This window comes from Nannocystis exedens (assembly GCF_002343915.1).
Taxonomy (GTDB): domain Bacteria; phylum Myxococcota_A; class Polyangia; order Nannocystales; family Nannocystaceae; genus Nannocystis; species Nannocystis exedens.
This window is the reverse complement of sequence record NZ_NETK01000001.1, coordinates 1,786,187-1,901,529: the sequence shown is the minus strand read 5'-3', so window position 1 is coordinate 1,901,529 and position 115,343 is coordinate 1,786,187. Positions and strand designations below refer to the sequence as shown.

The 115,343-nt window shown below is 72.4% G+C and carries 84 protein-coding genes, 3 tRNA genes and 1 pseudogene (2 of these 88 running past the window's edge); 39 read left to right on the top strand and 49 right to left on the bottom strand.

The window, feature by feature from the left end; translation table 11 throughout:
* The 3 genes from NAEX_RS07465 to NAEX_RS07455 form a co-directional block, all read right to left on the bottom strand.
* Positions 1-779: the 5' portion of a terpene synthase family protein gene (locus tag NAEX_RS07465; RefSeq protein ID WP_096326822.1), read on the bottom strand. The gene continues 295 nt to the left of window position 1, outside the view; only the first 779 of its 1,074 coding nucleotides appear in the window; it begins with the start codon at positions 777-779; its stop codon lies off the left edge, out of view.
* A 225-nt stretch (positions 780-1,004) separates the two neighbouring features.
* A complete protein-coding gene (locus tag NAEX_RS07460; RefSeq protein ID WP_245913642.1) occupies positions 1,005-1,628 on the bottom strand; it encodes a hypothetical protein in 624 nt (207 codons plus the stop codon).
* Between the two features lie 35 nt (positions 1,629-1,663).
* Entirely contained in the window at positions 1,664-3,031 is a 1,368-nt protein-coding gene (locus NAEX_RS07455) for a cytochrome P450 (RefSeq protein ID WP_143140861.1), read from the bottom strand.
* Between the two features lie 649 nt (positions 3,032-3,680).
* Here NAEX_RS07455 and NAEX_RS07450 point away from each other — a divergent pair.
* The gene (locus NAEX_RS07450; RefSeq protein WP_143140860.1) at positions 3,681-4,490 is read left to right on the top strand and encodes a hypothetical protein; all 810 of its coding nucleotides are present in this window, start codon (positions 3,681-3,683) and stop codon (positions 4,488-4,490) included.
* An 82-nt stretch (positions 4,491-4,572) separates the two neighbouring features.
* On the opposite strand, the gene NAEX_RS07440 is transcribed toward NAEX_RS07450, so the two are convergent.
* Complete coding sequence (locus tag NAEX_RS07440; protein ID WP_100793193.1) at positions 4,573-6,543, bottom strand: ATP-binding domain-containing protein; 1,971 nt, start codon at positions 6,541-6,543, stop codon at positions 4,573-4,575.
* Between the two features lie 408 nt (positions 6,544-6,951).
* On the opposite strand from NAEX_RS07440, the gene NAEX_RS07435 reads away from it, so the two are divergent.
* From NAEX_RS07435 to NAEX_RS07415, 5 genes are all read left to right on the top strand, one after another.
* A complete protein-coding gene (locus tag NAEX_RS07435) occupies positions 6,952-8,352 on the top strand; it encodes a 3' terminal RNA ribose 2'-O-methyltransferase Hen1 (RefSeq protein ID WP_096326818.1) in 1,401 nt (466 codons plus the stop codon).
* Positions 8,349-10,895 (top strand): polynucleotide kinase-phosphatase, encoded by a 2,547-nt coding sequence (locus NAEX_RS07430; RefSeq protein ID WP_096326817.1) that lies wholly within the window; start codon positions 8,349-8,351, stop codon positions 10,893-10,895. Before NAEX_RS07435 ends, NAEX_RS07430 begins: the two co-directional genes overlap by 4 nt.
* A gap of 264 nt (positions 10,896-11,159) precedes the next feature.
* Entirely contained in the window at positions 11,160-11,960 is an 801-nt protein-coding gene (locus NAEX_RS07425) for a leucine-rich repeat domain-containing protein (protein ID WP_096326816.1), read from the top strand.
* Positions 11,961-12,003: 43 nt separating this feature from the next.
* Positions 12,004-13,113 (top strand): hypothetical protein, encoded by a 1,110-nt coding sequence (locus NAEX_RS07420; RefSeq protein WP_143140859.1) that lies wholly within the window; start codon positions 12,004-12,006, stop codon positions 13,111-13,113.
* A gap of 581 nt (positions 13,114-13,694) precedes the next feature.
* On the top strand, positions 13,695-13,970 hold the full coding sequence (locus tag NAEX_RS07415; protein WP_096326814.1) for a hypothetical protein: 276 nt from the start codon (positions 13,695-13,697) through the stop codon (positions 13,968-13,970).
* An 11-nt stretch (positions 13,971-13,981) separates the two neighbouring features.
* Here NAEX_RS07415 and NAEX_RS07410 read toward each other — a convergent pair whose 3' ends face one another.
* Positions 13,982-15,364, bottom strand: a complete 1,383-nt coding sequence (locus NAEX_RS07410) for a transposase (protein WP_096325674.1) — start codon at positions 15,362-15,364, stop codon at positions 13,982-13,984.
* A 220-nt stretch (positions 15,365-15,584) separates the two neighbouring features.
* Here NAEX_RS07410 and NAEX_RS07405 point away from each other — a divergent pair, with 220 nt between their 5' ends.
* A complete protein-coding gene (locus NAEX_RS07405) occupies positions 15,585-15,779 on the top strand; it encodes a hypothetical protein (RefSeq protein ID WP_096326813.1) in 195 nt (64 codons plus the stop codon).
* 29 nt (positions 15,780-15,808) lie between these two features.
* On the opposite strand, the gene NAEX_RS07400 is transcribed toward NAEX_RS07405, so the two are convergent.
* The 3 genes from NAEX_RS07400 to NAEX_RS47450 all read right to left on the bottom strand — a co-directional run bounded on the left by NAEX_RS07400 (position 15,809) and on the right by NAEX_RS47450 (position 17,965).
* Positions 15,809-16,345, bottom strand: a complete 537-nt coding sequence (locus NAEX_RS07400) for an NADAR family protein (protein WP_245913640.1) — start codon at positions 16,343-16,345, stop codon at positions 15,809-15,811.
* Between the two features lie 107 nt (positions 16,346-16,452).
* Complete coding sequence (locus NAEX_RS07395) at positions 16,453-17,226, bottom strand: SDR family oxidoreductase (protein ID WP_096326812.1); 774 nt, start codon at positions 17,224-17,226, stop codon at positions 16,453-16,455.
* A gap of 403 nt (positions 17,227-17,629) precedes the next feature.
* Positions 17,630-17,965 carry a hypothetical protein gene (locus tag NAEX_RS47450; RefSeq protein WP_143141418.1) on the bottom strand — a complete coding sequence of 112 codons (336 nt, stop codon included), beginning with the start codon at positions 17,963-17,965 and terminating at the stop codon, positions 17,630-17,632.
* Positions 17,966-18,606: 641 nt separating this feature from the next.
* Between NAEX_RS47450 and NAEX_RS07390 the strand changes: the two genes are divergently transcribed.
* Both NAEX_RS07390 and NAEX_RS07385 read left to right on the top strand, forming a co-directional pair.
* Positions 18,607-19,647: an SAM-dependent methyltransferase gene (locus tag NAEX_RS07390; protein WP_096326811.1), complete on the top strand. Its 1,041-nt coding sequence runs from the start codon at positions 18,607-18,609 to the stop codon at positions 19,645-19,647.
* 401 nt (positions 19,648-20,048) lie between these two features.
* Complete coding sequence (locus NAEX_RS07385; protein WP_170135533.1) at positions 20,049-21,824, top strand: CocE/NonD family hydrolase; 1,776 nt, start codon at positions 20,049-20,051, stop codon at positions 21,822-21,824.
* Positions 21,825-21,851: 27 nt separating this feature from the next.
* Here the strand turns inward: NAEX_RS07385 and NAEX_RS07380 are convergent, their stop codons facing one another.
* Genes NAEX_RS07380 through NAEX_RS07350 form a run of 7 tightly spaced genes read right to left on the bottom strand, consistent with a single transcriptional unit; the run spans position 21,852 to position 48,087 of the window.
* On the bottom strand, positions 21,852-22,697 hold the full coding sequence (locus tag NAEX_RS07380) for a class I SAM-dependent methyltransferase (RefSeq protein WP_096326809.1): 846 nt from the start codon (positions 22,695-22,697) through the stop codon (positions 21,852-21,854).
* 17 nt (positions 22,698-22,714) lie between these two features.
* Positions 22,715-23,437 (bottom strand): iron-containing redox enzyme family protein, encoded by a 723-nt coding sequence (locus NAEX_RS07375; RefSeq protein ID WP_096326808.1) that lies wholly within the window; start codon positions 23,435-23,437, stop codon positions 22,715-22,717.
* A gap of 37 nt (positions 23,438-23,474) precedes the next feature.
* Positions 23,475-24,407, bottom strand: coding sequence for a phytanoyl-CoA dioxygenase family protein (locus NAEX_RS07370; RefSeq protein WP_096326807.1), 933 nt, complete (start codon positions 24,405-24,407; stop codon positions 23,475-23,477).
* 1 nt (position 24,408) lies between these two features.
* On the bottom strand, positions 24,409-32,082 hold the full coding sequence (locus NAEX_RS07365; protein ID WP_096326806.1) for a non-ribosomal peptide synthetase: 7,674 nt from the start codon (positions 32,080-32,082) through the stop codon (positions 24,409-24,411).
* Between the two features lie 18 nt (positions 32,083-32,100).
* The gene (locus NAEX_RS07360) at positions 32,101-38,250 is read right to left on the bottom strand and encodes a type I polyketide synthase (RefSeq protein ID WP_096326805.1); all 6,150 of its coding nucleotides are present in this window, start codon (positions 38,248-38,250) and stop codon (positions 32,101-32,103) included.
* Between the two features lie 7 nt (positions 38,251-38,257).
* Positions 38,258-41,626, bottom strand: a complete 3,369-nt coding sequence (locus tag NAEX_RS07355; RefSeq protein WP_096326804.1) for a non-ribosomal peptide synthetase — start codon at positions 41,624-41,626, stop codon at positions 38,258-38,260.
* Positions 41,623-48,087, bottom strand: a complete 6,465-nt coding sequence (locus NAEX_RS07350) for a non-ribosomal peptide synthetase (protein WP_170135532.1) — start codon at positions 48,085-48,087, stop codon at positions 41,623-41,625. Before NAEX_RS07350 ends, NAEX_RS07355 begins: the two co-directional genes overlap by 4 nt.
* A gap of 277 nt (positions 48,088-48,364) precedes the next feature.
* Here NAEX_RS07350 and NAEX_RS49785 point away from each other — a divergent pair, with 277 nt between their 5' ends.
* The 4 genes and pseudogenes from NAEX_RS49785 to ltrA form a co-directional block, all read left to right on the top strand.
* Entirely contained in the window at positions 48,365-48,508 is a 144-nt protein-coding gene (locus NAEX_RS49785; protein WP_170135531.1) for a hypothetical protein, read from the top strand.
* A 243-nt stretch (positions 48,509-48,751) separates the two neighbouring features.
* The gene (locus tag NAEX_RS07345) at positions 48,752-49,534 is read left to right on the top strand and encodes a thioesterase II family protein (protein WP_096326802.1); all 783 of its coding nucleotides are present in this window, start codon (positions 48,752-48,754) and stop codon (positions 49,532-49,534) included.
* A 103-nt stretch (positions 49,535-49,637) separates the two neighbouring features.
* A complete protein-coding gene (locus NAEX_RS07340) occupies positions 49,638-49,838 on the top strand; it encodes an MbtH family protein (protein ID WP_096326801.1) in 201 nt (66 codons plus the stop codon).
* Positions 49,839-51,212: 1,374 nt separating this feature from the next.
* A pseudogene (ltrA, locus tag NAEX_RS54880) lies at positions 51,213-52,290 on the top strand (group II intron reverse transcriptase/maturase); the annotation flags it as partial.
* Positions 52,291-52,419: 129 nt separating this feature from the next.
* Here ltrA and NAEX_RS07330 read toward each other — a convergent pair.
* Together NAEX_RS07330 and NAEX_RS07325 are read right to left on the bottom strand one after the other, a co-directional pair.
* Positions 52,420-53,487 (bottom strand): IS256 family transposase, encoded by a 1,068-nt coding sequence (locus tag NAEX_RS07330; protein WP_096326800.1) that lies wholly within the window; start codon positions 53,485-53,487, stop codon positions 52,420-52,422.
* A gap of 245 nt (positions 53,488-53,732) precedes the next feature.
* Positions 53,733-55,799, bottom strand: a complete 2,067-nt coding sequence (locus tag NAEX_RS07325; RefSeq protein WP_170135528.1) for a M13 family metallopeptidase — start codon at positions 55,797-55,799, stop codon at positions 53,733-53,735.
* A 539-nt stretch (positions 55,800-56,338) separates the two neighbouring features.
* Here NAEX_RS07325 and NAEX_RS51990 point away from each other — a divergent pair.
* The 4 genes from NAEX_RS51990 to NAEX_RS07305 all read left to right on the top strand — a co-directional run bounded on the left by NAEX_RS51990 (position 56,339) and on the right by NAEX_RS07305 (position 61,390).
* A complete protein-coding gene (locus tag NAEX_RS51990; protein ID WP_096326798.1) occupies positions 56,339-56,710 on the top strand; it encodes an adenylate/guanylate cyclase domain-containing protein in 372 nt (123 codons plus the stop codon).
* Positions 56,711-56,803: 93 nt separating this feature from the next.
* Positions 56,804-57,928 (top strand): TolB-like translocation protein, encoded by a 1,125-nt coding sequence (locus NAEX_RS07315; protein WP_096326797.1) that lies wholly within the window; start codon positions 56,804-56,806, stop codon positions 57,926-57,928.
* Between the two features lie 107 nt (positions 57,929-58,035).
* Positions 58,036-59,439, top strand: a complete 1,404-nt coding sequence (locus NAEX_RS07310) for an IS1380 family transposase (RefSeq protein WP_096326796.1) — start codon at positions 58,036-58,038, stop codon at positions 59,437-59,439.
* 568 nt (positions 59,440-60,007) lie between these two features.
* Positions 60,008-61,390 (top strand): STAS domain-containing protein, encoded by a 1,383-nt coding sequence (locus NAEX_RS07305; protein WP_170135527.1) that lies wholly within the window; start codon positions 60,008-60,010, stop codon positions 61,388-61,390.
* Between the two features lie 316 nt (positions 61,391-61,706).
* Here the strand turns inward: NAEX_RS07305 and NAEX_RS07300 are convergent, their stop codons facing one another.
* The 4 genes from NAEX_RS07300 to NAEX_RS07280 all read right to left on the bottom strand — a co-directional run bounded on the left by NAEX_RS07300 (position 61,707) and on the right by NAEX_RS07280 (position 64,780).
* Positions 61,707-62,021: a transposase gene (locus tag NAEX_RS07300; protein ID WP_096326794.1), complete on the bottom strand. Its 315-nt coding sequence runs from the start codon at positions 62,019-62,021 to the stop codon at positions 61,707-61,709.
* A 409-nt stretch (positions 62,022-62,430) separates the two neighbouring features.
* Entirely contained in the window at positions 62,431-63,450 is a 1,020-nt protein-coding gene (locus NAEX_RS07290; protein WP_096326792.1) for a DUF6891 domain-containing protein, read from the bottom strand.
* A 20-nt stretch (positions 63,451-63,470) separates the two neighbouring features.
* Positions 63,471-64,007, bottom strand: coding sequence for a hypothetical protein (locus NAEX_RS07285; protein WP_143141581.1), 537 nt, complete (start codon positions 64,005-64,007; stop codon positions 63,471-63,473).
* Positions 64,008-64,285: 278 nt separating this feature from the next.
* Positions 64,286-64,780: a helix-turn-helix transcriptional regulator gene (locus NAEX_RS07280; RefSeq protein ID WP_096326790.1), complete on the bottom strand. Its 495-nt coding sequence runs from the start codon at positions 64,778-64,780 to the stop codon at positions 64,286-64,288.
* A 126-nt stretch (positions 64,781-64,906) separates the two neighbouring features.
* Here NAEX_RS07280 and NAEX_RS07275 point away from each other — a divergent pair, with 126 nt between their 5' ends.
* On the top strand, positions 64,907-65,191 hold the full coding sequence (locus NAEX_RS07275) for a hypothetical protein (protein ID WP_096326789.1): 285 nt from the start codon (positions 64,907-64,909) through the stop codon (positions 65,189-65,191).
* A 307-nt stretch (positions 65,192-65,498) separates the two neighbouring features.
* On the opposite strand, the gene istB is transcribed toward NAEX_RS07275, so the two are convergent.
* From istB to NAEX_RS07260, 3 genes are read right to left on the bottom strand one after another with little or no spacing between them, the layout of a single operon-like run.
* Positions 65,499-66,254, bottom strand: coding sequence for an IS21-like element helper ATPase IstB (istB, locus tag NAEX_RS07270; protein ID WP_096333542.1), 756 nt, complete (start codon positions 66,252-66,254; stop codon positions 65,499-65,501).
* Complete coding sequence (gene istA / locus NAEX_RS07265; protein ID WP_096326788.1) at positions 66,238-67,752, bottom strand: IS21 family transposase; 1,515 nt, start codon at positions 67,750-67,752, stop codon at positions 66,238-66,240. The genes istB and istA overlap by 17 nt, the downstream gene beginning before the upstream one ends.
* The gene (locus NAEX_RS07260) at positions 67,749-68,108 is read right to left on the bottom strand and encodes a hypothetical protein (RefSeq protein WP_096326787.1); all 360 of its coding nucleotides are present in this window, start codon (positions 68,106-68,108) and stop codon (positions 67,749-67,751) included. Before NAEX_RS07260 ends, istA begins: the two co-directional genes overlap by 4 nt.
* 1,190 nt (positions 68,109-69,298) lie before the next feature.
* Here NAEX_RS07260 and NAEX_RS07250 point away from each other — a divergent pair.
* From NAEX_RS07250 to NAEX_RS07220, 7 genes are all read left to right on the top strand, one after another.
* Positions 69,299-69,703, top strand: coding sequence for a hypothetical protein (locus tag NAEX_RS07250; RefSeq protein WP_096326785.1), 405 nt, complete (start codon positions 69,299-69,301; stop codon positions 69,701-69,703).
* A 114-nt stretch (positions 69,704-69,817) separates the two neighbouring features.
* Positions 69,818-70,941, top strand: a protein-coding gene (locus NAEX_RS07245) for an IS3 family transposase (protein ID WP_420814162.1) whose coding sequence is annotated in 2 segments (ribosomal slippage) — positions 69,818-70,016 and positions 70,016-70,941 — 1,125 coding nt in all. Because the reading frame shifts where the segments join, the coding sequence is not laid out codon by codon here.
* Between the two features lie 128 nt (positions 70,942-71,069).
* Positions 71,070-71,348 carry a hypothetical protein gene (locus NAEX_RS07240; protein ID WP_143140824.1) on the top strand — a complete coding sequence of 93 codons (279 nt, stop codon included), beginning with the start codon at positions 71,070-71,072 and terminating at the stop codon, positions 71,346-71,348.
* Positions 71,327-72,913 carry a DUF4215 domain-containing protein gene (locus tag NAEX_RS07230; protein WP_143140825.1) on the top strand — a complete coding sequence of 529 codons (1,587 nt, stop codon included), beginning with the start codon at positions 71,327-71,329 and terminating at the stop codon, positions 72,911-72,913. Before NAEX_RS07240 ends, NAEX_RS07230 begins: the two co-directional genes overlap by 22 nt.
* Positions 72,914-73,146: 233 nt before the next feature.
* Positions 73,147-73,308: a hypothetical protein gene (locus NAEX_RS49780; RefSeq protein ID WP_170135525.1), complete on the top strand. Its 162-nt coding sequence runs from the start codon at positions 73,147-73,149 to the stop codon at positions 73,306-73,308.
* Between the two features lie 89 nt (positions 73,309-73,397).
* A complete protein-coding gene (locus NAEX_RS07225) occupies positions 73,398-74,756 on the top strand; it encodes a hypothetical protein (RefSeq protein ID WP_096326780.1) in 1,359 nt (452 codons plus the stop codon).
* 450 nt (positions 74,757-75,206) lie between these two features.
* A complete protein-coding gene (locus tag NAEX_RS07220; protein WP_096326779.1) occupies positions 75,207-75,566 on the top strand; it encodes a hypothetical protein in 360 nt (119 codons plus the stop codon).
* A gap of 417 nt (positions 75,567-75,983) precedes the next feature.
* On the opposite strand, the gene NAEX_RS07215 is transcribed toward NAEX_RS07220, so the two are convergent.
* On the bottom strand, positions 75,984-76,547 hold the full coding sequence (locus NAEX_RS07215) for a hypothetical protein (protein WP_096326778.1): 564 nt from the start codon (positions 76,545-76,547) through the stop codon (positions 75,984-75,986).
* Between the two features lie 310 nt (positions 76,548-76,857).
* Positions 76,858-76,986 carry an NADAR family protein gene (locus tag NAEX_RS47430; RefSeq protein ID WP_143140826.1) on the bottom strand — a complete coding sequence of 43 codons (129 nt, stop codon included), beginning with the start codon at positions 76,984-76,986 and terminating at the stop codon, positions 76,858-76,860.
* Positions 76,987-77,279: 293 nt separating this feature from the next.
* On the opposite strand from NAEX_RS47430, the gene NAEX_RS07210 reads away from it, so the two are divergent.
* Complete coding sequence (locus NAEX_RS07210) at positions 77,280-78,047, top strand: hypothetical protein (RefSeq protein WP_143140827.1); 768 nt, start codon at positions 77,280-77,282, stop codon at positions 78,045-78,047.
* Between the two features lie 148 nt (positions 78,048-78,195).
* On the top strand, positions 78,196-79,017 hold the full coding sequence (locus NAEX_RS07205) for a GNAT family N-acetyltransferase (RefSeq protein ID WP_096326776.1): 822 nt from the start codon (positions 78,196-78,198) through the stop codon (positions 79,015-79,017).
* A gap of 518 nt (positions 79,018-79,535) precedes the next feature.
* Here the strand turns inward: NAEX_RS07205 and NAEX_RS07200 are convergent.
* The 3 genes from NAEX_RS07200 to NAEX_RS07190 form a co-directional block, all read right to left on the bottom strand.
* The gene (locus NAEX_RS07200) at positions 79,536-80,981 is read right to left on the bottom strand and encodes a sensor histidine kinase (RefSeq protein WP_096326775.1); all 1,446 of its coding nucleotides are present in this window, start codon (positions 80,979-80,981) and stop codon (positions 79,536-79,538) included.
* 18 nt (positions 80,982-80,999) lie between these two features.
* A complete protein-coding gene (locus tag NAEX_RS07195) occupies positions 81,000-81,776 on the bottom strand; it encodes a response regulator transcription factor (RefSeq protein WP_096326774.1) in 777 nt (258 codons plus the stop codon).
* A gap of 151 nt (positions 81,777-81,927) precedes the next feature.
* Positions 81,928-83,616 (bottom strand): MXAN_6577-like cysteine-rich protein, encoded by a 1,689-nt coding sequence (locus NAEX_RS07190; protein ID WP_096326773.1) that lies wholly within the window; start codon positions 83,614-83,616, stop codon positions 81,928-81,930.
* Positions 83,617-83,901: 285 nt separating this feature from the next.
* Here NAEX_RS07190 and NAEX_RS07185 point away from each other — a divergent pair, with 285 nt between their 5' ends.
* Entirely contained in the window at positions 83,902-84,552 is a 651-nt protein-coding gene (locus NAEX_RS07185; RefSeq protein WP_170135524.1) for an SIMPL domain-containing protein, read from the top strand.
* On the opposite strand, the gene NAEX_RS07180 is transcribed toward NAEX_RS07185, so the two are convergent.
* The 5 genes from NAEX_RS07180 to NAEX_RS07160 form a co-directional block, all read right to left on the bottom strand.
* Complete coding sequence (locus NAEX_RS07180; protein WP_096326771.1) at positions 84,539-85,036, bottom strand: hypothetical protein; 498 nt, start codon at positions 85,034-85,036, stop codon at positions 84,539-84,541. The two genes, NAEX_RS07185 and NAEX_RS07180, sit on opposite strands and share 14 nt — an antisense overlap.
* A gap of 14 nt (positions 85,037-85,050) precedes the next feature.
* Positions 85,051-85,560, bottom strand: coding sequence for an SRPBCC domain-containing protein (locus NAEX_RS07175; RefSeq protein WP_096326770.1), 510 nt, complete (start codon positions 85,558-85,560; stop codon positions 85,051-85,053).
* Positions 85,557-85,898, bottom strand: a complete 342-nt coding sequence (locus tag NAEX_RS07170) for an ArsR/SmtB family transcription factor (protein WP_096326769.1) — start codon at positions 85,896-85,898, stop codon at positions 85,557-85,559. The genes NAEX_RS07175 and NAEX_RS07170 overlap by 4 nt, the downstream gene beginning before the upstream one ends.
* On the bottom strand, positions 85,888-86,355 hold the full coding sequence (locus NAEX_RS07165) for a VOC family protein (protein ID WP_096326768.1): 468 nt from the start codon (positions 86,353-86,355) through the stop codon (positions 85,888-85,890). Before NAEX_RS07165 ends, NAEX_RS07170 begins: the two co-directional genes overlap by 11 nt.
* A gap of 110 nt (positions 86,356-86,465) precedes the next feature.
* Positions 86,466-87,767 (bottom strand): hypothetical protein, encoded by a 1,302-nt coding sequence (locus NAEX_RS07160; RefSeq protein ID WP_096326767.1) that lies wholly within the window; start codon positions 87,765-87,767, stop codon positions 86,466-86,468.
* Positions 87,768-88,456: 689 nt separating this feature from the next.
* Between NAEX_RS07160 and NAEX_RS07155 the strand changes: the two genes are divergently transcribed.
* Entirely contained in the window at positions 88,457-88,702 is a 246-nt protein-coding gene (locus NAEX_RS07155) for a hypothetical protein (RefSeq protein ID WP_096326766.1), read from the top strand.
* Between the two features lie 5 nt (positions 88,703-88,707).
* On the opposite strand, the gene NAEX_RS07150 is transcribed toward NAEX_RS07155, so the two are convergent.
* On the bottom strand, positions 88,708-89,274 hold the full coding sequence (locus tag NAEX_RS07150) for a type 1 glutamine amidotransferase domain-containing protein (protein WP_096326765.1): 567 nt from the start codon (positions 89,272-89,274) through the stop codon (positions 88,708-88,710).
* 495 nt (positions 89,275-89,769) lie between these two features.
* On the opposite strand from NAEX_RS07150, the gene NAEX_RS07140 reads away from it, so the two are divergent.
* The gene (locus NAEX_RS07140) at positions 89,770-91,386 is read left to right on the top strand and encodes a DUF4215 domain-containing protein (RefSeq protein ID WP_100793168.1); all 1,617 of its coding nucleotides are present in this window, start codon (positions 89,770-89,772) and stop codon (positions 91,384-91,386) included.
* A gap of 600 nt (positions 91,387-91,986) precedes the next feature.
* Here NAEX_RS07140 and NAEX_RS54400 read toward each other — a convergent pair.
* Positions 91,987-92,220 (bottom strand): hypothetical protein, encoded by a 234-nt coding sequence (locus NAEX_RS54400; protein ID WP_096326764.1) that lies wholly within the window; start codon positions 92,218-92,220, stop codon positions 91,987-91,989.
* A gap of 723 nt (positions 92,221-92,943) precedes the next feature.
* Positions 92,944-93,195: a hypothetical protein gene (locus NAEX_RS54395; protein ID WP_096326763.1), complete on the bottom strand. Its 252-nt coding sequence runs from the start codon at positions 93,193-93,195 to the stop codon at positions 92,944-92,946.
* A gap of 50 nt (positions 93,196-93,245) precedes the next feature.
* Here NAEX_RS54395 and NAEX_RS54390 point away from each other — a divergent pair, with 50 nt between their 5' ends.
* Positions 93,246-93,908, top strand: coding sequence for a UPF0158 family protein (locus NAEX_RS54390; RefSeq protein ID WP_143825529.1), 663 nt, complete (start codon positions 93,246-93,248; stop codon positions 93,906-93,908).
* 182 nt (positions 93,909-94,090) lie between these two features.
* On the opposite strand, the gene NAEX_RS07120 is transcribed toward NAEX_RS54390, so the two are convergent.
* Positions 94,091-94,825 carry a VOC family protein gene (locus tag NAEX_RS07120; RefSeq protein WP_096326761.1) on the bottom strand — a complete coding sequence of 245 codons (735 nt, stop codon included), beginning with the start codon at positions 94,823-94,825 and terminating at the stop codon, positions 94,091-94,093.
* Between the two features lie 121 nt (positions 94,826-94,946).
* On the opposite strand from NAEX_RS07120, the gene NAEX_RS07115 reads away from it, so the two are divergent.
* Positions 94,947-95,591 carry a hypothetical protein gene (locus tag NAEX_RS07115; protein WP_096326760.1) on the top strand — a complete coding sequence of 215 codons (645 nt, stop codon included), beginning with the start codon at positions 94,947-94,949 and terminating at the stop codon, positions 95,589-95,591.
* A 151-nt stretch (positions 95,592-95,742) separates the two neighbouring features.
* A complete protein-coding gene (locus NAEX_RS07110; RefSeq protein WP_143140829.1) occupies positions 95,743-97,440 on the top strand; it encodes a c-type cytochrome in 1,698 nt (565 codons plus the stop codon).
* Between the two features lie 79 nt (positions 97,441-97,519).
* Here NAEX_RS07110 and NAEX_RS07105 read toward each other — a convergent pair whose 3' ends face one another.
* Positions 97,520-98,377, bottom strand: coding sequence for an AraC family transcriptional regulator (locus tag NAEX_RS07105; RefSeq protein WP_096326758.1), 858 nt, complete (start codon positions 98,375-98,377; stop codon positions 97,520-97,522).
* A gap of 114 nt (positions 98,378-98,491) precedes the next feature.
* Here NAEX_RS07105 and NAEX_RS07100 point away from each other — a divergent pair, with 114 nt between their 5' ends.
* Both NAEX_RS07100 and NAEX_RS07095 read left to right on the top strand, forming a co-directional pair.
* Positions 98,492-99,388 (top strand): NAD(P)-binding domain-containing protein, encoded by an 897-nt coding sequence (locus tag NAEX_RS07100; protein ID WP_096326757.1) that lies wholly within the window; start codon positions 98,492-98,494, stop codon positions 99,386-99,388.
* Positions 99,385-100,149 (top strand): SDR family oxidoreductase, encoded by a 765-nt coding sequence (locus NAEX_RS07095; protein ID WP_096326756.1) that lies wholly within the window; start codon positions 99,385-99,387, stop codon positions 100,147-100,149. Before NAEX_RS07100 ends, NAEX_RS07095 begins: the two co-directional genes overlap by 4 nt.
* 92 nt (positions 100,150-100,241) lie before the next feature.
* Here the strand turns inward: NAEX_RS07095 and NAEX_RS07090 are convergent, their stop codons facing one another.
* The gene (locus tag NAEX_RS07090; RefSeq protein WP_143140830.1) at positions 100,242-100,871 is read right to left on the bottom strand and encodes a hypothetical protein; all 630 of its coding nucleotides are present in this window, start codon (positions 100,869-100,871) and stop codon (positions 100,242-100,244) included.
* Between the two features lie 132 nt (positions 100,872-101,003).
* Here NAEX_RS07090 and NAEX_RS07080 point away from each other — a divergent pair, with 132 nt between their 5' ends.
* Positions 101,004-102,497, top strand: coding sequence for an ankyrin repeat domain-containing protein (locus NAEX_RS07080; RefSeq protein WP_096326753.1), 1,494 nt, complete (start codon positions 101,004-101,006; stop codon positions 102,495-102,497).
* A 57-nt stretch (positions 102,498-102,554) separates the two neighbouring features.
* On the opposite strand, the gene NAEX_RS07075 is transcribed toward NAEX_RS07080, so the two are convergent.
* The 5 genes from NAEX_RS07075 to NAEX_RS07055 all read right to left on the bottom strand — a co-directional run bounded on the left by NAEX_RS07075 (position 102,555) and on the right by NAEX_RS07055 (position 104,901).
* Positions 102,555-102,626 (bottom strand) — tRNA-Asn (locus NAEX_RS07075).
* 13 nt (positions 102,627-102,639) lie between these two features.
* Positions 102,640-102,713, bottom strand: a tRNA-Glu gene (locus NAEX_RS07070).
* Between the two features lie 7 nt (positions 102,714-102,720).
* Positions 102,721-102,794: transfer RNA gene (locus NAEX_RS07065), tRNA-Glu, on the bottom strand.
* Between the two features lie 373 nt (positions 102,795-103,167).
* On the bottom strand, positions 103,168-103,644 hold the full coding sequence (locus tag NAEX_RS07060) for a hypothetical protein (RefSeq protein ID WP_096326752.1): 477 nt from the start codon (positions 103,642-103,644) through the stop codon (positions 103,168-103,170).
* A 66-nt stretch (positions 103,645-103,710) separates the two neighbouring features.
* Complete coding sequence (locus NAEX_RS07055) at positions 103,711-104,901, bottom strand: protein kinase family protein (RefSeq protein ID WP_096326751.1); 1,191 nt, start codon at positions 104,899-104,901, stop codon at positions 103,711-103,713.
* A gap of 181 nt (positions 104,902-105,082) precedes the next feature.
* Between NAEX_RS07055 and NAEX_RS07050 the strand changes: the two genes are divergently transcribed.
* The 3 genes from NAEX_RS07050 to NAEX_RS07040 all read left to right on the top strand — a co-directional run bounded on the left by NAEX_RS07050 (position 105,083) and on the right by NAEX_RS07040 (position 110,234).
* Positions 105,083-108,052: a peroxisomal multifunctional enzyme type 2 gene (locus NAEX_RS07050; protein WP_096326750.1), complete on the top strand. Its 2,970-nt coding sequence runs from the start codon at positions 105,083-105,085 to the stop codon at positions 108,050-108,052.
* A 34-nt stretch (positions 108,053-108,086) separates the two neighbouring features.
* Positions 108,087-109,268 (top strand): lipid-transfer protein, encoded by a 1,182-nt coding sequence (locus tag NAEX_RS07045; RefSeq protein ID WP_096326749.1) that lies wholly within the window; start codon positions 108,087-108,089, stop codon positions 109,266-109,268.
* Positions 109,269-109,442: 174 nt separating this feature from the next.
* A complete protein-coding gene (locus NAEX_RS07040; protein WP_170135523.1) occupies positions 109,443-110,234 on the top strand; it encodes an acyl-CoA thioesterase in 792 nt (263 codons plus the stop codon).
* A 136-nt stretch (positions 110,235-110,370) separates the two neighbouring features.
* On the opposite strand, the gene NAEX_RS07035 is transcribed toward NAEX_RS07040, so the two are convergent.
* From NAEX_RS07035 to NAEX_RS07020, 4 genes are all read right to left on the bottom strand, one after another.
* Positions 110,371-111,102: an alpha/beta hydrolase gene (locus tag NAEX_RS07035; protein ID WP_096333540.1), complete on the bottom strand. Its 732-nt coding sequence runs from the start codon at positions 111,100-111,102 to the stop codon at positions 110,371-110,373.
* Positions 111,103-111,291: 189 nt separating this feature from the next.
* On the bottom strand, positions 111,292-112,644 hold the full coding sequence (locus tag NAEX_RS07030) for a DNRLRE domain-containing protein (RefSeq protein WP_143140832.1): 1,353 nt from the start codon (positions 112,642-112,644) through the stop codon (positions 111,292-111,294).
* Positions 112,645-113,089: 445 nt separating this feature from the next.
* Positions 113,090-114,067, bottom strand: coding sequence for an archaemetzincin (locus tag NAEX_RS07025; RefSeq protein WP_096326746.1), 978 nt, complete (start codon positions 114,065-114,067; stop codon positions 113,090-113,092).
* Positions 114,068-114,212: 145 nt separating this feature from the next.
* On the bottom strand, positions 114,213-115,343 hold the 3' portion of the coding sequence (locus NAEX_RS07020; protein ID WP_100793173.1) for a formylglycine-generating enzyme family protein. Its footprint extends 660 nt past the window's final position; the window shows 1,131 of its 1,791 coding nt (coding positions 661-1,791); the start codon falls outside the window, past its right edge — the gene reads right to left on this strand; it ends in the stop codon at positions 114,213-114,215.

Sequence of the window (115,343 nt, the reverse complement as noted above, 5' to 3'; positions counted from 1 at the left end):
AAGATGTCGTTGACGAGGATGACGTGGCGGCAGGCGCCGGTCCGCAGGAGGGCGACGGGGTGGCGCTCGCGCTGGGCGGCGGTGAGGTCGACGCGCTTGAGCAGGAGGAACGACTCGAGCGATTGCAAGTAGGAGATCGTCTGCTCGCGGTTGCACAAATAGGTGGAGATGGTGCTACGATAGTCGGCGTCGCAATGGGCGGAGTGCTCCCAGGTCATGGCCTCGAAGTAATCGCGCATGCCGGCGACGAACCACCGCAGGTCGCCGCCCTCCTGCAGGGCCTCGGCGCGGATGTCGACGAGGGCGGCGCGGAAGGCGAAAAAGCGCGGGAAATCGGCCGCCTTGCGGTCGAGCGCGGGCTCGGCGGGCTGGCCGGCGAGGGCCCGCTGGAAGGCGGCGAGGACGGGGGCGAGCTGCGCGTGCGAGAGGTAGTCGGCGCCGACGCGGATGTCGCCGAGGTTGTCGAGGGCGTCGTCGAGGGTGAAGATGAAGGCCTGCAGGCGGATGAACCACCGCGCGCGGCTCGGGCGGACGTCGGGCAGCGTGTGGGCGGCGAGGGCCGCGAGCTGCGACAGCCGGAACTTGGCGGCGTAGCGCCCGCTGGCGTCGATGAGGCCGATCCGCTCGGCCCAGCGGACACACTCGTCCTCGCAGACGTCGATCTCCGCCGGCGTGCCGACCGGCCCGGGGCACCCGTGCCCGGGCACCTCCATGCGCACGAGCGTGCCGGTCAAGCGATTGCCGCGAACAGTCCCGAGGTCGAAGTCGATGCCAGTCATGATGTCGGGTCAGCGACCGCGAGGCCGGTAACGGATCAGCGGGGCCCACCCGCCGGAGCTCGCACGAAATTCCGTGAGTACGGTGAAACCGGCAGCGGCGCCGCACGGTCGGCGTCGGCGATCGCGGGCCCGGTGGCGTCTTCGCTGCAGACGCGCCGCGGCACCGAGGGGCATGCGCGAGGGTCGGGCATGACCGGGTCGAGCCGGCGTGACACATCCATCAATTTACTGGCGCTTCGGGCGGCCGGCCTCGCACACCGTCGCCGGGTCGGCGCGGGTGAAGTCGGCGGTCCAGTTGGTCTCCCAGGCGCGGCCGTCGTACGAGAAGGCTTGCTCCCAGCGGGCGTGGTCGGCGTCGAGCTTCGTCCAGCGGTAACGGACGGCGACCGGGCGGCCGCCGTCCTCGTCGGGGCCGTAGAACTCGCCGCGGTCGCCCTCGAAGCCGCCCACGACGGGGGTGCCGAGGAGGCCGGTCTCGCTGCTGACCCAGTAGATCGACCACTGCTTCCTTGACAGGTCGAAGGCCCGCAGGGTCAAACCGGCCCAGCCCTTGGTCGGGAAGTAGAGCTCGTCGACGGTGGCCATGCCGCCGAGGTAGGGGGTCATGCACAGGGTGGCCGGGAACTCCTCCCATTCGGCGCTGCCGACCCCGCGGGCCTTGAGGCGCCGCTGCACGGTGGTCCAGCCGCCGGCGAAGTAGTCGAAGTCGTGCACGTCGCCGGTGCGCGCGGTGGTGTAGTCGGGCGGGAGCGCCGGGGCGTTCGCGGGCGCGTCGGTGCCGGATTGCGCGGGGCGGGAGCAGGCCGCGGCGGACACGACGAGGAGGAGCAGCGAGCCAGGAATGCGCATGTCCGCACGAACGTGTCACGGGCGCTCGCGCGGGGTCAAGCGCGAGGGAGCGATTTGCGCCGGCGGTAGCGCAGGGTGAGGTCGCCGAGCGGTCGGGACAGGCCGCCGGTGAGCAGCGTGAACCATCGGCGCGGCCGGGCGACGACCTCCCATTCGTAGTCGCGCAGCAGGGGCACCAGGATGGCGGCCAGCATCGCGTAGGCGAGGGGCCGGCCCGAGCACAGGTTGCGGCCGGTGCCGAAGGCGCCGAATTGCAGCGGGGTCGAGCCGACCGGGGGGCTCTGGTAATTGTCGGTGGTCATCGCCTCGAATCGCGCGGGCCGGTACGCGTGCGACTCGTGGTAGCGCGCGGGATCGAGGTTGACGAGGCCCATGCTGGCACCGACGACGCTGCCCCTGAGCAGGCGATAGCCGCCGAGGTCGATGTCGCACATCGCCATGCGCCACAGGCCGCCGTTGCTGCGCAGGCGCATGCTCTCGTTGATCGCCCGGTGTAGATGCACGAGGGTGCGCATGGCGGCGAGGTCCATCGGCGCGTCGGCGGGGAGGGCCGCGATCTCGGCCCGCACGCGGGCGAGGGCCTCGGGGTGCTCGACCAGGTCGCTCAGCGTCGAGGCGACCGACATCGCGGTGTTGGTGTGGGCGCCGAAGATGGTGCCGAGCACGCGCAGGGCGAGGAAACGGAGGTCGTCCTGCTCGCCGCCGCTCGTGGCCATGTGATCGATGGCGAATTGCAAGAAATCGTCGTGGTCGCCGCGGTCGGCCCGGCGCGCCCGCACTTCATGCTCGATGAGGGCCATCATGCGGTCGAAGGCGGCACGGCGGCGGCGGGCGGAGGCGGTCTCGATCGGCAGCATCATGCCGAGGATGCTAAAGTCGCTCTCGAGCACGTGCATCGCCTCCGCCAATTCGTCGGCGTGCCGCTCGGCGCCGCCGTGGCCGAGGACGTAGTGGGCGACGACGTGGAGCACGACGTCGTTGGCCATCCGCAGGCCGTCGATCGTGCCGTGATCGCCGGGCAACCGGCGCGCGAGCACCTGCGGGACGAACGCGACGGTCGGTCCGACGTGCCTGCCGATGTACTTGACCGACAGACCCTCGCGCATGGGCTTGTCGATCTCGGTGAACAGCTCGGGCCCGAGGATCCGGCCGACCAGGTGCTTGTAGGCGGCGACGAGGCTGAGCTGATCGGTGGGCGTGCGGATGACCTGCTCGAACAGCTCGGGCGCGCCGACCGGGTCGACGAAGGTCAGGGTGGTGCCGAAGATCCGCGCGGAGAAGACCGGGCCGTGGCGGCGATGGCCGCGGCGCTGAAACTCGATCGGGTCGCGCATGATCCCGAGCGTGTTGCCGACGAGCGGCAGGCCGAAGGTGCGTGGCGGAGGAGCGTCGGGCTGCGGCACGCGAGGACGGTAGCAGCTCGGCGGCGGGCCGAGCCTGCGGCCGGCGAAACCCACCCGGGGCGTACGAGGCTGCGTCGTAGCGTCGGAGGGGTCCCGGCGATGCCGTGCGCTTTCTTAAAAAGCGCTGACGCGCGGCCCGGGGCTCCGTGCTCGATCGCGGCCGCGTCGCTCGCGTCACGCGACGCGCATGCCCGACGCGCCCGCTTCGGGAGAGACGCTCGGGTGCGGCGCAGATCGGGTGGCTCGGGCTCGGCTGCGGACGTGATGCCCGGGACAGGGTCGAAAGGCCGCTGTTCGTGCAGCGGCAGGTCGCGTGAATCTTCGCGCCAACGCCCAAGATGTGTCCGGGGACAGGCCACCAGAGGTCGACGAGATGCCTCTTGGGGCAGGTCTTACGGCGGAGAGTTGGTCGGGCCGGATCACCTCCGAATGACAGCAGGTCTCACGCGAGTCGAGCCTTTCCTGGGCACCGAACGTCGAGCGCGCCACCGCGCCCTGCCAGGATCCAGTGACCCGGGATCAAGGCGCCCGACACCTGCTGTGAGCCGGCTCGCTCGGGCGTATTGCTGCGGCGCCGATCCCGGCCATGATCAAGTCAACCTCGACGGAGGTCATGCTCGTGTTTCGGGTCCCGGGAGAGGAGAGGCCAATGAGATACTCGTCGAAGATCCTCGGTTCACGCCGCTCGGCTCTCGCAGGAGGGCTCGCCATCTGGGTCGTGTCGGCGGCCGTCGGACCCTCGCTCGCGGATGCCGCGCGGAATGGCCCGCCGAAGCCCGATTTCATGTCTATCGACGACAGTGCCGGCGGCCACGCGGAGCGGTTCGACGCCCTCACGGTCGAGTACCTGGCCCCCTTCGTCGATGATGAAATGCTCCGGGCGGACGTCTTCGTCACGAAGGGCGAGGTTCGCAGCGCGCCGACCACCACGCTTTCCCAGGAGCGTGAGGCGGTGGCCACGTTCCAGTCTGTGCAGGGATGCCTGGAGACTTTTGTGCTGGTGATCGCGAGGACCCTGAAGGAAAAAACGGTGCCGGGTCCCTGGATTCGCACCCGCCGCCTCGACGGGCTCGTCACCCAGGTAGACGTCTGCAACGACGTTGTAACGATGTCCGGCGACTTCTCCTCGGACGATCCCGAGCTGCGCATCAAGGACCTTCGATCGGCCGAGTTGGAAGAGACGGTCACATTCTTCGATACCCAAGGGATTCGCCAGGTCACGTTCGAAATTGATCTGACCTGGACAGCGACCGGCCCGATCTCGCAAGATACGAAGTCGTGCTCAAAAGAGATGACGCCAGATGGAGAGCTCGTCATCGAGTGCTCCCGGAGCCGCCAGCGTCCCGCCGTGGCGACCGGCACCATCCTTTTTGTGGGGACCGATTTCGATTTCGCAGTCGGCGGCTCCGACGAAGCCTTCTTGATGGCTACCGACTCCGTAACCATCGAGCTTCCCTGAAGTTTCCCGGGTCTCCAGGGCGGCTCGCCCCGCGCATGAGCGTCCGCGGAGTGCTGAAAACGGATGTCTCGGGGGACAGGTCTCACGAGGCCCGTCGCTCGGGCGGCTGGAGGGACGCGGCGGGGATGTCCTCGCGGACATGGCCCTGGAGCCAGGCCGGGAGCAGCGGCGACGGCGGGCCGGCGCTGGCCAGCCACAGGCGGTGGAGGGGGCGGGTGGCGGCGACGTAGAGGGCGCGGCGGGCGTCGGGGCGGTCGGGGTAGGTGGCGGCGTCGAGGTCGGGGAGGATGACGACGTCGAACTCGAGGCCCTTGACGTCGGCGACGGTGGTGACCTCGACGCCGGGGGCGAAGCGGAACTCGCCGTCCTCGACGACCAGGCGGGCCGGGAGGGCGCGGGCGAGGGTGGCGTGGAGGGAGACCGCGGTCTCGACGTGGCGGCAGACGACGGCGACGTGGACGTGCGGGTCGTCGCGCGTGAGGGCCAGGAGCGCGTCGATCAGGGCGGCGGCGAGGTGGCAGGGGCTGTCGTGGCGAGTGACGAGCACGTGGTCGCGGTGGGCGATGTCTCGCGGCCGCCGGGTCGGGTCGAGGACGGCGCGGGCGACGTCTTCGATGGCGGGCGGGCAGCGATAGCTGACGGTCAGCGCGGCGGTGGTGGCCTCGCTGCGGCCGAGCTCGGCGAGCACGGCGGGCCAGCCGGCGAACGCGGTCGAGGCGTCGACCTGCTGCCGCTCGTCGCCGGCGACCGTGACGGTGCCGTCGGGCGCGACCGCGCGGGCCAGCAGCTCGAGCTCGATCGGCGCCAGCTCCTGCGCCTCGTCGAGGAGGATGTGTTGATAATGCGAGAGGGCGCCGTGCGCAGTGCGGTCGCTGCCGGTGATGCGGTGGTGGAGGGCGAACAGGACCGCGAAGTCCTCGACGTCGATGGTGTCGGCGTCGGCGAGCGGGGTGCCGGCGTCGATCGGGCGGCCGTCGAGGGTCTGCAGGCGATCGGCGGCGACGTGGGCCATGGCCCGCTCGGTGGTGGCGCTGAACTGGATCTTGGTGTGGGCGAGGACGTCGCGCAGGACCGCGGGGCCGAGCTCGTCGGGGGCGGCGGCTGCCGCCTCGGCCAGCAATTCGCGGTCGCCGTACAGGTGCAGCAGGAGGTCGCGCAAACTGGTGGCGTGCTCGCGGTAGCCGGCCTCGACCTCGCGCATGGCGGCGGTGCCGGCGACGATCCGCGGGAGGATGTCGCGCAATGCGGGGTGGCGCTTGAATGTGCGGACCCCGGGGCCCGCGTGCTCGCTGAGGCGGCGCGGCAGGTGGGGGAACAGGCGCCGGGCCTGGGCGGTGACCCACCGCTCGAAGGTGTCGACCTGGACGCGCGGGACCTCCAGCTCGGCGAGCATGCGGACGGCCAGGCGCTGCAGGCCGGGGGTCGGCACGAGCATGAGGGCGCGGAACGGCCGGCGGGCCTCGTGGGCGGCGCGGGCGAGGAAGGCGAGGCGGTGCAGGGCGACGGTGGTCTTGCCGAAGCCGGCCTCGCCGAGCACGAGCAGGGAGCGCTCGACGGCGAGCTCGACGGCGGCCCGCTGGTTGGGGTCGAGCTCGACGCGCGCGGGCGACAGCGGGCGGGTGCGGTGCGCGGGCGGGCGCGGGGCGACGCGCGGGCCGGGCCGGTCGTCGGCGTGCCAGCCGGCGCCGGCGTCGCGGCGGAGGCGGCGGTCGGCGAGGTCGATGCCGACGAGCTCGCCGGCGCGGAGGTGGACGAGGTGGCGGCGCACGACGACGCCGCGCAGCAGGCGATCGTCGCGCTCGAGCTCGTAGTCGTCGCCGACGTCGCAGGTGAAGAAGACCTCGGCGAGCGGGGCGGTGCGCCAGTCGACCACGGCGAGCTCGTCGCCGACCCACGCCCGATCGGCGACCAGGACGTCGCGCTCGCCCGCCGCGGTGCGCACGCGCAGGCGGCCGAAGTAGCGGGCCTCCGGCAGCGCGGCGGCGAGACAGCGGAGCACGCGTTGCTCCTCGGCGACGAGATCGGACTCCGGCGGCGCGAGCGGTCGAGTCATGGGCGAAACATGACACCGCGGCCGGTCCGTGCGAGCGGGGGCGAGGGCAGGACAGGTGCGGATCCTCCACGCGTCGCGGCGGTCGAGGCGATGGATGGGGCTGGTCCCCGGGGCGAGTCGTGTTATGATTCGGATGATGGGTGACGGGGCCGGCGTATTGGCCGGTTTCGCGGGGTGCTGGCGGGGCGGAGCGTGCCGAGAGCCCGAGATCGCAGCGCGGTCGGTGAGGGTCGGCGGCGAAGATTGCACGGAGATCGCGTCGGCCGTCGCCGCTGACTCCAGACGCTCGCAGCGACGCCGGCGGTCGATGCGAGCGCGGCACGGTCGAGGGCTGCGGTTGGCCGGCGGGTGCTGCAGCGCGCGGTCGCCCATCCCGGGGAGCGTCGGCGTCTCTGGTATCCTGGCAGGGTGCTGCTGACGATCCGCAACACCCAGGCGCCGGCGGACGAGCTCGGGTGGCTGCTGCACAAGCATCCGGCGCGGGTGCAGAGCTTCGAGGTCAGCTTCGGGCGGGCGCACGTGTTCTACCCCGAGGTCAGCGAGGCGGCCTGCACGGCGGCGTTGCTGCTCGACGTCGATCCGGTGCGGCTGGTGCGAGGCGGGTCGGAGCAGGCCGAGGGGCTGCTCGGGCAGTACGTCAACGACCGGCCGTACGCGGCCTCGTCGTTCATGAGCGTGGCGATCGCCCAGGTGCTGCGCAGCGCGCTGACCGGGCAGTCGAAGGCGCGGCCGGAGCTGGTCGACAAGCCGCTGGCGCTTCAGGCCGCGCTGCCGGTGCTGCCGTGCCGCGGCGGCGAGGGGCTGTTGCGGGCGCTGTTCGAGCCGCTCGGCTACGCGGTGCGGGCCGAGCCGCTGGTGAGCGCGGGCGAGGACGCGGCGTGGGGGCGGACGCCGTACTTCGCGGTCGAGCTGCGCCGCACGGCGCCGCTGCGCGAGCTGCTGGCGCACCTGTACGTGCTGATCCCGGTGCTCGACGACGACAAGCACTACTACATCGGCGACGACGAGGTCGACAAGCTGCTGCGCTTCGGCGAGGGCTGGCTCGCGGGCCACCCCGAGCGCGAGGCGATTGCTCGCCGCTACCTCAAGCACCGCGCCAGCCTGACCCGCCGGGCGCTGGCGCGGCTGGCCGAGGGCGAGGCCGACGCGGCCGCCGAGGAGGCGGCGCTGGCCAGCCGCGACCGCGGGGAGGAGGCGCTCGAGCGGCCGCTGTCGCTCGACGAGGAGCGGCTGCGGGCGGTCACCGAGGTGCTGGTCGACAGCGGCGCGGGGCAGGTGCTCGACCTCGGGTGCGGCAGCGGCAAGCTGCTGGCCCGGCTGCTCGAGCTGCGGCAGTTCACGCGGCTGGTCGGGGTCGACGTGGCGCACACGGTGCTGGAGCGGGCGGCGCAGCGGCTGCACCTCGAGGACATGTCCGAAAAGACACGTGATCGGGTGACGCTGCTGCACGGCTCGCTGGTGTACCGCGACGCGCGGCTCGACGGGTTCGACGCGGCGGCGGCGGTCGAGGTGATCGAGCACGTCGAGCCGTCGCGGCTTCCGAGCTTCGAGCGGGCGCTGTTCGCCGGGGCGCGGCCGCGGATGGTGGTGATCACGACGCCGAACGCCGAGTACAACGCGAAGTTCGCCGGGCTGGCGGCGGGGGCGTTCCGCCACGCCGACCACCGCTTCGAGTGGACGCGGGCGGAGTTCGCGGCGTGGGCCCGCGAGGTCGGCGAGCGCCACGGCTACGCGGTCGAGCTGCGGCCGATCGGGCCCGTCGACGCGGAGCTGGGCGCGCCGACGCAGATGGGAGTGTTCCGCCGATGACGCAGCTCGTGATCCCCGAGCTCGCCGTGGTGGCGATGGTCGGCGCCAGCGGCTCGGGCAAGACCACGTTCGCGCGCCGGCACTTCAAGCCGACCGAGGTGCTGTCGTCCGACTTCTGCCGCGGGCTGGTGTCGGACGACGAGAACAATCAACAGGCGACCGGCGACGCGTTCGACCTGCTGTTCACGATCGCCCGCAAGCGGCTCGACCGCCGCCTGCTGACGGTGATCGACGCGACGAACGTGCAGACCGAGGCGCGCAAGGCGGTGCTGGCGCTGGCGCGCGAGAAGCACGCGATGCCGGTGGCGATCGTGCTCGACGTGCCGACGAAGGTCTGCCTCGAGCGGTCGCAGCAGCGCAGCGACCGCTCGCTCGGGGCGGCGGTGGTCCGCCAGCAGTGCAGCCTCTTGCGCCAGTCGCTGCGCGAGCTGAAGCGCGAGGGCTTCCGCTACGTGTACGTGCTGCGCGGCGAGGAGATCGAGGCGGCGACGATCGAGCGGGCGCGGCTGTGGAGCGACCGCCGCGAGGACCGCGGGCCGTTCGACATCATCGGCGACGTCCACGGCTGCTTCGACGAGCTGCTGGCGCTGCTCGGCCGGCTGGGCTACGCGGTCGCGCGCGAGGGCGAGGCGTTCCGGGTCTCGCACCCGCAGGGCCGGCGGGCGATCTTCCTCGGCGACCTGGTCGACCGCGGGCCGAAGATCGTCGAGGTGCTGCAGCTGGTGATGGACATGGTGGCGGCGGGGGCGGCATTGTGCGTGCCCGGCAATCACGAGATGAAGCTGCTGCGATACCTGCGCGGCTCCGACGTGAAGCCGACCCACGGGTTCGCGGAGACGGCGGCGCAGCTGGCCGCGGCGCCGCCGGCGTTCGGGCGCCGCGTCGAGCGCTTCATCGACTCGCTCGTCAGTCACTACACGCTCGACGGCGAGCGGCTGGTGGTGGCGCACGCGGGGCTCAAGGAGTCGCTGCAGGGGCGGGCGTCGGGGGCGGTCCGGCAATTCGCGCTGTTCGGCGAGACGACCGGCGAGACCGACGAATTCGGGCTGCCGGTCCGCCACGACTGGGCCCGCGAGTACCGCGGGCGGGCGATCGTGGTCTACGGCCATACGCCGGTGCCGACCGCCGAGTGGCTCAATCGCACGATCTGCGTCGACACCGGCTGCGTCTACGGCGGAGCGCTGACGGCCCTGCGGTACCCCGAATTGGAATTGGCGTCGGAGCCGGCGCGGCGGGTGTACTGCGAGTCGATAAAGCCGCTGAAGCCGCCGCCGGAGCGCTCGGCCCAGCAGGAGCACGACGAATTGCTCGACCTCGCCGACCTGCTCGGCAAGCGCAACCTGTCGACGCGGCTGCGGCCGAGCCTGACGATCTCGGCGGAGCACGGCGCGGCGGCGCTCGAGGTGATGAGCCGGTTCGCGGTCGACCCGCGCTGGCTGATCTACCTGCCGCCGACGATGTCGCCGAGCGAGACGTCGCAGCGCGAAGGATTGCTCGAGCACCCGGCCGAGGCGCTGGCGTACTACCGCGAGGCGGGGGTCGGGGCGGTGGTGTGCGAGCAGAAGCACATGGGCTCGCGCGCGGTGGTGATCGTCGGCCGCTCGCCGGGGGCGCTGGAGCGGCGCTTCGGGGCCAAATCCGCGGCGCGCGGGGTGATCTACAGCCGCACGGGGCGGCCGTTCTTCACCGACGCGGCGGTCGAGGCGGGGCTGCTCGAGCGCGTGGCGGACAGCGCGACGGCGATCGATCTGTGGGGCGAGCTCGACACCGACTGGCTGTGCCTCGACTGCGAGATCTTGCCGTGGTCGGCCAAGGCGCAGGCGCTGCTGCGCGAGCAGTACGCGCCGACCGGGGCGGCGGGCGAGGCGGGGCTCCAGGCCAGCGTGGCGGCGCTGCGAGCGGCGGCGGAGCGCGGGGTCGAGGTGGCGTCGCTGCTGGCGGCGCACGAGCGGCGGCTCGAAGATGTCCGCAAGTACAGGCAGGCCTATCGCCGCTACTGCTGGCCGGTGGAGGGCCCAGGAGACTACAAGATCGCGCCGTTCCACCTGCTCGCCAGCGAGGGCGGGGTCCACGTCGACCGCGACCACGTGTGGCACCTGGAGACGCTGGCCCGGCTGTGCGCGCCGGCCCCGGAGACGCTGCTGGCGACGCCGTACCGCGTGGTCGACACGGAGGACGAGGAGAGCTGCGCGGGGGTGATCGCGTGGTGGGAGGCGCTGACGGCGGCGGGCGGCGAGGGGATGGTGGTCAAGCCGTTCGAATTCGTGGCCAAGGGGCCCAAGGGGCTGATGCAGCCGGCGATCAAGTGCCGCGGGCCGGAGTACCTGCGCATCATCTACGGGCCGGAATACACGGCGCCGGAGCACCTGGGGCGGCTGCGCGAGCGCGGGCTCGGGAGCAAGCGCTCGCTGGCGATCCGCGAGTTCGCGCTCGGGATCGAGGCGCTCGAGCGGTTCGTCCGCCGCGAGCCGCTGCGCCGGGTGCACGAGTGCGTGTTCGCGGTGCTGGCGCTCGAGAGCGAGCCGGTCGACCCGCGATTGTGAGGGGTGCGCGGCGGTGCGTTGATTCGTCGCCGCGTGCGCCTGCCACGGCGCGGTGTCGTCGAGCGCCGCGGTGCAGTGATTCATCGGCGCATGCCCGGTGTCGTCGAGCGTCGCGGTGCGGTGATTCATCGGCGCATGCGCCTGACGGCGGCGCGGTGTCGTCGAGCCGCTCCATGCCGTGCTCGCGTGCGCGCGCAGTGGCTCGGCGAACGAGCCCGTTGACGGCGTGGGCGGCGGCTGGCAGCCTGCTGCATGCCTTCGGGGATGGAGCGCGAATTCGAGCTGGTCCGTGGGGTGCCGAGCGAGGCCGCGTGGGACGAGCTGACGGAGGCGCTGGAGGCCCGGCGGGCGGCCGGCGAGGACCTCGCGGGGTGGGTGGAGGCGCTGGCGCCCGAGCTGGCGCGCTGGCCCGAGGAGGTGCCGCGACTCCTGCCGTTGCGCTGGACGTATCGCCTGGCGGCGCGCGGGAGCTTGCCGGAGGCGGCGCTGGCGAACGCGCTGCTGCTCAGCGACCGCTGGGCGATGAGGCATTTCGACGAGTTCCGGCCGCTGACGCAGCGCGAGGGCGACGCGCACGACATCCTCGGCGACGAATACGACGACGTCGAAGCCGACGCGCGCACCGAGCAGGAGCGGGTGTTCCAGGCGAAAGAGCTGAGCGCGATCCGCAGCCTCGACGTGGCGTTCTTCTCCGACGACAACCCCTATTCGCCCGGGCCGATGGTGTGGCTGGAGAGCCCGGCGTTGCTGCTGGCGGCGCCGTTCATCGCCGGTCTGTACGAGCTGAACCTGGCGCACGCGCTGGCGAGCTGGAAGGATCCAGGGGCAGGGCTGGTCGAGCTGCTGCGCCGCGCGCCGGCGCTGCGCCGCCTCGATCTGTCGCAGAACGACCTCGGCGAGGCGGCGCTCGTCGCCCTGGCGGGGTGCCCGGAGGCGCGAAGGCTGCAGCGGCTCATCGTCACCGGCAACCGCTCGGGCGCGGCGTCCCGGCGGGCGTTCGCGGCGGCGGGGCTGCGCGGCGTGGTCGAGGATCTCGACGACGAGGACGAGGACGAGGACGCGTGAGGGCGATGCCGGGCCCGGGCGTCGCGATGCTACCGTGGCGGGCGTGACGTCGTCCACCGATCCTCGCCCTCGCGTGGCCCACCTGCGCCCGTGCGGGCCGCCGACGCTGCTGTACAGCATGCTCGACGGCACGCCGGCGCGGAACCTGCTCGGCTACGGCGACCCCTGCGTGGCCCGCGTCGACGGCCGCTGGACCATGTTCGTCGGCGGGTTCCAGCTCGACCTCCGCAACAACCTGTACGCGCTGCAGCTGCCGGAGGGGGACGAGCTGGACTCGCCGGCGTGGTCGTTCGTGACGGCGCCGGGGCGGCCCGGCCGCGCGCAGCCGCTGGTGCCGCAGCCGCGCCGCGACGAGTGGGACCACCACGGGCTGCACACGCCGAGCTACGTGCGCGGCCGGGTCGGCGACGCGGAGGTCGAGCGCATTTATTATGCGGGTCGCGGGTCGTATCGCGTGGTCGACAACGTCGCGCCGTATGGCATCGGGGTGATGACGCGCCGCGACGGGACGTGGGCGCGTCATCCGACGCCGATCCTCCGCGGGTCGCCGACGAGCCCCAACGTGCTCGAGCCCAAGGCGGCGTATCTGAACGGCAAGTGGCGCGTCTGGTACACGACGACGCCGCAGGAGGCGGGCAAGCGGGCGCCGGTGCGCTACCGCATCGAATACGTGGAGAGCGACGACGGCGTGACGGGCTGGTCGGCGCCGGTGGTGGTGTTCGACGAGGAGGAGGGCTACTACGACGCGGCGGTCACGGCGTCGCCGCCGGGCGCGGCAGGGGCGTACACGATGCTGCTGTGCCGCAGCACGAACCTGTATGGCCGTAGCCCGTTCCCCGAGCAGGGAATGTGGCTGGCCGCCGGCGGCGAAGAATTCGGGGCGCGCGCGAACTGGCAGATCGCCGCGTCGCCGCTGATCCGCTGCGACGCGGCGGCGCCGGAGTGGTACCGCCACGGGCCGTTCGGGCCGTCGCTGGTGGCGCTCGACCGGCCGACGCGGCGCGGGGTCGCGGCGTGCGTGTTCTTCTCCGGGGTCGACAGCCGCCGCAACTGGGCCCGCCTGGCGCTGCGCAACCTGGGGCGCGGCAAGCTGCCGCCGCCGCCGGCGCCGTTCTTCTTCACGCTCGGGCGGCTCGACTTGACGCCGGGGTGATCGGTGTTCGAGTGGCTGGCGAAGAGCCTCTTGCTGTTGCACGCCGTTCCGCGGCCTGAAGTCGAGCCGCACCGTATCGCCCATCTCGGTGACATCAAGCCCAAACGAACTCGAGACGAGCAGCGTGAACCTGCCGCGCCGCGGCATTTCCGACCCCACGATCAGCGCCCCGCGTTCGTCCAAGTTCTCGTCGTCGTCCATCCTCGAACCTCCGAGGCACTCGGCAGCGCCTTGACGACGCGGTTCGCCGCACGGTTACGCCGCACGGGTGCAGAGACGCCCGCCATGCCGCGGGCGCGAGACGGCGCCCACGTCCTACGCAGACCCAGGATTGCGACGCCGCGGTACTGGTGCGCCGGCACCTCGCCGACTTCCTTGTGAGCCTCGAGGAAAGTCGCATGCGAGCGGGGCGCCGCGCAGCGACCTGTCTCGTTCGGCGCCGCCGCAGTTGTCTGACAGCGGCTTCAACCGCCGGTGCCCCTTTGCAACCGGAGCGCGCCCAACCCGCGTCGCAACATGGCCGACTGTCTTCGTCTCGAAAATTCCGGGCGGTCGCGGCCGCTTGTGGTACACAGGGGAAGATGATTCGGAATACACCCAGCGGCCTTCTGATCGCTCTCCTCGTTGTATTCAATTTCTTCACCTACGCGGCTTGCAAGTCTACTGGACAGGACGAGAGGCTCGTCCTTGAGGCTCGAAAGATGCAGGATGAGGCCCGGAGGTTGCAGGCCGCCGAGCTCGCCGCGGCCCAGGAGTGTGCGGCACGCGACGAGGAACGTGAAGCCGAAATGCGTCGCCTGATGGCGACGCTGGCCGACCTGAAGCAAGAACTAGCAGCCCGAGGTAGAAGTCGGTGAGACGAAATCGCTCATGCGTATCTCGAGTGAGCGACGTGCTCTGGAAGTCGAGCTCCCGGTAGGGAGTGCCGCGAATGGCGGTCAAGAAGCGCTCCGAGCCACCGCAGAAGCGTGAGGACAGCCACGAGCACGGCAGAAAGCGCGGCCCGAAGGCCCTGGAGGGCCCTCGGTTTCCCGATTCCGTGGACCTTTCGCATGATCAAGCTCAGGTTGAATCCGGCGGCGTGGATGACCAGCCGCTTGAGGATATTGTCGTGACCGCGGACGTGGACCCTGCGCATTCCGCCGGAGTCGAGCATGTGCGCGAAGGGCCGTTCGACCAGCTCGCTGCGCTTCTTCTGCAGTTCCTTGCTCTTGCCTCGCTTCACGCGGCGGCGGTTCCGGTGCACCGCCTCACGCTCGGCCTGCTTGTCCTTCCACCGCCGGCGACCACGCGCGGGCTCCGGGATGTAGCTGCGTACGTCGACCTCCTCGAGGCTCGTGAGCACGTCGTTGCTGTGGTAGCCCTTGTCGGCGACGACCTCCTCGACGCGCTCGGCGATCTGCTCCCTGGCCTTCTCCGAGCCCTCTTGGCGCACCTCCGCGAGATTGGCGTCGGCGACCTCCAGCGTCTTCTCGATGGTCTTCGTGTCGCCCGCAGCGCCGCCGTGCACCGTCACGCCGACGATGGCGCCGGTCTCGAGGTCGACCGCCTGCTCGTGCTTGTGCGCGAGGTGGGTGCTGCCGTCCTTCATCTTCATGATCTGCGCCTCGGGATCGTGCGGGTGTACCCACTCGTCGTTCGAGCCCTTCTTCGGCCGCTTGCGGTCCAGCCGCGCCAGGTCCTCGCGCGTCGGTTCCTCGATCCCCTCGGCCTTCGCCAGGTCGGTCAAGTACTCCTTGTACGCGCGTCCGTCGTCGCGGCGCACGATCGATCGCAGCGCCGCGTTCGCCTCAAGTGTCGTTGCGTCGATCCCGAGCGTCTTGCCGCGCAACAGGCCATGCTCGGCGACCAGCTCCAGCACCCGCGTGAACACCCGCTCGTGCACGTCGGTGCTCAGCCGACGCCGCGTCCGCGAGATCGTCGAGTGATCCGGCGGCTGCTTCTCCAGGCCGAGCCCCAAAAACCGCCGCAGACTCAGCGAGTCGGCGACCCGCCAGGCGATGCCCCGCTCGCTGCCGATCCCCTCGAAGTAGCCGATCAGCAAGCAGCGGAAGTACACCCCCGGCGCGAGGCCCGGTCGTCCCATCACCTCGGCGTAGAACGGCTCGCACTGCTTCTCCGCGAAACGGTCGAAGCCGTGCTTCCGGAGCAGCTTGTCGAGCGCCTCGTAGAACGGGTGCCCGAGCCCCTGCAACTTGTCATACGTGATGAACAGCGTCGGCTGCTCCCCGTTGTCGTGCCCCATGGCCATGGCAAAGCCACTTTATCAGCTTTCATCGCAGAGCGCGATACCGCGCGCCGCTCCGCTGCTCGCGAGGTTCCTCGCGGCGTGGTTGCCGCGACTTTCACCACGGGCTGCTAGACAAGCTCAAGCAGCAGCGAGACGCGATCGTGCAGGCTCAGGCCAATTACGCGCAGGCTAAGGCCAACTACGACGCCGAGCTCGTAGAGTGCCGCAAGCGACTCGGCCGGTGAACTCCGAGCAGCAACTCTGGGGGAAGGAGATGGACCGGATTGCCCTGCGCAAGAACTTCGATACGACCATGAACCGCCTGCGCGCCCGATTGAAAGAAGGCGAAGTGCGCGAGGACGTGGTGGTGCTCGATGGAAAAGGCAACGTCGAATTGATGCTCCATCCCCACGATCGAGTGCTCGATCAGACCTGAGCACGCGCTCCCGACGCAGCTCGACGCGGTCAGCTCGGCGAGTCATCGCGCAGCCGGGCGGACAGCTCGGCGCGCACGCGCATCAACGCTTCGCCGAGCAGGTTCTTGCCGCGCCACTGGTTCGGGTCGTGGATCCGCGGGTCGTCGGCGCGCAGGCCGACGCCCCAGAGGCGATCGAGCGGGCTGGCCTCGACGAGCAGCTTGCCGCCGGTGGCCAGCAGCGCGGCCCGCATGTCCGGGTTCTGCGCGAACTTGGCCCGGTTGCCGCGGACCACGATGCCGAGGCACTCGCGGTCCCACACGTCCTGGGAAAAGCCGGCGACCTGGCGCCCGAGCGCCTTGTGCGTCCGCGGCGAGTCGGCAGCGAGGATCTTCGCCCGCGTGGCCTCGTCGCCGAACAGCCGCGCCTTCTCGGCCATCATGAACTGCTCGGCGCAGCCGTAGGTCACGCCGTCGACGACGAACCGCGACGGGGTCCACTGCCCGAACACGGCCGGCGGCTGCCAGAACAGGACCATCGTCTCGGTCTCGAACACCTGCGAACCGTCGAAGTCGTCGCGCGGCATGGGCGAGGACGATAGCAGCGACCCAGGCGCGGCGTCGACGAGAAGGCTGGGGGGTGCGCGAGCGCGAGCGCGCGGGCACGCCCTTTCGGACATGTCTCGAAGGACATCTACTCGGCGTAGATCATCGCCCGCGTCATGCCGCCGTCGACCACGAACTCCTGGCCGGTGACGAAGCCGGCGCGGTCCGACAGCAGGAAGGCGACCATCGCGGCGACGTCGTCGGGACGACCGACCCGGCCGACCGGGTGCTGCGCGTGGTCGACCGGGCGCAGCGGCGGCGGCTCGGGGCGGCCGGGGCCGCGCTCGTCGCGGGTGTCAATCCAGCCGGGGCTGACGCAGTTGACGCGGACCGCGGGCCCGAGGCTGCGCGCGAGCGCGTGCGTCAGCGCGACCAGGCCGCCCTTGCTGGCCGCGTAGGCCTCGGTGTCGGGCTCGGACTGGTGCGCGCGCGTGGAGGCGACGTTGACGATCGCCCCGCGCGCGGCCCGAAGGTGCGGCGCGGCGTGCTTGCAGCACAGCATCGGCCCGGTGAGGTTGACCGCCAGGACCCGCTCCCAGCGGGCCAGCGGCAGGGTCGCCAGCGGGCCGCCGTGCGGGTCGGCGATCGCGGCGTTGTTGACCAGGGCGTCGAGGCGACCGAGCCGCGCGAGCGCCCCGGCGATCGCGGCCTCGACGTCGGGCTCGCGGCTCAGGTCGGCCTGCACGAACCACGCAGCTTCGGGGCGCGCGAGGGTGGCGAGCGCGTCCTCGCCGGCCTCGCGGTCGAGGTCGACGAGGACGACGCGGTGACCGGCGGCCTGGAGGGTGCGGGCGATCGCTCGCCCGATCCCGCGGGCGGCTCCGGTGACGATGGCGCCGGGCGCGGACGGGGAAACAGACATGCCCCTGCATATCACCGCGCGCGCTCGTTGCCATCGCCCCGTGCGCTGCGCTCGATCGCGTCCTGGTCGCCGTGATGCCGTCGGGCGGACCCTCGGCTCGCGCCGGCCGCCACTGCGGCGGAACCAGCACGGCCTCATCTCCGAGGTCGCCGAGCGCGGACACCTGCAGGCCGCGTACGTCCGGTACATCGCCGCGAGACGCGGCCCGAGACGCGGTGGGGCGTCGAAGCCCGACCGACCCCGATTGCGGAGTGGCAAGGCCGGATTCCAGGGGCTTTGGCAACTCCATGGCATCGAGTACCGGTGCGCGGTGCGCGAGGCCGGCCCCGCGCACCGCCCGGTGGGAGGAGCGGCGCCGCCCAGTGAAAACGCGAACGTTGCCAACCGTTGCCAGACGAACCGCTCAGGACGAAGAAAAATAGGCCGCAAATGCAGGGAACAACGGTGCCGCGTTGCCACGAACTTGTGCTCGCCCCGCACCTCGTCCTCGCCCCTCGCCCTCGCGGTTTGCGACCGCGACTCTGAACAGCCCCTCTGCCGCGCCTTCGACCCCGCCGAGGGCGCCGAGCTGGCGACGATCACGACGGAGATCGATCAGCGCGGCGGTGTCGCGATGCATCACCGCGAGGACGAGCAGCGCCGCCGCGCGGGCCGATTCCCGCGCGGCAGCCACTCGCTGCACCCGCGCAGCGCCCAGCGGGCACGTCCAGGCGCGCTCGGCGAACGCCGCGGTGGTCAAGGGCCGCCGCGCCGCCCGGGCTCCGAATCCCGATCGACTCGGTCGCTTGCACCGGCCGCGGGCGCGAGGCCTCACAAGCGAGAACCAAAACAGGACTCAGCGAGGGTGTAATCCGGCCCGAGGTTCTTGCAGGCCTTCTTTGCCACGTAGGCGCACCCCTTGAACGGAATCACGCAGGGAGTTGCCGCCAGAATTTCGGCGGGAGAGGCCGGCCCCGCCACGGGTACCAGTCCAGGGTTCGCATACTCTCCCTCACCGTCTGGTCGTCCCCTGTTTGGGAGCGCGCAGCCCGACGGTGTGGGGCTTCTGAGGGAGGTCTCGGGTCCGGGGTTCGAGCCGCTCGCGCACGAGCACGACGATGCGAGAGCATCGTCTCCGGCGACGGCGGGGTCTCGTCCCGGGCCGTCTCGCAGGGCATGCACGCAATCGTGCCTCGCCTGAATACGCGATATCAGCGGCCATGGCGAGAGCGCCGGAGGATCCTGCAGGCAACGGGTCAGCAGCGAACGGGCTCGCCCACGATCGCGCCGTGCGGATGGTGCGACCTACGATCGTGGCCCGGCGAGCGCTTGCCGTGCGCGGGTCTTCGTGCGATCGTGGTATGAGGATAGGCTGATGGTCCTCGACGGGGAGAAGCGAGCATGAGCGCACACCCTCTTGATCTGGAGCGCATCGCGGCGCGCGGGACCCCGGACGCCGTCCTGCGGGTGCTGTTTCGCCTCGCGATCGCCGATTCGCTGCGAGCCCGGCTCGCGGGCGGTGCCGAGGTCCAGCAAGCGAGCAAGCTGGCGCTCATGCGGCGGATGGCCGACATCCCGCTAGCGACCCCGACGGACCCGGCCAGCCATCAGCACTACGACCTCCCCTGCGACTTCTACCGGATCTTCCTGGGGCCGCGCATGGTCTACAGCGCGTGCCTCTTCCCCGAGGGGATCGGCGAGATCGAGGCCGCGGAGGAGGCCATGTTGGCGCTCATGTGCTCGCGCGCCGGGCTGGAGGACGGCCAGGCGGTGCTCGATCTGGGGTGCGGGTGGGGCGGCCTCTCGCTGCACATCGCCCGCAGTTATCCGCGCTGTCGCGTGCATGCCCTCACCAACTCGTCGCAGCAGGTCGGCTGGGTCGTCGGCCGCGCCCGCGAGCTCGGCGTGGCCGACCGCGTCACGGTCGAGCTCGCGGATGTCACGCGATGGGAGGCGCCGCATCGGTTCGACCGCGTCGTCTCGGTGGAGATGTTCGAGTACATCCGCAACCACGCCGCGCTCCTGCGGTCGATCTCGCGCTGGCTGACGCCGGCCGGTCGCCTGTTCGTCCAGGTCCTCGCCCACCGCAGCGTCGCTTACTTGCCCGAGGGCTCGGCCGACACCGCGCTGTTCTCCGGCGGCTTCACGCCGTCGGCCGACTGGTTCCTGTACTTCCAGGACGACCTGCGCCTGCTCGACCACCAGATCGTCAGCGGTCTCCACTATCACCGCACGTGCGAGGCTTGGCTCTCGCGCCTCGACGCGCGCTGGGACGAGGCCGAGGCGCTGCTAACGGGCCACTTCGGTGCGGAGGAGGGCCGGCGTCAGCTCGCGCTGTTCAAGCTGTTCTTTTTGAATTCCAGCGAGTCCTGCCGCTTCGAGGACGGAGACGCCTATCTGTTGACCCACTCCGTGTTCGAGCCGCGCCGGCCTCCCGCCTGACCGACGGCGGCAGGTTGGTAGCCCGGGTCGTCCGCGGATTCGGCGGCTCGCCGGCGAGGGCAGCGAAGGCACGCGCGGACCCATGCGCGCTCGCGCGGCGGCGCTGCCGACCTCAGGTGCAGCTCGCAGCTCGCGGCGCCGAGGCTCCGGCCGCCAGGCTCATCGGCGTGGGCGTGCGGAGCGGCACTCGAGGGCGGCGCGACCCCAACCGATCGGCGCTGGCATGCGCGCACGATTGCGCGGAGCGGGCCTGCGCGATGCACGGTGATGCGCCCTTGGTCGCTCATGCGATTTCGCGGCGGAGCGTCGGCCCGAATCGTGGTATCCTCGCGAACCGATGCGCGATCGTCCGCGTCCCGACGGACGTGGTGGCGAGCGCGGGGAGTAGCGAGGGTACGAGCATGGATACCGACGAGAAGGATTGGGTGCGGCGGTCGTTCTATATCACCGTCCGCGACGGCACGCGCCTCGCGGCGTACCTCTTCCATCCGCGAGCCGCCGAGGGCGCGGCCGCGGAGCCCAGGCCGGTGCTGTGGACGCACAATCGCTACCACGACGCCAGCACCCCGCTCGATCTGCTGCGCGCCTGGTGCGACCACTTGCCCGGGCTCAAGGGGGCGTTCGACGCCATCGAGAAGTCGATCGAGGAGGCGAAGATCTCGCTCGACCAGATGCCCTGGCTCGAGGCGTTGGCGGCGCACGGATACACCGTGGCGATCGTCGACGTGCGCGGGAGCGGGGCCTCGTTCGGCTGGCAGCGCGGCCCGCTCGACGCCGAGGAGGCTCTGGACGCGCACGACGTCACCGAATGGTTCGCGGCCCAGCCGTGGTGCAGCGGCAAGGTGGGGATGTTCGGCCGCTCGTACATGGGCGTCAATCAGTTGCTGGCGGCGGCGACGGAACCGCCGCACCTCCGGGCGATCTTCCCCGAGATGGCGCTGTTCGACCTCTACGCGTTCATCCGCGGCGGGGGCATCTTCCGCGCCGACTTCGCCCACCACTGGACGCGGGACGTCATGCGCCGCGACCTCGTCGATCGCGCGTTCGCCGTCGACGGCGACGGGGACGGCGGCCTGCTGACGGCGGCGCGGGCCGAGCACGGGCGGAGCCGGGACATGGAGGCGATGTTCGCCGCGTTGCCGTTCCGCGACAGCCGCGACGACGCGACCGGCGAGCAGCCCTACGTCGAGCGCAACCCGGCGGCGCGCCTGGCGGACATCGGCCGCTCCGGGGTCGCCGTGTATCACCTGGCCGGCTGGTACGACCCGTTCGTGCGCGACGCGTTGCTCTGGTACACCAACCTCCCGAACCCGCAGCGGCTGATCATCGGTCCCTGGGCGCACACGGGGACCGCGGGCCTCGACATGGCGGAGGAGCACGCGCGCTGGTACGATTATTGGCTCATGGACGTCGACACCGGCGTGATGGACGACGCGCGCGTCGTTTATTACACCTACGGGGCGCCGGCCGGAGAGAAGTGGCGTTCGACGCGGACGTGGCCGCCGCCGGAGGCGCGGCCGACCGCGCTCTACCTGGTCGGCGGCCCGTCGGGCACGGTGCGGTCGGTGAACGACGGGTCGCTGCGTTCGGACGCGCCCGCGGTCGACGGCGAGGACAGGTATCGCATCGATCTGTCGACCACCTCCGGGCGCGCGACCCGGTGGACGAACGCCTACGGCGGGCCCTTCTTCTACGACGAACGGACCGCATACGACGAGAAGGGCCTCACCTACACCACCGAAGCGCTCGTGGAAGATCTCGAGGTGACGGGCCACCCGATCGTCCACCTCTGGGTGAGCTCGGACGGGCCCGACTTCGATTGCTTCGCCTACCTCGAGCTCGTCAGCGCATCCGGCGAGGCGTCGTATTTGACCGAGGGCGCCCTGCGGGCCTCGCACCGCCGGCTCGCCGAGCCGCCGTTCGCCGCGCTCGGTCTGCCGTATCACCCCAGCCGCGCGGAGGACATCGCCGAACTGCCCGACGCGCCTGTCGAGCTCGTGTTCGATCTGCTGCCGCTGTCGCGCGTGTTTCCGCGGGGCAGCCGGATCCGCCTCACCCTGACGTGCGCCGATCACGACAATGCGTTCACCCCCGAGCCGGCGCCCGAGCAGGCGATTTGCCTCCACCGCGGCCAGGACCGGCCGTCGCGGCTGGTGCTGCCGGTCGTGGCGCGGTAGCCCGCGCGTCCGGGTCGCGGCGAGCGCTCAGCCAGGGGCGCTCGCCGCGGGCTTCTTCAGCACCCAGACGTGATAGGCGATCTTGCCGATCATCAGATAGACGTTCCACAGATAGAAGCCGCGGAGGCGTTCGCAGACCTCGGCGCCGAACAGGCGGGCGGACTGCGCCGGCGCGCGCACGAGGGCGGCGAGGCGCAGATAATCGCGGGACTCCTTGCCGCCGAGGCCCTCGAAGAACGGCGAGTCGATGTCGCAGGTGGAGCCGCTCTCGACGATCTCGAGGCCGGCGGCGGCGTACGCCGCTTCGACCGCGGGGCGCGAGAGGGTGGCGAGGTTGAGGGCGAGCGCCCGCCCGACCTCCTCGGCCTCGCGCGGCTCGAGGCGCTCGGTCGCCACCGCGCTGCAGTTGAGCATGAGGCCGCTCGGGCGCAGCACGCGGGCCGCCTCGCGCAGCGCGCCGGCGAAGTCGCCGACGTGGTTGAACATGTCGCGGCACCACACGAGGTCGACGGCGGCGTCGGCGAGCGGGACGGCCTCCATCGTGCCCGCGCGGACGTCGACGAGCGCCTCGAGGTGCTCGTCGGCCGCGTTCTGGCGGGCGATCTCGAGGTTGCGGGCGACCGGGTCGACGGCGACGACGCGGCAGCCGTGCTCGCGCGCGAACCAGCAGGCCTGCTTGCCCTTGCCGCAGCCGATGTCGAGGACGACGTGGCCGGCGCCGACGCCCCAGCGCCGGGGCACCGCCAGCGTGGGGTCGTCGTCGCTGGTCGGGAGGAGGTCGTCGAGGGCGGAGAAGCGGTCGGCGTTGCTGGCCCGGTCCGGCCACAAGAACCGGTAGAACTCGTCGATGGCGTCGGAGGCGGGGGTCGTCATGGTCGCTCCTTCGTCGGCTAGACCTGGAGGGTGATCGGCAGGGGCGGCGCGTCGCGGAGCGAGGGCACCGCCCGGCAGTGGTCGAAGCTACCGTACGCCTCGTCGAGGAGCGACGCCATGCCGCGTTCGCCCATGTCGATGCCGTAGAGCAGGCGGCCGAGCGTGTCTTCGGGCAGGGCCTCGACGGCGCCGTACAGCCCCTCGACGTGGCGCGCGTCGACGGTGACGTGCAGGTCGAAGAAGTCGGTGGCGAGGCCGGGGTAGTAGCGCAGGAGCGCGACCTTCACCGCGCCGTAGGTGATCGGCGTCATCGCCTCGTTGACGAGCATGTAGCCGAGCGCCGCGGCCTCGTCGCCTTGCTTCGACATGTTGTACGCCAGGGCCACGGCGAGGGAGATCCCCGAGGCCTCGGGGTAGGCGTAGAAGTCGGCGGGGTCGAGCGCGAGGGCGTCGATCAATTGCAGGTAGTGGTGAAAGTGGGCGTCGCTGGGGTCGCCGTTGCCGAGCTCGTCGTTGAGGTTCTCGGTCAGGGTCTCGCGCAGCCGCGGGTCCGTCGACCACTCCAGCATGTTCATGAGGATGTCGGGGAACGAGCGGCTCTCCCGGCCGGCGCACATGATCCAGCGCTCCACCTGCGCTCGCGTCAATCGCTGCGCGTGCGCCTCCTGGATGAACGGGTGCCGGCGGATCCGCTCCAGGCTGGCCGCCACGTAGTTTGTCACAGCAATACGATCAATCATCACACACCTCCGGTCTAATCTTCCGAAATTTCGGCGGTCACGTCCGGACCGTCCCTTCGCGCAGCCGCTCGATCATCCGTCGCGTCTGGACCAGCACGTCCTCCGCGGTCTCGCCGGAGAACTGCTGCGATTCGTTCATGCTCCGGGCGCGGGCGTTCCATGCCTCGCGCGCCCGGAACGGGATCGTGCTCCCCTCGACGTACTCCGGCCACGACCGATAGCGGTTGACGCCCGGGACCGGGCGGCCGCGGACGAGCACCGGGTTCAGGTACAGCTCGCGGTTCGACACTCGGGTCGAGGTCCGGATGTAGCCGATGTCGAGGCCGCAGCGGCGCGTCGGCGAGCGGTTCGGCTCCGAGCCGTGGATCAACTGCGGGTGGTGGATCGACACGTCTCCGGGTCGCAGGGTGATGTCGACGGCGCGCGCGGGGTCGATCCCTCGCGCGTCGAGCGACGAGCACAGCATGTTGGGGACGTCGCTGCGCAGCTCGATCGGCTGCAGCGGCGTCCGGTGCGAGCCGGGGAGCATGCGCAGGCACCCGTTTTCAGCGGTGGTCTCGTCGATCGCCAGCCACACCGTCAGCGCCTCCATGGGGTCGAGCTGCCAGTACGCGCCGTCTTGGTGCCACAGCACCGCCATGCCGGTGCGCGCCGGCTTGCAGATGTAGTGCGCGGTGAAGCAGGCGATGTCGGGGCCGAGGAACCCCTCGGCGATGTCGACGAGCCGCGGGTCGGTGACGAGGCTGGTCCAGAAGGCGTCGTCGCGCATGAGCGGGTGGTGCAGGTGCTCCGGCGAGAGCTCGGGGTAGCGGGCGGTGAGCCACTCGAGGTGCGCGCTGGCCTCGGCGATCGTGTCGGGGTCGACGACGCCGCGGAGCACCGCGAAGCCGTCGCGCTCATAGGCCGCGCGGACTTGGGCGTGGGCGTCGGGGCGCGCGTGGGTGTCGGGTGGTGGAGCGAGGGCGGTCATGTCATCTCCCTGCCTCGGCGAGGCGTGGACGGGCACCAAGGTCGCGGCCGGAGGGGCGCTGGGCGTCTCCGGGCTGGCCGGACAGCGCGTCGGCGATCGCGGCGAGCAGCCCCTCGGCCACCGACGAGGGGCAGCTCGTCGGCTTGTAGCGGAGCATGAGGTCGAGGCCGTCGGCGCGTTCGCGGACGCCGACCACGAGGTCGCTGAGCGTGACCGTGACGTCGCCGGGGTCGGGCACGGTGAACGGCTCGACGCGCAGGCCGGGGGCGGCGAGCGGCGGGGTGAACTCCGGCTCGAGCTGGAGCATCACCTGCAGCAGGGCGCGGCGGTCGAGCGGGCCGCGCCGCTCGAGCGCGCCGACGACCGCCTCGAACGGGACCTCGGCGTTGGCGTGAGCCGCGAGCACGGCCTCCCGGGCGGCGCGCACGAGCGCGAGGAAGTCGGCCTGCGGGTCGGTCCAAAGCCGCAGGACCAGCGTGTTCAGGAACATCCCCACGAGCCCCTCGGTCTCCGGGCGCCGGCCGCCGACGAGCGTGCCGACGCAGATGTCGCGCTCGCCGGTCAGCTCGGACAGCGCGTGGCACAGCGCGGCGAGGACCGTCATGAAGATCGTCGCGGTCGCCGTGCGGCCCAGCGCCCGCAGCGTCGCCAGTTGCTCGCCCGAGAGGCTGCGCTGCGCGGTGGCGGTGCGCAGGCTCAGCTCCGGCTCGGCGGCCGCGCCGGGGAAGCGGAGCGCGCGGCGCGGCCCCTGCAGGCGCGTGACCCAGTAGTCGAGCTGACCCGCGAGCGCGTCGCCGGCCAGCCAGGCGCGCTGCCAGTGGCAGTAGTCGCGGTACCGCAGCGACAGGGGCGGCAGCGCGGCCGGCCGGCCGTGACAGGCGGCGTCGTACAGCTCGCCGAGCTCGCGCAGCAGCAGGTCGACGGATAGGCCGTCGCCGATGATGTGGTGCATGGTCCACAGGACCACGTGCTCCTCGGCGGCGAGGCGGACGACGGTGACGCGGACGAGCGGGCCCTCGGCCAGGTCGAAGGGGCGGCGGGCGTCGAACAGGGCCGCGCGCGTGACGTCGGCCGCCCGCCGATCCGGCGGGCTCTCGCTCAGGTCGAGGAGGTGGGCCAGCCCGGGAGCGGGCGCCGCGACGCGCTGCACCGGCCGGCCGCCCTGGCGCGCGAAGGTGGTGCGCAGCGCCTCGTGGCGGTCGACGAGGACCTCGACGCCGCGCGCGAGCGCGTGCACGTCGAGCGGCCCGACCACGCGCATGCCGACCTGTACGTTGAACCATGGCCCCGAGGGCAGCACCTCGCAGGCGGCGAACATCGACTCCTGCGCGAGCGACAGCGGCGGGGCCGGGTCGTCGACCGGCGTCAACGGCAGGGCGATGGCGGACGCCGCGTGGCCGCGGGCCGCGTCGACGCGCCGGGCCAGCGCCGCCAGCGTCGGCGCCTCGAACACGGCGCGCAGCGGCAGGTCGGCCGCGAGCTCGCTGCGGATCCGCGACACCACCCGCGTCGCCAGCAGCGAGTGCCCACCGAGCGCGAAGAAGTCGTCGTGCAGGCCGACGCCGTCGACGTCGAGGATGTCCGACCAGATGGCGGCCAGGAGCTGCTCGCTGGGCGTGCCCGGCCGCGCGGACGGGTCGTCGCCGGTCAGCGGCGCGCCGGCGTGGGCCGCGAGCGCGGCGTGGTCGACCTTGCCGTGCGGGGTCAGCGGCAGCGCGGTGTGCCAGGCGAAGTGGCTCGGGACCATGGCCGCCGGCAGCCGCGCGCGCAGGTGGGCGTCGAGCTCGCGGTGCGTCGGCGTCGGCTCGCCGGCGACGAGGTGGGCGACGAGCTGCGTACCGTCGCTGGCGACGACCACCGCCGCGGCGAGGACCCCGGGGTGCTCCGCCAGCACGACCTCGATCTCGCCGAGCTCGATCCGCTGGCCGCGCAGCTTGATCTGGCGATCGCGCCGGCCGACGAAGTCGAGGCCGCCGTCGGGCAGTCGCCGGACCACGTCGCCGGTCCGGTACATGCGGGCGCCCGCGGTCGGGGCGAACGGGTCGGGGATGAAGCGCTCCGCGGTGAGCTCCGGTCGGCCGAGGTAGCCGCGCGCGAGGCCGGGCCCGGCGAGGTGGAGCTCGCCGAGCGCGCCGACCGGCACCGGCTGGAGGCGGGCGTCGAGGACGTAGGCCACGGTGTGGGCGATCGGCCCGCCGATCGGCACCGACGCGGCGCCGGCCGGGAGGTCGTCGAGCACCGCCGCGGTCGCGAACACGGTGCACTCGGTGGGGCCGTAGAGGTGCAGCAGCAGCGCGGGTCGGCCGGCGTCGAGGAGCTTGCGGACCATCGGCGGGTGGCAGAGCTGCCCGCCGAACAGCAGCACGCGCAGGCCGGCGCAGGCGTCGGGGACGACCGAGACGAGCTGCTGCAGCAGGGCCGTGGTCAGGAAGAGCACGGAGATCCGGCGCTCGCGCAGCCACGCGGCCAGCGCGGGCGGGTCGAGGCGGGTGAGGCGATCGAGCGGGACCACGCAGGCGCCGCAGAGGAGGGCGCACCAGAGCTCGAAGGTCGAGGCATCGAAGGTCGGCGTGGCCACCATGCCGAAGCGATCGCCGGCGACGAAGGCGAGCGCGGGCTGGCCGAAGGCGAGGCGGAGGATGGCGCGGTGGGTGACTTCGACGCCCTTGGGCCGGCCGGTCGAGCCGGAGGTGTACATGATGCAGGCGAGGTCGTCGCCGCCGCGCGCCACGGGCACGCGCGGGAGGCCGGCGGCGATCGCCGCCGCGTCGCGGTCGAGGCGCACGATCGCGGCCGCCCCCGGGGGCAGCGCGGCGGCCGAGGTCTCGTCGGCGACGATGTGGCGGAGGCCGGCGTCGGCGATCAGGAAGGCGAGCCGCTCGGGGGCGCCGGTGACGTCGAGCGGGACGTAGACGGCGCCCGCGGCGAGGACGCCGAGCACGGCGACGATCAGCGCCGCCGACGGCTCGAGGGCGACGCCGACGTGCGCTCCGGGCCGGACGCCGAGGGCCTGCAGGTGCGCCGCGAGGCGCTCGGCGCGGCGGGCGAGGGCGGCGTAGTCGAGGCGCGCGTCGGCGGCGTCGACGGCCGGCGCGGCGGGCGAGCGCAGGGCCCGCTCGACGAACAGCGCGAAGAGGTCGCGCTCGCCCGGGTAGGGGACGCTCGCCACGCTCCAGGCCGCGAGGGCGCGGCGACGCGGCTCATCGTCGGCCAGGGGCAGCGCGAACACCGGCCGGTCCGGCGCGGCGACGAGGCCGGCGAGCAGCGCGAGGTAATGATCGAACAGCGCCTCGGCCGCGCCGGCGGGAGTGCGGTCGAGGTCGTACTCGAGGTTGCACTCGAGCTCGCCGTCGACCTCCGCGGCCGCCAGCACGACGTCGTACTTGGCGGTCGCGTGCTCGGCGTCGATCGGCTCGAGGGTGAGACCGGGGAGCTGCAGCGCGGGCCGGGGCACGGAGTGCAGCACGAACGCCGACTCGAGCAGCGACAGCTCCGGGCCGGCCTGCTCGCGCGCCAGCGCGGCGATCTGGTCGAAGGGGAGGGCCTGGTGGACCTGCGCCGCGACGGCGACGGCGCGGACCCGGCGCAGCAGGTCGCGCGCGCTGGCGTCGTCGTCGAGCGCGACGCGCAGCGGGAGCATGTTGACGAAGGGGCCGATCATGCTCTCGGTCTCGATCGGGTCGCGCACGGCGAACGGCGAGCCGATCACGAGGTCGGTCGCGCCGGTCATGCGGTGCGCCAGCGCGAAGAAGCCGGCGAGCAGGGTCATGAACAGGGTCGCGCCCTCCTGGCGACCGAGGCCGCGCAGGCGCTCGGCGAGGGCCGCCGGGAGCCGCCGACGCAGCGTCGCCGCCCGCCCGCGCCGGGAGCCGGGCGGAAGGCGCGGGCCCAGCAGCGGGGCCTGCGAGGCCACCCCGGCGAGCTGCCCCTTCCAGTAGCGCCGCAGCGCCTGCCCGGCCGGGCCGGCCAGCCAGTCGCGCTGCCAGGCGGCGAAGTCGGCGTACTGAAACGACGCCCCGGGCAGCGCCTCGGCGCCGTCGTACAGCGCCATGACCTCGCGCAGCAGCACGACCATCGACCAGTCGTCGCCGACGATGTGCGGCAGCGTCAGCGCCAGCACGGCGTCGTCGTCGGCGAGGCGCAGCAGGCTGGCGCGGAGCAGCGGGCCGCGCTCGAGGTCGAAGGGCCGGCGGGCCTCGTCGGCGGCCAGGCGCGCGACGGCGGCGTCGGGCTCGGTCTCGGCGATCGACGCGAGGTCGAGGTGCGCGAGCGCGACGGGCTGCGGGGCGCCGACGACCTGGACCGGCGCGCCGTCCTGCTCGACGTAGGTGGTCCGCAGGATCTCGTGGCGACGGAGCAGCTCGCCGAGCGCCCGGGTCAGCGCGCCCACGTCGAGGCGGCCGCGCAGGCGCACCAGGGCGTTCATGTTCCACGCCGGGTCGTCCGGGTGCAGGCGGTGGAGGAACCACAGGTGCTGCTGCACCGGCGAGAGCGGCAGCGGGCCGCCCTGCCGCACCCGCGCGAGGCCGGGCCGCGCCGGGGCCGGATCGTCGCGCAAGACCGCCTCGATCCGCGCCGCCAGCCCGGCGACCGTCGGGGCCTCGAACAGGAGCGCGAGCGGGAGGCTGCGCGCGAACGCGGCGCCGAGCCGCAGGTTGGCCTGGACGGCGAGCAACGAGTGGCCGCCGCGGGCGAAGAAGTCGTCGCCGCGCGCGAGCGCCGGACCGCCCAAAACCTCGCCGAGGACCTCGGCGACGACGGCCTCGATCGCGGTCCGCGGCGGCTCGCCGCCGGCCTCGCGGGCGCGCCCCAGGGCGGGCAGGCGCAGCCGATCGAGCTTGCCGCTGGGGGTCAGCGGCAGGGCGTCGACCCGCGTGACGCTGGCCGGGAGCATGAACTCGGGCAGGCGGGCGGCGAGGAACCGGCGCAGCGCCGGGCCCGAGAGGGCCTCCGCGGGCGCGCCGACGACGACGGCGGCGAGGCGCAGGTCGCCGGGCGCGGGCTCGTCGACGAAGGCTGCGGCCTCGCGCACGCCGGGGTGCTCGCGCAGGGCCGCTTCGAGCTCGCCGAGCTCGACGCGGGCGCCCCGGATCTTGCGCTGGAAGTCGCTGCGTCCGCGGATCTCGAGGCGGCCGTCGGCGAGCCAGCAGGCGCGGTCGCCGGTGCGGTACAGGCGGTCTCCGGGGCGGGCGGCGAACGGGTGGGGGAGGAAGCGCTCGGCGGTGAGCTCGGGCCGGCGGAGGTAGCCCCGCGCGAGCGCGACGCCGCCGAGGTAGAGCTCGCCCTCGAGGCCGACGGGCAGCGGTCGCAGGCGGTCGTCGAGGACGTACGCCTCGACGCCCGCGAGCGGCCGCCCGATCGAGACGACCGGGCGATCGGGCTCGGTCGGGCAGACGCCGTGGGTGGCGTCGACGGCCGCCTCGCTCGGGCCGTAGAGGTGATGCAGCTCGGCGCCCAGGCGCTGGCGGAACCGCCGCGCGAGGGGGGCGGGGAGGGCCTCGCCGCCGGTGAGCACGCGGCGCAGCGAGGCGCAGGCCGTCGGGTCGCCGGCGTCGAGGAAGGCGCGCAGCATCGACGGGACGAAGTGGACGGTCGTGACGCCCTCGCGGCCGATCAGCGCGGAGAGATAGGCGGGGTCGCGGTGGCCGCCGGGGCGCGCGACGACCAGGCGGGCGCCGACGGCGAGCGGCCACAACAGCTCCCACACCGACACGTCGAAGCTCAGCGGGGTCTTGTGCAGCACGACGTCGCGCTCGCCGTCGAGGGCGAAGGTCCGCTGCAACCACCCGACCAGGTTGTTCACGCCGCGCCGGAGGTTGACCGCGCCTTTCGGGCGGCCGGTCGAGCCGGAGGTGTAGATGACGTAGGCGACGCCGTCGGGCGCGACGTCGACGTCTACGGCGGCGAGCGCGGGCGAGGCGATCGCCGCCGCGACGTCGAGGACGACGGTGCCTTCGGGGGCCGTCGTCGCCCGCTCCGCGGCGGTGACGAGCACCCGCGGCGCGGCGTCGCGGAGCATGAAGGCGATCCGATCGGCCGGGTACTCGGGGTCGATCGGGACGTACCCCGCGCCGGCGCGCAAGGCGGCGACGACCGCGACGACGGCCTCGACCGAGCGCTCGAGGCCGATCGCGACCAGACTCTCCGGTCCGACGCCGAGCGCGTGCAGGCGGGCCGCCAGGGCGCCGCTGCGGCGCTCGAGCGCGCCGTAGGTCAAGCGCCTGTCGCCGTCGACGACGGCGACGCGCTCGGGGTGGGCCGCGGCGTTGGCCCGGATCGCGGCGACCACGTCGAGCGGCGCGGACGCGGGCCCGCGCGCGAAGTCGACGAGCAGCTCGCGGCGCCCGGCGTCGTCGACGAGCGAGAGTTCGGCGAGCGGCGCGCTCGGATCGAGGCACGCCGAGGCCAGCAGCGCGGCGTATTGCTCGGCGAGGCGACCGAGGGGCGCGGGCGCCAGGACCTCGGGATCGGCGACCAGCGTCAGCTCGGCGCCGTCGTCGACGCAGACGAGGCCGAGCTCGAAGCGCTCGCTGTCGACGTCGACGGCGGTCAGCTCGAAGGTCAGGTCGCCGGCGGCGGCGCGGACCCTCCGGCGCGCGAGGAAGGCGAAGCGCGGGCGGAGGTCGGCCGGATCGGGGGCGCGGGCGTGCTGCCAGCGACGACCGGCGGCGAGCGCCTGGTCGACGCGCTCGACCAGCGCGGCGAACGAGAGCCGCGGATCGAGGGCGACCGGCCCGGGCACGAACCCCGCCAGCGGACCGAGCGCGCCGCGCAGCGCCGACAGGTCGCGGCCGTCGAGCGCGAGCGCGATGTCGGGGCCGTGCCAGTCGGTCAAAGCGGCGACGAGCCCGTACCAGCCCGCCGCGACGACGCTCGCCGGCCGCTCGATGCCCGCGAGGTGGGCGCGCACGGATTCGGCGAGCGGCACGGGGACGGCGATGCGGCGGCCGCCGCTGTCGGGCTCGCGCGCGAGGTGGGCGGGCGCGGGCTCGGCGAGCGAGGCGCCGATCGGGGAACCGCCGCTGTCGGGCTGGTCGGCGAGGGGGGCGCGCACTGCTTCGGCGAGCGGGACGCCGAGCGAGCGGCCGCATCTGTCGGGCTCGCGCGCGAGGGGCAAGCGGCGCGGCGGTCCGGCCGACGCCAGGCGCCGCCAGTGCGCCCCGCCAGCGGACTCGGTGGCGGCGGCGAGCGACTCCCATAGCCACTCGGCGACGTCGGCGTACTGCGCCGACGTGTCGCCGGCGAGCGCGCCCGCGTAGGCGTCGGCCAGCTCGAAGGCCAGCAGCTCCAGGCTCGGCGCGTCGGCGCAGACCGTCGGGAGGGCCAGCTCGACGCGGTGCAGCGCCGGGCCGATCGGCGTGACGGCGACGTGCAGCGGCGGCCCGCTCTGGGGATCCGGCACGGCGGGCTCCATGGCGGCCCAGCGCCACGCGAACTCGGGGCGGTCGTCGATCGTCTGCAGCGCCTCGGCCTCGCCGGGCGCGTGGATCCGGGTGCGCAGGATCTCGTGGCGCGCCACCACGGCGGCGATCGCCGCCCGCAGCCGCTCGCGGTCCAGCGGCCCGCGCACGACCAGCTCGGCCCGCGCCGTCGAGGCGAGGCCCTGGACGTGCATGGTCCACAGCCGCTGTTGCGGCGGAGAGAGGCGGAATCCTGCGCGGCTGGGGTCGTTCACGTCGGCTCCTGTCCTGCGTCAGTCCTCACCGCGGTCGATGGCGATCGGGCGCCGTCTGGCGGCGCCGAGCCGCTGGGTGGTGCGCTGCAGCTCGGCCTCGTCGGCGGCGCGCTGCAGGGCGCGGTCGGTCCGCGCCAGCTCGGCCGCGAGCTCGCGCAGGGTGATGTCGGGGCGCCGCGTCACGAGCTCGGCCAGCGCGGCGTACAGGGCGTGCCAGCGCTCGATCGTCTGCGGAGCGAACCGCTCGCGGGCGTAGGTCCACTCGCACACGAGGTCGTCGCCGTCGTCGAGCACGTGGACCGCGAGCGCGCGCTTGCTGAGGGCCGGGACGAGCGTGTCGCCCTCGACCTGCAACCCGGCGAACGCCGGCGCCGGGCCGCTGCGCTCGACGTCGAAGGTGATGTCGAGCAGGGGCCCGGCGGCGCCGCAGGGGCGGATCGCCCGGGCCAGGCGGCCGAGCGGGCACTGCTGGTGCTGGAACGCCTCGAACACGCGGGTCCGGGCGTCGCGCAGGGCGGCGTCGAAGCGCCACTCGGGGTCGACGCGGCCGATCAGCGGGAGCAGGCGGACGTCGTAGCCGAGCGGGGCGTCGGCGCCGGCGAGCGCCTGGCCGGCGCCGTGGATGCCGACGAGGGTCTCGTCGCGGCCGCCGAGCAGGCGCAGCAGGGCCTCGAAGCCGGCGAGCAGCGCCACGAACAGGGTGCAGCCCTGCTCCTGGGCGCAGCGCCGCAGCGACCGCGCGAGTCCGGGCCCGAGCGGGCGCCGGAGCTGCGCGCCGCCGTAGCCGCGGGCGGCGGCGTCGGGTCGGTCGGCGGGCAGGGCCACGTGCGGCGCGCCGTCGGCGAGCCGCGCGAGCCAGTAGCGCTCCGCGACCTCGACCTCGCGCTCGCCCGGGGCCTCCAGCCGCGCCCGCGTCACCGGCGGCAGCGCGCACGCGACCCCGTCGCGGTGCGCCGAGTACAGCGCCGCGAGCTCGCGGACCAGCACGCCGAGCGACCAACTGTCGACGACGAGGTGATGCAGCACGAGCGCGAGCAGGTGCTCGTCGGGGCCGAGGCGGAGGAGCTCGGCCCGCACCAGCGGCGCCGTGTCCAGGGCGAAGGGCCGGCGCATCAGCGCGTCGACGCGGGCCGCCAACGCGTCGGCGTCGGGCACGTCGACGACCGGCAGGTCGAAGGCCACGGCGGGGGCGACGGTCCGGGTCCGGCCGTCGCCGGCGAACGCGGTGCGCAGGGCCTCGTGGCGGTCGATGACGGCGCGCAGCGCCCGGCGCAGCGCGGCGACGTCGAGCGCGCCGCGCAGGCGCAGCGACACGCCCTCGTTGCAGGCGGCCGAGGCGTCGGGGCCGAGCTGCGCGAACGTCCACAGCTCCTGCTGCAGCGGCGTGGTCGGCTGCGCGGGCGCGCGGGCTGCCGCGCCGCCGAAGAAGCCGCCGGCCTGCAGTGCGGCGACGGCGTCGTCCACCGCCGCGACGACGCGCTCGAGGTCGTCGTCGCCGTGCGCGGTCGAGAGGAAGCAGGTGCCGCCCTCCCACACGTAGATGCTGCGCGCGAGCAGGTGGTAGAAGAACAGGTCGAAGAACGGCTGCTCGGCGAGCGGCTCGAAGATGAAGAGCGACGCGAAGTGGCTGGCGCGCAGCGGGGCCCCGGCGGCGGCGAAGCGGGCGTTGAGCTCGTGGGCCAGCGCGGCGGTGCGGTCGTTCAGGCGCCGCTGCAGCCCGGGCCCCGCCGCGGCCAGCTCGGCCAGCACCGCCTCGGCGGCGGCCAGCGCGAGCGGGTGCTTGCAGAAGGTCCCGGCGAAGAAGGTCTGCTCGGCGGTCGGATAGGACTCGTCGCCGTAGCTCCACGCGCCGCCGTCGATCGCGTCCATGAAGCGCGCCCGACCGGCGACCACGCCGATCGGCAGGCCCCCCGCGAGCACCTTGCCGTAGGTGGCGAGGTCGGCCTCGACGCCGAAGAACGCCTGCGCGCCGCCGGGGTGGCAGCGCAGGCCGGTGATGATCTCGTCGAACACCAGCGCCGCCCCGCTCGCCCGCGTCGACGCCCGCAGCGCGGCCAGGAACGCCTGCGGCTGGAGGTCGGGCCGCCGGCTCTGCACCGGCTCGACCAGCACGGCGGCCAGCTCGGACCCGTGCCGCTGCACCCACTCGAGCGCGTTCGGCTCGCCGTAGTCGAGGACGACGACGTCGTCGACCATGCCGTCGGTCACGCCGGGCGCCATCGGCACGCTGCGGCGCTCGCCGTCGCGGGCGAGCCCGCGGGCCAGGGTGCCGTCGAACGAGCCGTGATAGGAGCCGGCGAACAGCGCGACCTTCCGCCGGCGCGTCACGGTCCGGGCGATCCGCAGCGCCGCCATCACCGCCTCGGTGCCCGAGTTGCAGAACGTCGCGCGCTCCATCCCGGTGAGCGCGCACAGCCGGCGGGCGACCCGGCCCGCGGCCTCCGACTGCGGTCCCAGCGGCATGCCGGCGGCGATCGCCCGCGCGAGCGCGGCGCGGACGAACGCGGGGGCGTGGCCGAAGAAGTGCACGCCGAAGCCCATGGCCAGGTCGACGTAGGCGTTGCCGTCGACGTCCCACAGCGCCGCCCCGTCGGCGCGCGCGGCGACGATCGGGTAGACCAGCTCCTTCCACTGCAGCCGGAAGCGCGCGGTCACGCGGTTGTCCGCCAGCACCGCGCGGTCGGCCTGGGCCCGCTGCTTCGAGCCCGGCGTGCGCGCGACCAGGCGGCTCACCAGCGCGTCGAGGTGGGCCTGCTGGCGCGGGTCGAGCCGGGCCCCGAGCTCGGGCCGGGGCGGCCGGTACGGCACGAACGCGGGCCGCGCGGCGGCCGGCGCCGGCGGGGCCTCGCTCGCGGGCGCGGCGACGCGGGTGGCGTGGCGCTCGAGGTGGTCGCGCAGGGCGTCGAAGGTGGCGAGCTCCTCGAAGAACTGGCGGAAGGCGACGCGGACGCCGAAGGCGGCGTCGACGGCCTGGCTCAACTGCATGAGCACGAGCGAGTCGAGCCCGAGCTCGAGGAAGCTGGCGCCGCGCTCGGCGTCGGTGACGTCGACCCCGACGGTCGCGCGCACCACCTCGAGCAGCCGGCCCTCGACCTGCCCCGGCGCAGGCGGGTCTGCGAGCTGCGTCGGCGGCTCGGACGGCGCGCTGGCGACGTCCGTCGTCGCGAGCGTCGTGGTCGCGGAGCTCGTCGAGCTGGTCATCGCCGTCATCGCCGTCGACGCGAGCGGGGCCGCCGTCGCGTTCGTCGTCGGGGTCGCGGAGCTCGTCGTCGCTGTCGCGCGCGTCGCCGTCGTCGCGGAGGTCGTCGCCGTCGTCGTGGAGGTCGTCGCCGTCGTCGTGGAGGTCGTCGTCGCCGCCGACCCGAGCATCGCCGGCGCGGAGCTCGTCGCCGCCGTCGCGGAGCTCGTCGTCGCCGCCGAAGCGGAGCTCGTCGTCGTCGCCGCGGAGCTCGTCGCCGGCGCGGAGCTCGTCGGCGCGGAGCTCGTCGCCGTCGCGGAGCTCGTCGTCGCCGGCTTCGCGGCGGGCGTCGCCGCCCCGTCGAACCAGTGGCGCCGCCGCTCGAACGGGTAGGTCGGGAGCAGCACCCTGGACCGCCGCTCGCCGGCGTACAGGCTCGACCAGTCGACCTCGACGCCGGCCTGCCACAGCGCGCCGAGGGCCGCCAGGGACTCGCCGTAGGCGCCCTCGGGCGCGCGCATCGGCAGGCCGGCGACGACGCGGGCGTGGCCGCTGCGGCGCGCGAGGTTGGCGAGCGACTGCCCGGGCCCGAGCTCGAGCAGCACCCGCGCCGGGTCGGCGGCGAGCTGCTGCAAGCCCTCCCGCAGCCGGACCGGCGCGCACAGGTGGCGCGTCCAGTAGTCCGGGTCGGTGGCCTGCTCGGGCGTCAGCCAGGTGCCGGTGACGTTGGAGAGCGTGGCGATCTGCGGCGGACGCAGGGCGACCGCCGACATCGCGGCCTTCAGCGGCGCCACGGCGCAGGCCATCGCCGGCGAGTGAAAGGCCCGCTGGACGCGGAGCGGCCGGGTGCCGACGCCGCGGGCCGCGAGGGCGACGGCGAGCTCGGCGATCTGCTCCGGCGACCCGGCCACCACGCAGCGGTCGTCGGCATGCACGGCCGCGAGCGTCACCCCCTCGGCGAGCCACGGCGCCAGCGCGGCCTCGGGCGCGGCGACGGCGAGCATCGCCCCGACCGGCGCGGCCTGCATCGCCCGGCCGCGGGCCGCGACCGCGACGAGGGCTGACTCGAGGGACATGACCCCCGAGACAGCCGCGGCCGCGAACTCGCCGAGGCTGTCGCCGAGCAGCGCCGCCGGCCGGACGCCGCGTCCGATCCACAGCCGCGCCAGCGCCACCTCGACGGCCAGCAGCGCCGGCTGGGCCACCTCGGTGTCGCCCAGGCGGCGCGAGGCGTCGGCGCGCCCGTCGAGGCCGGGGTAGAGCACGGCGCGCAGATCGACGTCGAGCCGGTCCGCCAGGACCTCGGCGCAGCGATCGATGGTGGCGCGGAAGCCGGGCTCGGCGAGGTAGAGCTCGCGGCCCATGTCGGGGCGCTGCGTGCCCTGGCCGGGGAACAGGAAGGCGGCCACCCGGCGCGCGCCGTCGACGTGGGCGCTGGCCAGGCGAGCCTCGTCGGCGAGCCCGGCGAGGGCCTCGGCGGAGGTCCTGCACACCAGCGCCCGGCGGTGCGCCAGGGCGCGCCGGCCGGTCTGCAGCGTGTGGGCGACGTCGGCGAGCTGCAGCGTCGGCTGCCGCTCCAGGGCGTCGCGCAGGCGGGCGGTCGCGGTCGCCAGCGCGGTGGGCGTGGCCGCCGAGAGCACGAGCAGGTGCGCCGGTCGGGCGCTGGCCGAGGCCCGGACGCGCGGGGCCTCCTCGACGACGACGTGGGCGTTGGTGCCGCCGATGCCGAACGAGCTGACGCCGGCGCGGCGCGGCGCCTGTCCCCGGGGCCAGGGTCGCAGCGCGCGGTTGACGAAGAACGGCGAGCGCTCGAGGCCGAGCTCGGGGTTGGGGGCCGAGAAGTGCAGCGTCGGCGGCAGCTCCTCGTGCGCCAGCGACAGCACGGTCTTGATCAGGCCTGCGACCCCCGCGGCGGCGCCGGCGTGGCCGAAGTTCGACTTGATCGCGCCGATCGGGCAGGTGCCGACGGTGCCGACGTCGCGGAAGGCCCGGCGCAGCGCAGCCAGCTCGACGGGGTCGCCGAGCGGCGTCGCGGTCCCGTGCGCCTCGACGTAGCCGATGCTCGCGGCCTCGACTCCCGCCACCGCCAGCGCCTCCTCGATCACCCGCGCCTGGCCCTCGACCGCGGGCGCGGCGTAGCCGACCTTCTGCGCGCCGTCGTTGTTGATCGCCGAGCCGCGGATCACGGCCAGGATCGCGTCGCCGTCGGCCAGCGCGTCGGCGAGCCGCCGTAGCACGACCACGCCGACGCCGGAGCCCGGCACGGTCCCGGCCGCGGCGGCGTCGAACGGCCGGCAGTGGCCGTCGGGCGAGTGGATCGCGCCCTCCTGATAGACGTAGCCGACCCGCTGCGGCACGCCGACCGAGGCGCCGCCGGCCAGGCTCATGTCGCACTCGCCGTGCAGCAGCGCCTGGCAGGCCATGTGCACCGCGACCAGCGACGTCGAGCAGGCGGTCTGCACCGCCACGCTCGGCCCGCGCAGGTCGAGCTTGTACGACACGCGCGTGGCCAGGTAGTCCTTGTCGTTGGCGAGCAGCACCTGCAGCCGCTCGCCGTCGCTGAACGTCCGGCCGGCGTGCAGGTGCAGCAGGTAGGTGTTGAGGTCGGCGCCCGCGTAGACGCCGATCGCTCCGGGGAAGCGCTGCGGGTCGTGCCCGGCCCGCTCGAGCGCCTCGTGGCAGCACTCGAGGAACAGGCGCTGCTGCGGGTCCATCAGCTCGGCCTCGCGCGGGCCGACGCCGAAGAACGCGGCGTCGAACCACTCGACGTCGTCCAGCACCGCCGCGGCCGGCACGTGGCGAGGATCGCGGAGCACCGCCTCGGCGGTCCCGGCGGCGCGCAGCTCGTCGGCGTCGAAGCGGGCGATCGACTCGGTCCCGGCGCGGAGGTTGGCCCACAGCGCCTCGACGTCCGGCGCGCCCGGGAACCGCCCCGCCACGGCGATCACCGCGATCGCGTCCACGTCCGCTGCGTCGGTATCGACGGTCATGACGCCCTCACCCTCGCGCCCCGCGACGGCGCTCGCGCAGCGCCTGGTTGCGGCGGCTCGCCGCCTCGCGCGCCTCGGCCCGCTCGTGGCCCGCCTCGGCGGCGACGGGCGCGTCGCGCAGGTGGTCGGCCAGCGCGGCCACCGTGGTGTACTGGAACAGCTCGGCCGCCGCGACCTCGCGCCCGAACGCGTCCTGCAGCGCGCGCTGCAGCTTCGGCACCAGCAACGAGTGGCCGCCCAGATCGAAGAAGTTGTCGTGCGCGCCGACCTGGTCGAGCCCCAGCAGCTCGCACCAGATCGCCGCGACCCGCCGCTCGGCCTCGGTCTGCGGCACGTCGCTGCGGTCCACCTCGACCTGGCCGAGCGCCAGCCCGGCCAGCGCGCGCCGGTCGGTCTTGCCGTTCGGATCGACCGGCAGCGCCCGCATGCACACGAACGCCGCGGGCACCATGTACTCGGGCAGCTTGGCCCGCAGGAAGGCGCGCAGCTCGGCGGCGGCGGGCTCGGCGGCGGAGGCGACGTAGGCGACCAGCCGCTTGTCGCCGGGCCGGTCCTCGCGCACGAGCACCGCGCAGTCGGCGACCGCCGGGTGCTCGCCGAGCGCGGCCTCGATCTCCACCAGCTCGATGCGGAAGCCGCGGATCTTGACCTGGTGATCGATGCGCCCGAGGAACTCGAGCGCGCCGTCGGGCAGGTAGCGCGCGAAGTCTCCGGTGCGGTAGAGGCGGCCGCCGGGGCGCGGCCCGAACGGGTCGGGCACGAAGCGCTCGGCGGTGATGTCGGGCCGGTCGAGGTAGCCGCGCGCGAGCACGATGCCGCCGATGAACAGCTCGCCGGCCACGCCGATCGGGACGGGCTGCATCCGACCGTCCAGCAGGTACAGCCGCAGGTTGGGCAGCGGGCGCCCGATCGGCGGCAACGCGGGCCACGTCGACGGGTCGCCCTGCAGGGTGCAGTCGGTGACGACGTGGCACTCCGAGGGGCCGTAGTGATTGTGCAGCGCGCCGCCGATCGCGGCGTACATCTGCTGCACCTGGCGGGAGATCTGCAGCGGCTCGCCGCCGGCGAAGACCTCGCGCACGCTCGCCGGCAGCGGCCCGCGCGCGCACGCGGCCTCGGCGAGGCTCTGCAGCATCACCATCGGCAAGAACAGCCGCTCGATCCGCTGATCGGCGATCAGCCGCAGCAGCGCGTCGGGGTCGCGTCGCTGCTCCTCGGTAATCAGGTGGACGGACCCGCCGAGCGCCCAGGTCGCGAACAGCTCCTGGAAGCTGACGTCGAAGTTGAGCGAGGCGAACTGCAGCGTCGCGCCGCCGTGAGGCAGGGTCGTCGTCGCCGTGTGCCACTGGATCAGGTTGGCGATCGGGACGTGGCTCATGGCGATGCCCTTGGGCCGCCCCGTCGAGCCGGAGGTGTAGATGACGTAGGCGAGGTTGCCCGGGACCACGCCGGTGTCCGGCGCGACGTCGGGCCAGGCGTCGTCGGGGCGCCAGCCGGGGTCGAGGGCGACGACCTCGGCCGGGCCGCCGCGCCAGCGCTCGGCCAGCTCGGTCTGGGTCAGCAGCACCCGCGGTCGCGCCTCCTCGAGGATCACGGCCAGGCGCTCCGGCGGGTAGCTCGGGTCGAGCGGCACGAAGGCGCCGCCGGCCTTGAGCGCCGCCAGCACCGCGACCGGCAGCTCGAGCGAGCGGCGCATGCAGATGCCGACGCGCACGTCCGGCCCGACGCCGAGGGCGCGGAGCTGGTGCGCGAGGCGGTTGGCGCGGCGATCGAGCTCGGCGTAGGTCAGCCGCGCCGCGCCGAACACCGCGGCCGTCGCGTCGGGGGTGCGCCGGGCCTGGGCCTCGAAGCCGCGCTGCAGCAGCTCGGGCGCGCCGTCGCCTCCCTGGGCGTTCCAGGCGACGAGCAGTCGGTGGCGCTCCTCCGCGGTCAGCAGCGGCATCTGCGACACCCGCCGCGCCGGCTCGGCGACCGCGGCCGTCAGGAGCTGCTCGAGGTGGCCCAGCATCCGCTCGATGCGCGGGCCGTCGAACAGGTCGGTGCTGAACTCCACCGCGGCCGCCAGGCCGCCGTCGACCTCGCGCATCGACAGCAGCAGCTCGAACTTGGCGGTCCCGTCGTGGACGGCGAGCAGCTCGGTCTCGAGGTCGGCGAGCTGCAGCGGCGGCAGCGGGGCGTTCTGCAGCGCGAACACGACCTGGCACACCGGCTGGTGGCTCGCGCTGCGCTCCGGGTGCAGCGCCTGCACGAGCCGCTCGAACGGCAGCTCCTGGTGGGCGTAGGCCGCCGTCGCGGTGGCCCGGACCCGCCGCAGCAGCTCGGCGAAGCTCGGGTCGCCGGCGAGGTCGATGCGCAGCGCCAGGGTGTTGACGAAGAACCCGACCACCGGCTCGAGCTCGACGAGGTTGCGCCCGGCGATCGGCGAGCCGACGGCGAAGTCGCGTTGCCCGGTGTAGCGGTGCAGCAGCGCGCCCCAGGCCGCCAGGAGCACCATGAAGAGCGTCGCCTCCGAGCCCGCGGCGAGCCGCTGCAGGCCGCGCAGCAGCGCGGGCGAGAGCGCCCGCGTGCGTACGTCGCCCGCGAACGAGCGCACCGCCGGCCGCGGCCGGTCGGTCGGGAGCTGCAGCACGGGCAGGTCGGCGAGCTGCTCGCGCCAGTACTTCAGCTCGGCGTCGAGCTGGCCCGCGCGATCCGCCCCCTGCTCCCAGGCGGCGAAGTCGGCGTACTGGACCGCGAGCTGCGGGAGCTCGCCGGCGACGCCGCGCCGGGCCGCGGCGTACAGCGCCGTCAGCTCGCGGACGAGGATGCCGAGCGACCAGCCGTCGCACACGAGGTGGTGGGTGGTCAGCACCAGCACGTGCTCGCGCTCGTCCAGGCGCAGCAGCAGCGCGCGCAGCAGCGGCGGGCGGGCCAGGTCGAACGGCCGCCGCGCCTCGTCGCGGGCCCGCCGGCGCATCTCCGCCTCGCGCTGCTCGCCGGGCACCCCGCGCAGGTCGTCGACGTGGAGCGCCAGCGGCCCGGGCGCGTGCACCGTCTGCCGCGGCTCGCCGTCGTGCTCGGCGAAGGACGTGCGCAGCGCCTCGTGGCGGGCGACGAGCTGCCGCAGCGCGGCCGTCAGCGCCTCGACGTCGAGCAGGCTCCGCAGCCGGATCGACTCCGAGATGTTGTAGAACGAGCTCGCCGGGTCGAGGCGGTGGAGGAACCACAGCCGCTGCTGCGCGAACGACAGCGGCTGGGGCTCGTCGCCGGCGCGCCGCGGGATCGCCGGCCGCTGCAGGTGCTGGCTCGCCGCGCGCACCCGCCGGGCCAGCAGCGCCTGCTGGTCGGCCGAGAGCGCCTTCCGGCGCCGGGACAGGCTGTCGTCTTCGTCGGTCATACCGCTCCGCTTCGCTGGACGTGGGTGTCGGGCGCCTCCGCGGCCGTCGCCTCGATCTCGGCGAGCAGCCGGCCCTCGATCACCGCCGCGAGGCGGGCGATCGTCGGGTGGTCGAACAGGCTGCGCATCGGCAGGTCGAGCTGGAACGCCTTGCGCGCTCGCGCGACCAACTGGGTGGCGAGCAGGGAGTGCCCCCCGAGGTCGAACCAGTTGTCGTGGACGCTGACGCGGTCGACCGCGAGGACCTGCTGCCACAGCTCGGCCAGGCAGGCCTCGATCGGGCCGCGCGGGGCGACGACCGTGCGCGCGGCCTCGCGGTCGCGAGGGTCGGCGGCCGGCAGCGCCCGGCGATCGATCTTGCCGTTGGGCGACAGCGGCATCCGCTCGAGCAGCACGAACGCCGACGGCACCATGTAGCTCGGCAGCTTCGCCGTCAGGTGCTCGCGCAGCTGCGGCAGCAGCCGGCGGGCGAAGCTGGCGCGCACGGGATCGGTGGCGAAGCCGGCCCACGGCCGCGCCGCGAAGGCGGCGTCCGGCGGGCGCAGGTCGGGCGACGGGGCGACGGTGCCGTCATCGCGGCGGCGGCGGAACACCGCGGTGAACCGGCCATCGCCGTCGGCCGCGGTCCACCGCAGGTCGACGACGTAGGGCAGCTCGTCCGCGAGGGCCCACAGCGCCTCGGGCTCGACGCCGGCCGGCGCCGCCGCCTGCACCGCCTCCCGCAGCGCCCCGACGGTGCTCGGGCCCGCGGGGTCGGCCAGCAGCGCGCGGACGCGGAGCTCGACGCTCAGGCGGAGATTCGGCACGCCGTCGACGACCAGCAGGTCCGGGCGCTCGTCGGCCAGCCGGGCCCGCACCGCCGCCACCGACAGCCCGTCGCGCTCCCAGTCGGCCCGCGCGAACGCGACGGGCGCGGCCGCTGGCCCGACGTGGATGACCAGGTCGTAGCGGAACTTGTTGAGCTCGTTGTGGACGTGCCCGCGCTCGAGCAGGACCTCCACGCGGGCGACCTCCGGGTGCTCGGCCTGGAAGGCGAAGAACAGCGCCGGGTCGACCACCATTTGCTTCTCGTAGAACACGCTGTCGCGCACCTGCTGGCGCAGCTCGTCGCAGGTCGTCGCGTCGCCGGCGCGGTGGAGCTGGACCGAGGTGTGGTACAGCTCGAGCAGCGGCAAGCTGCGGACGTCGCCGAGGAACACGAAGCCGCCGGGACGGACCGCGCGGACCGCCCCGCCGAGGACCCGCAGCAAGTAGTCGACGCCCGGGAAGTACTGCGCGACCGAGACCGAGATCACCGCGTCGAAGCTCGCCGGGGCGAGGTCCGCCAGCGCGTCGGCGGCCCGCTGCTCGAGCCGGACCTGCGGCAGCGGCGGCTGTCGCCGCGCCAGCAGGTCGGCCAGGAAGTCGAGCGGCGCCTGCGAGACGTCGGTGGCCACGTAGCGCGTGCAGCCGTCGGCGAGGCGCAGCAACATCAGGCCGCTGCCGCTGCCGAGGTCGAGGACCTCGCGCGGGCCGAGCGCGCGCAGCCGGTCCGCGGTCTGCTCGACCCACGCGCGCACCTCCTCGCGCGGCATCGGCGTCTTGGTGTAGCTGCTCTCCCAGCCCTTGATGTAGAGCGTCGGCTCGAACTCCGCCGACGTCTCGGCGTACAGGTCGTCGAACACGGCCTTCCACTGCGCCACCTGTTCGGCCGGCAGGTCGCCGTCGTCGGCCCCCTCCTCGAGCGCGCGCGGGTCGGCGACCACGTACGCGAGCAGGCGCGGCTCGCCCGAGCGCGGGTCGTCGCGCACGACCGCCGCGACCTCCCGCACCGACGGGTGCTGCCCGATCGCCGACTCGACGTCGCCCAGCTCGATGAGCGACCCGCGGATCTTGACGCGGTTGTCGAGGCGCCCGAGGAACTCGAGGTCGCCGCTGGCGAGGATCCGCCCCCGGTCGCCCGAGCGATACAGGCGCGCCCCCGGCTCGCCCGCGAACGGGTCGGGCACGAAGCGCTCGGCGGTCAGCTCGGGCCGGCCGAGGTAGCCGCGGGCCAGGCACGGCCCGCCGACGTAGATCTCGCCGGCCACGCCGATCGGCGCCGGCTGCATGTGCGGGTCGAGCACGTACAGGCGGGTGTTGGCGAACGGACGGCCCGCCGGCAGCATCCGCTCGGCCGGGTAGTCCGCGAGCTCGTCCTCGTACGAGGCGTTGTCGATGGTCGCCTCGCTCATCCCGTAGGAGTTGACGAGGCGCGTGTCGGCGGCGCCCAGGCGCTTGAAGCGGCGGTACTCGTGGACGAACCAACTGTCCGAGCCGGCCACGATCACCCGCATGAAGCGCAGGTCCTGCCCGGTCTCCTCGAGGTAGGCCACCAGGCTGCGCAGCCCGGCCGGCACGAACTCGGCCCAGTCGATCCGCTCGCGCACCAGCAGCGCGTACAGCTCGCGCGGGTCGAGCACGACCTCCCGCGGGCACAGCACCAGCTTCTTGCCGAAGCACAGCGCGCGCATCAGGTCCTCCGCGAACACGTCGAAGGAGATGCTCGCCATCTGCAGCATGGCGCTGCCGACCTCGCGCAGGCGATAGATGCGCTCCCACGCCGCGCACGCGCCGATCAGGCTGCGGTGCGTGACCATCACGCCCTTCGGCCGGCCCGTCGAGCCCGAGGTGTGGATCGCGTAGGCGAGGTTCTCCGGGCCGACCACGACCGCGAGCGGCTCGGCGGGCTCGGCGGCGATCGCCGCCTGCTCGCGGTCGACGAGCAGCACGCCGGCCGACGCCGGCAGGCGCTCGGTGTGCCGCGCCTCGGTCAGCACCAGCCGCGGCGCGCTGTCGGCGACGATCTGCGCCAGCCGCTCGACCGGGTAGCTCGGGTCGAGCGGGACGTAGGCGCCGCCGGACTTGATCACCGCCAGCACGGCGACCACCATCTCGAGCGACCGATCGAGGCAGACGCCGACCATCGTCTCGGGTCCGACGCCGCGGCGGCGGAGGAGCCGCGCGAGCCGGTCGGCGCGCCGGTGCAGCTCGGCGTAGGTGAGCCGCGCGTCGCCCCACACCAGCGCCTCGGCGTCCGGGGTGCGGGCGGCCTGGGCGTCGAACAGCTCGGCGATCGAGCGCACCGGCGGGGTGACGAACGCCGGCGGGTTGCGGCCGGTCAAGAGCCACGCGCGCTCGTCGGCGCCGAGGATCGGCAGGCGCGACAGCCGCTGCCCGGGCGCCTCGACCACGCCGGCGAGCAGCGCGGTGTACCGCTCGATCAGCCGGTCGACGGTCGCCGGGGCGAACAGCGCCGTGTCGTACTCGATCGCGCCGCGCAGGGCCGGCTCGGCGTCGGTGATGAACAGGGTCAGGTCGATCTTCGAGGTGCCGCCGTCGAGCTCGAGCAGCTCGAGGCGCAGCCCGGGCAGCGCCTGGTCGGCCAGCGGGTCGGGCTGCAGGACGAAGCCGACGTCGACGAGCGGCATCCGCCGGCCGTCGCGCTCGGGCTGGAGCGCCTCGACGAGCTTGTCGAACGGCGCCTCGGCGTGCGCGTAGGCCCCCAGCGCGGCCTCCTTCACCCGCCCCAGCAGCGCGCGGAAGCTCGGGTCGCCGGCCAGGTCGCAGCGCACCACCAACGTGTTGACGAAGCAGCCGATGAGCGGCTCGAGCACGGCGTGGTCGCGGCCGGCGAACGGCGAGCCGACGCGCAGGTCGGTCTGTCCGCCCAGGCGGTGCAGCAGGACGAAGAACGCCGCGAGCAGCGTCATGTAGAGCGTGACGCCCTCGCGCTGGCCGAGCGCCCGCACGGCCCGCGACAGCTCGGAAGGCAGCTCGAAGCGGCGGGTCGCGCCGTGGCGCCCCGGCTCGCCGGACCGGCGGTCGTCGGGCAAGGCCGGGGCCGGCGAGAGCCCCGCCAGCCGCTCCCGCCAGTACGCCAGGAGCTGCTCGAGCCGCGCCTCCTGCAGGCGCTCGCGCTGCCACGCGCAGTAGTCGGCGTACTCGACCGCCAACGGCGGCAGCGCGGGCGCGCGACCGGCGAGCTCGGCGGCGTAGAGCTCCGTCACTTCACGCAGCAGCACGCGCATCGACCAGCCGTCGGCGGCGAGGTGGTCGACGGCGAGGAGCAGCACGTGCTCGGCGTCGTCGACCCGGACCAGCCGCGCGCGCAGCAACACCTCGGCGCTGACGTCGAAGACCGTGCGCGCCGCCTCGCGGCCGAGCTCCGTCAGCGCCGTGGCCCGCGCCTCCGCCGATCGCCCGCGCAGATCCTCGACCGCCAGCGACCACGCCCCGGGCGGGTCGACCGCCTGGCGCGGCTCTCCGTCGATCGCCACGATCCGCGTCCGCAGCGTCGCGTGGCGGGCGATCACCCCCGCGAGCGCCCGCTCGAGCGCGGCGACTTCGAGCGCGCCGGTCAACCGCAGCGCCTGGGCGATGGTGTAGGCCGGCGAGTCCGGATCGAGCTGACGGACCAGCCAGATGCCGCGCTGGGCGAAGGCCAGCGGCTCCGGCTCGATCCGGCCGCGCGGCTCGGGCGGCGACGCCTCGCGGGCAATCCCGTCGTCGCCCGCCAGCGCCAGCGCTGCGGCGGTCGCCGCCAGCGTGCGGGCCGAGAACAGCGCCGCCAGGCTCAGCTCGAGCCCCAGCGCCGCCCGCACCCGGGCGCCGAGCTGCGTCGCCAGCAACGAGCCGCCGCCGAGCGCGAAGAAGTCGTCGTCGCGGCCGATCGGCGCCACGTCCAGCACCTCGGTCCACAGCGCGGCCAGCTCGGCCTCGAGGCCGGGTCGCGGGGCCACGAACGCCGGGCGCTCGCCCGCCGCCGGGGCCTGCCACGACGCCGCCACGGCGAGCTCGCCGGCGAGATAGGCGGCGCGGCAGCGGCGGCGCTGGATCTTCCCGCTGGTGGTCTTGAAGATCGTGCCCCGGTGCAGCAGCACGACCGCGTCGAGGGCGACGCCGTGGTCGGTGAACACCGCCTCGCGCGCGGCCCGGAGCAGCAGCTCCCGGTCGGCCGCGGGATCGATCTCCTGCACGACCACCGCGCGCTCCTCCCCGTCGCGCACGACCGAGAACGCTGCGCCGCAGCCCTCGCGCATGCCCGGGTGGCTGCGGACCACCGAGCGCTCGATGTCCTGGGGATAGTGGTTGCGGCCCTTCAGGATGATCAGGTCCTTGAGGCGGCCGGCGATGTAGAGCTCGTCGCCCCGCATCAGCCCGAGGTCGCCGGTGCGCAGGAACGGCCGGTCTCCGGCCCCGTCGAGGCGGGCCCCGAACACCTCGCGCGTGTCCTCGGGTCGGCCCCAGTAGCCCTGCCCGACGCTGTCTCCGCGGATCCACACCTCGCCGAGCGCTCCGGGTTCGCAGGCTCGCAGGCGGTGCGGGTCGACGATCGCCAGCTCCTGCCCGCCGAGCACGCGGCCGCAGCCGACCAGGACGCGCTCGCGTCCGCCGTCGCCGGCGTCCGCGGTGACCGTCATGGTTTTGGCGGGCTCGCCCGGGCGGCCGCCCGTGCAGAGCAAGGTCGCCTCGGCCAGCCCGTAGCACGGATAGAACGCCTCCCGCCGGAAGCCCGCGGCGGCGAAGGCGGCGGCGAAGCGCTCCATGGTGTCCGCGCGCACCGGCTCCGCGCCGTTGAAGGCGACCCGCCAGCACGACAGGTCGAGCGCCGCGCGCTGCTCCGGGGTCGTCTTGCGGATGCAGAGCTCGTACGCGAAGTTGGGCCCGCCGCTGGTGGTCGCCCGGTGACGCGCGATCGCCTGCAGCCAGCGGATCGGCCGCTGGAGGAAGTGCGAGGGGGCCATGAGCACCGCCGGGGCCCCGAGGTACAGCGGCTGCAACACCGTGCCGATGAGCCCCATGTCGTGATGGAGCGGTAGCCAACCGGCGACGATGGTCCGCTCGTCGTTCTCGAACGCCGCGGCGATGCTCCGTTCATTGTGGATGAGGTTGCGGTGCGTCAGCACCACCCCGCGCGGGGTCGCGGTCGAGCCCGACGTGTATTGGATCAGCGCAATCCTCTCCATATCGATCGGGGGAGCGTCCCACCCTTCGCCATTCAGCTCTCGGGACGTCACCCATCGCATGTTCGGGGTGTGCTCGCGGAGCGCCGCGACGCCGGGAGCCTCCGGAGATGCGCTGAGGATGTGTTCGGCGCGGCTGTCGTCGACGATTGCGCGCAGCCGCTCGAGCGACCGCAGCTCGTCGGGCGGGGCCACGGGCACGGCGATCGCGCCGGCGGCCATGCACCCCAGCAATGCCGCGATGGCGCCGAGGCCCGGCGGATCGACCAGGAGCACCGGGCGGCCGGCCGCGCCGGCGGCCTGCAGCGCCGCGGCGATCGCCCGTGCCCGCCGGTCGAGCTCGCCGTAGGTCCACGACCTCTCCTCCGATTCGCCGTCCACGAGGAAGGTGAACGCGCGCCGATCGGGACACTCGCGCGCTCGCTCCTGTACGATCGTCGGCAGCGCAATATCGGGTGAATGGTCAAAGGCGCTCAAGCTCAATTCCTACCGGGGCAGTATCCACGATCGCGCGCTGCCCCACGCACATCCCGCGGGAATCGCGGGCCATTAAACATATCACCTGACCGCGGCAACCAGCAAGAGGGACGCGTCCGCGGCGCGCCCGCGATGCAGCGAACGGGGCCGTTAAAGCACGGTCGCGGGCGACAGCATCCTTGACGCTATTTGGACGATTCAACTATACTGTGTGCGCGCGATTGTGTACGCGCGAAAAGGATCAATAGCAATGTCGATGTCTAATCTCGCTCAATTCATGGACAAGAGCCTCTTCCTCACGCTCTCGGACGAGCAGGTGGAGCGTCTCACCGCGGTGGTGGACGCCGAGCTCGCCAGCAACCCCGACGTCCAGCTGCAGATCAAGAAGGTGCTCGAGCAGTACGTCCCGCTCAAGCCGTGAGCGGGCCCGGCCTCGTCCGGAGGCCGGCGGATGCCTCGGCGAGGCGCTGGATCCCGCCATGTGATCACAGCGCACGGTCCATTTGAGACCGCCTGCACGGCCCGCGTTGCCACGGACCGATGTTGCCGACATTTCGCGGTTACGCGGGCCAGGACTGCGACGGAGTGCAGTTCCACGCCCCTCATTGCGAGCATTCTTCTCGAGAGACCCTGACGATTCGCCGCGCCGATAGTTTCATCGATCATGCACCCGCGCCCGACCCTCCGTATCCTCCGCGCCGCCGAGCGTCCGCGCGTCCGTCTGCTCTGTCTGCCCTGCGCCGGGGGCGGCGCCGGGACGTTCTCTCGCTGGCGCGCCGTGGTGCCCGCGGACGTCGAGCTGGTCGCCGCTCAATTGCCGGCGCGGCAGGACCGGCTGGGCGAGCCGCCATGCACCCGGGTCGCGGCGATCGTCGAGCTGCTGGCGGCCGAGCTGCGGCGCCTGAGGCCCGCGCCGCTGGCGTTGTTCGGCCACAGCTTCGGCGCGCTCGTCGGCTTCGAGCTCGCACGCCTGGCCGCGGGCGCGGGCGCTTCTCCGGTCCTCTTGACCGTCGCCGCTGCCCTCGCGCCCCAGCGCGTCCGCGGCGGCGTCCCGCTCCACCGGCTCGCCGACGCCGACCTCCTCGCCGCCATGGAGAACTGGTTCGGTGCGAGGTACGGGGAGCTCGCCGACCCCGAGCTGGTCGCCGCCGTGCTCCGGCCGCTGCGCGCCGACCTCGAGGCGCTCGAGACCTACACGTTCGTGCCGGGGCCTGCGCTCCCCTGTCGGCTCGCCGTCCACGGCGGCCGCGCCGACGATTCGCTCGCCCCCGAGGAGCTGCGCGCGTGGCAGCAGCACGGGGCGGGCGAGTTTCGCGAGCACTGGTTCGACGCCGGCCATTTCCTGGTCGACGAACGCTGGCGCGAGGTCGCCCTGACCACGCTGGCCGACCTCGACGCGGCAATGCAAGACCGCCCGGCGGCGGCCCCGTCGTGGGCCGTCCCCTGAGCTCCATCCGCCCATCCGCCGCTGCCCGCGCGGCGGCTCCGCGTCCCTGCAACTCGCTGCATTCACGCCGCCCGCGACGGCGGCGTTGAGGTATAGTGTCAACATGACCGCTGACGATGAGGCCACTACCTTATACCGTGTCGTCCTCAACCACGAGGAGCAATACTCGATCTGGCCGGTGGGGCTCGAGATCCCGGCTGGCTGGCGCGAGGCCGGACCGTCCGGTCCGAAGGCGGAGTGCCTGAGCTACATCAAGGAGGTTTGGACCGATATGCGTCCGCTCAGCCTCCGCACGCCCTCCTGAGCGCCGCGATCGGGCGCGGGCGACGCCCCCCGCATGGGATTCGCGGTCAGCGTCGTGGCCGCCCTGGACGTGGGTCGGCGGCGCCGAGCGAGGGCGCGGGCGATAGCCGCGTTCCACGGCTGTGCGCGGGGTGGGGGAGCGGCGCTCGGGAGACTTCTGGATTGCACATAGGCCACCTGGGTCGAGGGGCTCGCAGGGTCGCGCGAACTCGTCGCCACTCGCTGCATTCTCTGCTCGGGGGGGCCCGATTCACGCGAGCATTCACCTGATTCGGGGACCCGCCGGAGCGTGATGACCCGAAGCCGCGTCCGGAGCATCGGGATGATGCGAGCTCGGAGGTGGTGATGCGCGTATGCGCCGCAGTCTCTGAACATGTGGAAGCCCGGCGGCGGCGCCAGGGCGCACAATCGGGCGAGGAACTTGTCGGGATCCATATCGCAGTCGGTCGAGCCCCTCGCCGCGGCCGATGCTGGGCTGAGATCGCAAAGATCGGCCTCAACCCGCGGGGGATAGACCACCCCGTCCCAGACGAGCTCGCCGGTGGCGGCGTCGCTGGTGCCCCCGTGCGCCATCTGCTGTTGGTCTCACAGTAGCGAGGCTGCCGCGCCACAAGCGCGGGAACTCGCGACGCGCAGCGGTGCCGGCGTGCTGGCTCGAGACTCATCGCAAAACTCCTCGCGTCGGCCAATGAGCCCGAAGGCCCACCTTGCATGGAGGGCGCAGTCCCGCGGCCACGGCTGCCGGGAACAGGCTTGCTGCCGCTCGACAACAACGTAAGCGAGCGGAACCTCCGCCGCGAGGTCCTCGGCAGGAAAAACCGGCTGTTCCTGGCCCAAGAGCCGCGTCCGCGAGCTCGCTCCCGCCTTCTGGAAGCAGATTCGCCAGCACGAGGACGCTCAGCAGCGCCTCGCCGCCAACGTCTTCCGCGCCGTCACGCTCGCCGATCATGCCCCGCCGGTGTAGTCCGGGCCCGGCCGCGCGCCACGACGCGGCTCGCCGGACGGATAGTGCGCCGGGATAAACCGGCAGAGAGGAGAAGATGCGAGAGCTTCACGTCGAAGGAGTAGCGACCCACGACGACCCCGAGTCCTGCGTCGGCATCCGCGAGGCTGCAGGCGAAGCATGGGACAGGGGCACGTGCGGGCCGGGTATTGAGCCGCGAAATCAGGTACTTCAGGGCGCCGACGTCGTTAAGCGAGGCGGAAGGCAAGACGCTCCGAGCCGTAAGCGCGAGGCTCGGTGCGGCCCTGCGCGGTCGAAGACCCCGTGCACGCACGGAACCTCTCTGCGCGAGAACCGGGAGATCTCCGGGACGCCCACTGCGATGGCGTCGCAGAGGGACGTGTCGGGAAGGCCATGAGCCGCAAGCCGACAATGTACGGCCCGGAGAAGTCAGACGGGCTCGTAGTACCGACGAAGTCGCCGAACGAAGCCGGCCCGCCGGCGGAGGAGGCGATGGAGGGAAGGAGCCCGGCCAAGGGGAACACGGGAGGGCAAAACGCGCCCCGGACACAGCGCCGGGCCAGCGCGCCCAACCGTGTGCGTGAAGCAGCACGAAGGGACAGGAAGAAGAAGTTCACGGCGCTCCTGCATCACGTCACGATCGATCGACTCCGCGATGCTTACCTTGCGCTCGAGCGCAAGGCTGCAGCCGGCGTCGACGGTATGACATGGAGCGAGTACGGGCGGGATCTCGAGGCACGACTCGCAGACCTGCACGCACGCGTTCACCGCGGAGCGTATCGAGCGAAGCCCTCACGACGCGTCTACATCCCGAAGCCCGATGGTCGAGAGCGGCCGTTGGGGATCGCATCGCTGGAAGACAAGATCGTCCAGCGCGCGGTCGTCGAGGTGCTGAACGCGATCTACGAGGTCGACTTCCTCGGCTTCTCGTACGGGTTCCCGCCCCGGACGCAGCCAGCACCATGCGCTGGATGCGTTGGCGACCGCGATCACGCGCAAGAAGGTGAACTGGGTGCTCGAGGTGGATATCCGCGGGTTCTTCGACGCCATCGATCACACGTGGATGGTGAAGTTCATCGAGCATCGTATCGCGGACAAGAGGATCGTGCGGCTCATCCAGAAGTGGTTGGCCGCGGGAGTCCTCGAAGAAGGGAAGTGGTCGTCCACAGCAGGTGGAACGCCGCAGGGAGCGACGATCTCGCCGCTCCTGGCGAACGTGTACCTGCATTATGTGCTCGACCTGTGGGTACAGCAATGGCGAGGACGTGTGGCGTGGGGCGAGGTCATCGTCGTGCGCTATGCGGACGACTTCGTGCTGGGGTTCCAGCACGAGGCCGACGCGGTCCGGTTCCGGACCGACCTCGAGCGGCGTCTCGGTCGCTTCGGACTCGAAGTCCACCCCGACAAGACTCGGTTGTTCCGCTTCGGCAAACATGCCGCGGTGAACCATCAGGAACGCGGGGAGGGGAAGCCGGACACCTTCGACTTCCGGCGATGTCCCGCGGGTTGTTGAAAATCGCGCGGCGGCATGAGGCACTTACGCGACCTTCTCGGCCACGTCAATGGATGGATCGAGTTGAGCGTCGCGGGCGCGAAGGGCGGCGGTTCTCACCCTCGCTCATGCCGCTCTGGCTGCTGGTCTGGCCCATGCGGTTGTCACGAGGTCCTTCATGCCGCGGCAGCCCTTGATGCGGTGGAAGCTGCGCTGCAGCTCGTGGAGGGCGGCACCAATCCAACGGAGGATCATCTCGCCGCCGCGCCAGCGCTTCACGCGACCGGCGATCCGGCGGATGCCGTTGTTGACGTTCTCGATGGCGTTGGTGGTCGAGAGCGATCGTACGAGGTCGTCGGCGAGGCCGAGCTCCTTGACGGTGAAGAGCTCGTCGAGGCCTTCGCGGACGGACGCGGCGGCGCTCGGGTGCTCGCTGGCGAGGCTGCCTGCGAGCGCCTCGAGCCGCCGCTTGGCGGTCTTGGCCGTGGCCGCGCCGAGGGCATCGCGGAGGACCTTGCGGACGCTGTCCTTCTTCTGCTCGGGCAGGTGGTCGACGACGTTACGGACCTTGTGCACCTGACAGCGCTGGAGGAGCGCCCGCTTGCCGAATACGTCGAGGATCGCGCGCCTCATCGCCTTGGCGCCGTCGATCACGAAGAGGGTCGAGCGCCTGGTATCGAGGCCTCGCTCGGCGAGGTCTCGCAGCAACGCGGTGCAGCTCTCGCGGTTCTCCGTCGCGCCCTCCTGGACGCCCAGGATGTGCTTGGCGCCGGTCTCGTCGAAGCCGAGCGCGATCAGGACGACGTGCTGGTCGATGTAGATCCCATCGATCATGATGGCGGCGATCGAGAGCCCGCCGAGGTCGCGCCGCAGCCAGCGCTCCAGCTCGGCCCCGGTCGCCGCGACGAACCGACGGCTGACCGCGCTCTTGCTCGTGCCCCTCGTCTTCACGTCCTCGGGCACCTTCTCCAGCGAGCGCCCGTATTTGCGAGTCGACACGCCGATCAACATCTGCTCGACCGCCCGCCGATTCAGCGGATCCTCGGAGGCGAGCCGGTCCCAGGTCGCAAGATTCACCTCCTTGCCGTCCTTGCGGACCCGCGGCCGGCAAGCAGCGGAACGAGATGGCGTCGCTCCTCCTCGGCGCCGCCTACAACCTGCTCCGCATGGCCAAGCTGATGCTGCCCATCCCATGAGCCCCGTGAGCCCGGGGCCGCACCCGGGCCCGCAGAGGGCCGGCAGGCCTCCCGCGGGGAGCCGGCCGGCCCAACAAGTCCTTCCGGACAGGTGACTCGACGCAGCGATGAGGCTCAGCTCCGAGCACACGAGTCTTTCTTCAGCAACCTGCTAGCTAGCGAGTCAAGATCTGCACGAACTGACGAGCCGAAGGGCGCTCGCCGCGCCGGCGTCGTCCACCGCATCACCTCCCGCCCTCGTCGCTACCACACCGCGCAGGGCTTGGGCGCGCGCATCGGCGAGCCCTCCACGCAGGCGAACGCCGACCAGAACGCCGGCAGATGCGACAACGGACCGACCGCCCGCCAGCGCCGCGGCGAGTGGACATCGCCGAGCACGTCCATCTGCACCTGCTGCGGCGTCCGCTTGGCGCAATAGTTCTGCGCGAACGCCACGAACAACAATTGCTCCCCCGTCAGCGGGCCGAGCAGCCCCGGCTCCGCGTGCTCCTTCGCCCATTGCACATAGGCCGCGTGCGCGTACTTGAGGCCGCCGGCGTCGGCGATGTTCTCGCCGAGCGTCTGCTGCCCGCGCACGCGCAGGCCGGGCAGCGCCTCGTAGGCGTCGTACTGGGCCACCACGCAGCGGGCCGCGGTCTCGAAGCCGGCGCGGGCCGCCTCGGTCCACCAGCCGGACAGCGCCCCCGTCTCGTCGAACTTGCGGCCCTGGTCGTCGAATTGGTGCGTCAGCTCGTGGCCCATGATCGAGCCGATCGCGCCGAAGTTGACCGCCATCGGCAGCTCCGCCGAAAACAGCGGCGGCTGCAGGATCGCCGCCGGGAACACCATCTCGAGCCCGAGCGGGTTGGTATACGCATTGAGCACGCTCGGCGGCATGAACCACTCCTGCGGGTCGACCGGCCGGTCGGCCTTCGCCATCACGCGCTGCAGCTCCGCGCGGTTCGCTGCCACCACGGCGGCGAAGTAGTCCTTGCGATCGATCGGCACCTGCGAGTAGTCGCGCCACACCTCCGGGAACCCGATCATGTTGCGCAGCCGCCTCGCCTTGGCCCGGGCGCGCGTGCGCGTCGCCTCGTCCATCCATGGCAGCCCGGCGAGCCCGCGCTCGAACGCCTGCTCGATCGCCACGATCATCTCGAGCGCCGTCTGCTTGCTGCGGCCGGGGAACGCGCGCTCGACGAAATACGGCCCGACCGCCTCCGGCAGGGCCGCCACCGTCCGCTCGACGCACCGGCGCCAGCGCGGCGCCAGCTCGCGCTGGCCCGTCAGCATCACCGTCCACGCGAACGCCTGCGCCTCGATCGACCCCGTCAGGTGCTCGGCCGCGCCGCGGATCAGGTGCCAGCGCAGATAGGCGCGCAGCACCTCCCTGGGCGTCTTCGCCAGCAGCGCCGCCGTCGCGCGCAGGAACTCCGGCGTCGCCGCGTTGACCTGCGCCACCGCCCCGTTGCCCGCGGCCGCAAACACTCGCTGCCAGTCGAGCGCGGGCGTCAGCGCGCGCAGCTGCGCCACCGATTGCTTGTGGTACGTCGCCTCGACCTCGCGCAATTGATCGAGTGGGAGCGACGCGGCGGCCAGCGCCGTCTCGAGCGCCACCACCTCCTTCGCCGACTTCGCCGCGGCCGCCGGCGGATCGCCGGCCACCACCAGCATCGCCGCCACGTGCTCCGTGTAGCGCGCCAGCAGCTCCCGGGTCGGCGCGGCGTCGGAGAGATAGAACTCGCGGCTCGGCAGGCCCAGCCCGCCCTGGCTCAGCGTCACCAGGTTGATCCCCGGCTGTTTGTAGTCCGGCTCGATCTCGCTGGCCACGAACGCCTCGACCCCGTACGGCCGCAGCCGCATCGCCGTCTCGTACGCGCTCTGGACGTCGCGCACCTTCGCGATCTCCGCCAGCGCCGGCTTCAGCGGCGTCGTCCCAACGGCGTCGATCGCCGCCTGATCCATGCACCCCGCGTAGAAATCGCCGATCTTCCGCTTCCGCGCGTCGTCCCCGGGAGCCTGCGCCGCCTCCTCCAGCACCGCGCGCAGCAGCTCGTGGTTGGCGTCGTCGATCCCCGCCACCTTCGACGTGAACGGCTTGTCCGCCGGGATCTCGTTGCGCGCCAGCCAACCGCCGCAGGCGTAGCGATAGAAGTCGTCGCACGGCGCCACCGACGGGTCCATCGCCGCGTACACCTCCGCCAGCGGGCCCTGCGGCGCAGGGCTTGCGACTGGCCCCGGCGCGGCGATAGCCGCCTCCGGCGTGGTCGTCGATCGGCCGCCGCAACCCACGAGCATCGCCAGCAAGAACATCTCGGGAATTCGAGTCACGCGCGGCATCGACGCGAGGGTGCCACAGCCCATCGGTGAGCGCCACGTGCGGCGACGTGTCGCGGAGCTCCTCGGTCGCATGCCGCCAAGGGACAGCCCCGTCCCCGACGAGAACGACGAGCAGACCGAGGGCACGCCAGCGCCGCGCGAGGGCCAGGTAGCCGGCGATCGCCAGCGCCACCAGCGTAATGACGGCTGAGCTACCGAGGGCGCTGAGGTCGCGCATCGTCTCCTCGAGCCACGGCGGGCCCAGCGGATCGCCGCTGCTCATCGGCGACCCGATCCCGGGCTGCAACTACAACGAACCTCCGTACAGTTACCGTGAGCGCGGTGAGCCGAGCCGTGTCGGGCCTCCCAGCGGCGGATTCGTTTCCGCGGGGTTTCCAAACCCTCCCGATTCCTCGGTCAAAGAGGGCTCAGGCGGGCTCAAGCGGGCATGGCTCAACCCCTCGCAGAACACCGAACTGGGCCAGGAAACGCGGGGGCCGGGGGTTCGGGGGGGTCCTGCGAGGGAATTAAAATTTCCCGCTTCAAAATGCTTGAGCGCGACCGGGGCCTACTTCGCGCTGCACGTCGGCGACGTGTTCTACGGCGACATCGGCGGCGCCGATCGCCTCGACTTCACGGTGATAGGCCCAGCCGTGAACGAGGCCGCCCGCATTTCGGCGATGTGCCGCCCGCTCGGGCGCGACGTCCTGGTTTCGCAGGCGTTCGCCGCCGCGCTGTCCGGGTTGCAGCGCCGCCTGTCGCCGATGGGCAGCCACACGCTGCGTGGCATCGCCCAGCTACAGGCGCTGTTCGCGGTGATTCCCGAGCCGCGCCGGCGCGACCGGCGGCGTGGTCGAGGCGCGCAGCGGCGACGGACGATGGGCGGGAGACAGCACGCCCACATCACATGCCCCAGACTGTGAGCGTGAGGATTCACTTGCGGGCAGGGTCACCGTCACCGGTCACGCGCTCCCGTGACCTCGGCGACGCTGGCGCGCTGTGCCATACTCGGGCAAGTGCCTCGCCTGCACATCTGCGCCCTCGTCCTCGCCGCGTGTGGTCCGCTCTCCGACGACGGCGGCGCGGACACGATGGAAGCGACGGACACGATGGACACCGATGAGGGCCCCGGCACGTGCGAGCTGCCGCCGGGCACGGCGATCCACGCGGCGACGTTCACCGACGCGACGACCCACGTGTACACGCCGGATCGGCTGGTCGCCGACGAAGCGTTCGTGTACTTCGCCGACGGTCGGGGGATCCACCGCGTGCCCCGCTGTGGCGGCCCGGCAGAGCCGCTGATCGCCGACGCGCGGCCGTTCAACGACGGCCTCGCGCTCGCCGACGGCACGCTCTACTGGATCGCCGGCGACGACGGCCTGGTCGGCCCGCGGATCCTGAGCGCGCCGGCGGCCGGCGGCGCGCCGGTCGTGCTCGCCGAGTTCGCGGGTTACGCCCACCGGCTCCGCGTCGACGGCGCGACGGTCGTGTGGAACACCTCGGTGTCCGGGTTCCCGGACGAGTCGCAGCTGCTCGCCGTTGCTGTCGACGGCGGCGAGACCCGGGTGCTCGCGCGTCACCGCTACGGCTGGGACTTCGACCTCGCCGACGGGGTGGTCTACGCCGCCGGGTACCTCCCGGGGTTCGACCCGGCCGCGAGCGACCGCCTGCTGTTCGCGCTGCCGGTCGCTGGGGGTCCGCCGAGCGTGCTGGTCGATGGCTTCGGCGACGAGCACTCGGCCGGGGTCGAGGTCGGCGTCGACGACGTATACTACTTCCGGGCGCGGAGCACCGACCACCTCGCTATCGAGCGGGTGCCGCGGACCGGCGGCGCGCCGCAAGTCCTCGACCTCGGCGGCGCCGCGATCCCCGACGAGCTGATCCACGCGGGCGGGCAGGTCTACGGGGTCTACGACGGCGACGCCGTCGTCCGCATCACCGACGGTGCGCCGCCCGTCGCGCTCTGGACCGCCGACGCGATGGCCGTCGCGAGCCCGGTGTTCGGGGATGGCGGCGGGCTGTTCCTCGCCGACTCCGCCGTCCGCTGCGTCGAGTGGTACATGGACCCGTCCGGCGAACCGCCGGGCATGAGCTGCGTGCGCGAGACGATCGACGTCCGGGTGCTCTCGCTCGGCCGCTAGCTAGTCCGGATTTCTCACCACGGGAAGGAATTCCGGCCGCACTTCCCGAGTTCGAGCGGGTGTGAAACGATTGCTGACCACCCAGGGGTACGGCCGGAACAAGGTGTATCCGCACCGAGTTCGATTTTCAACCGGCCGGGCGGAGGCGTGTCGAGGCCGCCTTTGACGGCGGACGGGTCAGCTCGGACGGGGGCCTGCTGTTGCTGCGGGAGCTGACCGAAAGTTCAGGTGTGTTTCGGGACTTCGCGGCCTGCTTTCGGGACCACCGCGACCCGAGCCGCGTCGAGCACACCGTCGAGGAACTGCTCGCGCAGCGCGTGCTGGGCCTGCTGTGTGATTACGAGGACCTGAACGACCACGACGTGCTCCGCGATGATGCCTTGCTCGCGCTGGCGGTAGGCAAGATCGATCCGACCGGCGAACAGCGCAAGCGGGAGCGCGACCGGGGGCACGCCCTGGCCGGCAAGAGCACGCTGAACCGCCTGGAGCTGGCGAAGCCCACGGTGGCCGGCGACGAGCGCTACAAGAAGATCAGCTACGACGACCACGGGATTCAGCGCCTCTTCGTGGACACCTTCCTCGCCGCGCACGATCGGCCGCCCGCCGAGATCGTCCTCGATCTCGACGCGACGGACGACCCCGTACACGGCAAGCAGGAGGGTCGCTTCTTCCACGGCTTCTACGACGGCTACTGCTACCTGCCGCTGTACGTCTTCTGCGGCGACTTCCTCCTTGGCGCCGCGCTGAACACCGCCGACAAGCAGCCAGTCAGCGGCGCGGTCGAGGAGCTCGAGAGGATCGTCAGTCAGATCCTCGCCCGCTGGCCGGCCGTCCGGATCATCGTGCGCGGCGATTCCGGCTTCTGCCGCGACGAGGTCATGCGCTGGTGCGAGGACAACGGCCTCTTCTTCGTCCTCGGCCTGCAGAAGAACTCGCGCCTGATCGCCGAGATCGAGGACGAGATGAAGCAGGCCCACGCCATCTCCGAGCAGACCGGCAAGGATGCGCGCGTTTTCAAGGACTTTCGCTACGAGACCAATCGGACGTGGTCACGAGAGCGCCGGGTGGTCGGCAAGGCCGAGTACACGACGGACAAGGAGAATCCGCGCTTCGTCACCACCAACCTCTCGCATGACGAGTACGACGCGCGCTCGCTCTACGAGGACCTCTACTGCGCTCGCGGAGACATGGAGAACAGGATCAAGGAGCAGCAACTCGGCCTCTTTGCCGACCGCACCAGCGCCCACACGCTGCGCGCCAACCAGCTCCGCCTGTGGCTCTCGTCCGTCGCCTACATGATCCTCAACGAGCTCCGCCGACTCGCCCTCGCCGGCACCGAGCTCGCCCACGCCCAGGTCTCCACGATCCGCACGCGGCTGCTCAAGATCGGCGCCATCGTCACCGCCTCGGTCCGCAGGCTCCGCGTCTCCCTAAGCTCGGTCTTCCCGCTCCAGCACGTGTGGTGGCGCGTCCTCGAGAACCTCCACCGCCATCACGTCATGAGACGCTGACGGCCTCGACATCCGTCACTCAAAGGGCGCGCCGCGCTGCGCGCCGGGGCTCGTCTGTCCTTATGCGCAGGTCACCCAAAACGCGTAGCCGGCTTTGTAATCCCTCTTACAGCTCGATCTCGCGCCAGCCCCGGGCGTAACGAGCGCGGCCTCGCGGCTCACGTCGACGGCGTCCAACAACCTCCCGGCAAGCCGCCTGACAGCCGCTTGCCGGGCCCCACCTATCCGTCGTGAGAAATCCGGACTAGGCCCGATCCCGGACAGATCCGGTCCAGGGTCTGGGCCGCTCGCACGATCGCGGTAGCGCCGCGATGGCCTCGGCCTTTTGTGCCACCAGCCGGGTCAGGGCCTCGGGCTCGACGACCTCGCCGCTCCATGCGCGGGCGACGGACCGCGGGCCGGCGGGCGCCCGCGCGCATGGTGTCTCTATAGAAATGTCCTAATAAACATATACAAGTAGGTCGATGTACGACGGCCGCGACGCTGCGTCGCGGTGGTCCGGGCCTGGTCCGCGTCGTAGTCTGCATGCCGGCGGAGGCGAGCGATGGACGAGCGGCAGCGAGCGGAGGTGACCGATCGAGTGGCGCGCGGGCACGCCGACCTCGTGCGCGCCAAGGACGAGGCCGGGGTCCTGCGCGCGGTCGCCGAGGCGGTCGGGACGTACGCGCCGGCGCTGCTCGAGCTGTCGTACGTGCACCTCGACGGCGAGCGGCGCCCGCACGAGGTCGAGTTCGTGTCATGGTGGCGGAGCGGCGAGGTCGGCGAGCACCCGGGCCGCGGGCAGCGGCTGCCGCTCGCCGGCCTGACGCTCGCGGAGCGCTGGACCGCCGCGCGGTCCGAGCCGGTGATCGTGTCCGACATCGCCGACGACCCGCAGGTGGTCGACGTGCTGCGCGAGCGCGGCCTGTCGTCGCGCGCGCTCGCGCTGCTGCCGCTATACAGCGAGCGCCACGACGCGTGGCAGGGCGTGCTCGGGATCCACTGGGACACGCCGCGTGTCGTCTCCGCGGAGGAGGTCGCGCTGTACCGCCTGCTCGCCCGCACGGTCGCCGAGGCGATCGCCGGCGAGCGGACGCTCCGCCAGCTCCGGCGCGCGCTCGCCGAGAACCAGGCGCTGCTCGCCGAGACCCAGCGGGCCCTGCGAGAGACTCGCGCGCAGCAGGAGACACTGCGCGTGATGCTCGACCACCTGCCGATCGGCGTCGAGGTGCTCGACATGCAGACCAACGCGCGCGAGCTCGTCAACCGTGCCGGCCAGGAGATCCTCGGCCTCGGCGGGCAGAGCGACCGCGTCGACGCGACCGCGAACAACGCCTTCCGCCCGGGCGCCGCCGAGCCGATCGCGCTCGAGGACCACCCCGTCGCGCGCACGTTCGCGACCGGCGAGACCGTGCGCATGGAGCTGGAGTTCGTGCGCGGCACCGGCGAGCGCGCGCGGCTCGACCTGACGGCGGCGCCGCTGCGCTACCCCGGCGACCCGGCGCCGCGGGTCGTCCTTCTCTATCAGGACGTCACCGCATCGCGTCGGCTCGAGCTCGAGCGCATGCAGGCGCAGGAGGAACTGCTGCGCCTGCAGGCGGCGGCGCTCGCCGAGCGCTCGACGCCGCTGATCCCGATCACGCGCGACGTCGTGGTGATGCCGCTGATCGGCACCGTCGACCCCGAGCGCGGCGCGCAGATCCTCGCCACGCTGACCCACCTCGGCGGCTCGAATCGCGTGCGCGCGGCGATCCTCGACGTCACCGGCGTCTCTTGCCTCGACGCCGCCGCCGCGGACGCGCTCGTCACCGCGGCCCGCGCGGTCCGGCTGCGCGGCGTGCAGCCGGTGCTGACAGGGATCCAGCCGGCCGTTGCCGCGACGCTCGTCGCGCACGGCGTCGATCTGTCCGGCGTCCAGGTGTGCGGCACGCTGGAGGACGGCGTCGCGTGGGCGACCCGGGCCCGGCGCTGACCTGTCTCGCGCTTAAGCGGTTCCAAGAGGGAGTTTCGTAGAGGTGTCGAGTACAAGAACGCTCGGAGCACTAGCCCGAATTCTCACCAAGGATAGGTGGGGCCCGCCAAGCGGCTGTCAGGCGGCTTGGTGGGAGGATGTTGGACGCCGTCGACGTGAGCCGGGAGGCCGCGCTCGTTACGCCCGGGGCTGGCGCGAGATCGAGCTGTAAGAGGGATTACAAAGCCGGCTACGCGTTTTGAGTGACCTGCCATAAGGACAGACGAATCCCGGCGCGCAGCGCAGCGCACCATTGTGTGACGGATGGCGAGGGCCGTCAGCGTCTCATGACGTGATGGCGGTGGATGTTCTCGAGGACGCGCCACCACACGTGCTGGAGGGGGAAGACCGAGCTTAGGGAGACGCGGATCCTGCGGACCGAGGTGGTGACGATGGCGCCGATCTTGAGCAGGCGCGTGCGGATCGTGGAGACCTGGGCGTGGGCGAGCTCGGTGCCGGCGAGGGTGATCCGGCGGAGCTCGTTGAGGATCATGTAGGCGACGGACGAGAGCCACAGGCGGAGCTGGTTGGCGCGCAGCGTGTGGGCGCTGGTGCGGTCGACGAAGAAGCCGAGCTGCTGGCGATCCACCACGAGTCACGAGCTCCTTCCGGTCGCGCCGTAACGCCCGCCATTTCGTGTGCGTCAGGCAACCGATCTCTTCTTCCACGCCTCGAGGCGCGCGTTGCTGGCCGTTTGCTTGGCCCAGCGTAGACGCCACCGCTACGGGTCCTTCGAGCGGCCGGCCGCTGCCAACGCGATTCCGACGGCCGTTCCGACACCCATCCCGATGGGGAGCCAGACGCCCCAGTCCCCCGTGACCCCTCCGAGGATGACCCCTGCGGCGGCGCCGAACGAAATCCCCAGGGGAAGGGCCGCGCTGTCCTGGTTCGGGGTGTTCGCCAGCCGGGTTGGGTCGGGCATGGCTGACTCCGGAATGGCGGCAACGAGCGGATCCAGGTCGACCTCGCCTGACGACGCAGGCCAAGGACATCCGTCCGCTTCACCAGACCTTCCACCACGGCCGCGGACGGGCCTCGCCTCCAGCCGCGATCGGTTTGTCGCCTGTCCCCATCGTTCCAGCAGCGAGGCGCGTGGCCGTCATCGCCCGCCGTCGAATCGCCGCGGCCTGGCCGGGCTCGAGGTTCGCCAGCGCGTTTCGGGGCATCATCCAGGTCACCTCCCCGGCGCGCACGAACACGTGTGGCTCGCCCCCGTGCCCGACCTGCCCGCGCTCTCCGCCGAGCGACTTCCAGGCGCCACGCATGAGGATGGAGAGCATCGCGTCGAAGCCAAAAGTGGTGCGGTAGGCGCGGACAGGCGCCATGAACTGCTCGAGGTCTGCGGGGGACACCGAGAAGACCGCGAGTTGCCTCGTGCCTGGCTGCCACGCCGCGGCTCCGTGGATCTCTCGGGGAGCGGCTGTCCATCGTCGGCGCTGCCACGCGAACGGCAGGATCTCGATGCGATCCTCGACCCTGCCGGTCCACGCCGCAGGCACGCCGCGGCCCGCGAGCGACTCCAGGGCCGAGACGGCGATCGCGCGCGCCTGTGCCGGATCCTCGGCTCGCTCCCCCGCGCCCCCGAACGCGAGCGGCAGGCTCATTCCGTGGAGTGCGTCGAACACATCCTGCTGGTGGAAGAACACGGCGCCTTCGTGGCTTGCTTGCGCCTCGAGGCCCACGTACCCCCAACCGTCTTGAATCGTGAGACCGGCGCACTCCCTGGCGAAGATGCCTCGGGTGCGCAGATCGGCGAACGCGGCCGCGATGCGGTCGTTCATCGTCGGGCCGGCCCAGCCCGCCTCGGCCGCTTGCGCCTCGCGGAGGAGCCGCTCCGTCTCCCGGGTGACCTCTGCGACCAGACGGGCCTCGACGTTCGGCGGGACGTCGGGGTCCAGGTACTCGTTCAAACGCTCGGTGACGTCGAGCTCCTCCGCGGGGGTGTAACCCGCGCGGATCTCGAGCGCCCACGACTCCAGGAAGACGGGTGCAGAGTACGGGTCGGACTCGTCGCGTAGCATCAGGCTCGGGTCTCGACTGATTATGGTGCAGCGACGGGGGTCGGCAAGAGCTTCCCAGATGGCTCGAAGTGCCATGTTCGGTCGCCGATCCGAAGGACCGTGGCTGCCTGCGTGCCGGCTGGCGTGGTCCACCAACCCGAGACATGGGCCGCATCGGCCTTGCTGATGTCTTGGACGGGAAACTTAAAGCTCACGCGCCGGCCACCGGCGTCGAGGACGACAAGGTTGGCGCTGACGACGATGATCGTCGCGGGGCGCTCCGTGGGGTCGATCTCGCCGGACACCAAGCGGTGCGACCACCGGTGTGGGCCGGCCAGAACAGCCGCCTGGCACTTGGGCGTCGACATGGCGACCTCGACCGGGGCGGCGAGCTCCGGAACCTCGCACCAGACCTGCAACACCGAGCTGCGGCCGTCGCCGAGCGCACGACCGAGCGTACACGCCACCACCCCCGGTCGAACGGGGCCACGATTCGCCATCTTGGACATCCCGATGGGTCGCACGAATGGGATGAGATGGAGTTCGACTGCCTGGCGGAGGTTGGTGGCGGATGTCATGTGAGATTCCGGCTCCTGCGGAGCACTCGACGAGCCCGTCCTCGTAACATTTGAGCATGTCGGCCGCAACGTGCTTGGCAGGTATCGGTCCACGGGCGACTCGGGCGCCTCGTCCGGCACGCGGGCGCCAGCGCGAGAAGCACAGGGAGGCGCGCGACGAGCACCAGGCGGGCACAAGACAGGGGAAGGACGCGCCGCGCATCACAGTAGTCACCACTCGCCGCGCGCCCCAGCAAAATCACGGCAGGCGATCTTGCCGCGCTCGCCCGCGCGATGATTCACCCGGCCGCGTCCGCGCGGGCGCGGCTGCGGAACGCCCGCGGAGACTCGCCGACCTCGCGGCGGAAGGCCGTGCTGAACGCGCTCTCGGACGCGTAGCCGAGCGCGAAGCCCAGCTCGCCGACCGGGCGCTCGCTGGTGCGGAGCGCGTCGCGGGCGAGCTGCATGCGCCACGCAATCGCGTATTCGAGCGGCGGCTTGCCGACCAGCCGCGTGAACCGCAGCGCGAACGCGGAGCGCGACATGCCGACCGCTGCCGCGAGCTCGCCGAGCGCCCAGCGGCGGCCCACGTCGGCGTGGATCTGTCGCAGCGCCGCGCCGATCTGCGGATCGGCCAGGGCGCGCAGCCAGCTCGCGCGCCGGCCGATGTCGCCCGCGCCGAGACGACGCATGCCGTGGACCAGGATCACCTGCGCCAGGCGGTCGAGCACCAGCGAGCGCCCCGGCGAGCGCTCGCGGCATTCCTCGCGCAGGACGGCGGCGCCGAAGCGCATCCAAGGCCCGGCGTCGGAGTAGAACTCGTCCGGTGCGAACGTAGTAACCTACGTCAACCAGTGTTCTGTTCAACATGGCCGAGCTGCTGAACGGCGTCAGTTTTGAGCCTGCAAAGGAGTTCAACCATGCTCATCACGTCCATGTTCGTCAGCGCGCTCTCCGTCTTCCTCCCCATCCAAGCTGACACCGTCTCACAGGGCGGCGAGATCGTCGAGATCGGCAACGCGCCGCAGACGCCGAACAACGGCCCCATCACGCCGCCTGGCGTCATCTTCCCCAACTTGGGACAGTGCATTGCGACGCTCCAGGAAAAGAAGTGCTCAGGCCTGACCGGGACGGACCGTGCAATCTGCAACATCGCACAGCAGAATTACTGCTTCGAGCTGTTCGATTTGGGGTTTGAACCCTGACTTGGGCACCAATTCCGGCCTGACGTGGGCGCCCTTTCCGGGGGTCTGGGCGCTCGTTCTTCCGGCGGGAGCACGTTCGGCCCGCGCAAGAGTTCGTCCACGCGGCCGCTACCTGTTGATGATGCGGGCCACGGTGAGGCGCCTGTACGAGGTCGTCGACGTCGAGCCGGGGATGTTGTGGCCGGCCACGATCCGCAGCGTAGCGCCGGTGTCCGGCGCCGGTGGGTAGCGCCGGTGTCGGACGCCGACGCAAATCGCCGGCGCACAGCGCCGGCGTGGACGTGATGCGGGAGCTGGCTGCGGGCGGTCAGCCTGGGGGTTTTGGCGGACGGCTACGGCGACGGGAGGTGCGTTCGTTGGCTTCCTTGAGGCGCCAGGATTCGCCGGCGATCTCGACGATCTCGACCTTGTGGCAGAGGCGATCGAGGAGGGTGCCGACGCAGGAGGCGCTGTGGAAGACGGCGGCCCACTCGCTGAAGGGCCGATTGGTGGTGATCACGACCGGCGCCTTGGTGTATCGCTGGGAGACGACCTCGAAGAGCAGGTCGGCGTAGCGGTTGCTGTAGGGCAGGTAGCCGAGCTCGTCGACGACGAGCAGCGCGGGCTTGACGTAGCGGTGCAGGCGACGGCGCAGCGCGGCGGCGCCGTCCTGCGCGGCGAGGTCACCGAGCATCGCGGAGGCGGTCGTGAAGCGGGCGGTGTAGCCCTGCAGGACGGCGTGGTGGGCGAGGTTTTGCGCGAGCATGGTCTTGCCGACGCCGTTGGGGCCGAGGAAGACGACGTTGACGGCCTCGCGGATGAAGCCGAGCTCGAAGAGTTCGTCGACGAGGGCGCGGTCGAGCTTCGGGTGCTTCCAGTCGTAGTCGGCGATCGGCTTCATCGCGGTCAGCTTGGCGGCGAGCATGCGGCGCTCGAGGCTGCGACGCTTTCGCTCGTGCTCCTCGATGTCGAGGACGGTGCGCAGCCACGGCTCGCGGGCGACCTCGTCCCAGCGTGCGTACAGGCCATGCAGGCCGAGGCCCAGAGCGCGTCTTCGCAGGGCATCGTCAGGTGCGAGAGTCATCGTCACCCTCCTCGTCCTTCGGCCGCAGCCGGTCGTACAAGTCGAGCGCGTGCGGCCTCACGACGACCTCGCGCAGCCGCGGGTTCGTGGGCACCTCGGCGGACAGCGGCGCGGGTCGGCCCTCGTCGGCGCGTCGCCGCTCGAGCAGCTGGCGCACGCTCGGCGGATGGACGAGTTCGCGGGCGTTGGCCTCGGCGAGCGCGGCGTCGAGCTCCGCGGCGCCGTACTGGTCGAGCAGACGCCCGAGCTGCCAGGTCACGTTGCCGAGGTTCTGCCCGCGCTCGGCGCAGCGATGCAGGAAGCCGCGGCTGTGCGGCGCGGCGTGCTGCAGGCGGTCCATGCCGCGGTGATGATGCGCGGCGCGCTTGTCGGCGACGAGCGCCTCGATGTGCACAGGATCCTCGACGCGCTCGTCGCGGCCCCACGCACGCGGGTGCGTGGCGAGGACGGCGGTCCCGTCGACGATCCGCACGGTGTCCGGATCGGCGACCACCGCGAGCTGCCGGCGCACGTGGGTGTGCGGCACCGAGTAGTCGTTGAGGTCGAAGCGCACGTACGGCGTCTTGCCGACGTGCACCGGCACGACCTCGTCGCACGCGAAGCGCGTCTCGGGCAGCGGCAGAAGCCGTGGCCGCTCCTCGGCGAAGACGTCGCCGACCGTCCGGGCGCGATCCTCCGGGCACGGGCGTGCGGCGGCGATCCGCGCGCACCAGTCGGCGGCCTGGGCGTTGAGGTCGTCGAGATCCTCGTAGGTGCGCGCGGCGAAGAAGTTGTCGCGGATGTAGCGGATCCGCCGCTCCACACGCCCCTTCTCGTTGCCCCGCGCCGGCGCGCAGGGCTTCGGCGCGAAGCGGTAGTGACCGGCCAGGCGCAGCAGCGTCTCGTTGAAGCGGATCGCGTCGCCGACCCGCTCCAGCACCGCGCTCTTGAGGTTGTCGTACAGGAGCTCGCGCGGCACGCCGCCAAATGTCTCGAAGGCCAGCTGATGCCCGCGCAGAAAGCTCGGCATGCGCGCGTCGAAGAAGAAGTGCAAGTACACCATCCGCGACCAGCTCAGGACCATGACGAAGGCCATCAGCGGGCGCTCGGCCCGACCGATGCGCAGCTTGCCGAAGTGCGCCCAGTCGACCTGCCCCTGTTCTCCGGGCAAGGTCGCAAGGCGCAGGTACGCCTCGGCCTTCGGCCGCGGCCGGATCGACGCGACAATCTCGCGGAAGCGCGAGCACTTCCCCGTGTACCCGCGCGCCTGCACCATCTGCAGCAGCCGGCTCGCCCGCAGCCGCGGGTACTTCTCCAGCATCTCGCGGAGGAAGGGCAAGTACGGATCGACCTTCGACGGTCGCGGCATCGTCACCGCCGGCACCACGCCGGCCTGGCCGAGCACGCGCGTCACGACGCTCGTGTGCACGCCGAGCTGCTCGGCGATCGTCCCGATCGGCCAGCCCTCCGCGTGATGCAGGCGGGCGATCTCCGCCTCGGTTTCGGGCCGCGTCTTCACACGTCACCTCCGAGAAGGCGCAGCTGCCGGAAGTCACCGACGCCGCGGATCCGTCTCCGTGCGCCGCCGTGCACCCGCGTGGAAAAATCCACGAGCGGGCTGCGGTGCCCGCGAAGATCCGCGTTGGGAAACGCCCAGTCGATGTAATCCGGACCCCTCGCGTCCACATACTGCACAGCGCCGAGCCGCTGGCCCTGCCACATCGCCAGCCCCTCCAGCACCGTCATCAGCGCCCGCGGGTGCTCGCTGTGCAGCGGCAGCCGGGCCTTCAGCCGATCCCCCTCGCCGTCGATCACCAGGATCTGCAGGTCCGGCTCGCAGACCCGCAGCAGGGCTCTCCATCTCGATTGACTCACGATCGTCCTCGTCTCCGCAGATGGCGACCAGCACCACGCCGGCCTCGGCCACCTGCTCGTCGAGCATCGGCGCCGGCTCCGATGTGGCTAGACCGTGATCCATCACGATCTTCATCCGCCGCTCGGCGCGCCGCCTCGCCTCGGCCCTCGCGTGCATCCGCCGGCCGTGCATGCTCCGCGCGTACCGCCGCCTCGCCGCCCGCACCGACACAAGCCGCTGCTGGGCCGCGCAGTCCTTCCCGCAGTACCGCTGCCCGCGGTCGCAGGCCCGGCACACCGAAACCTGCCGCCGGCACCTCCCGCAGTTGAACAGTCGCTGGCTCTCGTCCTCGATCGACCACGTGCCCGGCCACGCACTCCGCTGGACTTCCCCGAGCCCTCGCCGTACCCTCCTGCCGTCGCTTCTTTGTTGGCTGTCCTTTTGGGGTACGGCTGGCTACGACACCGAGCGCTGAGAGTCGCTACCTCTCAGCGCTCACCTTTTTGGCGGCCACGCTCCCTTTACCCGACCCGCCAGCGTTCGCCGAAAACTTGACGCGCTGCTTGATCCTCATCCGCTGACCGTTGACGCCTCATCGGCGCTGCGCCTCGGATTTCGGCCGGCGTCGACAGGGGAACACGATCACAGTCCGCGATGTCCTCGACGGCCGCGAAGTCTTCGTCTACGAGACCGTCTTCCCGTTGGAGGTGCAGCGCGGAGACCTTGTCGCAGCGCGTGTCATCCAGGTTGGTCCCTCGGCCCTCCCGGAGATCAACGGCGGCTTCCTTCCACAGCGCGACGTGCCGAGGGACCGGCAACGCGCTGAGCTGGTCGAGCACCTCACCGCGTTGAGGCGAGAGCGCCCGCGGGCGTCGGACACAGACTTGCTCAGGACCTTGCCGCCCTTCTTCTACCGCCGGTGGCAAGCGTGGCGCGAAGCACAGCTCGGACCGCCGGTCCCGCAGAAACTTCGGGTCATCAACTCGGCCGCCGCACGGCGGGAGACCGACCGCGACGCGGAGGAGCTGCGCCTCGAGCGGCACTACGCGCGTTGGCTCGATGAGCCGGAACCGACGCTGAAGAAGCTCACTCCGCTCCAGGCGGCGCGCGAGGAGGACTTGCGCCCGCGGCTCGTCGGGAGCCTGCGCGAACTCGAGGACAGGTACAAGGTCGCGCTGCGGCGGAAGAGCCGGCCTACGATCCCTCGTGGTTGTGGCAGCAGCTCGACCTCCGCGACGAGGATGAGGAGGCGGAGAGGCTACGGCATCCGCCACCGCTCGGCCACGAGATGCACGAGGCCGGCTTCCCTGGTCTCAAAGAGGCAATCGACGCGATTGTCGGGCGGATCCGCGGCAGGAGATGGAGCGGATTCAGGACCCACTCGCGCGACGACCTTGCGCGCGACCCGGCGTATCGCCGCTACGTCCTGGACGGTGGGATCAGCGAGGCCCTCAGGATGGGTGACGGCACACCCACGGACATGGCCGAGCAGTTCGCCATTCCGCTCGAGCTCTGCTGCAACTTCGAGCTTCACCTGCGCAAGGTCTTCTGGGTCGACGAGCGCCTGAGTTGGACGTTCGGGGTCGTCGACTCGAGAGTCGCCGGAGATATGTGAACCTGCCCCGATCCAGTGGACACCCTCGATGAGTCAGAAGTAGAGAGGGTTGAAGGCCATGAGCAAGAAGAAGCGAGAGCGTTCACGCCGGAGCAGAAGGCCGAGGCGGTCAAGATCGTCAAGACTTCAGGGAAATCGGTGGCGCAGGTCGCTCACGAGATGGGCTTGACGGTGAGCGCGCTGCGGAGCTGGGTGAAGCAGGACGAGATCAACCAGAACCCGGCCCCGCGAGGACCGCTGACGACGGACGAGCGGGCCGAGCTCGCCCGGCTGCGCAAGGAGCTGAAGCGGGTGGAGATGGAGCGCGACTTTTTAAAAAAAGCGGCGGCCTTCTTCGCCAGGGAGACGTGACCGACTTCCAGGTGATCGCGGCGGAGGAGGCCAATTTCCCGGTCAGCATGATGTGCGAGCTCCTCGAGGTCTCGCGGAGCGGCTTCTATGCGTGGAAGACGCGTGAGCCATCGCCGAGAGCGCAGGAGAACGCGGCGCTCGTCCAGGAGGTGGCGGAGATCCATGCCGCGAGCAGGAAGACCTACGGGAGCCCGCGAATTCGCAGAGAACTACGCGAGCGTGGCCGCAAGGTCAGCCGCAAACGCGTGGCCCGGCTCATGCGCAAAGAGGGCATCCAAGGCCGTCGTAGGCCGAAATTCAGGAGGACCACCGACTCGAACCACAAGCTCCCCGTGGCCGAAAACATCCTCGATCGCAACTTCACCGTCAGCAAGCCCGACAAGGCGTGGGTCGCCGACATCACGTACGTCTGGACCCTCGAGGGCTGGCTCTACCTCGCGGTGATCATCGACCTGTTCTCGCGCCGCGTCGTCGGCTGGTCGATGGCCGACCACATGCGCACCGAGCTGGCCCTCGGCGCGCTGAGGGCCGCGCTGGGACATAGCGAGCCGTCCGAGGAGGGACTCCTCTTCCACTCCGACCGAGGCTCCCAGTACGCAGCAGACGACTACCGGGAGGCCCTGCGCGAGGCAGGCATGACGTGCAGCATGAGCCGCAAGGGCAACTGCTGGGACAACGCGGTCGCCGAGAGCTTCAACAGCACGCTGAAGACCGAGCTCGTGCATCGCGCGATCTTCCTCACGCGAGAGAGCGCGAGGACGGCTATCTCAGAATGGATCGAAGTGTTCTATAACCGTCAACGTCGCCACTCGTCGATCGGCTACTCGACCCCGATCGCCTACGAGGAGAGCTTCTACGCCGGACAGGCGGAGACGCAAGCGGCGTAAGCAAAGTGTCCACTTTTTCGGGGCAATCCCACGTAGCCGAGTACAAGCGACGTGTGCGCGCCAGGCGGCGATGGCGTCGGTGAGTTGCCACCCCTGCTCACCCGAGGCAGGTTGCTCCGGATCCCCCGTTGACCCTCTCGTTGCGTTCCACGGGCGCACCGAGCAGCGCAATGAACGGAGCGGCCGCCAACGGCTCGATGCTGGTTGGCTACACGCCCCAATTCACGGGCGCCCCCGCGGCGGACGGCTACGCACGGATCTTCACGATGGACCGCAACGGGACCGGCGGTCTAGACGGCGGGGTCGATAACGACCACTCCTTCGAGACCTGGTTCTGGCCGTTGCGCGTCGGGACCATGAGTCGTATGCCAGGTTCGGAGGCCAAGTGGCGCGTCATCTCGTACTGATCACCTTGATCGCGGTTCCTCTCGCGGCGGCCTGTCAACCGGACGAAGCCGCGACCGACAGCGCCGACGTCTCGACGACCGAACCGAGCTCCACCACCTCGGGCAGTCCGGAGCCGACGACCGCGAGCTCTGCGTCCTCCGAGGCCAGCCCGGGCACGACGACCGCGGAAGCGACCACCGTGGAGCCGACGTCGGGCGAATCGGGCTCGACTGCGGAGCCGACGTCGACCGCCACGAGCGTCGACGACAGCAGTACGAACGCGGACGCTGAGTGCGGCGACGGCCTGGTCGGTGGCGCCGAGGAATGCGACGACGAAAACCGCGTCAGCTTCGACGGATGCAGCGCGGGCTGCCAGATCGAGGTGCCGATCGTCCGGATATGCGCGGGAGCGTCCCGGACTTGTGTCGTCGACGAGATGGCGCGATTGAAGTGCTGGGGAGCAGGTGTCCTCGGCAACGTCGGCGACGAGCCCGGGGAGATGGGAGCGGACCTGCCGTTCGTCGATCTCGGCATGGACGTGCAGGAGATCACGTGTCAGGGCCACTTCTGTGCGCTCGGCAGCGAGGGACAGGTCAAGTGTTGGGGCGGGGCCAAAGGGGATTACCTCGGACTCGGCACGACGGAGTTTGTCGGCGACGATCCCGACGAGATGGGGGACGCGCTCCCGGCGGTCGAGCTCGGCGAGGCCGCCGTGGCAATCGGCAACAGCGCTCGCGGGACCTGTGCCTTGCTCGAGAGCGGCGCACTGAAGTGCTGGGGTTATAACGCCGAGGGTCAGCTCGGTCTCGGCGACACCGCGACCCGCGGCGACTCTCCCGGCGAGATGGGCGCCGCGCTGCCCGCGATCGATCTCGGGGACATGTCGCCGACCGCGGTCGTTGCCGGGCATCACGCCAATTGTGCGCTCGACGACCTGGGCCGGCTAAAGTGCTGGGGAATGGGCGTACTGCTCGGGCTCGAGAACTGGGACCTGCAAGGCGATGAGCCTGCCGATATGGGCGATGCGCTGCCGTTTGTCGACGTGGGCGCTGGCGCCGAGATCGCGCAGGCATCCGCGACCGACGGGACAACTTGCGTCGTGCTCGTAGACGGCCGTCTCAAGTGCTGGGGCGAGGACGACGGCTCGCACGTGCTGTGGCCGTTCGCCAGCAGTACCTACTACGGCTGGATGCCCGGCGAGATGGGGGACGACCTCCCGGCATACGACCTCGGTCCGAGCAAGGCGATCGCCGTCGCCACCGGCCGTCACAGCGCCTGTGTGCAGCTCGAGAACAAGTCGTTGAAGTGCTGGGGCGGTAACACCTTCGGGCTGATGGGGACCGGTTCAGACGTGGCTTGGCCGGGCTCGCCACTCGCCCAGGTGCCGGCGATCGACCTCGGCGACGGCGAGACCGTTGAGCGGTTCTCCCACGGGTTCCACCACGCCTGCGCGATTGTGTCCGGTGGCCGGGTGAAATGCTGGGGCGACAACGGAGGCGGCGAGCTCGGGTACGGCGACACCAATCATCGCGGCGACGAACCCGACGAGATGGGTGACGCGCTGCCGTACGTCGAGATCTTCTGAATCACGGCATGCTGCCACGGTCGGCCAGCCACGCATTGGCAGCCCGACTGGCAGGCGTTGGGCGCCGATGCCCGCGGCGCGCGTCGAGCTGCTCCAATCACGGCCGCACCTTGTCCAAGGCGGCAGCCGGCGTCCCTGCCCCGGACGAGTTCGGCCGCGCGGATCGAGACGGCCGCGCTGTAAGGCGCCGCGCTCCTGCGAGATGCACCACATCGAACCCCTCGGCTACTCCCGTGACCTCTTCTGCCTGTTGTCGTCCTGGGCCTCGCCACCGCGTCCTTGAGCTCGCGCCGGCCTGCTGGCCGCAGACTCTGCAGAAGCAGGAGACCCAGCAGCGGCTGGCAGGCAACGTCTTCCGCCGCATCGCGCTCGGCGAGCAGGCCGGCATCGTGTGACCAAACAGCGCGAAACTCGCAGCGGAACGGAGATAGGTCGGGGACGAACCTGGCACGGCCGCGGCGCCGGCCCGCGCGTTGCCCCGGGTGTGCCGCTCGCGCCTGCCGCCGCCGTCGTCCTCCTCCTCACGGCGCCCAGGCGCGAGGAGACCGGCCACTTCCTCGCAAGCCCGTGGCCGGGCGATCCGACCACTGCGCTCGGCACGCGTGAAGCGCTGCAGGTCGCTGTTCGCGCCGCGCCGTCTCCCGCGGGGCCGGAGCTCGTCGCGCTGACCGGCGACGATCCGGGCGGACACCTCGCACGCGCGCAGGCGCATCTGCAGCGCGCCGAGTGGCGAATGGCCGTTTTTTACCTGAATCGCCACGCCGAGGTCGCCGACGCGCGTTCGGCCGTGATCGCCCGCTACGATGCCGGTCTCATCGACATCGGCCTCGGCGGCGCAGCGCGGCACCTGTTCGAAGCATTGCTCGAGGCTCCCACGTCCACGCATTCGCTGGCCGCGGAGCTGTTCTGGGGTGCGCGCTCTCTGTTGGTGGACGATAGCGAGCGTCGCTGGCACGCTCGCATGGCGTTGACCGGGTTCGGCCGCGCCGCCGGCCCCGAGCTGCAGATCCTGGCGGAGATCGAGCTGGCGCGACTGCTGTGGCAGCAGTCGTGTCCGATCGCCGACATCGGCGGCACCTGCGGTGTCATGAGCCGGGTCAACTGGCACGTAGGCTGTGGTCGCGTCCAGCGCGACGCCCTCCTCGTCGTTGAGCGCGACGCCGAGCTCGCCGGCGAGGCGCGGCGTCGCCTGCAGTCGGCCCTCCGCCGCGCCCGTGCGCTGCCGACCAGCGAGCGACTCTCCGAAGCCGTCATGCACGCCCGCTGGTTGCTCGCCGAGTCGACCTTCGAAGAGTTGCTTCGCCTGCATCAGCCGATCGGCCTCGACTTCTCGCTCGAGGAGTGGCGCGCAGAGCTGCCCGGACGGCGACACGCGCTCATCCTGTCGAACCAGCGCGCCACGCATGACGCGTCGACCCGCCGCATGAGCGCCTTCATCACCCGCAAGTACGCGCTGCACCGGCAGCTCGAGCGCGAATACGACGCGATCATCGCTGAGGCCGATCCACACACCATCTTTGCCGCCCTCCACCGCGGGGCCCAGGCCACCCGCGACGTCGTCCTGCACCTCGAGCTGGACCGCAACCGCCCGCCGAAAGACGATTTCTTCTGTTGCTACAGCGATCGTTTCGCTCCAATGCTGGCCGCCGCGGCCGAGCGGACGGCGAGCTGTGCCTCCCTCGCCGTCGAGACCGGGCTCGTCGACGAGTGGGCCACGCGCTGCCAGGACGCCGCCGCCGAACTGGAACCCGACCGCTTCCCAAGCCGCGACGAGCTCACGCCCGATCGGGCGTCCTCGCAGCCCGTCGCCTTCGACCTCGTCGCGAACCTCGACCACGATTGATGGACATCACACACGGCACCTCGCGCCGCCGTCCTCCGCGAGCTCCTTCTGCGAGCCCAGGAGGGGAGTCAGCTCGTCTGGCCTTCGCGGTCTTCACCGTCTCCTGGATTTCTTTAGGACCAGGGATGTCAGGTGGGCACTCCAGAGATCTCCAAGAACCTCAGTGCCCGCGCGTAGCCGCACTGTCAGGCGAGCGGGCGCGAACGGGGTGTTACCGAACGCGGAATTCGCGGGAATTCGAGGTCTGGAGGCCGGCTGGAGGGCCGGGAGGCCCGTCGAGGTCGGAACGTCTCCGTTCGACTTCAACGGCGATGGCTGGCACGAGCCCGCCTGCCTGTGGCGAGCATGACGAGGAGCGAGTGCTGGGGCGCGAGAGCGAGCACGGCCGCCCTGGGTCGCGGCGCTCGAATCCCGATGGGCGGCCGATCACATCGCATCTATCCTCGGCAGATGGAGAAGATCACTGTCCTGTTTCACGCGCCGGTGCCGGTCGGTCATCGCGTCCAGGTCGTCTGGTACGAGTGCATGCAGGGCGGGATCTTCGGCGGGAAGATGGCGCTCCTCGAGCACGAGCCCCAGATCATCGACCTCGTCACCGGCGTCGAGTACGTCTCCGACAAGCTGACCGGCACCTCCGGCGAGAAGCAGGGGGGCAAGCCGATCGCGGTCGGTCCGGGGATCGATGCCCGGGCGAAGCCGAGGTACCAGCTCGTCGGCGTCGTCCAGCGCTGCCGCATCATCCACCACCGGACCTTCGGCGAGCTCGAGGCACAGACCGAGCTGACGATCGCCCCGCAAGCCGAACCGTGAGCCAGGCGTAGGTCGAGGCGGCTGCTGGTCCGCAGTCGCGGCGATTGGCGGTGCTCGTCGACGCGGGCGCCCGGCGAGCGCGAGAGCGAATCGCCGGTCCGAAATTGCGAGCGGCCCGCTGGGAGGGCGAGCCGCGTCGAGTCATGAAGCGGTGACCCGTCGAGGTGACGCGCTGCGGCTTTCAGGTGCACATGGAGTCGCTGCTCGGCCACCTGCGCGGGATCGAGGCGCCGGCGGTGCGGGCGGTGCTGACGGCGGTGCTGTCGGAGCCGATCGCGGCGCAGGAGCGGATGCCGCAGATCGTCTGAGGGGCTGGCTTTTCCGAGTTGCTCTCGCGGACATGTCTTGAAAGACATGTCCTTGGGCCCGGCGAGAACGAGCGGTCCGCGATTGATGGTCGACGGCGTGCGGGCCGCCTTACGTGGCGAGGGCCAGGACCCGTTCGTAGGTGGCGTGTGGGACCGAACAGTACGGAGCGACGAACGGCACCGCCGACATCCCCGGCCACGGCGCGACCGAGGGCCGTGGCAACAGCAGGAACGACCCGGCGCGATGGTCGAGGCGTATACCGCCCACCATTTGCTGGCCCATCCGGACGTTGACGCTCGTCACCCGCAGGGTCGCGTTCGCGGTCTCCCCGAGGATGTTGCCCTGTCCGTCACGAAGCTCGACGCCGTGTTCGAACAGCGCGAAGTCGTAGAGCGTGCGCTTGAAGTACTCGGCCCCGGGGTAGCCGAGCCGCACGAGGAGGAAGATCATCCCGGTCACGCCGAAGACCATGGCCGGCCCCGCGAAGGCGGCCGACCAGGGGGCGTCGGGGCTGACCGCCAACTTCAGGAGCGGCGCGAGCAGAGCCGCCGGAGCCAGCGCGAAGGCGGCGGTCGCGAGCCAGAAGTGAGGCCAGTGTGTGTCCCAGACCCTCTCTCTGGCGAGTGCGGAGCCACGAGCACCATGTGCGGGCGACGTGTTCGTGGTGGTCATCGGGCTCGAGTACCACGCCGCCTGACCCTGGGATCCTCGCAGCGGGCGTTTACTTCACCAACCGGACGGCTCGCATGGCACGGCCCTGACGTCCCTGCGGAAGACGCGCGGCACGCGGATCGCCGACGGTGGTGGTGGGGTCGCGGCCGTCGCCGCGCATCTTCGCCGCAAGGACCTCCAGACCGCGAGCCGGTACATCGACCGTCGTGGCGCCAGCTCCCGCGGGCTCAAGGCGCTGGAGTGCTGATGGAGGGATAGCTTCGCGCCTTTCTAACTTGCCGTGAGGATTCCAAAAAAAAATCCACTTGGCCTACTGCGCCTGGAAGTCGTGCTCGCTGGTCGGCCACCTCTTGCCGCCGAGCAAGATCGGGAACGGGGCGAAGTTGGACAGCTCGCCGTACGGATCGGCGGGCAGGTAGAACTCGATCACGGCGGACATGGCGGTGGTCGCAATTTCGCCGGGGCCTGGGCGCGGCGCCAGTCGGGGCGCGCGGTGGTGAGCTGGCCCGATGGACATGTCCCAGGGCGCTCGGGCGTCTTTTTGTGAAGGCCAGGGATTCGCTCGGTGCGCGTGGACCGCGTCGTCGGAGCTGCCAGAGGGGTGCAGCCAGCTGCGGGAGGAAGCTCATCTCGAGCCCTGCGCTCCGTCGCCGGTGACGTGGGTCGCGCGGTCGCGGTCGCGGGCGAGGAGGACACCGCAATTTTTCCCGGGGGTCCGGCTACTCCGCCGGCATGACCCTGTCATCCTTTCCCTTCGCTCGCGCTTGCCTCCTCGCCGGGGTGTTCACACTCACGGCGTGTCCCGTCGGCGAGCCGGTGACCACCGACACCGACGCCACGGCGGGCACCGACGCCACGGCGGGCACCGACGCCACGGCGGGCACCGACGCCACGACCGAGACGACGACCGCTGGACCGACGTCGACCCTGGACCCCACGGCGCCGACGTCGACGGACGGCGCGACGGACGGCGCGACCGACCCCACGACCGACAGCGACACCGACACGACCACCGGCGACGTGGTCCCGCCCGAGCTCGACGCGGCTTGCGAGTCGCTGTGCGAGAAATTCATCGAGTGCGAGTGGGAGCCCCAGTATCGCGACATCGCCTCCTGCAAGCTCGATTGCGTCGGCAACACTCCCGGCGGCATCTGCACCGCGCCCTCGGTCGCGCTCTACCAGTGCGCCGGCGGGCTGACGTGCGAGGAGCTGCTGGCCGAGGAGTGGGTCACTTGCGCCGCGGAGGAGGAGGCGCTCCCGGAGGAGTGCGGGGAGCCGGACTGCCAGAACCTCGGCTCGAGCGGGGGCCCGGACTCCTGCTCGTTCGGCTACCAGTGCCCGAACTCGGGCGCGCAGGAGATCGCGTGCGAGGGCGACACCTGCACGTGCCTCGTCGACGGCGAGCCGATGGGCACCTGCGGCGCCTCCGAGGGGTTCTGCGACCTGGAGCCGTACGAGAAGGCGGACATCGCGTTCGAGTGCTGCGGCTTCGAGTTCTGACCGATCGCCGCGAGGCGGCGATTCGCGTGGCCGCGCGCCTCATGGTCCTCCATGAGGCGCTCGGCGCGACGGTGATGCCTGGCCGAAGAGACAGGCCGCAGGGCCGGCCTTGGCCGGCGGGGCGAGTTGGCGTAAGCTCGCGCGAGTCATGTCGAACCTGACGCCGAGAGACATCGCCGCGCTCGAGGAGCGCCGGCAGGCGGAATGCACGGTCACGGCCGCGCTGGTGTCGGAGCCGATCGGCGGCGGCTTCATGTCGGTCAGCGGCGTCGGCTCGTGGACCAATCAGGCGTGCGGGCTCGGGCTGGCCGGGCCGGTCGAGGCGGCGGAGATCGACCGCCTGATCGAGTTCTACGCCAGCCGCGGCATCGAGCCGAAGATCGAGGTGAGCGCGTTCGCCGACGAGACGCTGCTCGCCGGGCTGGCGGCGCGAGGGTTCGTGCTGCGCGAGTTCGAGGCGGTGCTGGCCCGGCCGCTGGCGCCCGGCGAAGCGTTCGCGCCGGCGCAAGGCTGGCCGCCGGGGATCACGTTCGTCCGCGTCGATCCGCAGGACGCGGCGCAGGTCGAGGCGTTCATCGAGGCGTCGACCTGCGGCTTCCGCCCGGAGGGCTCGCCGGTGCCGGAGGAGCTGGCGGCGGCCTCGCGCCGGATCGTCGTGCAGCCGCGCACGGAGTCGTTCCTGGCGCTCGACGGCGAGGTCGCGGTCGGCGGCGGCTCGCTCGACGTCGGCGAAGGAGTGGGCGCGCTGCTCGGGACGTCGGTGCGGGCCGCCTACCGGGGGCGGGGGATCCAGCAAGCGCTGATCGCCCTGCGGCTGCGCGCAGCCCAGGCCCGCGGGTGCGCGGTGGTGTGCATCCATTCGCGCCCGGGGATCCCGACCGAGCGCAACGCGGCGCGCATGGGGTTCGCGCTGGTCTATCACAAGGTGGCGCTGGTGCGACCGGGCCCGGGGCTGGTGCCGTCGCCGTGAGCACGCGCCTGCTCGACGACCGGATCCGCCTGTGCCGCGGGCTCTTCGTCGGCGGGCGGCCGAGCGGATGACGACGCTGCTGCGCGAGACGCCGGAGCTGGCGGTGCGCCACGCGAACGACGGGCATCCGCGCGAGCTGCCGCGGCTGACGGCCGAAGACGCTGAGCGCGCCTGAATCATCACATGTCCTCGGGGACATATCGGATGCCTCCCGCGCACTCGGGCCCGCGGGCACGAGACGTGCGCCGAGCGCGATGCTCGATTGCGCATGTGGTTCGCATCAGCCCGGCCTCGCGCGCGGCCGCCGGGGCGCCGCGGCCCAGGGCGGGACCGTCGCAGGATCTCCGGGACCTGACCTGTCGGACATCGGCTGCTGGGCGCGGCCGCGACCCGATCGATGCATGTCCTGGGGGACATGTCCTTTCAAACGTCCGTCCTGCGCCGGTCGCGGCGGATCGCCGCATGTCCTCGGGGGCGGGGTGTCCCCGAGGCAGGTGCTCGGCGGCCCGCGCCAGGAATCACCCCTGGTAGGAGGCGGCGAGCGGCAGGGTGATGACGAGGGCGGCGCCGCGGCTCGGCGCGGTGTCGACGTGGATCGTGCCGCCGTGGGCGTCGACGATCCGGCGGGCGATGGCCAGGCCGAGGCCGGAGCCGCCGCGCCGGCGGGCCGGGTCGGCGGTGTAGAACTGTTCGAACACGTGCGGGCGATCGGCGGCGGCGATGCCGGGGCCCTGGTCGCGGACGACGATCTCGACGCGACCGCCGTGGCGCCGCGCGACGACCTCGATGACGCCGCCGCGCGGGGAGAACTTGAGGGCGTTGTCGAGGACGCACAGCAGGGCCTGGGCGATCCGCTCGGGGTCGATGCAGACGGTGAGCTCTTCGTCGAGGTCGAGGACGAGCGAGACGCGGCGGTCGAGCGCGCGCCCCTCGATGGCCCGCGTGGCCCGCTCGAGGACGGCGCGCAGCGAGGTGTCGACGCACTCGAGCCGGGTCGCGCCGGCCTCGAGGTGGCCGAGGTCGAGGAGGTCCTGGATCAGGGTGCGCAGCCGGGTGGTCTCGTCGACGGCGGTGCGCACGAACCGGGTCCGCAGCTCGGGGTCGTCGCCGGCGCCGCCGTCGAGCGCCTGCAAGGTGACGTGCAGGTTGGAGACCGGGGTGCGCAGCTCGTGCGAGGCGTTGGCGAGGAAGCTGCGCCGCTCGCCCTCGAGCGCGGCGAGCCGCTCGGCCATGCGGTTGAGCTCGGCCGCGAGCTCGCCGAGCTCGTCGGGGCGGGCGATCGCCAGGCGCGTGCCGAACTCGCCGCGGCCGAGCGCGACCGCGAAGTCGCGCATCTGCTGGATCGGCCGCGCCAAACCGCGCGCGAACCAGGCGACGAAGCCGGCGCCGACGACGAGGATGACGGCCAGGGCGGCGAGCACGGTGACGACGGTCGCCCGCGTGTGCGCCTGCAGCTGGGCGAGCGACCGCGACATGCGGACGACGCCGAGCTGGCGGTCGCCGCGGACGATCGGGACGGCGTGATAGATGCGGTCCTGGACGTCGATGAGGCCGGGGGCGATGCCGGTGACGGCCCGACCGGCGAGCGCCTCGGCCATCCCCGGGACGGCCGGCCAGACGATCGCGTTCTCGGCCGGCTCGTGCTGCGAGGTGGCGAGCAGCCGCCCGTCGGGCGCGATCACCCGCAAGGCGATGTCCTCGGGGGCGCCGTAGCGCTCGACGAGGACGCGCAGGCGGACGAGGTCGCCCTGCTCGAGCAGGTCGCCGGCGGTCTGGGCGATCGCGTGCGTGCGGGCCCCCAGGTCGGCCCCGGCCGAGGCGAGGTAGAAGCGCTCGAACGACCACAAGACGACGGACACCAGCGCGCCGGCGCACAGTACCAGCAGGCCGAGAGTGGTGACGAACAGCCGCTGGCGGACGTTGAGCCGCCCGAAGCGGGGCTGCGCGCGCGCGGTGGCCGGCATCGGGGTCCTCGACGAGGTTCAGGACGGCAGGTCGTAGCGGAAGCCGATCCCGGGGACGGTGATGACGAGGCGCGGCTGCGCCGGGTCCTCCTCGATCTTCTCGCGCAGGCAGCGGATGTGGACGGCGAGCAAGGTGTGGCCGTCGGGCGCGCCGGGGCCCCAGGTGCGCTCGATGAGCTCGGTGCGGGTGACGACGCGGCCGGGGTAGGAGAGGAGGAGCCGCAGCAGCGCGTACTCGGCGGCGGAGGTGGCGATCGGCCGGCCGCGCACCAGGACGGTGGCGCTGTCGAGGTCGACGACGACGCGGCCGCCGTCGAGGCGCCCGCGCGCCTGCGGCCGCTCCTGGGCGGCGATCCGCGGGATCGGGGCGTGGCGCAGCAGCTCCTCCATGCGCTGGACGAGCAGGCGATCCTCGTCGAGCAGGCGCTGGGCGCTGGCCCGCCGCCGCAGCACGGCGGCGATCCGGGCGATCAGCTCGGGGGTGTCGAACGGCTTGGTGACGTAGTCGTCGGCGCCGACGGTGAGGCCGTCGATCTTGTCCTGGCCGCGGTCGCGCGCGGTGAGCATGACGACCGGGACGTCCGAGTCGGCCCGCAGCCGCCTGCAGACCTCCATGCCGTCGATGCCGGGCAGCATGAGGTCGAGGATGACGACGTCCGGACGACGGGTGCGCGTCTGCTCGAGCGCGCTGGCGCCGTCCTCGGCGGTCGTGACGCTGTAGCCCTCGCGCGTGAGCGCGTAGGTGAGGCTGGCGCGCAACGGCTCTTCGTCGTCGACGATGAGGACTCGGGGCATGAGGGGGGCATGATCGGCGAGCGCACCGGCGCAAGGTGAGCCATACCCCTCGCGCCGGACTCGGCCCCAAAGACGGGCCTGGGGCGCTGTTCTGGCCGCATTCCAGGTCGTGAGCGATCTGCGCAGGGTGAGTGCGGTGATTGCGCAGGTTTCAGTGGACGGGTTCGTCGAAGTGGACGGCCCAGTTGTGGAGGCTGTAACCGTGGCGGCTGACGGTCGCGTCGGAGTCGCGCAGGTTGCCGCGCGCGCCGGTGGTCGGGCCGGCCCACACGCCCGGGGTGCCGGTGGCGGCGTAGCGGACGCGCTGGTTGCCGCCGACGGGCTCGGCGGCGAGGGTGAGCTGGACGGTGGTGGGCCCGGTCAGCGCGACCGCGGTGATCGCCGGCGGGGCGCCGCTGCTGTCGGTGAACTCGAAGCCGTAGTTGCCGGGGTTGGTGACGAGCGTCTCGTCGAGCACGAGCGGCGGGGCGGGCACGTCGAATTCGAGGGTGACGAGGTCGCCGGCGCGGGTGATCGCCCGCGGGGCCAGCGGGCGCCACGGCAGGCCGTCGATCAGCACGGCGCGGTAGACCTTGGCGTAGTACTCGCCGAGCCAGCGCGAGCCCTCGCCGGTGAGGTGGACGCCGTCGACGTAGGGGAGCATGTACTTGGGCCCGACGACGAAGATCCGGTCGGGCCGGGCCCGCGCGGCCGCCAGCTGCTCGCCGGGGATCCGCGAGACGCTGCTGCCGTACATGGTCCAGCTCGACATCTGGCACAGGAACAGCGGCACGGGGTAGGGCTGGCCGGTGATCGCCTGCACGTCGGCCTCGTAGTCGCTCTGCCAGGCCAGCAGGTCGTCGGCGTAGGCCAGGTTGCCGCCGAGGTGGTCGCTCTCGCCGTGGATGATGGCGACCGCCCGCACGGCGTAGGCCTCGCCGCTCATGGCGGCCAGGGCCGCGCCGGCGGTGACCTGGGCCAGGCCGTTGGCGTAGGGCGCGGTGCCCTTCTTGAGCGCGCCGTAGGGCTGACCGCCGACGCCGTGGGCCGAGGCGAGGATCTTGTGGGCGCTGCCGCGGGCCTGTTCGAGCTCGCTGACGAGGTTGGCGGCGCCCGAGGCGATGGTCTCGCCCTCGCCGCCGTTCCAGGTCTCGACCAGCGGGATGAAGCCGGTCAGGTCGACGCCGCCGGCCCGCACGCCGGTGTTGAACGAGACGTTGGTGAAGGGCTGCTCGGTGCTGACGACGACCGAGCCCGAGCCGGTCGACAGGCTCTGGCCGCTGATCAGCAGGTGGTGGAGGCCGACGCCGACGCACTCGCCGTAGACGCACGGCTGTCCCGAAGGACAGGGGACGTCGCAGCCGCCGCAGTGGGCCTCGTCGTTGCCGACGTCGACGCACTGCTCGCCGCACAGGGTCCGCGCAGGGGCGCACGCCGGGGCGCACGCGCCCGCGACGCAGGCGACGCCGGGCTCGCAGGCGCGGCCGCACTCGCCGCAGTGGGCCGGGTCGACGTCGAGGTCGACGCAGGCGCCGTCGCACGCGACCGAGCCGGGGCCGCAGGCGACGCTGCACTGGCCTTCGAGACAGGCGAGCCCGCGGTCGCACGGCCGGTCGCAGCCGCCGCAGTGGGCCGGGTCGTGGGCGAGGTCGACGCAGACGTCGCCGCACACGGCCAGCGGCGCGGGGCAGCCGCCCGCGGCGGTCGGGTCGTCGGTGCTCGCGGTCGCCGTCGGCTCGCCGGTGGCCCCCGCGGTGGCGCTGCCCGTCGAGCCGGCGCCGTCCTCGGTGGCGGTGCCGGCGGCGGAGGGGCAGGCGCCGAGCAGGGCGAGGAGGAGCAGGGGGCGGGCGCGGGCGGGCACGGCCCACGATCGATCGGTCGCGCCGCCGGTGCAAGCCGACCGCGCGCTCGCGCGCCCGCGCTCTGGTGAATGTCTCGACGGACATGTCATGGGGGACATCCGGCGCGCCGGCCCCGGGGCCGACTGAGCGCTGGCGCCCATCCGCGTGCGCGTGGCTGCGCGCGGCCCAGGGCGCCCCGTCCGCAGTTTGCAGGCGATGTCCGAGGCATCGCCGCGCGCCGCGAGGATCGGCGCTCAATCGCCGATCGCCCGCCGGCGGCGCGGGCACGTCCCACGCTCCCACTCATGCAACCACGAGAGTTCTTGAACACGAAGATGATCGAGGCGATCGGGAACAGCGTCGTGCGCGCGGAGCCGGACGCCGCGGTCCTGCGGCTCGGCGTGACCACGCAGGCCGAGGAGCCGGCCGAGGCGGTGCAGCAGAACGCCGAGAAGATGGCGAAGGTGATCGCGGCGGTGAAGAAGCAGAAGATCGACGAGTCGGCGATCCAGACCGCGGACCTGCAGCTCGAGTCGGTGACGAAGTGGGACGAGGACTCGCAGACCGAGATCCTGGTCGGCTACCGCGCGACCAACGTGATCCAGGTGACGGCGCCGATCGACAGGGCGGTGGCGGTCTACGACGCCGGGGTGAAGGCCGGGGTCAACACCGCCGGCGGGCTGCGCTTCGTGGTCACCGACGACAAGAAGTACCGGCGCGAGGGGCTGGCGCAGGCGACCAAGGCGGCGATCGACGAGATCCACGCGGTCGCCAAGGCGCTCGGGACCAAGCTCGACGGGCCGCTGGTCGCGGAGGTGATGGAGGTGGTCCCGCCGCCGCTGATCGACTACCACTTCGCGGCGGCCGACGAGATCGGGGCGGCCACGCCGATCATCCCGGGGCGGGTCGAGATCACCTCGCGCGTGCGCGTGGTGTACGAGATCAAGGCGACTTGACCGGGCCGTCGCAGGCGGTCCGCAGCTCCGCGAGCATTTGCTTGCACGCGTCGGCGAGGCCGGGATCCTTGACCTCCGTGTGCATGTACTTGAGCCACCCGGCCTCGTGGACGGCGGCCCGGCGCCGGCCGCTCATGATCTCGGGCTTCAGCCGCGGCTCGCAGGCGGCGTAGCGGGCGATGTACGCGTCGCAGGCGGGCAGGCCGATCGGCAGGTAGGCGGGCAGGTCCTTGGGGGCATGTCCCGAAGACGCTGTCTTTTCGGGCATGTCCGAAGGGGCCTGTCCTGGAGGACCGCCGACGGACGGCTCGACGCCGCCCGGGGCCGCGGCGGGGGGCGTCATGTCCGAAGGGGCAGGTTCCTCGTCGGGCGACCGGGCGGCGGGGGCCGGCTCGGCGGGGGCGATCAGCGGGGTCACGGTGGGGCCGGCGGCTTCGGGGGCGCAGCCGGCGAGGGCGACGAGGACGACCGCGAGCGTGCGCACGCGGGAAGGATAGCTCAAGGCGCGGGCGGGCGCGCGGCCGCGTGTTCGCGCAGCGAGCTCATCAGCTCGCCCCACCACAGGCCGATGCCGCGGATGAACGCGGGCACGGGCTGGCCGTGGCGGGCGGGGTGATCGGGGCGGATGCCGGCCCAGCCGCGGTGCTGGACGCGGACGAGGGTGCCGTCGCCGCTGGGCGTGAACTCGACCTCGACCTCGGTGGACTCGCCGGGGGCGAAGTTGGCCGCGCGCCAGGCGAACACCAGGCGGGTCGGCGGCTCCCACACCAGCACGCGCCCGGTCTCGACCACGCGGGTGCCGTCGTCGGTGGTGAACGACTCGAACAGGCGGCCGCCGACCTCGGGCTCGATGCGGATGAACCCGCGGTGCTTGCCGGCCACCCGGAACTTGCTGCCGCGGCGCCACCATTGATCGATCTCCTCGGTGAAGATCTCGAACGCCAGCGCGGGCGGCACCGCCACCGCCACCGACACGTCGGCCGCGTCGCCGCGGAGCTGCGTGCTCATGCCTTCCTCCCGCGGGCCCTGCGCTCGGCGTGGGCCTTGAATGCTTGCAGTTGGTCGCCCCAGAATTCCTCGACCTCGTCGAGCCAGCCGCGCAGGTCGGCGAACGGCGCGCGCTCGAGGCGGTACACGCGGACGCGGGCGTCGTCGTCCTGGGCGTCCTCGCGGACCAGCCCGGCCTTGCGCAGCACCCGGAGGTGGCGGCTCATGGCCGGGCGGGTCATGGCGAGCGCTTCGGCGATCTCGCTGGCGCGGCGAGGGGCGCGGCGCAGCAGGTCGACGACCCCGCGGCGCGTGGGGTCGGCGAGCGCGGCGAGGGTGCGGTCGAGGTCAGCTGCCACTCGGCCTCGGGTCGCGCACGCGCTGCATGAACCACCACTGGTGGCCCTCGGGGTCGAGCGCGCCGTAGCTGCGGTCGGCCCAGTAGTCGTCGCCGTAGTCCTCGGTGCTGGGCTCGCGGAACACCTGGGCCCCGCCGGCGCGGGCGCGGGCGCAGTGGGCGTCGACGTCGTCGACGTAGACGCACAGCGTCTGGGTGTTGCCGCCGTCGGTCATGCGCGGGCTGATGTGCTTCTGCTGGTAGCCCTCGCGGCCCGGGTCGCGCCGCTGGGTGCCGCCGACCATGATGAGGCCCTCGCCGAACACCAGCTCCGAGTGCTCGATGCTGCCGTTCTCGCCCTCGACCTTGAGGCGGACCTCGAAGCCGAACGCGCGGCACAGCCAGTCGATGGCGGCGGCGGGGTCTTCGTAAAAGATGCAGGAGGAGATGCGGGGCCATCCGGCCGGCGGGCTCTTCATAAGGTGCTCCCTTCGTTGCGGGTTCGTCGAATAGTTAACTTGAGAGAGAATTATTGTCAAGCGCGTGAACTCCGGGCCTGGAGGGCCCGGAGTTCGCTCGGGGGCGCGAATCACTTGGCGGGCGCGGGCCCGACGAGGGCCTCGTCGAAGCGCTTGACGTAGGCGGCCTGGGCCTTGGCCTTGGCCGGCGCGTCCTCGGCGACCGGCTCGATCACGGCGGCCAGCGCCTTGAACAGGGCCCGCCGCTCGCTGCCCGACGGGGTGCCGGCGATCCGGCGCAGCAGCTCGACCATCGCGGCGAAGTGGGCGGCGTGACGGTCGACCGCCTTGGTGATGTCGGTCAGGCGGGTGCGCAGCAGCGCGGCGTTCTTGGGGTCCTCGGGACCTGTGCTTTCGGCCAGGTCGACGATCAGCGCGTGGGCGACCCCCGACGGGTCGCCCTTGACCGGGTCGAGCTGCAGCAGGAGCGACGCGCCGCGCGGGGCCTGCGAGGCCTGGGCGGCGTTCTTGCCCCTGGCCTTCGACTGGGCCTGCTTGAGCTGCGGCTGCAGCTTGGCGGTGTCGCCGGCCCCGCGCACGGCGGCGGCAGAGAGGCGAGCGAAGCGGATCTCGAGCTCGGTGCTCGGGGGGCGCGGCGCCGGGGTGCCCTCGCTCGTGGCCAGCGCGGCGGCGAGGTCGGCCTGGGTGACCGGGGCGTCGTCGGGGCTGATCAGCAGGTCCTGCACGCCCTGCAGCTCGCGCACGAGGTCGCGGGCGAGGGCGTGGACCTCGTCGCCGCGCACGACCTCGTCGGCGCCGCTGCCCGCGAGCAGGCGAAAGTGGTACGGCGACGGCTCGCCGCGGCGGAGCAGGCCCCACACCTCGGCGCGCGCCTGCTCGTGGCGCAGGCGCGGCTCGTCGGGATCGCCGCCGCGCTGGATCACCGCGTGCTCGATCCGCAGCACGTTGGCCGCCGCGTCGTATCCCGCGGGCCGCCCGGGGTGATCGCGGAAGTAGCCGAGGTCGTAGACCATGCGGGTGTCGCCGCCGGACCGGAGCTGCTCCGACAGGCGCCCGAGCGGCGAGCCGCTCTCGGCGCTGATCCACAGCGCCGCGACCTTGTCGCCGCGCTCGACCTCGTGGACGATCGACAACTCGCTGAGCCGCCTGGAGGCGGCGTCGAGCAGCGGGCCGGTGAGCCGCTCGAGCTCGGGCTTGCCGGCCCCGGCCGGCCGGGCCGCGGCCTCCTCGAACTCCCCGGCGAGGGCGGCGTAGCTGCCCTTCGGCGCCGGCTTGCCGGTCGGGGCGGCGCTGCTCGGGCCGGTGCCGCCGGCGGCCTCGGGCGCGGTCGTGGCTGATTTTTCACATGCTCCGAGAGACAGGAGCCAAAGGGCAGATCCGAGGCAGCGCGAGAGGGCAGGGGATCGTCGCATGCGGGCGACTATGCCACACGCCCGGCGTGCGGAGACGCGCGCATGCACACGCAGCCGAGGGCTATCGTGACGCGATGAGGCGTGGCCGTTCGTCGCTGCTCTTGTCCGTGCTGCTGCCCTGCGTCGGTTGCGGCGACGACACCACCGCGACCACCGAGTCGATCTCGACCACTGAGCCGGGACGAGCACGACCGACGACACCAGCACCGGCGCGCCGATCACCGAGGGGCCGATGACCGGCACGCCGACCGCCAGCGCCGTGAGCGACAGCGAGACCGGCACGACGACGAGCGGCGAGACGACGACGAGCGGCGAGACGACGACGAGCGGCGAGACGACGACGAGCGGCGAGACGACGACGAGCGGCGAGACGACGACGAGCGGCGAGACGACCGACCACCGGCGAGGGCATCGTCGCCGCGCAGAAGCACAGCGGCAACGGGATCTACTACCGCCGCTTCCAGCCCGGCGGCGTCGGGTGGATCGATCCGGGCCCGGTGCAGCTGCCCGTCGACTTCCACTCCTGGTACGACGGCTTCATCGTCGGCATGAGCGACCAGCGCGAGTACGTGTTCCTGTGGCGCTCGGGTCGGCACGACGCTCGACATGCGGTTCTTCGCCGCCGACGGCGGTCGCGGAGGTCCAGCGGACCACGATCGACTTCGCGGGCTGGGACGGCAGGCACTGCTATGATTCGTTCCGCCGCCGGCACCAGGAGGTCCCGGTGCGCGGCCACGACTTCGTGCTCGGCGAGGTCTATCCACTGGCTCACGCCGCCGCAGAGCCGCGTCGGGCGTCACTTCGCCTACACGCCGCTCGGCGAGGGCGAGACCGACGTCAACCTCGACGAGGGTCTGACGATCCGCGTCGACGGGTTCGGCCGCAGCTTCCTGCGCGGGCCGGGCGAGGTCGTCTTGCGCGCCGACTACCCGTGAGCGCCTCAGGCGGCGTGGGTCGCCGGCCCGGCGGCGGCGAACACGTCGAGGAGCGTGCGGACGAACGCGGGGATGTCGTCCGGCTTGCGGCTGGTGACGAGCCCGCGGTCGAGCACGACCTCCTCGTCGACCCAGGTGGCGCCGGCGTTGCGCAGGTCGCTGCGCAGCGACGGCCACGAGGTCAGCTTGCGCCCGCGCACCCCGCCCGACTCGATCAGCGGCCACGGCCCGTGGCAGATGGCGGCGATCGGCTTGTCGCTGGCGACGAAGTGGCGGATGAACTTGATCGCGGCCTCGTCGATCCGCAGCTTGTCGGGATTGATGACACCGCCCGGCAGCAGCAGCGCGTCGAAGTCGACGGCCTTGGCCTCGCTCAGCTCGAGGTCGACCGGGAACCAGTCGCCCCAGTCCTTGAATTCCCACCCGCGCACGCGCTTCGACTCCGGCGAGACCAGCACGGTCTCGGCGCCGGCGGCGTCGAGCGCCTCGCGCGGCTTGACCAGCTCGACCTGCTCGAACCCCGACGCGACCAGGATCGCGACCCTCTTGCCCTGCAGCGGTGTGGCAGCCATTTTAAAAATTTCTCCCGCCCATGGCATGCGCCAGTTCCGGCGCGGCGCAACAGCGGGCGGTGCGCGGCAGGCTCGACCGTCACAGGCCGTGGCCCCGCCTTCCAGATCCCCTCGATGCGCTCGTCGGTGCGCGGGACCTCCTGTTCTCGAGGGTGGAGCTCCGGCGAGCTCGACGATATCGCGGGGGCCGGAGGCGGCGAGGCGCTCGCACGAGCGGGCGTCGCAGCGGGCCCGGCGAGCCGCGGCGGGTACCCATGCGCTGCGCGCGGGGGTCGACGCGACCGGCGAACTCACGGGGCGTTGTCGCCCCGGCGCGACGGATCGGCGACGTCGCAGCGATGGCCGGCGCTGTGGCCATTGGCTCGGCGATCCGCAATGGGGGCATGCATCGGTGTACGCGTATTCGTCGATCCGGCGCCGGGCTCGCGTGACGGGCGCGGTGCGGCTCGCGGCGCGCCGGTTGCCGCGGGCAGGGCCGGCGCGTACCCTCCGCGAATGTCCATTGTCTATCGTTCGACCGCGATCGTCGTCGGCGGGCTGCTGACGGCCTGTCCTTCGCAACCTGTCCCCGGGGACACCGAGGCCGAGACCGACGGCGCGACCGCGACCGCGGCCGGCAGCGAGACCGACCCGACGACGAGCGGCGACCCGCCGACCACCGGCGACCCGACCGAGGCGACGATGACGACGGGCGAGACGACGACCACGACCGGCGAGACGACGACCACCGGCACGACCACCGGCCAGACGACGGGCGAGACGACGACCGAGGGCGTGAGCGCGACCGAGACGACGACGAGCACGACGGGCGAGGAGACGACGAGCACGACGGGCGAGGAGACGACGACGAGCACGACCGGCGAGGACACGTCGACGAGCACCGGGCCGGACACCGGCACCTCGGGTGGCATGCCGACGTGCGGCGACGGGATCGTCCAGCCGGGCGAGGTGTGCGACGACGGCAACGCGGACGACGACGACGGCTGCCTGCCGACCTGCGAGCTCGGCATGGGGGTGCCGCTCGGCCCGCTGGTGATCCCGAAGCCCGCGCAGGCCGACGACCTGCGCTGCATGGCGCCGCTGCCGGGCTGGTTCCTCGACGCGTCGGCGATGATCGTCGGCCGCGCGCTGGCAAACTTCGGGCCCGAGGGCCAGACGGCGTCGCAGCTGTTCGAGGTGTCGCTGCCGGGGGGCGACGATCCTGCGTTGTGGGACATCACCGCGTGGGCCGGCGAGCACGGGCGCGTGCCGCTGCAGGCCCAGGGGATCCAGGGCCACGCGGTGTTCGCCGGGCTGATCGACACCGAGGCGCAGCAGCCGGGCTCGGGCGGTCATCTGTGGCTGACGGGCGTCGGCGGCGACGGGACGACCGAGTTCTCGCAGGAGTTCGCGGACCTGCCGATCGCGGTGACCGACATGACGTGGTCCGGCGGCGACATCGCGCTGGTCGGCAACCACGCGGCCGGGGCGGCCGGGGCCTGGGTGCTCCGCTTCGACGGGGCGGGGGCGTTGATGTGGCAGCACGAGGCGCCGGTCGGGGTCGGCTGGAACATCCGTTACCGCGGCGTGGCGATGGACGACGGCGGCACGATCTACGCCGTCGGCGAGCGCCACGCCGACGACGCGTCCGCCGACCAGGTGTTCCTCGAGGCGCTGACGCCCGAGGGCCTGGTGCTGTGGGAGGTGACGCTGCCGTCGCCGACGCACGCGCACGCGCTGCCGACCGACGTGGTGGTGACCGACCCGACCTCGCTGGCGGTGGCGATGACGCAATTCGCCACGGACGCGCCCGAGGACAGCGTGCTCGGCTACGCGATGTTCGCCGCGGCCGACGGGGCGCAGAAGTGGTGGATGGAGTGGGCGCCGCCCGACGGCTGGGCGGTTCACGCCGGGCCGGTCGACGCCGAACCGTTCGGCGGGATGTTCATCGGGGTCGGCGAGCACGACGGCGACCAGTCGCGCACGCGGGTGTTCCGCGTCGACAAGGACGGGGCGGTGCTGTGGGCGACGAAGCGCCCGGGCGGCGACGTGCGCGACCTGCTGTTCGTCGGCCAGCCCGAGCGGGTCTATGCGCTGACGAAGGACGCGATCTTGCCGTACGAGAGCTGGTGAGCGCGGCGCTCACGGTTCGGGCTCGGGCCATGGCGCGTTCCTGTCGTCTCGGCGACGACGGCGGGCGAGGTCGCCGGTGCGGCGCGCGGTGCAGCGAGAGCGGGTAGCGCCGGGGCAGCGACGGCAGGCGAGGTCGCAGGTGCGGTGCGCGGTGGATCGGGAGGCGCCGGCGCCGGGGCTCGTGCGGAGGGCGATGGACCGGCAGCGAGCGCCGGCGCGGCCGATTTGTGGCGGATCCGACAGCGGTCGTCGGGACGCAGCCGCGTCACCTGGACAGACGCGCCGGCGGTGTGACGCTTGAAATCGCATGACCGCATCGACCCTGTCCGTCCGCGTCATGATCGTCGCCAGCGCGGCGCTCGCCGCCTGTCCGGGCGACCCCGGCGCGTCGATGGCCGAACCGGCCGATTCGGCGACCACCAGCAGCGGCGCGGCCTCGCTCGGCGGCGATGACGACGCCGGAGCGACGAGTGTCGACGTACCTGTCCCCGAAGACAGGCCAGGGGCCGAGCCGCAGACCCGCGTCGAGCGGCTGCTGGCGGCCCTCGACGAGGCGATGTACCGCTGCCCCGAGCGCGCGTGGCCCGACGTGGCGGTCAACTACCGCCAGCGGCAGGTGGTGCTGACGTCGGTGCCCGACAACCTCGCGTGGGTGTGGAACGACCAGAGCGGCGACGGGGCGCCGCCGGTGGTCACGGAGCGCCAGCTCGACGAGCTGCCGCCGGAGTGGACGGCGTACTTCAACGTGAGCGAGCTCGACGGCGTCAAGTCGCTGGGGATCTCGCTCGACCAGACGCAGGCGCAGAACGAATGGTGGCTGAGCCACGGGGGCACGCTGTGGCCCGACTTCGCCGCTTCCTTGATGTTCCACGAGGGCTTCCACTTCCTCAGCGATCAGGACGACTGGAACGAAGGCATGGGCAGCCGCTCGGCGCCCTACCCCGAGCCGTGGGAGCCGCGTTACCTGCGGCGGCAGCTGATCCAGGCGCTGGCGGCGGAGGTGCAGGCGGAGGGCGCCGGCCTGGCCGCGGCGGCGCACTGGTACGGGCGCCTGCAGTCGGAATACGCGGCGGAGATGAAGGCGATCCGCAGCTATGATTGCACCGAGGGCTCGGCCGAATACGTCAGCCTGATCATGAGCGCGATCGCCGAGCTCGGCTGCGACGCGCCCGATTCGGAGGTGCTGGCGCTGGCCCTGTCGCACCTGCCGGACGGGCTGTTCCTCAGCGACGGCGCGCAGTTCGACAGCGACCTCGAGCCCTACGAGCTCGGCGTGGTCGCCGGGCTGTTGTTGCGCCGCGCCGGCGTGGCCGGCTGGGAGCTCGCGGTCGAGCAGGGGGCCGCCCCGGCCGATCAATTGCTGGGCGAGGTGGCTGGCGCGCCGCAGCCCGACGACCCGGCGACGCAGGCGGCAGCCCAGGCGGCGGTGGCCGAGCGCAACAAGTCGGTGGGGGCGCAGATCGAGCCGATGCTGGCCCGCATGAAGGACCCGGCCTACACGCGCGTCGCGGTCCGCTTCGACTGGATCGCCGGGTCGTTCGGGGTCGGCGGGTTCTATTATCTGGCCGCCGACCCGCAGCAATCGGAGGTGCTGCTGAACTTCTCGGCGATGCTGAGCCCGCCGTCGATGGTGACGATCGAGGTCGCCGAGCAGACGGCGCTGGCCGGGGTGGCGACGCCCTGCGCGTTCCCCGAGCCGTACTCGATCGTGCTGACGGTGCCGAACGCGGCGCTGACGGTCGCCCTCGGCGCCGCGACGTCGACCGACGCGAACGTGGCATTCGCCGGCCTCGCGGTCGAACCGACCACGGGCGCCGACAACCTGCCGTGGTTGTGCCCAATCGACGCGGGTGGGGCCAATGCCGCTCCGGCCCCGCCCCCCGACCTGCACACCCTCCGCCACGCCGGCGAGGGCCCCGCCAGGCCTTCGTCCACCCCGAGTCCGCGCGCTAATTTGCGCCCCGGACGGGCGAGTTCGCGCCATTCGGCGCGATCTCGCGCAATTTTGCTTGACGCCGAGCGCGGTTTCGCGCGAACCTCGGGGCATGCGCCTCACGGCCGAAGCCCCCACACCCGACTGGGACTCCTTCGAGTTCGCGCTCGAATGCGCGGACATGGAGCTGCGCTGCTACTACGATACCGTGACGGGGGAGGTCTGCGTCACCGGCCCGTTCGAGGACGACCCCGGCGAGCGCGAGCGGATCGACGCCGATCCCCGGCGCTACCTCGAGATCGATCGCCTGCCCGCGCACGAGCGCTACCAGTGGATGGCGCGCTTCGCCACCGAGGAGGTCGGCGACGCGCTGCTGCGCGAGAAGCTGCTGCGCGCGCTGGAAGGCCGCGGGCCGTTCCGCCGCTTCAAGGACGCGCTGCTGTCGGCGCCGCAGGAGCGCGAGCGATGGTTCGCGTATCAGGCGAACGCGCTGCGCCGGGCGATCGAGCAATGGTTCGCGGCGCGCGACCTGCCGGTCCGCGCCGCGCCGCCGTGGGCCCGGCGCGATGGAGGTTATTTACACAAGTAGCGATGGAAAGCCGCCGCGCCGGCAGCCTGCGCGCGACTATCTTCGATTCACGCGAGCGAGCTGCGTATTCGCGGCTCGCCGAAGAATTCGCGCGGGTCAGGTGAATCGGTCGATCGTGATGAGCACGCCCGGGCGCCGCGTGAGCGCGCGGCCGGACCGAGCGAGGAATCTGCGCGAGGTCGTCAGCTCGGGGCGGCCTCGTGCAGCGCGAAGGCGGCGCCCTGCGGGTCCTCGCACGGGGCCACGCGCGCACCGCCGGGCGCTCGCATCGGCTCGCCGACCGCTCGACCGCCGCCGCTGCGCACGCGGTCGATCGCGGCGTCGAGGTCGTCGACCGCGAAGTGGAACAACCAGTGGGTGTGGATCCCGGGGCGCCGCGCCGCGTCGGACATGCCGCCGACCCCGGGGCCGCCGGGCTGCCACGCGAACTCGTGATAATCGCCGAGCGGCCCGAGGTCGTGCCGTGGGCCCGGCGCCCAGCCGAACATCGATGCATAGACCGCCGCGGCCTGCGCGGGATCGCGGGTGTGTAGATCGCACCAGGCGATCGTCGCGGCCGTCGCGGTCGCGGGCCGCGAGGTGACCGCCAGCACGGCGCCGAGCGGGTCGCGGAGCGGGGCGACGAGGAGGCCTCCACGCGTCTGCGTCGGGCCCAGCGGGCTGGCGCCGAGGGCGACGAATCGCTGCACCGCCGCCGACACGTCGGCGACGGCGACGTGGCCGAGCCAGTGCGCCGGGGCGCCGCGGGCCGCCGCCTGCGCCGGCAACGCGGCGAACTCGCCCAGCTCGGGGCCGTCGGGGCGCAGGCGCCAGCGGGCGTCCCCCGCGGCGACGACGAGGCCGACGGCGTCGACGTAAAACGCTCGCGCGGCGATCGGATCGGTGGTCCTGAGCTCGTACCAGCAGAACGGGTGCATCGCGGTGCTCCTGGGGTCGGCGCGCAGGGTAACAAAAACCGCGGGCCTCGGCGCCGCCCTGCGGTGATTGCCGCCCGGAAGCCCGGTGGTACGAACCTCGACGGGGCGAACGTTCAAGAACATGCGATCACCGAACCTGTCGTGGATGTTCTCATCGCTGCTCGCGCTCGTGAATTGCGGCGAGTCCGCCCCGCGCGGCAATGCCGTGACCGAGGGCACCGTCGTCGCGCGGGCGGCGGACGCGAAGGCCGTGGTCGTCGAGGAGCCCGCGGCGAGGCCGAGCGCCGAGGAGGCGACGGCCGCGGAGGCGGAGCCGGCTGCGGCGACGGAGGCGGACGTCGTGCCGCGAGCGCCCGCGCCGGCGACGGCCGAGGCGGCGGCGCGGCAGCTCGCGGCCTGGCTGGCCGAGCGCGACGCGCCGGTGCCGGCGCTGCTCGACGAGACGTCGGAGATCGAGGTGGCGATGGACTGCGGCGCGTGCGACGGCAGCGAGCGCGGCAAGACGGTCAAGGTGGTCGGCCTCGACGCCCTGATCGCGCTCGACCGTGACCTGCGCAAGGGCGCGATCCTCGGGCTGTGGGACTTCGGCGACCAGATCGACTGCAAGCAGGGCTGTTGCCGCTTCCTCATCGATCCCGAGGTCGGGCTGGAGGAGTACCTGCTCGGCCTCAAGAAGGTCTGCGTGCGCACCGACGAGGGCGGCAAGCCGATCGCCTACACGCGCATCGAGGGCGTCGGCGCCCGGCCCAATCTCGCCGGCAAGTGAGCGCGAGGCCGCGCGCCGACGAGGTGGCCGGAATGTGCCACCGGTTGGCCGATCTTCCGCCATTTTCGCGCCGGGGCCGGCGTGTTAACCCTTCACGGTCCGTATCGAGGAGCGTGTCGTGGTGCGACGGGTCGCTGTGATCATTCCTTTGTTGTCGTCGTTGGCGTGTTCGCGCGGGGCGGTCGATTCGGCCGACGAGGGCCCGCCGGGGCTGCTCGAGGGCATCCGCGAGCGAGCGGGGCGGGTGCTGGCGCAGGACGCTTACGGCGACGGGGCGACCGAGCTGGTCTACCTCGATCAGGGCTGGGGCCCGGCCGAGACGCTGTGGTTCTATCACGCCGATCAGGGCTCGGTGTTGATGCCGTACGATACGCTGATCCACCTCGAGCAGGTCGGCAGCGAGCAGCGGTTCGTCAGCCCCGAGCACATGACGCGGTTCCGCTTCCTCAATCAGTACCCGACGCCGAACAACCCCGACGGGCTGCCGGTCGGGTTCACGCGCCACGACGACCAGGTCGGGTTGACCTGCGCCGCCTGTCACACGTCGCAGATCAACTACCGCGGCACGGCGATCCGCATCGACGGCGCGCCGGCGCTGGCCGACGTGGCCGGCTTCCTGCGCGAGGTCGAGGCGGCGCTGCGGGCGACGCTGGCGGACGAGGCCAAGCTGGCGCGCTTCGCCGCGGCGCGGACCGGGGGCGGCGCCGACGAGGCGGCCCGCGCCGCCGCCCGCACCAGCCTGCAGGCCACGCTCGCCTGGTTCGGCGACTACAACGCCGCCAATCGCTCGACCACGAGCGAGGGCTTCGGCCGCCTCGACGCGATCGGACGGATCGTCAATCAGTCGATCCGCTTCACCAGCGGCCCGCAGAACAGCCTCGAGCCGAACGCGCCGACCAGCTATCCGCTGCTGTGGGACGCGCCGCGGCACGACTATGTGCAATGGATCGGCTTCGCCGCCAACGCCGAGGCCGGCTCGCTCGGCCGCAACGCCGGCGAGGTGATCGGGGTGTTCGGGCGCGTCGAGGTCCGCCGCTACGAGACGGAGAAGGAGGCGCGGCGCGGCTACGCGTCGACGATCGACATGAACGCGCTGGTGGCGATGGAGGAGAGCCTGCGCCGGCTGCAATCGCCGCAGTGGCCGGAGCAGGTGCTGCCGGCGATCGACCGCGGGCTGGCGGAGCGCGGGGCGGAGCTGTACCGGCAGCAGTGCGTGTCCTGCCACGCGCTCCTCGATCGCGCCGACCCGGAGCGCCGGGTGGTCGCGCAGATCACCGGGCTCGACGTCGTCGGCACCGATCCGACCAGCGCGCGCAACGTCGCCGACGCGCGCGTGCCGGCGGGCGTGCTCGAGGGCGCCATCTCGCCGCAGGGCCAGCGCTACGGGGCGAAGCTGACGGCGCTGGCGCTGCTCGGCGACCTGGTCGCGCGCTCGCTGGCGAGGCACCCGGTGGCGGTGGCGCGGGCGATCGCCGACGCGAAGCGGCACGACCTCGAGGAGACGCCGAAGCAGGGCGACCACCCGCGCGACGACGGCGACCCCACGGTGTCGCTGCAGGCCTACAAGGCCCGGCCGCTCAACGGGATCTGGGCGTCGTCGCCGTACCTCCACAACGGCTCGGTGCCGACGCTGCACGACCTGCTGCTGCCGGTCGCGCAGCGGCCGGCGCGGTTCGCCGTCGGCCGCTGGGAGTTCGACCCGAACAAGGTCGGCTACGTGAGCGACGGCGAGGGCCCGTTCGTGGTCGACACCGCGTTGACGGGCAACTCGAACCGCGGCCACGAATACGGGGTCACGCTGCGCGAGGACGACCGCCGGGCGCTGGTGGAGTACTTGAAGACGCTGTGATCCGCCGAATGGCGCGAAGGACATGTCTTCGAGAGCATGTCCTTGGGTGCATCATGCGAGGGCGCCGCGGCTCCGGGCCTCACAGCTCGCGCGCCGGCGAGGCGACCGGCGGGAGCGGCCTCGCCGGGGTCGCGGCGCGGGTGAGCGAGGTCGGCGTGACGCCGAGCACGCGGCGCATGCAGCGGGCCATGTGGCTCTGGTGCGAGAAGCCGACCTCGAGCGCGACCTGGCTGGCGGCCATGCGCCCGCGCAGCAGCAGCGCGCGGGCGCGGTCGACCCGGCGGTGGATCACGTAGGTGTGGACCGGCAGGCCGAGCGAGCGGCGGAACAGGGTCTTGAAGTGCGAGGCGCTGATGCCGGCGACGTCGGCGAGGGTGGCGAGGGACAGGTCGCGATCGAGGTGCTCCTCGATGTAGGCGGTGACGGCCCGGAGCTGCTGCGGGGTCAGGCCGCGCGCGGGGGCCGGCGGCGCGGTGACCGGCCCGAGCAGGCGCACCGCCAGCGCGAGGCCGAGGCTCTCGCCGAACAATGGGCCGCCGGGGTGGCCGGCCGCGCGCTCGGCGTCGAGCGCCCGGACGATGTGCTCGATCTGGGGGTCGCGGATCTGGTGGCGCATGTGCACCTCGAAGCGATCCGGGTCGCGGCCCGTCGCCTCGGCGGCGCGGCGCATCAATGCCGGCGTCAGCGACACGACCAGCGCGGTGCTGACGTCGGCCTGGTGCCATTCGTCGGCGGTGCCGGCGGGGAACACGTCGATCTCGCCGGGGGTGTGGACGAAGCGGTGGTTGCGACATTCCCCGCGCGCCGGCCGGCCGACGTGGACGTGCACGCGGTGGTCGGCGCACGCGGGGAGCGTGGCCAGGCCGGCGGCGAACGTCTCGAGGGCGAGGCGCGGGGCGAGGGGAGGATGGGCCGTGAGCGTCGCGGTCGCGGTCATCGCCGCGATCCTACCCGAAGGCGCGCGGGGCCTGACGCGGGCGGCCGTCCGAACGTGTCCGCGGCGCGTCCGAACGTGCGCGACCGCGGCCGGCGGCGGGCCTATCCCTGGGGCATGCATTCGCACTCCACAACCCACGAGGCCGCTCTGCTCGGCCTGGGAGCGATGGGCGTGGCCCTCGCTCGCGCGGCGGCGAGCCGGGGCCGCCGCCTCACTGTCTGGAATCGCACTTCGGCCAAGGCCGCCCCGCTCGCGGCCGCGGGCGTCCCCGTGGCCGCGAGCGTGGCCGCGGCGGTGGCGGCCAGCCCGGTCGTGATCGTGTGCGTCACCGATTACCCGGCCACCCGGGCGCTGCTCGAGGCGGTCGAGCTCGGCGGCAAGACGCTGGTGCAGCTCAGCACCGGCACGCCGCAGGAGGCGCGCGAGCTGGCCGCGTGGGCGGAGGCCCGCGGCGCCCGCTACCTCGACGGCGCGATCCTGGCGGTGCCGAGCCAGATCGGCGGCCCGAACGCCCACATCATGACCTCGGGCTCGCGCGAGGCGCTGGCGGCCGCGGAGGGCGTGCTCGGCGACATGGCCGCGATCCAGTTCGTCGGCGAGGGGCCGGGCGCCGCCGCGGCGCTCGACCTCGGCGTCCTCTCGACCCTGTTCGGCGCGCTGCTCGGCTTCTACCACGGGGCGCGGCTCATGGAGTCGGAGCAGCTGGGGGTCGACGGCCTGGGCGGGCTGTTGTCGGCGATCGCCCCGACGCTCGGCGAGATGATCCGCATCGACGGCGAAGCGATCCACCACGGCCGCTACGAGGCGCCCGAGGCCTCGCTCGAGATCTGCTGGCGCAGCATGGACCTGCTCGGGCGGCACGCCCGTGAGGCGGGCATCGACGCCAGCTTCCCCGGCTTCGCGGCGGCGATGTTCCACCGCGGGCTCGCGGCCGGCCTCGGCCACGAGGCGCCGGCGGCGATGATCAAGGTGCTGCGGGCCGCGTCGGCCCAGGAAGGGGCGCGGCGATGAGCGCCTACGCGGGCAAGCAGGCGGTGATCGTCGGCGGGACCCACGGGATCGGGCTGGCGACGGCGAAGCTGCTGCTCGCCGGCGGGGCCGAGGTGCTGGTCACCGGCCGCGAGGCGAGCGCGGCGGCGGCGAGGCGCGAGCTCGGCGAGCGCGTGGTGGCCTCGGACATCGCCGACCTCGGGGCGATCGCCGCGCTGGCCGAGCAGGTGCGCGCGCGCCTCGGCGCGATCGACCTGCTGTTCATCAACGCCGGGGTGGCCGAGCTCGAGCCGTTCGATCGCGTCAGCGAGGCGTCCTACGACCGCACGTTCGCGGTCAACACCCGCGGCGCGTTCTTCACCGCGCAGCGGCTGGCGCCGCTGGTGCGCGAGGGCGGGGCGATCGTGTTCACGACCTCGATCGCCAGCATCACCGGCACGCCGGGCATGGCGGTCTACTCGGCCAGCAAGGCGGCCCTCGGCGCGTTCGCCAAGGTGATGGCGGCGGAGCTGCTGCCGCGAGGCGTGCGCGTCAACGCGGTCAGCCCCGGGTTCATCCGCACGCCGACGATGGGCACCGCGAGCAGCACGCCCGAGGAGCGCGCGGCGTTCGAGCGCGAGGGCGACGCGGTCACGCCGATGGGGCGGATCGGCACGCCCGAAGAGGTGGCCCGCGCGGTGCTGTTCCTCGCCTTCGCGGCGACCTTCACCACCGGCACCGAGCTGTACGTCGACGGCGGGCTGGGGCAGCAGATCTCGCCGCCGCAGCAGCATGGGCATTAGGGCATGTGCTCAGGGGCATGTTTGCCGGGGCATGCTCTGAAGAGCATGTCTCATCGAGCATGCCTCGCGCTGCGAGTCGGTGCAGCGGCGGCTCACGGCTTGTCGAGGCAGGCCGCGTCTTCGAGGCAGCCGACGAAGGTCGCGCACTCGAGGTAGTTCGCGCACTCCGCGACCGCCCCGGCGACGCACGGGTCGTCGGCCGCGAAGCAGCCGAAGCACGCCTCCGCCAGCGTGTCGCTGCTGCACAGCGAGTCGAAGCACCCGGGGAAGCACGGGTGGTCGAAGTCCGGGCACACGCAGCCTGCCACGTTCCCGCGGAACACCTCCCAGTCGCCCTGGGTGCCCTGGCAGCACTCGATGCACCCGAACTGCGTCGGCGCGTCCGCGCAGGCGGCGAGCGGGCCGGTGTCGGTCGTGCCCGGCTCGCTCGTGCTCGTCCCCGTCGCGCCCATCGTCAGGTCGTCCGTCGTCGGCTCGCCCGTCGTCACCGTCGACGTGGTCGCGATCCCGGTGGTGGTCGTCGTCGCCGAGGTCGTCACCGGCGCGCTCGAGGTCGAGGTCGAGGTCGAGGTCGTGTCGGGGCCGGTCGTGTCGGGGCCGGGCGCGGTCGTGCCGGTCGTGGTCGCGCTGACGCTGCCGCTCGTCGACAGGCCCGAGGGCGGCGCGTCGGAGAAGCAGGCTGCGGCCGCGAGGAGCAGCAGGAACGGCGATCGGCGGAGCATGCCGCACCCTATCACCGGGCCGCGGGGCGCCGCGATCGGCGAGCCTCGGAGCGCCGCGTGAGGGCTGCTTGCACGCCCCGGGTCGACCGTCGCCGCGCCGCGCGAGGCGCGGGGCTGTGATACAGAGGCTGGGTGCCCATCGAGCCCCAGCTCGCGCTGGTCGAGGCGGCGGCCGACGGCCACCTCGACGCGATCGCGGCGGCGCTGGCCCGCGGCGCCCAGGTCGACGGGGTCGCGCAGCTCAACCGCCACGGGGTGGTCGACCCCAGGACCGCGCTGTACGAGGCGGTGCGGCTCCTGCAGGTCGAGGCGGTGCGGCTCTTGCTGGCGCGCGGGGCCCGGCCGGAGAACACGCCGTCGGCGCTGCTGCGGGCGTCGTTCTGGCGCACGCTGTCGCCGGCGTTCGCGGCCGCGCCGGCCGGCCCGGGCTCGCTGGTGCTCGTCGCGGCGGGGGCCCACGTGTACCACGTCGACGCCGAGGAGCGGTCGCGGCGGACGCTGGCGATCGTGGCGTCGCTGCTGGCCGCGGGCGCCGACGCGACGGCGCGCGACGAGAACGGGGCGACGGCGCTGCACCACGCGGCCCGGGTCGGCAAGCAGGCCGAGGTCGCGCGAGCGCTGCTGGCCGCGGGCGTCGCCGCCGACGCGGTCGATCGCGCCGGCTGGTCGGCGCTCGACCACGCCAGCGACGCCGGCTTCGCCGAGGTGCTGCTCGACGCCGGCGCCGACCCGGACGGCCACGCGCCGGAGGAGGGCCCGCTCGACCGCTTCTTCAGCGGCGCCCGGCTGTCGCGGGTCGAGCACCGCCTCCGCCTGACGGCCCAGGTCGCGGGCCGGCAGATCGACCTCGCGCTGCTGCGGCTGGCTCGCGGGGCGCGGGCGACCCCGGGCGCGCTGTTCTACGCCGCGAGCTGCGGGCGGCCCGAGCTGGTCGAGGCGCTGCTGGCCGCGGGGGCCGATCCGCGCGACAGCGAGCCGAACGGCCACACCTCGGCCCTGACCGCGGCGGTCCGCGCCGGCGATCGGCGGGCCGTGGAGGCGATCGTGACCGCCGGGGCGCCGATCGACGCGTCGGCGTTCTGGGGCACCCGCTCGCGGGCCGGCGCGGCGATCTTCGCCTGGCTGGCGGCGCGCACCGATCGCGCGACGATCTCCGAGGGGCTGGTCTGCACGGCCGGGACCGCGTCGGCGGAGGAGGTCGCCGCGCTGCTCGACGCCGGGGCCGACGTCGAGCACACGCACAACCTCGGCGGGGTCGACGGCTGGACGGCCCTGCACTCGGCCGCGTCGCAGGGCAACGCCGACGCGGTGCGCGTGCTGCTGGCCCGCGGCGCGACCGACCGCCGCGGTCCCGAGGGCAAGACGGCGCTGGCGCTGGCGCGGCGCTCGTCGGCCCCCGACTCGCGCGCCTGCAGCACGCTGCTCGCCGCCGAGGCGCGCCAGAAGTCGCCGCCGCCGCCGCGGGTCGTCGACCCGCTCGCCGTCGGCGAGCGCGTGACCCACGCGAAGTTCGGCCTCGGGACGATCGTCGCCGCTGAGGGCCCGGCGGGCGAGCAGCGCAAGCTGACGATCGACTTCGGCGGGATTCGCCGGGTGCTGCTGGCGAAGTTCGTGGCGCCGGCGTGATCGTCCAATGGTGCGACCCGCGAATCGCATGAGCATGCGATTCGCGGATCTGTCGAGAGGGCCGGGTGGGGATCGAACCCACGACCGATGGATTAACAATCCATCGCTCTCCCGCTGAGCTACCGACCCGGGGGACGCAATGTGCTCTGTAGGGGATTCGAACCCCTGCGGACCTCGGTGAAAGCGAGGTGGCCTTGACCGCTGGCCGAACAGAGCGACGATGCGCGGGCGGAGGGACTCGAACCCTGCGTCTCGGGAGTGAGGTTCCCGGATCCTGGCCAGTTGGACGACGCCCGCGTCTTTTTCTCTCTTTTCAAAAAGAGAGGGAGGAGATTCTCCTGCGCGGGCCCATCACTCTCAAACCCCGCGCAGGACCCGCTCCAGCTCCCGTTCCTCTTCGAGGAAGCGGAAGCGAGCAGGATTGCTCGAATTGGGATTGAGGCGCGACATGACGATCCGGAGTATCCGCGATGTTCGGGGCGGCGTCAAGTCCATGCATCGTGGTGCGAGACACAATTCGTGGGAGGGCAGAACCGCGCGAGGTGTGGACATTCCGGCTCGCGGTCCGGTGCCGACGGGGGCTCGCAAATTGGCGGGCAGCTCGGGCCGGTCGCGCCATTGGGTGCGGAGGCGGTCGTACCCTGACGTGGTGGGCGGTCCAGCCGCTCGTTCACTGCTCGCCGGGTGGGTCGAAGGCGTCGGCGATGCAGGCGTCGGCCGCGGCGAGGAGGCGCTGGCGTGTGGCCTCGGTCGGGGGTGCCGTCGCCGGGAAGTCGAGCTCGGCGCGGGTGATGCCGTCCTCTCGGCGCCAGCGGACGCGCGCGGCCACCTCCTCGCGGCGCCAGCCGCTCGCGTGCTCGTCGGCCAGCGGCAGGTGCTTGCGATCGATCTGCAGCACGGGAGCCTCCGGTGAGGGGCCGCGCAGCGTCACCACGTGGTACGTGAAGTTGTCGCCGTGCAGCTCCGCGAAGCTCACCGGGGCGTCCGCGAGCCGCGAGTCGCCGGCCTCGGCCGCGGCCGACCACACGCGCCGGCCGCAGCGCTCCTGCCACGGGCTCGTGGCATCGGTCGTGTCGAGCGGCGGCACGGGCCGCGCCGCGGTGCAGGCGGCGACGATGACGAGCAGGCAGGGGGCGATCCGGGGCATGTTCTTCGGGAAATGTCGGAAAGGATACGTTCTTCAGAACATGCCCAGGAGGGCATGTCCTTGGGTTCAGACCACGAGCTCGCGGAACACGTGCGGCCCGTAGACAATCTCGCGGATCCGCTCGAGCTCGGCGTACATGTCCCAGGCGTCCTGGGCCCGCTGCAGCCGGCTCGGGCGGGCCAGGTAGCGGACGAAGCGCTGGAGCGGCTCCGGCACGTGCGCCGGCAGGTCGAGGCTCAGCGGGTCGCCGCCGAGCAGGAACGCCAGCGTGCGGCCGACCGACAGCAGGTCGGCCGCGGGGGTCGGCGGGCCGCGCTGGGCCACCTCGGGGGCGCTGTACTCGTCGTGGACGGCGCGGAAGCCCTGACCGGTGCGGGCCGGCTCGACGATCGCGTAGCACCAGTCGACGAGCACGACCCGGTGGTCGCGCGGGCGCACGATCAGGTGCGCCGGCTCGATGTTGCCGTGCAAGACGCCGAGGTCGTGCGCGTGGCCGAGGGCGCTCAGCGTGCGGCGGGCGATCCGGAGGACGTGCTCGGGCGGGACGCCCGCGGGCAGGCGGGCGCGCAGGGCCGCGCCGTCGAGGCCCTCGACGAGGCCGAGCAGGTTGCCGGCGCGGCCGTCGTCGGTGAAGAACCGGCCGTGCAGGCGCGGCAGCAGGTCGCGCTGGCGGGCCTCGCCGGCGTGCAGTCGCTGCAGCACCTCGGCCTCGTTGAACAGCAGGTCGTTGTCGGCGGCCGCGAGCGCGACCTTGGCGACGCACGGATCGCCGTCCTCGCCCGGCGCGCGCCAGAGGGCGGCGAGGTCGCCGTCGCCGAGGTGCTCGGCGAATTCGCGGGTCACGCCCGCGACCTCGACCCGCAGACCGGCCGGCGGAGGGGCCGCCGCTCGGCAAGGCCCCGGGTCCGCAGACGTGTGCGTCGGGGCGTTCGCGGGGGGACGATCCTGCTGCAGCGTCGCAGTGTCGGACTGCAGCGATGCAGGCGGGGCAGGCGGCAGGTCCTGCAGCCGCTGCAGCGCGGCGGCGTGGAGCTGGTGGAGCTCGCGCTGCAGCTCCTTGGCCAGGTCCTGCGCGCCGGGGTTGCCGCCGTAGCGCTCGGGCGCGGCGACGGCGAGCCAGCGGCGCAGCTCGTCGGCGAGAGCCCGCGCGAGCGCCGGGCCCTGCAGCGAGCGGTCGCGCAGCGACATGAACACGGCTTCGGGTCCGCCGCCGCGTGCCAGCAGGTCTCGCAAGCGTCGCAGCTCGTCCGTCCGCATCGCCGGCGAGCGTATCACAAGGGCGGCGGAGGGCGGGCTCAGGGGGCCCTCAGCCGCCCCCTGCGAGCGCGCGCGGCTGCCCGTCGCAGCTCGGAGGGACGTCACGGATCGGCGGTTCGTCCGCGGCCCGGGGCGGGCGGTTGACGCCGCACGCGCGGCTCGATATGCCGCGTGTGCCATCATGTCCAACGAGCTTCGCTACGACGGAAGAGTCGCCATCATCACCGGGGCCGGCAACGGGCTCGGTCGCGCCCACGCCCTCCTGTTCGCCTCGCGAGGCGCCAAGGTCGTCGTCAACGACCTCGGCGGCAGCACGCGCGGCGAAGGCCAGAGCTCGGCCGCCGCCGACAAGGTGGTCGAGGAGATCCGCGCCGCGGGCGGCGAGGCGGTCGCCAACTACGACAGCGTCGAGGACGGCGCCAAGATCGTGCAGACGGCGATCGACGCGTTCGGCCGCGTCGACATCGTCGTCAACAACGCCGGCATCCTCCGCGACGTGTCGTTCCACAAGATGACGGACGGCGACTGGGACATCATCCAGCGGGTCCACGTCAACGGCGCGTTCAAGGTGACGCACGCCGCGTGGCCGAAGATGCGCGACCAGGGCTACGGCCGCATCATCTTCACGGCCAGCGCCGCCGGCATCTACGGCAACTTCGGCCAGGCCAACTACAGCGCCGCCAAGCTGGCGCTGGTCGGCTTCAGCAACACGCTCGCGCTCGAGGGCCGCAAGTACAACGTCCGCGCCAACACGATCGCGCCGATCGCCGGCTCGCGCATGACCGAGACGATCCTGCCGAAGGAGCTCATCGACGCGCTGCGGCCCGAGTACGTCAGCCCACTGGTCGCGTGGCTGTCGCACGAGTCGTGCGAGGAGTCCGGCGGCCTGTTCGAGGTCGGCGGCGGCTTCTTCAGCAAGCTCCGCTGGGAGCGCACGCAGGGCCACACCGTCCGCCTCGGCCGGGCGATCACGCCCGAGCTCGTCAAGTCGAAGTGGAGCACGATCGTCGACTTCGCCAAGGCCACCCACCCGGCCGACGTCGCCGCCGCGCTGCAGCCGGTGATGGACAACGTCAACGCCGGCCCCAGCAAGGGCGGCAACGAGCTCGTCGACGTCGACCAGGCGCTCGGCTACGAGATGCCGAAGGTCACCACCGAGTACGACGAGCGCGACCTGTCGATGTACGCGCTCGGCGTCGGCGCGGCCGCCGACCCGCTCGACGACACCGAGCTGCGCTACGTCTACGAGATGCACGGCAAGGGCTTCTGGCCGCTGCCGACCTTCGCCGTGATCCCGGCCCAGACCGGCATCATGCAGGCGTTCAAGGACGGCCACACCGCGCCCGGCTTCAACTTCGGCCTCGACCGCCTGCTCCACGGCGAGCAGTACACCGAGCTCAAGCGCCCGCTGCCGCCGCGCGCCAAGCTGACCCATCGGACATGGGTGAAGGACATCTTCGACAAGGGCAAGAACGCGTTCATCGTGTTCGCCACCGAGAGCGCCGACGAGTCCGGCGAGGTCATCGCCTACAACGAGCTCGGCGCGGTCATCCGCGGCGCCGGCGGCTGGGGCGGCGACCGCGGCCCGTCGGGTGACAGCAACACCCCGCCCGACCGCGAGCCCGACGCCGTGGCCGAGGAGCAGATCCGGCCCAACCAGGCGCTCCTCTACCGCCTCTCGGGCGACTGGAACCCGCTCCACGTCGACCCCGCGTTCGCCGGCGCGTTCGGGTTCCCCAAGCCGATCCTCCACGGCCTGTGCACCCTCGGCGTGGCCGCCCGCCACGTGATCAAGCACTTCGCCGGCGGCGACCCGCGCAAGTTCAAGAGCATCAAGGTCCGCTTCAGCGAGAGCGTGTTCCCCGGCGAGACGCTGATCACCGAGATGTGGAAGGAGTCGGAGGGCCGCGTCGTCCTCCGCTGCAAGCTGAAGGAGCGCGACAAGGTGGTGCTGTCGCAGGCGGCGATCGAGTTCTACTCGGAGATCCCGCAGCCGAAGCCGAAGGCCAAGCCGGCGGCCGCGAGCGCGAGCGCCGAGGTCACGCCGACCAGCGCCGACGTGTTCACCGCGATCGACCAGTTCCTCGGCAAGAACCCCGACCTGGCCAAGAAGGCAGGTGTGGTGTTCCAGTTCAAGCTGAAGGACCCCGAGAGCACGTGGACGCTCGACCTCAAGCACGGCAAGCTCGCGGCCGGCGAGGCGGCCACGCCCGAGTGCACGCTCGAGCTGAGCGACGCCGACTTCATGGCCATGTGCTCCGGCAAGGCCGACCCGCAGAAGCTCTACATGAGCGGGAAGATGAAGATCGGCGGCAACCTGATGGCGTCGACCAAGCTCAACTTCCTGACCAAGCTCGACCCGGCCACGGTGATGGCGGCCGCGCGGGCGCGGGCCGGCGCGGGCGGCGGTGGTGCGGCCGCGGCCGCGCCGGAGGCCCCGGCGGCGCCGACCAGCGCCGACTACATGGCGGCGATCGGCGAGTTCGTGGCCGGCAACGCCGAGCTGCCGGGCAAGGTCGCCACGGTGTTCCAGTTCCGCCTCAAGAACCCCGACTCGAGCTACGTGTTCGACCTCAAGTCGAACCCGGGCAAGGTCTACGCCGGCGAGGTCGAGGGGGTGAACTGCACGCTCGAGCTGTCCGACAGCGACTTCATCCTCATGACCACCGGCAAGGCCGATCCGCAGAAGCTGTTCGGCGAGGGCAAGCTGAAGATCAGCGGCGACCTGATGGCGTCGATGAAGCTCGGCTTCCTCAAGAAGATCGACATGAGCAAGGTGAAGCCCGGCAGCGCGCCCAAGGCGGCCGCGCCCGCGGCGGCGGCGGCTCCCCGGGCCGCGCAGGCGGCGGCGGTGCTCGACCAGGCGGCCGCGAAGCTGGCGGGCGTCCAGTCGGCCCAGGAGGTCACGATCGAGCTGCGCGTGAAGAGCCCCGACGCGGTGTTCTTCCTGCAGATCGGGCCGCAGGGCGGCAAGCTGGTCGACAAGGCCGCGGGGCCGGCGACCACGACCATCACGGTGGCCGACGAGGACCTGGCCGCGCTCGCGCAGGGCAAGGCCAAGCTCGTCACCCTCTACCAGCGCGGCAAGCTGCGCGTCGACGGCGACGTCGCGGCGGCGCACCTGCTCGCGGCGCTCGAGCCCAGCAACTGACGGACGAACGGAACCAAGCGGAGGAATCCCAGCCATGAGCAACAAAGTCAACGTGATCGGCGTCGGCATGGTGAAGTTCGCCAAGCCCGGCGCGAGCGACGATTACCACGTGATGGCGGCCAACGCGGCCCGCACGGCGCTGCAGGACGCGGGCGTCGACTACAAGGACGTCGACCAGGCGTTCGCCGGCTACGTCTACGGCGACAGCACCTGCGGCCAGCGGGCGGTCTACGAGCTCGGCCTGACCGGCATCCCGGTCGTCAACGTCAACAACAACTGCTCGACCGGGTCGACCGCGCTGTGGCTCGGCCGCCAGGCGATCCTCGCCGGCGAGGCCGAGTGCGTGCTGGTCGTCGGCTTCGAGCAGATGGAGAAGGGCGCGCTCGGCAGCAAGTTCAACGACCGGCCGACGCCGCTCGACAACTTCGCCGGCACGATGGACCGCCTGCAGGGCTTCAACCAGGCCCCGCCGGCGGCGCAGATGTTCGGCGGCGCCGGCCGCGAGTACCGCTGGAAGTACGGCACCCGCCGCGAGACGTTCGCCAAGGTGTCGGAGAAGGCGCGCAAGCACGCGAATCGCAACCCGTACGCGCTGTTCAGCGACCTCCTCAGCGTCGAGGAGATCCTCGCCTCGCCCGAGGTGTTCGACCCGCTGACCCGCTACCAGTGCTGCCCGCCGACCTGCGGCGCGGCGGCGGCGGTGCTGTGCTCCGACGCGTTCGCCAAGAAGAAGGGGATCTCGAGCTCGGTCTACATCGCCGCCCAGGCGATGCGCACCGACTTCCCGAGCACGTTCGAAGAGAACAGCATGATCAAGATGGTCGGCTACGACATGGCCAAGAAGACCGCCGAGGCGGTCTACGAGAAGGCCGGCCTCGGCCCGCAGGACGTCCAGGTCGTCGAGCTGCACGACTGCTTCACCGCCAACGAGCTGCTGACCTACGAGGCGCTCGGCCTGTGCCCCGAGGGCGGCGCCGAGAAGTTCGTGTGGGACGGCGACAACACCTACGGCGGCAAGTACGTCACCAACCCGTCCGGCGGCCTGCTGTCGAAGGGCCACCCGCTCGGCGCGACCGGCCTCGCGCAGTGCACCGAGCTGGTGTGGCAGCTCCGCGGCCAGGCCGACAAGCGCCAGGTCGAGGGCGCCAAGGTCGCCCTGCAGCACAACCTCGGCCTCGGCGGCGCCTGCGTGGTGACGATGTACCGCCGCGACTGAGCTGCCTGCAAGGGCATGTCGGATAGGGCATGGCGCGTGGGACAGGTCCGAAAGGACCTGACCCTCGCGCCATGTGCTTTACGCGGCGCGCCGGTGCGCGACGGGCGGGCCCCGACGCGGCGACTCACGAGCGGGCAGCGGGCGAGGCGGGCGGCATTTGCTAAGGTCGCGGCGATGTCCGACCTCGACGCCCTCCTCGCGCTCACCCCCACGGGCACCGGCCAGCTGCGCGCCGAGGTGCCCGACGGCTGGCAGCAGGGCCGCGGGGCGTTCGGCGGGCTCGTCATCGGCCTGCTCGTCCGCGCGGCGGCGGCGGTGGCGGCCGACCCGACGCGGCCGCTGCGGTCGCTCAGCGCCGAGCTGTGCGGGCCGACGCAACCTGGCCCGGCGGACATCTTCGTCGACGCCCTGCGCACCGGCACCGGGGTGACGACCCTGGCGGTCCGCCTGGTCCAGGCCGGCGAGGTCCAGGCCCACGCGGTCGCCGTGCACGCGCGCACCCGCGACGCGAGCCTGCAGTGGACCGAGCTGCGCCCGCCGGAGTTCGTGCCGCCGACCGGGCTGCCGCTCGGCACGCCGGACGAGGCGCCGGTGTTCGCCCGGCACTGCGAGTTCCGCCCGGTCCACGCGCCGCTGTTCACCGGCGGCGACGAGGCGCGGGCCGAGGGCTGGTTCCGCTTCAAGCGGCCGCCCACGGTGCGCGACGCGGCCTACCTGGCGATGCTGTGCGACGGCTGGTGGCCGGCCGCGTTCTCGCGCCTGACCACGCCGCGGCCGACGGCGACGCTGACGTACACGTTCCAGCCGCTGGCCGACGTGTCGCAGCTCGACCCGGAGCAGCCGGTGTACCACCGCGCCCGCGCGGTGGCGATGCGCTCGGGGTATTCGGTCGAGTTCCGCGAGCTCTGGTCCCCCGCGGGGGAGCTGCTGGCGCTCAACCAGCAGACGTTCGCGGTGATCCGCTGAGGCGGGTGAGCCGGGGCGAGCCCGCGCGACGGGCATGCTCCAAGGAGCATGCCCTGGCAGGCATGCTCCTTGAGACATGACTCCTCGTACATGCGCGATCGAGCATGCCCCTCCAGGCTGGTTCTTCCGACGCGGCTCAGGCGAACAGGAACTCGAGCGCGCCCGGGGCGCGGCGGCGCCAGGCGCTCTCGTGGTGCACGGCGCCGGGGTCGAACACCCAGCGCAGCTTGTCGGGGCCGTAGCCGCGGCCGCGCAGCAGCTTGACCATGCGCTCCGTGGACGGGCGGACGCGCGGCTCGTTGCCGCCGGCGTCGAGGTAGAGGCGCGACACCGGCGGGTTTTTCCGCTCGGACACGAACTTCAGCATCTTCTCGCGCGCGACCCAGAACGACGGCGACATGCACAGCGCCGCGCCGAACACGTCGGGGCGGTGCCAGTGGGCGTACAGCGCGGCCAGGCCGCCCAGCGAGGAGCCGCCGACGGCCGTGCCGGCGAGGTCGTGGCGCACGTCGAAGGCGCGGCGGATCTGCGGCTGCAGCTCGTCGACGATCCAGCGCACCAGGTGCGGCGCCTGGCCGCGCTGGCGCATCCGGAACGGCGACAGCTCGCGCATGCGGTGGATCCCGCCGTGGTCGATGCCGACGATCAACGGCGCCGTCCCGCCGCGCGCGCACAGGTCGCGCGCGGCGTGGTGAAGATACCAGCCGCCGCTGTGCGAGGGCTCGTCCTCAAAAATGTTCTGGCCGTCGAACATGTAGAGCACCGGCGGCGGCGCGCCGGTGTCCGGCGGGACGTACACGCGGACGGGCCGGGCCCCCTTGAGCCAGGGGATCTGGAACACCCCGAAGATGTGGATGCGGTCGTGCACGCTGGCGCGCGGAGGATAGCAGCCCGGCACGTCGCGTGGGCCCGGACGTGACTTCGCCGACGCGGGCCGCGGGCCCTTGACGCGCGCGCTACACTCTCGACCGCGAAGGCTCGTGGTCGATCGCCTGGCCCTTCGGGCATGCCTTCAAAGACATGCCTGAAGGAGCATCCTCGAGGCCCGCGGCCGCGGTCACGGCGCGTCGTAGGTGACGACCAGCTCGATCCCCGCGCCCGCGGTCGAGAAGTCGAGGCCGTTTTCGGCGATGAAGTTGAGGAAGGCGAGGCCGAAGTTGGTCGCCGGGGCGGCGCGCCAGCCCGCGACGAGGCTGGGCGGGAGGGTGATGATCCGCTCGCCGGTCGACAGGGCGTTGACCACGGTCAGCGGCTCGTCGGCGAAGTCGTTGATGCCGAACTCGCCGCCGACCACCCCGCCCGGGGTCGCCCAGTCGCCCGCGACGGCGCCGTTGCGGTCCTCCCAGGTCGCGCCGAGCTCGGTCCAGTCGGTCTCCAGGACGTGCAGGCCGTAGCGCTCGGGCGTGGTGTTGGTGACGTTGGTGTCGAGGTGGGCGGCGCGGATCGTCGCGCCGGCGGGGATGCCGGCGACGTCCCAGCGCGCCAGACACACCTGCTCGAGCGTGGTGCTGTTGTTTTCGCCGGAGGCGCCGTCCATGCGACACTCCGCGCTGTTGCCGAAGTTGGTGTTGCGGTTCGCCTCCTCGAGGGTCGTCTCGATCGAGGCGAAGCTGACGGTGTTGCGCGTGACGCCCATGGCAGGCGGGGCGAGGTTGGCGTCGAGCTCGAGCGCGAACGAGACGTCGGGGTTGGAGTCGGAGCGCTGGTGGACCTCGACGGCGATCAGGTTGGTGCCGGCGACGAGGAGGTTGCCGATGCCCGAGAACACGAAGAAGCGGTCCTCGTCGCTGCCGTCGACCGTGGTCGAGGCGACGGTCGTCGGGCCGAAGGTCGCCGGCATGTTGCTGCGCACGACCTGGGTGCCGTTGATATAGACGACCGCGCCGTCGTCGCGGAGCAGGCGGACGACGAGCGTGCTGTAGAGGGAAGGATTTTGGACCGTGAACTCGTGGCGGAAGTACTGGGTGATGCACTTGTCGTCCTCGTCGTCGCCGAACGGAATGACCGTGCGCTCGTCGCCGTCGCCGTAGCCGAGCTCGGCGAAGCCCGAGGCCCAGCCGGCGGCCACGCTGTCGTCGAAGCCGGTCGAGGTCCGCCAGGCGGTACCGCCGGCCGGCACCCGGCATTCGTCCCCCGAGCCCTCGCTCGGCTGTACGAGGTAGGTCCACGCGGCCGTCGGCGACACGAGCAGCGCCTGCGGGAACGGGGGCGGACCCTCGACCGCGGGGTCGTCGGCCTCGAGGTCGGTGAGCGCGTGATCGGCAGGGTCGAATTCATCGCTCCCCTCGGCGTCGGCCAGCACGTCGGCGGCCTCCTCGGAGACGCCGTCGGCGGGGTCGAGCCCGTCACAGGCGAGGGGGGCGAAGACCGCGAGCGTGGACAATAGCGATACGAACGATTTGCGTGACATCGTGCTACTCCTGCCAGCAGGAATAAGTGCTGGCTCACCGGAGCCTGACGCAACGATTCATCGGGTCAAGCACGAAGGCCGTCGGTTCGCGAGCGGCGCTCGGGTCGCGGGTCGCGGAATCATTGCTCCTGGACGCCGCGGCGCCGGGCCGCGCCGGGCCGCATCGCCGTTCCTCGGGCGGCAAAGGCGGCAGAACGGCGATCGCGGGGACCCAGGGGCTGCGCGTGCGCATCTCCTCCGACCCTGCGACGCGCGTCACAATCGACGGGCGATTGTCGACCCGCCGCGTCGGTCCCGAGAATGCTGCGAGTCCGAAGCGGGGTCGGCCGGCGGTGATGTTGGCGTCTGCGGACCTCGGGCAGTACGATGCGTATGTTCCGAGGGACAGGAATGGTGGCAGCGCGCGGTGGCGATCGCCGGGTCCTCGGGTCAGCCTCGCGCGGGATCACGGCGCGGGCGCGGCGGCGGCGATCGCGGCCAGGAGGCGCTCGCTGCGGGCGGCGTCGTCGACCATGGCGTGAGCGCGGAAGAACTCGGCCAGCTCGCGCTCGCGGACGGCGGGGTCGAAGGCGATCGCGTATTGCAGCTTGCGCCGGCACACCGGGCAGAGGTGGAGCGGGGCGCGGTCGCTCTCGTCGAGGTGGTTGCAGCCGTTCATGATGCAGTGAAAATGCACGCAGTGGTAAAGGCCGAACATGTGCCCGACCTCGTGGACGAGCAGCCCGAGCCCGCGGCGGAGGATCTTCGCGCGCGCCCCCGGACCGCGCGCCTCGCCGTAGAAGGCCGGGTCGAAGCGGGCGAAGCTGTAGACGCCGACGCGCTCGTCGAAGCTGGCGTAGCCGAACACGAAGTTCCACCCGGAGTCGGGGTAGAGGTCGGCGGTGGTGACGGCGATCAGGGCGTGGGCGTCGGCGGGCACGCGCCGCTTCATGCCGGCGAGGATCGTGCCGGTATGGTATTGATCATAGCCGCCGCGGTCGCGCCTGCGAGCCTTGAGCGCGGCCATGCTGGTGGGCGCCAGGCGCTCGACCGGCAATTGGAAGTACCGCGCGGCGAAGTCGGCGACGACGGACAGCGCCGGCCACTCGCCGCCTTCGAGCGCGCCGATGGGCAACATGCTGAGCTTGCGGCGGGTCTCGGTCGGCCGATGGTGGCGCTGGCCGACGAACTGGGCGAAGGTCTGGCCGGGTTCGCGGTGCTGGGCCAGCCAGTCCTGCGGTCCCGGCCGCGGGATCGGCCGGTCGTCGTCGCCGGGCGTGAACGCGGCCTGAAGGTCGGGCGGGAGCGGGTCCAGGGCGCCGAGGGCCCGCAGCCGGGCGGCGCCGTCGGGCGGGCTGAACTTGCGGGCCTGCGCGAGCGAGGGCGCGATGGCGACGGGCGCGGCGAGCAGGGCCCGCAGGAGCGAGCGACGCGGGACGGGCATGCCGGGCTGCTACGCGCGAGGCCGGCGGGGGTGTTCCATCAAAGCGATGGAACGCGGGCGGGGCGGACGCGCGCCGGGACGCGCGCGGGATGAACCTGTTTCATGAGACATGTTATTGGGGCACCCCGTCATTCGGACAATGTCGTCACCGCGCGCAGCGGAACCCGACCGTGCCGTAGCCCCACTGCGGGGACAGCCCGTAGCGGTACGAGGCGCGCAGGTAGCCCGGCCCGTCGTAATAGCTGCCGCCGCGCACGACCCTGACCGCGCCGCGCGGCGGCCCGGTCGGGTTGCGACGGGAGCCCCGGCGATAGGCATATTTGTCGTACCAGTCGGCGACCCACTCCGAGGCGTTGCCGGCGAGGTCGTGGATGCCCTCGGGGCTGACGCCGGCGGGGTGTTGTCCGACCGGCGCCGTCGTCGTCCCGCACTCGTGGGTGTGGGCCTGCGCGCACGTGGGTGGGTCGTCGCCCCACGGGTACTGCGAGCGCGCGTCGGGGCCGCGGGCCGCCCTCTCCCACTCGGCTTCGGTCGGCAGGCGCTTGCCCATCCACGCGCAATAATCGACGGCCTGCTGCCAGGTCGCGCACACGACGGGGTGGTCCTCGCCGAGGAACGCCGGGGCGAGCGCGGCCCCGCGGACGAAGGCCTCGCCGGTCCACACCTCGCAGCGCGACGTGGCGATCTTCGAGCACCCGCCGCCGGCGACGCAGGCCGAGTAGTCCTTCCAGGTCACCTCGTAGCGGTCGATCATGAAGCTGTCGAGGAAGATGGCCTGCGCCGGCCGCTCGTCGGCCTCGCAGGCCGGGTCGCGGCGGCTGACACAGCCCATCGTGAAGCGCCCGCGGTCGACCTTCTTCATCCGCTCGTCGATGAACTCGCCGCCGGCCTCGGCCCGCAGCGTCGCCTCGTCGACCTGCGAGCCCGGCGGCTGCACCCCGGCCAAAGCCGGCCCGCGCTCGCTCACCTCGCGCGCCAGAGTCAGGTCCGTCCCTCGCGCCTGCGGCCGCGGCGGGTCGGGGTCGCCGTGCGCACCTGCCCGAAGGAGCAGGTCGGTGTGCCGCAGCGCCTCGGCCGCGCCGACCATGGCGTCGCGGTTCGCGTCGGCCCACCCGCGCAGCGCCCCGAGCAGCAGATAGGATAACGCCGGCGTGTCGGTCCCCGGCAGGCGCTCGCGGCAGTGCGCGCCGACGCCGGGCGTGAACACGACGGTGTCGCTCGGCTCGCGGCCGCGCTGGGCGTTGTCCACCATCACGCGCATCAGCGTCTTTTCCAC

Coding starts and splice junctions, on each gene's coding strand:
- NAEX_RS07045 (WP_096326749.1), top strand. CDS start 108,087: ATGAGCAACAAAGTCAACGTGATCGGCGTCGGCATGGTGAAGTTCGCC.
- NAEX_RS07375 (WP_096326808.1), bottom strand. CDS start 23,437: ATGATTGATCGTATTGCTGTGACAAACTACGTGGCGGCCAGCCTGGAG.
- NAEX_RS07285 (WP_143141581.1), bottom strand. CDS start 64,007: ATGACATCCGCCACCAACCTCCGCCAGGCAGTCGAACTCCATCTCATC.
- NAEX_RS07275 (WP_096326789.1), top strand. CDS start 64,907: ATGCTCATCACGTCCATGTTCGTCAGCGCGCTCTCCGTCTTCCTCCCC.
- NAEX_RS07280 (WP_096326790.1), bottom strand. CDS start 64,780: ATGCGCTTCGGCGCCGCCGTCCTGCGCGAGGAATGCCGCGAGCGCTCG.
- istB (WP_096333542.1), bottom strand. CDS start 66,254: ATGACTCTCGCACCTGACGATGCCCTGCGAAGACGCGCTCTGGGCCTC.
- NAEX_RS07140 (WP_100793168.1), top strand. CDS start 89,770: ATGTCCATTGTCTATCGTTCGACCGCGATCGTCGTCGGCGGGCTGCTG.
- NAEX_RS07055 (WP_096326751.1), bottom strand. CDS start 104,901: ATGCGGACGGACGAGCTGCGACGCTTGCGAGACCTGCTGGCACGCGGC.
- NAEX_RS07120 (WP_096326761.1), bottom strand. CDS start 94,825: ATGCACCCGTTCTGCTGGTACGAGCTCAGGACCACCGATCCGATCGCC.
- NAEX_RS07150 (WP_096326765.1), bottom strand. CDS start 89,274: ATGGCTGCCACACCGCTGCAGGGCAAGAGGGTCGCGATCCTGGTCGCG.
- NAEX_RS07380 (WP_096326809.1), bottom strand. CDS start 22,697: ATGACGACCCCCGCCTCCGACGCCATCGACGAGTTCTACCGGTTCTTG.
- NAEX_RS47430 (WP_143140826.1), bottom strand. CDS start 76,986: ATGTCCGCCGTGATCGAGTTCTACCTGCCCGCCGATCCGTACGGCGAG.
- NAEX_RS07060 (WP_096326752.1), bottom strand. CDS start 103,644: ATGCCCCGGATCGCCCCCTGCCTGCTCGTCATCGTCGCCGCCTGCACC.
- NAEX_RS07030 (WP_143140832.1), bottom strand. CDS start 112,644: ATGTCACGCAAATCGTTCGTATCGCTATTGTCCACGCTCGCGGTCTTC.
- NAEX_RS07415 (WP_096326814.1), top strand. CDS start 13,695: ATGATTCGGAATACACCCAGCGGCCTTCTGATCGCTCTCCTCGTTGTA.
- NAEX_RS07025 (WP_096326746.1), bottom strand. CDS start 114,067: ATGCCCGTCCCGCGTCGCTCGCTCCTGCGGGCCCTGCTCGCCGCGCCC.
- NAEX_RS07220 (WP_096326779.1), top strand. CDS start 75,207: ATGGAGAAGATCACTGTCCTGTTTCACGCGCCGGTGCCGGTCGGTCAT.
- NAEX_RS07370 (WP_096326807.1), bottom strand. CDS start 24,407: ATGACCGCCCTCGCTCCACCACCCGACACCCACGCGCGCCCCGACGCC.
- NAEX_RS07215 (WP_096326778.1), bottom strand. CDS start 76,547: ATGACCACCACGAACACGTCGCCCGCACATGGTGCTCGTGGCTCCGCA.
- NAEX_RS07430 (WP_096326817.1), top strand. CDS start 8,349: ATGACGCAGCTCGTGATCCCCGAGCTCGCCGTGGTGGCGATGGTCGGC.
- NAEX_RS07095 (WP_096326756.1), top strand. CDS start 99,385: ATGAGCGCCTACGCGGGCAAGCAGGCGGTGATCGTCGGCGGGACCCAC.
- NAEX_RS07355 (WP_096326804.1), bottom strand. CDS start 41,626: ATGACCGACGAAGACGACAGCCTGTCCCGGCGCCGGAAGGCGCTCTCG.
- NAEX_RS07395 (WP_096326812.1), bottom strand. CDS start 17,226: ATGTCTGTTTCCCCGTCCGCGCCCGGCGCCATCGTCACCGGAGCCGCC.
- NAEX_RS07175 (WP_096326770.1), bottom strand. CDS start 85,560: ATGAGCACGCAGCTCCGCGGCGACGCGGCCGACGTGTCGGTGGCGGTG.
- NAEX_RS07340 (WP_096326801.1), top strand. CDS start 49,638: ATGACCGCTGACGATGAGGCCACTACCTTATACCGTGTCGTCCTCAAC.
- NAEX_RS07195 (WP_096326774.1), bottom strand. CDS start 81,776: ATGCCCCGAGTCCTCATCGTCGACGACGAAGAGCCGTTGCGCGCCAGC.
- NAEX_RS07155 (WP_096326766.1), top strand. CDS start 88,457: ATGATTCGTTCCGCCGCCGGCACCAGGAGGTCCCGGTGCGCGGCCACG.
- NAEX_RS07390 (WP_096326811.1), top strand. CDS start 18,607: ATGAGCGCACACCCTCTTGATCTGGAGCGCATCGCGGCGCGCGGGACC.
- NAEX_RS07290 (WP_096326792.1), bottom strand. CDS start 63,450: ATGCTACGCGACGAGTCCGACCCGTACTCTGCACCCGTCTTCCTGGAG.
- NAEX_RS07410 (WP_096325674.1), bottom strand. CDS start 15,364: ATGGCCATGGGGCACGACAACGGGGAGCAGCCGACGCTGTTCATCACG.
- NAEX_RS07360 (WP_096326805.1), bottom strand. CDS start 38,250: ATGACCGTCGATACCGACGCAGCGGACGTGGACGCGATCGCGGTGATC.
- NAEX_RS07100 (WP_096326757.1), top strand. CDS start 98,492: ATGCATTCGCACTCCACAACCCACGAGGCCGCTCTGCTCGGCCTGGGA.
- NAEX_RS07460 (WP_245913642.1), bottom strand. CDS start 1,628: ATGCGCATTCCTGGCTCGCTGCTCCTCCTCGTCGTGTCCGCCGCGGCC.
- NAEX_RS07450 (WP_143140860.1), top strand. CDS start 3,681: ATGAGATACTCGTCGAAGATCCTCGGTTCACGCCGCTCGGCTCTCGCA.
- NAEX_RS07210 (WP_143140827.1), top strand. CDS start 77,280: ATGACCCTGTCATCCTTTCCCTTCGCTCGCGCTTGCCTCCTCGCCGGG.
- NAEX_RS07040 (WP_170135523.1), top strand. CDS start 109,443: ATGTCCGACCTCGACGCCCTCCTCGCGCTCACCCCCACGGGCACCGGC.
- NAEX_RS07205 (WP_096326776.1), top strand. CDS start 78,196: ATGTCGAACCTGACGCCGAGAGACATCGCCGCGCTCGAGGAGCGCCGG.
- NAEX_RS07090 (WP_143140830.1), bottom strand. CDS start 100,871: ATGCTCCGCCGATCGCCGTTCCTGCTGCTCCTCGCGGCCGCAGCCTGC.
- NAEX_RS07105 (WP_096326758.1), bottom strand. CDS start 98,377: ATGACCGCGACCGCGACGCTCACGGCCCATCCTCCCCTCGCCCCGCGC.
- NAEX_RS07345 (WP_096326802.1), top strand. CDS start 48,752: ATGCACCCGCGCCCGACCCTCCGTATCCTCCGCGCCGCCGAGCGTCCG.
- NAEX_RS07330 (WP_096326800.1), bottom strand. CDS start 53,487: ATGGGATGGGCAGCATCAGCTTGGCCATGCGGAGCAGGTTGTAGGCGG.
- NAEX_RS07440 (WP_100793193.1), bottom strand. CDS start 6,543: ATGACTCGACCGCTCGCGCCGCCGGAGTCCGATCTCGTCGCCGAGGAG.
- NAEX_RS07385 (WP_170135533.1), top strand. CDS start 20,049: ATGGATACCGACGAGAAGGATTGGGTGCGGCGGTCGTTCTATATCACC.
- NAEX_RS07165 (WP_096326768.1), bottom strand. CDS start 86,355: ATGAAGAGCCCGCCGGCCGGATGGCCCCGCATCTCCTCCTGCATCTTT.
- NAEX_RS54390 (WP_143825529.1), top strand. CDS start 93,246: ATGCCGCTCCGGCCCCGCCCCCCGACCTGCACACCCTCCGCCACGCCG.
- NAEX_RS07050 (WP_096326750.1), top strand. CDS start 105,083: ATGTCCAACGAGCTTCGCTACGACGGAAGAGTCGCCATCATCACCGGG.
- NAEX_RS07400 (WP_245913640.1), bottom strand. CDS start 16,345: ATGCCGCGCGACGACTTCGACGGTTCGCAGGTGTTCGAGACCGAGACG.
- NAEX_RS07200 (WP_096326775.1), bottom strand. CDS start 80,981: ATGCCGGCCACCGCGCGCGCGCAGCCCCGCTTCGGGCGGCTCAACGTC.
- NAEX_RS07425 (WP_096326816.1), top strand. CDS start 11,160: ATGGAGCGCGAATTCGAGCTGGTCCGTGGGGTGCCGAGCGAGGCCGCG.
- NAEX_RS07160 (WP_096326767.1), bottom strand. CDS start 87,767: ATGCGACGATCCCCTGCCCTCTCGCGCTGCCTCGGATCTGCCCTTTGG.
- NAEX_RS07185 (WP_170135524.1), top strand. CDS start 83,902: ATGCAACCACGAGAGTTCTTGAACACGAAGATGATCGAGGCGATCGGG.
- NAEX_RS49785 (WP_170135531.1), top strand. CDS start 48,365: ATGGACAAGAGCCTCTTCCTCACGCTCTCGGACGAGCAGGTGGAGCGT.
- NAEX_RS07115 (WP_096326760.1), top strand. CDS start 94,947: ATGCGATCACCGAACCTGTCGTGGATGTTCTCATCGCTGCTCGCGCTC.